Source organism: Mucilaginibacter sp. P2_D11, assembly GCF_056404435.1.
Genome location: NZ_JBFUEA010000001.1, coordinates 1 through 115,343, shown reverse-complemented (window position 1 = coordinate 115,343; position 115,343 = coordinate 1). Strand labels below are relative to the sequence as shown.

The following is a 115,343-nucleotide window of genomic DNA, read 5'->3' as shown; positions in this document are numbered from 1 at the left end:
AAAGCAGCCTTATAGAGAGTATGATATGGAAATTGATTTTCAAAACAGCTCAGAGGCTTATGTAAAATCACTTTCGTCCACCACCGGGAAATTGGAAACTATTAAATTTCAAATAGAAGGTAAATCTGCCTCAGGCTTCAATCTTAAAGCAGTTGACGCTATAAAAGCTCTTTTACACGGCGTTAGTTCGGCCGACGAAAACTTATTGTTAAGTGCCAACACCGTACAACCATTTAGCAATTGTATTTTTTCGGAGCCATCCGCCGATCCTGTATCTGTATGTGATTACCGCGAAGAAAAACCATTTGTTATAAAAGACGGCTATATCTACAAGAATTACATCTCCTTTTTGCTTACCAGGCAAACTGATAATTCTCCATCTTCGATCTACATATTCGCAAGGGCCAGGTTTAATACAAACGTTATAAAAAGCCTTGCCGCTACAGATACCATACTTATTCAAACAAAGCGTGTTCGTTATGTTAAAAAGTAAGACGATGGGTAATAAAATCATACTTCGTGTGGCAGGGGCAATTTTTGCCATATTTTTAGTGCAAAGTCTATTTGCCCAAAGCACTGATACCGCCCAGATCGTTATCAGCAAAATCAACATGCCGCAGCTTGGGCGCGAGCGCACAATACGCATTTACTTGCCTGCCGGGTATGCTACCTCAAAAAGGAAATACCCCGTTATTTACATGCACGATGGGCAAAACCTATTCACCGGCAATACCAGTTTTGCAGGCAGCTGGCTGATAGATTCTACCCTGAAGACCTTCCCGGCCGATAAGCAGGCGATAGTAGTAGGCATTGATAACAGCGGCCAATACCGCATGGCCGAGTATAATGCCTATACCAGCAAATATGCCTCTAAGCCCGATGGCGATGCCTACCTGGCCTTTATGGTAAATACGTTGAAGCCGCATATCGATAGCCTGTACCGCACCAAAAAAGATGCGAAGCATACGGCCATTGCCGGCAGTTCGATGGGTGGGCTGATATCCATGTATGCCGCGGTAAAATACCCGGATGTGTTTGGGGTGGCGGGCGTGTTCTCGCCCTCGTTTTGGATTGCGCCGCAAATGTACCCGTTGACTGCCGATTCGAAACTAAAACGCAAACAACGCTTCTTTTTAGCCTGCGGCGACCAGGAAGGCGACGAAACTGTTTATGTGAACAAAATGGATTCGGTATTAATCGCCAAAGGCTTCAACCGTAAAAAAGTGCCCGCACCTTTGATTATGAAAGGCGCCAAACATAACGAGGCGCAATGGAAAGTTGCCTTTAAAGTATTTTACCAATGGTTTGCTGATTAAGGGTTGCACCCTTGCAACAATTTGCACAAATGCCTGTTAGCCAATTACCAGCCCCGGTAAACTTTAAAAATCATGAGAAAATGGATAGCGGCCGCAATTATTGCAACCGGCATTTTTTGCTTTATCAATTGTAAAAAGAACACGAATGCTGTTCCGCCAACAGAACCGGGCGATGCTACGCTTACCGATGTGGTGCTTACCCAGAACCTCACGTTTCCCTGGGAGATTTTGTGGGGGCCTGATGATATGCTTTGGATAACCGAGCGTGACGGCAAAATAAGCAGGGTGAACCCTGCCGACGGGTCTATCACGAAGCTAATTACCATAAGCGAGGTGGTTGCACAGGGTGAAGGAGGTTTATTGGGCATGGTGCTGCATCCCGATTTTGCCACCACGCCAGAGGTGTTTGTGGCCTATAACTACAACAAAGCAGGTGTGTACACCAAAAAGGTAGTAAAATTTACTTATAACGGCACAACGCTGATAAACCCGGTGATACTGCTGGATAATATCCCGGCCTCCAACGTCCATAACGGCACGCGGCTGGCTATATCGCCCGACAAAAAGCTTTTCATCACCAGCGGCGATGCATCGGTATCGTCGCGGGCGCAGGATATAAGTAGTTTGGCCGGCAAGATACAGCGCATTAATTTAGATGGCAGCATACCTGCCGATAACCCTGTTGCCGGCAATCCGCTCTGGACCTTCGGCCACCGCAACCCACAAGGGTTGGTGTTTGTGGGCAACCGGCTCTACAGCTCGGAACATGGCGCCACTACCAACGATGAGATAAACATCATCCAGAAAGGCCGCAACTTCGGCTGGCCGAATGTAGAGGGCTTTTGCGATACAGGCACCGAACCTTCTTTTTGTACCACAAATAATGTGGTAGAGCCTATCCAGGCCTGGTCACCCACCATCGCACCATCCGGAATCGATTATTATAATAATGACGCTATACCGCAATGGAAGAATTCGTTGTTGCTTGCTGTATTGAAGGATTCGGAACTTTTACAAATCAAGTTAAACGCCGCAGGCGATAAGGTAGATGCTGTAAACACCTTTTACAAAGGCACCTATGGCCGCATGCGCGATGTGGCCATATCCCCGCAGGGCGACGTGTATATTATTACCAGCAACGGCAGCGGGACAGATAAAATAATTAAGGTGAGCAAGAGGTAATTTGGCTTTCTACTGCAATTATTGTAACTTAGGTATTGTAGAACGTGTTATGACAACAATAACTTTAGATATAATAGATGAAAAAGCTATCAACCTGCTAAAGGATTTGGAAGCAATGAATATTATAAGGCTGCATAATGAAGTGCCGGTAAATAACACGGTTAACTTTGCCGAAAAATATAAAGGCAAAATGCCTAAACAACCTATTGAAGAGATTGAAAGGCAATTAAAAGAGTTACGGGACGAATGGAACTAATTATCTTTGGGATACCAATTCGGTAATTTACTATCTTCAGGAACAATTCAGCCCATCTGCTGCCGATTTTATAGACAATCTCCTCATAGACGAAAACCCTACGATTTCGGTTATCACAGAGATGGAAACCTTGAGTTGGCGTTCTGCAAGTGAGGCGGATATTTTACTAATAAACAATTTTATTGGGGATTGTATAACTTATCAACTTGATGAGCCGGTGAAACTGGCTACTATTGTCATAAGAAAAGCCTATAGACTTAAACTCCCCGATGCAATCATAGCAGCCACCGCCATCGTATATAATAAAGTCCTTATCACACGCAATGTAGCTGATTTTGGAAAAATACCTCAAATTAAAATCCTTAACCCTTTCGCCGAATAATCCCCCCCCCCTCTTATTTATATCGCATCTAAATAACATTTGTACAAAGGGCTGACTGTGAATAAAGTTTATAATTTGTAAATTCGCGGCTACCCGTCCGAAATGGGCTGGCAAACCCTTTTTCCCACTAAAAAGATCAAACATTATGGCTTTTGATTTAGATATGATCAAAAAAGTTTACGATCGCTACAGCACCCGTATTGCGGCTGCACGCTTAGCGACCGGCAAACACCTTACGCTTACAGAAAAAATATTATACGCTCACCTTTCCGAAGGCGATGCTAAAAAAGCCTTTGAACGCGGTACCGACTACGTTGACTTTGCACCAGACCGCGTAGCCATGCAGGATGCCACCGCCCAGATGGCCCTTTTGCAATTTATGCAGGCAGGCCGCCCGCAGGTTGCTGTGCCATCAACCGTACATTGCGATCACTTGATACAAGCAAAAATCGGCGCTGTTGAAGATTTAAGCACAGCTGTTGATATCAATAAAGAAGTTTACGATTTCCTTTCTTCCGTATCTGATAAATACGGTATCGGTTTCTGGAAAGCCGGTGCAGGTATCATACACCAGGTAGTGTTAGAAAACTACGCGTTCCCGGGTGGTATGATGATAGGTACGGACTCACACACGCCTAACGCAGGTGGTTTGGGTATGGTTGCCATTGGTGTTGGCGGTGCCGATGCCTGCGATGTAATGGCAGGTTTGCCATGGGAGCTAAAATTCCCTAAGCTTATCGGCGTTAAATTAACCGGTAAATTATCTGGCTGGGCTTCGGCTAAAGACGTTATTTTGAAAGTAGCAGGTATCCTTACCGTAAAAGGCGGTACCGGCGCTATCGTAGAATATTTTGGCGAAGGTGCACGTTCGCTTTCGGCTACCGGTAAGGGCACCATTTGTAACATGGGTGCCGAAATTGGCGCAACCACCTCTATCTTCGGTTACGACGAAAAGATCGCTACCTATTTAACAGGCACATCACGTGCGGAAGTTGCCGAGCTGGCAAACGCTGTTGCAGAACACCTAACCGGCGATGACGAAGTTTACGCTAACCCGGCCGCTTACTTCGACCAGGTTATCGAAATCAACTTGTCAGAACTTGAACCACACATTAACGGCCCTTTCACACCGGATTTGGCATGGCCTATCTCTAAATTCGCTACAGCTGTTCGCGAGAACAACTGGCCGGTTACTTTAGAAGTCGGCTTGATTGGTTCTTGTACCAACTCATCTTACGAAGATATTACCCGTTCGGCATCAATCGCCAAACAGGCTATTGATAAAAACCTGCAGACTAAGGCTGAATTCACCATTACTCCGGGCAGTGAACTGGTGCGTTACACCGTAGAGCGCGATGGTTACTTAGGTACCTTCGAGAGCATGGGTGGTGTGGTATTGGCAAATGCCTGCGGTCCGTGTATCGGTCAGTGGGCCCGTCATACTGATGACCCAACCCGCAAAAACTCTATCATTACCTCGTTCAACCGTAACTTTGCAAAACGCCAGGACGGTAACCCAAATACGCACGCGTTTGTAGCATCGCCAGAAATTGTAACCGCTATGGTTATTGCCGGTGATTTGACCTTTAACCCGCTTACCGATACCTTAACTAATAAGGATGGCGAGCAGGTGATGCTGGATGAGCCACTGGGTATAGAAATGCCGGTACGTGGTTATGCAGTTGAGGATGCCGGTTACCAGGCGCCAGCCGAAGATGGAAGTGCCGTTGAGGTGAAGGTTAGTCCTACTTCTGCCCGTCTGCAATTGCTTGATCCATTCTCTGCATGGGAGGGTACAGATATCACCGGCTTAAAGCTGCTGATAAAAGCAAAAGGCAAATGTACTACCGACCATATTTCTATGGCCGGCCCATGGTTGAAATTCCGTGGTCACCTGGATAACATATCTAACAATATGCTGATCGGTGCCATCAACTACTTTAACCTGAATGCCGATAGCGTTAAGAACCAATTAACCGGCGAATACGGCCCGGTACCTGCTACCCAGCGCGATTACAAAGCGCATGGCATTGGCAGTATAGTAGTTGGCGACGAAAACTACGGCGAAGGCTCATCGCGCGAGCACGCGGCAATGGAACCACGCCACTTAGGCGTACGTGTGATATTGGTAAAATCGTTCGCCCGTATCCACGAAACCAACCTGAAGAAACAAGGTATGCTAGGCATCACCTTTGCCGATAGCAACGACTACGATAAAATACTTGAAGATGACACCTTCGATATCGTTGGCTTAACCACATTCGCTCCAGGCAAGCAACTAACTGTTGTATTGCACCATGCAGATGGTACCAGCGAAAGCTTCCAGGTGAACCATACCTACAACGCTCAACAAATTGAGTGGTTTAAAGCCGGCGGTGCGTTGAATATTATCCGCGCACAAATGGCCTCTTAATTTCGATCCCGATAGCTATCGGGATTCGGATTTAATATTTGAAAGCCTTCCTAAACGGGAGGCTTTTTTTGTGGGGAGCGGCTGCAATTTCGCCATTTCAACTATATTGCGGTATCGAATAAGGATTGAACCTAAACTAATGAAAACGAAAAAACATAGCAATTTGCGAAAATTCATAACAGGAGCGTCTTTGATGCTTATTTTGATTACTGTATCATCTTGCGAAGTGCCTACGGGCCGCGAACCCGGTGATAATTCGAAATGGACGTATCATACCAACACCGATGAAATGACATCGGAAAAAACATACAAAGCCTCGCTTTACTCCGACGAAAAGCTAAGCCTAAATCCTTATTTTTATTCCAAGCACCCTCTATTTCCTGAAATTGAGTTAATGAGGGATAGCTTGAGCAATAATGTATTCGTTTCGGCCTCCTCCCTGGGAGACAAGGCGTACGATGGCGTATTTAATGTGGATGATGATAACAAGACTATCATCGAGATAAAATTTGATAATGAAAAGGCGATAGATTTTACAGCCACAGCACCAGAGCGCGAGCATAAAGACTTCGTGAGTATCGATTCTGCGGAACTGGTTATTGCTAAATTGAAAAAAGCAAAAAGGGTGCTTATCCGTGCCACGTTCAATGTTAAAGAACCCGACAGGGTTGTTGCTTCTCCAAAACTAAACAAGAAATCGCTGGATAGGGCTACAATAACTGAGGGTGCCAGGTATCAAAAAACAGCCATAATGAAATTTGTTACCGAGGGGCTTAGGTGGAAGTATTAAACAGCCTGGCATGGGCATACGCGTTGCTGCGCGTCCTGATAACCATTTTATTACCTGATCTTTGATCAAAAAAAGAGCACCACTGGTCGAAGTTTCCAACTTCGACCTATAATGTCTTAAGCTTTCAGCTTAAGATGCCACGATTTATTAACCAAAGCTTGAAATTATAATGCTATACAAAAGCTGGAAGCTTTCTTCATTATAGGTCGAAGTTAGGCTATGCTAAACTTGACCAGTGGAGGGGGTACTAGTGGCATGAGGGGACTGGCTAAAGGATAGAAATACACTTTTGCTCTATAATGAAATTTGTTTCTATTTCTTCTTGTGGACTTAAAAAAATAAGATGAATGGGCATGTAACCGAAGTTTTGCAATAGTCTTCTTATTTCTTTGGGAATGGCTACGTCATCATAGATGATTAGAATATCAAGATCATTGGGCTTCCTATCTGGGCAAGTAGCCGAACCAAATACAAAGGCTCTAATTTGATCAATTTGCCGAAAATTCTTTTTAAGCAGATTGGCTATGGCAAGTATTTCATCTCTCATTTTTTATTAAGTCTGCCAAGTAATTCACGCCATAGAAATATTTCAGCGCCGATTTCTGCCGCTGCCGAATAAGCGTTTCCAGTTGGGCTTCCGTTGGGATTTGTTTTTAACACCGCATTAAAATTCCCATATCTATTTATCGCATTCCGGACTTCATCGCCGCTAAGCTCGTAAGAGTTTATCAAAGCAATCGTCAAAGGCGCAAGGCCGTTATTCCGGTGTATTTTAAAAACCCGATCATATACGCGCTCTAAACGTGTTACTCGTGTGTGCTTCAAGAGACCTTCCTCTACAAAGCTATATTCTCTTCTCTGGATTCCTGAATAATGGTCCGTATGAAAGGCACTGGAAATTTCCCCCATGCCGCCCCAGCCCATATTCTGTTGGCGCGAATAATCAATCGCGCTACCGTTCCAAAATGATGAAAACTTTGCGACCACTACATTCGGCGTTTTAGGGCCACTTATATAAACTTTATGAATATCATGTTCAGTAATATTTGAGCTGGTATCTATGGCACCCACAATTACAGTTTTACCCTTCTTCGTACGGATTTCAATCAGACTTTCGCCGAGAGCAGTAGCAGTATCTATCTCATGATGTTCTTCCTGCTCGTTAAGTTTCGATACTATCCAATCTCTGTAGCTCATAATCAATTTTTTAGAATGTCAGTCATTTTGGTTGGAAATCTGCTGGCTATTCCCAGATTTTCACCGAGATGCCGCTCAATTAAATCGTCAACATGCTGCCGGAAATTTTCGACAATGCTAAGTTCCTCTTCGTTAAGCAAGTGGACATTTATTTCCAAAAACAGTAAAATTTTTTGATTGTTCGGAATGATTTGGGAAAGCATTTTCCTTTTCCAAACGACCGCTTCTTCTGCTTCGGGATTCTCACGATAAGACAGATCAGGGTTTAAATTGTCAAATATTACTTTATTTGTTCGCAAAATTTGGACTACATAGCTTCTCGCTTCACTTCGCGTTTGATATGCCGGAATGCCCATTGCTTCTGTAATACGTCTCTTGTGATTGATTTTCCAATCAAGGATGAGTTCAACGCTAAATACTTCTGGTGCTTTGTCAATCCCAGCATGGCATGAAGGGCAAAGCAGAATTAAGTTATCATATTCGGCCTTATCTTCCGCGTTGGTAGCTTTGTCAGCCCGAGGACCTTTGTCGGACGCGGCTATTATATGCGCCATTTCACCGATATGATAGTCTGCAATGTTCAAATCGGAAAAAAGATAACGATGGCAGCCTGGCTTATTACAATGGCCCGCAGAGTCTGCGAAGAGCCTCAATTTTGTGTCCTGGCTAGGGTTAATTCGGCCGTTGACGCAACTGTCAGGCATATGGCATATGAATTTAATAGTCAATGGAACACATCTAATTTAAGGATTATTACCATGCCAAGAAAGTGCATTAACTTTTACGTTGGATTTGCAATAGGATTTTAATTTGTTAATCAAATACCATTACCTCCGGCTGTCATAAGTAAGGCCGCTTGCGGCAGCGAGGAGGGAATAGATATAACGATTAGGCAGCATTTTGTATGTAAAAAAGCAATAATCCTCATCGGTTTAACTAAGTTATATTAACAACTCAATAAATAACAATTACTTAACATAAAATTTATTTAATCTATCTTCTTTCTGTTTAGCTTTAGCTAATTTATACCTACAACAATGACGAAAGAGGAAATTACATTATGGCAGAAAATCCAAGCGTTCCAACTTGATGAACAGGACGCGGGCTTTAAGTTTTCTGCGAGGCTGGCCAGGGAGAATGGCTGGAGCCTAAGCTATACTTACCGCGTAATAGCCGAATACAAAAAATTCATTTTTATGTGCTGCATTAGCGAAAGTGGCGTCACCCCGTCAGACCCGGTAGACCAGACCTGGCACCTGCATCTTACCTTTACCCGTTCTTATTGGATAGACCTTTGCAAAAACACAATCGAAAAGGAAATTCACCACAACCCCACAAAAGGCGGCACACAGGAGGCCGAGAAGTTCGACAAGTATTATACCTCATCGCAAACACTTTATACCGATAAATTCGGGGTAACACCGCCGGAAGATATCTGGCATAATAACCAGCAGCGTTTTACGGATATCGATTTTCAGCGGATAAATATCGGGCGATATTGGCTGATAAAAAAACCGAAGTTGTCCGTTGCGGGGATTACTTTACTGATGCTATTGATTGCCTGTGCCATCTTTATACAGGCGGCAGACGATTACAGTGCGCCATTATTGATGCTCGGCGTGGTAATTGCCGTTGCCATTGGCGTTTACAAATGGGAATCTAACCCAAACAAAGGGAAAGGTAATCATGATAGAGACGGCAGTGGTTGCAGTACCGCCGGATGCGGTGGCGACTTTGGCTCCTCTCACCATGGAGGGCATCACGGTGGCCACGATGGCGGGCACAGTGGCGACGGTGGCCATAGCGGTTGTGGCAGCGGGTGCTCATCATCGGGTTGCAGTGGTTGTGGAAGCGGATGCGGCAGTGGTTGTGGAAGCGGATGCGGCAGTGATTAAAACTTTACGAACAAAAAGTTCACATCTGGCGTTAATGTCCGGGCGGGGCAATAAATGGGCTTCTCGTTCCCTTGCACTTGCAGGCGTGGTTTAACAAGTATAAATCCTGTGTAGGCCAGAAAGGCACAGCCTGGCGCGAGTAGCGCCTATTGTTTCGCCGCCTGATAATCAAATTTATTACCTACCTTTAATCAAATTTAATCGATTTGAAAAAGAGCGTATTGATTATTGAGAACGATCACGATATCCGTTTTATCGTGGAGTTTATTTTGCAGGAACATGGTTACGATACGTTGAGCATACCCGAACCAGACGAACTCTCAGCAATCATCGCATTCAACCCCGACCTGATTTTGCTGGATGAATTTATCAACAGCAAACCGGGGCATCGTTTATGCCGGAAAATTAAACAGATCCCCGACCTGGCCACTGTACCGGTTATCATCCTCTCTACCGCCAATGATATTGAACTGATTGCCAAGGAATGCGAAGCCAATGATTTTGTGCGCAAACCTTTTGAGCTGGAAGACATGGTTGGCAAAGTACTCCGTTTTATCGACCATCAACCACTGGCGTTCTAAATAAACTACCTCCCCCCATTGATCGAAATTTCCGCCTTCGACCAGTCGAGAGAAGCATTTAAGAAAGCATAAGTCGTGTCGGTATTGTCATTACAGAAAAAGTATATTTACATAAAGAGGTTTTTCTGCCGACATTTCATTTCGTAAACACCACAATGTATAAATGGTCCCTCGCAATTAAAACAAGCTTCGCTTTTGTGTCGGCTATTATCTTAAGTTTTTCTTATTCTGCAATTGCACAAACAAAAAGCCCGACAATTACTTTCACCAGCGACACGCAGGCTCCATTGTTTATTGAGCGGATCATCCGTAAAACAGGTCATAACGAAAAGGCGACTGAAATGATCTTTAAAGACGTGGTGGCTCGACAACCCACAAGTCTGTTTATACTGGGCGACGTAGTATCATTGGGTGACAAAAACGCCAAATGGAAAAATATCGATCGGTATCTCCAATGGTGCGCTAAAGCTAATATACCCGTCTACGCTACCTTAGGAAATCATGAGCTGATGTGGTCCCCGAAGAAAGGCAAGCAAAAATTTCAGGCCAGGTTCCCTATGCATAGCCCCGTTGGCTACTTTGAAATTTCAGATTCTATAGCGGTCATTCTTTTGAACTCAAATTTTAGTCATATGACCTCTGAAGAAATCACGCAACAAGACGACTGGTACCATAAGACCATAAAAGAGTTTGATGATGACCCGGCAATAAAATTCATTATTGTGGGCTGCCATCACTCGCCCTATACAAATAGTAAAGTTGTAGCGCCTTCTTTGCCGGTACAGACAAAATTTGTTCCGGAATTTATTAATTCAAAAAAGGCTGTTTTGTTTCTTTCCGGGCACTCACACAATTTTGAGCAATTTAAAGTGGAGGGTAAGTGTTTTTTGGTGATTGGAGGAGGTGGGGGTGTACATCAGCCTTTAAATACTAAAAACCAGTCTACTTATGATCTTTCCCCTAATTACAAGCCTATGTTTCATTACCTGGAAGTGAAAAGATATAAGGACTCGCTAACCGTAATATCGCGACGGCTTAAACCAGACTTCTCGGGATTTGAAAATGGTTTGACATTCAATGTGGCGCTATAATTTGGATAATAATTGATCAGAAACGGTGCAACTCTGCCCCATTGTCCCCACTTGTGACCCGCATGCAAGGTTGCCAAGTACAGGTAACAGATATTCCCATACCAGAGGTCACCCCCACCAAAAACAAAACCCCGCACCACTATCAAATGGCGCAGGGTCTGTCCTCTTTATCAAAAAATACGAATCTATTTCACTACCGGGAATGCGGATATCCTTAGCCTTGCGCCGCCCATGGGCACCAAAGTTAGTTGGGTTGCGGGCTGGCTGTTTACTACCGGGCTTTGCGGCAGTACGCTGCATAGGCCGTATTGATCTATCGTCCATCCGGGGATTTGTTTGCCGGTGGCTACCAGTTGTATGGGTGCGCCGGCGTTGGTGAAGGGGTTGTTGTCCTTCGGCCAGGCACGGGTGATTATCTTGAACGATTTTGCAGGATCCTTCTCATCCAGTAGCAGGCCGTAGTTCCAGGCGGATGCAGGGTGTATCTCATACGATGGCCATTTGTTTGGGTCGGCACCGGCTTGCCAGCGCGAATCGCCTATGGCGGTCTTCTTGCTGTCTTCCTGTATGTATTTCTCGTCTATTTTTAGCGAATAAGTAAGTGGGCCATAGTTCACGCTTACGCTGTTTTTGTTTTTGGTCCAATCGCGTACCTGTATCTGCATAGGTAGTTGCAGGGTTACTACATCGCCGTTTTTCCAGGTTTTAGCCAGCCTGATGTAGTCGCCATTTGCATTAGCCACCTTTACGGGTATACCGTTTACCTTTACAGTTGCTCCTTTGCTCCATGCCGGTACACGTAAATATAGCGGGAAAGCAACTGCTTTACCCGTGTTTACCCTAAAGCTTATCATATCCCTAAACGGGTATTTGGTGGTTTCGGTAAGGGTTACCTGCGTGCCCTTGCCAACTTTCGCGCTCACCTGGCCTTCGGTGTAAAGCTGTGCAGCCAGGCCGTTATCGGGCGTAGCCATCCAACTATTTTCGGCATAGTAAACCCAGCCTGCGGCGTGGTTATGCTGGCAGCAGCGGCTGCTGAAAGGGTTCATCATTAAAAACGGACCGTTATTATCTATACCCGGGCTATGGTTTTTGCCATCGCTCAGCACCATGTTGGGGGCGGTTAAATACCTTAACGATTTATAATCGGGCATAAACGCTGCCGAAAAAGTGTTGAAAGCCACATCCTCGCAGTTCTCGGCCCAAAAGCTATCGCCGGTGATGCCCAGCAGCATCTGGTCTGAGGTCATCTGCTCTACCATTCCACAGGTTTCTACCGCCTGGCGCGGGTCGTCGTAGCCTTTGCGGGCATTCTCATCGGCACCGAACATGCCGCCGGGTACCTGCCCGTATATGGAACGGATGAGCTTGAAGTCATTATATGTTGCCGCCAAATCCTGTGGGTTGTTGCTCAGCAAATAGTATTGCGCGGGTTCGCGGAAGCATTGCGCTACGTTTACGTTGTGCCAGTTGGGCAGGTTGCCGGCCTGGCGCCAGTTGGCGGTGTTCTTATCCAGTTTGGTCACCAAATCCAGCAAAAACTTATCACCGGTGCGGTTGTACAGCCAGTACACGCTGGAGATATTATCGCCACCACGGCTGTTTTCCCAATAATCTTCCAGCAGTTTATTATCGGGCAGGGCTAGCTGAAACTGGAAGTATTTGGTCATGAAAGGGATAACGCGTGGGTCCTCGCTGTACTCGTAGTACGATTGCAGGCACCAAAGCATGGGCATGTTTGTCCACAGGTCGCGGTTACCGTTATGCTCAATCGACGGCCCGAAATCGCCGTTATCGCGCTGATTATTCAGCACGGCATCTATCCAGAATTTGGCCTCGGCAATCATCTTTTTATCGCCCAGCATATAGCCAATATTGGCATAGCCTTTAAGCCAGTAAGGCAGTTCCTCCCAACCGTATTCGCCTTTGCCCTCTTTATTGAGCCAGGCGTTATTGGTTTTTGATAGCCATATGCTTATCTCGCCCAGGTTGCCGGTGAGGCCGTCGCGCTGCAGTTCCAGCGCTTTCTTCAGCCAGCCGCCTGCTTTGATGCTGCCCACCGGTAGCTTTACGAAGTAGGCATTTTGCAAAGGCGCGCGGTTGCTTACGTAGCTGGCGTTTATGGCACCATTATCGATTTTTTTAAGCACCGTGGCTTTAACGGACTGGGCCGGGGATGTCTCCATCCTGGCCCAGCTTAGCAATAGCGATAAACCAATAAGTTTACCTGTATAATTTAAATACTTCATCCAATCAGATTTTATTTGGCCAAATCGGGGTTATACAGCTTGATGTTTTCCGCGTGCAGTTTCTCTACAGGCATCTTGATGAATTTCCTGTCGTAAGTAATAAAGCCGTTCACCTCGCCTTCCACATCGGTAGTTTGCGTGTACACGGCTGCGGATAAGCCAAGCTTTATCAGTTCCTGCAAGCGATTGGTAAAAGTTACGTATTTCTTGAACACATCCTCGCCATTCTTAAAGTTTTGGTAGCCCCAGTTTTTGTTCGATTGCCAGTTGTGGCCATCTACCGGCCAGCCCAAACCGCCGAACTCGCCCAATACCACAGCCCTTGTTTTGCCAAACAAAGCCGGGTCGGGCATGGCCGGGCTGGGGTAGTTATGCAAATCTACAATATGCCCGGTAGTATAAAAGTTACCGCCGCTTGCGCTGTTTACCAAACGCGATGGGTCGTTCTTCATCGTCCAATCACTTATCTCCACGGTTTTGAACTGGCCCCAAGCCTCGTTGAACGGAGTCCACACCACGATGCTCGGGAAGTTGTGCAGGGCTTTCATAATGGCTGCCCACTCTTTGCGGTAATAGCCTTCAGATTCGGCTGTGCGAGCTTTATCTGTTGCCCTGTCCAAAACGCCGGGGCGGTTTTCCCAGCCGTTGCCCAGGTCGCCGCTTGGCATATCCTGCCAAAGCAGCATGCCCGTTTTATCACAGTAGGTATAGTAGCGGGCGGGCTCTACCTTAATGTGCTTGCGTATCATATTAAAGCCCATGGCCTTCAGCTGATCAATATCGTATATCATAGCTTCTTCGGTTGGGGCAGTGTACAATCCATCGGGCCACCAACCCTGGTCGAGCGGACCATACTGGAACACGAATTTATCGTTCAGCATCATGCGCTGTATCCCATTGGCATCAGGCGCCAATGATATCTTGCGCATAGCAAAATAGCTTTTCACCTCATCCACGGCCTTGTTGTTGCGGATTACGGCAACCTTCAAATCGTACAGGAAGGGCGTTGTGGTCGACCATAGCTTAGGGTCCTTAATGTTCAACACAGCAGTAGCATTTGCGTCTACCGTTTGCTCGTCAACAACCGTGCTGCCGTCTAATGCGGTTATCTTCAGTTTGTCGCCGGGCTGTGCATTGGCCACCTCGGCAGATATAGTGAGTGTCTTATCGTCTATGTTAGGGGTTTGTTTGGTGGCAGCTATGTGGGTACGTGCTACGCCTTCCAGCCAAACGGTTTGCCAAATGCCGGTAACCGGCGTGTACCAAATGCCCTCAGGTTTTTTTACCTGCTTGCCGCGCGGTTGGGGGCCATCATCTGTAGGGTCCCAAACGCTGATGGTGATATCTTGCTTGCCTCCTTTTAAATAAGGCGTAATGTTGAAAGAGAATGGATCGAAGCCGCCCTCGTGCGTGCCTACGCTTTTGCCGTTAATGAAAACTTCGGTACGCCAGTCTACCGCGCCGAAATGCAGCAATACATCTTTGCCCTTAAGGGCCTTGTTTAGGGTGATGCTGGTTTTATACCACAGCATGCTATCCTTACCAACGGTTTTGCCCACGCCCGATAAGGCCGACTCTACCGCGAAGGGTACTAAAATCTTACCTGAGTAAGCCGTGGGTGTTTGTGCTTTGGGTACAATGGTATAGTTCCATAAGCCGTTGAGGTTTTGCCAGTTGCCTCTTACCATTTGCGGCCTTGGGTACTCGGGCAGGGGTGCCTTGGGGTCTACTTTATCGGCCCATGGCGTAGTAATGTGGTCTTTTATCAGGTGCCAATCGCCTGTTTGGGCGTTGACCTGCAAATAGGCAGACAATAAAAGAGACAAACAAAGTGTAATTTTCTTCATCGTTTTGAAGCAGTATATATAAACAGATTTTTTTGGAGAATGAAGGGGCAGGAAAAAAGGGGCCGCTTCCGCAGAAAGCGGCCCCTGGGTAGTTCATGTTAGAACGTTACTTTAGCAACGGGCGAGAATACCATATCCTCTACCCCTGCTATCTTGATGCCTATACGGGCAAAAACATAGTTTTGGGTAGGCACTATGGCAGGCACGGCCACGCTCAGGCTGATGTTGTTTAAGCTTGGCAGCGCGCCCCCATCTACACTGGTTTGGGCGATATTATAATCGCCGTTGCCCGACACGAACTGGGTTTTGTTGACGTACAGCGTTACGCGCTCGATATTCTTAGCGTTGGCATCGGTAACGATTTTGGCGATGTTGAAGGTAGCGTTTACGTTGCTGCCTGCCTTGGTAAATACGGGCTGGCGCACTAGGTAAAACGGCAATACTTCAATATCTAACGTTTGGTTGCCGGTGAGGCTTACAGCAAGGGTATCGCGTTTGCCTGCCGAAACTTCTTTCCATAAAAACGGGCCCTGGTTAGCAGAAATAGTAAATTTATAGTTGCCGGCAAATGTTAATACAGAGTATCCCCCATCCTGATCGAAGGTACCATTGATAGGGCCCGATAAACCGAACCCGGGTTGGTATAATTGAAAAGGCACCTGGTTAAACTCTACATTCACTTGCTCGCCCTGGTACACCAGATGCCCGCTCAGCTTTACCGAGGGTGCATCGTAGTTGTCCTTTTTGCAACCGGTGGCTGCAAAGAGGAGCGCGATGATGATATAATGAAACTTTATTTTCATGATTCTTAAATTGAATTTGGCTATTGATTTGGTTGTCTTACGATTTTAGGGTTGGCCGATATAATACCGTCGCCTATCTGTGAATAATAATTACCCAACTGGAACCTGTTAGCGCCGGTAACCGATGCCGGCTTGGTTTCTTTAAATATCCATTTGCCGCTGTTAGGGTTGCCCGGGTTAAAGTATTTGTAAGGCCACAAGCCAAATGGCTGGGTGTTGCGTTTGCGCGCATCGCCTATGTTGCTAACCAGGTCGGCAACGGTCATTTGGTTACCATCCCATACTACATTGGCAAGTCGCCAGCGTTTCATATCGAACAAGGTATGGCCCTCAAATACCAACTCTACGCGGCGCTCATGTACGATCCTGTCGAACGTGATCTGGCCAACAGTAAGCGGTGTAGTGAAGCCTGCACGGGCACGCACCTGGTTAATGTAACCGGCTGCAGTGGCCACATCGCCAAGTTCAAAAGATGCTTCGGCTGCGTTCAATAATACTTCGGCATAACGGTAACGGATAAAGTTAACATCGCTACCACGGCCACGACGGCCCGAGCCAACGGTTGGATCGAGGTACTTACGCACGTAGAAACCCGTTTGCGTACGGAACTCGCCGCCGTTTACGATACCATCTTTACCAACAACCTGTATAGATGTACCTAAGCCTGGCACGTCCCTGGTTTGGGTAGCGTCGCCGCTGGCAATTACGGTACCATCAGCTAGCTGATACCCTGCAAAAACTTCGGTACGTTTGCCTTTAAACAAACCATTAGGTAAAAGCACAGTACCTGCAAGTCTTGCATCACGGCCTGCAAAAGCATCGAGCTGATCTGTATAATAAATAGGAGCGCCGCCTGCCGTTTTAGTTGCTATTGGTGCATAGGTATTATCCAGCAATTCGTAAGATTCTACCAGGTTCAGCGATGGGTTTAAGCGGCCGGCATCCAAACCTTCGTCTGATATCGAAAAAGGCTGGTTGTTTGTTGTAAACCCGTGGGTTTTACCGCCGTTTGCCTTAAAGTCTTCCACGAAGATGCTTTCCGAGCTGTTTTTATCCAGGAAAAGGTTGGCGTAGTTATCGCTCAGATCGGGCAATTGCTTGTACAAAGAGTAGTTGCCGCCGGTAATAATTTCCTGCGCAGCAGCAAGTGCCTTGGTGTAATAAGCGGTAGCCATTGACGATGGTATGCCTACTTCGCCACCGGTTAAAGTTACCTGCGGGGTAGTTACACCATACTTGGCAATAGATGCTGCGTATAATGCAGCCCTGGCTTCCATAGCTAAAGCGGCGCCTTTAGTGGCCCTTGATTTATCATTAATGCCTGAATCAAACAAGCCTTTTATGGCTTCCGCTTCGCTGATAACGAAATCGTAAACTTCAGACTCTTTGTTACGTGGCTTTTGCAGCACCGCAACGTTGCCCGAGAAATCGTAATCCAAGGGTTCGGTAATCAGCGGCACGCCGCCCATTCTCTTCACCATCTCAAAATAATAGCTGGCACGCAAAAACCTGCCTTCGGCTATAAATTGATTCTTTTGCGCATCGGTAAGCGCGGTTGAAGCGGTTGCACGCTGTATGAACAAGTTTAGCTCGCGTATATAGGTATAATCCCAGGTGCCCCACTCGCCGTAACCCCAGCCTGTGCGCTGCACAAAATAAGAGCTTCCGTTTTCTGAAGGGAACGCTTCGCTGAAATCTACGAATGATGCCCAGCCATTATCCAGGCCCGAAAAATCTAAGTAACGGTTATAAAGGTCGCCCAGGATGGATAACACGAGGTTAGGATCGGAGAACGCTACATTGGCATCAACAACGGCTTTGGGCGGTACTTCCAAAAAGTCGCTGTCTTTTCGGCACGAGCCCGTAATTAACAGGCCGGCGCACATTAATATGATAGATATTTTTTTCATGTGTTTGAAACTTAAGGGATTAATTAAAAAGTTAAATTAACACCGAAGTTGACAACTTTACTTTGAGGGAACTGAAGGCCGTTATCGTCCGTGGTCTCCGGATCAACACCGTACGATTTCAGGTTATCGAACGATAGCAGATTGTAACCATTAACATACACCCTCGCTTTTTTCATTTTCACTTTGGCAAGCCATGCAGTTGGCAACGAGTAACCTAATTCAATAGTCCTGGCCCTCAGGTATTTTACATTGTGCAGCCAAAACGACGAGTTACGCTGTCCGTTCAACTCGTAGCTCGAGTAGCTCGAACCCGGGTTAATCCTGGTTGCAGGGTATTTGCCCGGTATCCACGCGCTGTTCAGGTCGTACATATCTGCACGGTGCCACCTGTCGGCAAAAATGTTGTTGAAGTTACCGTTGTTTTGGAACGCCCAGCGTGTTTCCCAGTTCTGGAACCAGGTATAACCGGCACCTCCCGAGAAATCGGCATGGAAATCGAACCCTTTGTAAGCAGCACCAATAGAAAAACCAAAGTTGATGTTAGGCTGTTTTCCATAGCCGAAACCGATAGGCCTTTCATCGTATTGGTCAATCCTGCCATCGCCGTTTTGATCCTTGTACTTCAGGTCGCCCGGCAATAACGATTTGTTACCCCGGTTATCGTTGTTGATGCTGTAGTTATTGATTTCTTCCTGCGAAGTGAACTGGCCGATAACTTCATACCCCCAGTCGATATTGGCATATCGGTTGGTAACCGCGTTACGGTACTGATCCAGGGAGTTATTGAACAAGGGGTTGTAAACATCCAGCGTTTTTGCACGGCTATAGGAGAAAGTGCCACCGATGTTGTAGTTAACTTCGCCGGCCCTGCCGTTATAATTAAGCGCCAGATCGAAACCCGACTGCGCATCGCTGTTCAGATTTTCGAGTGGTAAGGAGTAACCTACTTCAGCTGGCAATACCACATCGTTCCTGCGATCGAGTAAGCCGGTACGTTTACGGTAGAAGTAATCTACCGAACCCGACAACTTGCTGTTAAGGAGCGTAAAATCTAACCCGATATCGGTAATCTTACTTTTCAGCCAGGAGATATTGGTTGTAACCAAGCCTTTATCTGCCGATGTTACCAGCGGGTTACCGCCAATAATGGCCGTACCGGTGTTATAGTTATAACCGGGCAGGTATGCATATGCCGGCACGATGGAGTTGCCCGCATTGTTAGGGTCGCGGTCATCGCCCAATACGGCGTAAGATGCACGTAGTTTTAGATCATTCAGGATGCTGTGATCACCTAAAAGTTTTTTAACGAAACCTTCCTGGGTAATCCTCCATCCTACTGATGCGCCGGGGAAGTAACCTACGCGTTTATCAGGGGCAAACAGGTAAGATGCATCGCGCCTGGCCGAAGCCTCCAGGTAGTATTTATTATCGTAGTTGTAGTTAATACGGCCAATGTAACCTATACGGGTTTCCTTATTGTCGCTATCCTCATACCTGTCGGCAGTTGGGAAATAAATCAACGGCAGGTTGTTAGATACCGGCGAGGCGTGTATCCAGTTGCGCAGGTGCTGCAACTCTATACGCTCAGAAACCAATGTGGCAGCCAATGAATTTTTGCCGAAGGTGTTGATGTAATTCAACTGCAACTGTTGGGTTTTAGCAAACTCCTTGCGCTGCTCGCGCTCGCGCCATGGGTTGGTACTACCACCGGTAACATCGTAAGTATCGGTAGCAGGCCTGTAGGTGTAAGCGTTATAGGTGTACTCCTGGTTATTTAGCAGGTAATCTGCAACGTAGTAGGAGTACAAGCCTTTAGCGGTTAAGCCTTTAATGCCCGGTATCTGGTACTCTGCACCAAAGTTGGTTTGCAGTACGCGCCAGTCGCTATGGTAAACGCCCGATAATTTCTTGTTCAGGAAAGCGTAGTTGCTCTCGGTGTGGCCTATATCGTTCAGGTAATCGGGGTTATCGTTGGCGTAAGGGCGCTCAAGCGGTGTATTCCTCAATACCGCAAATTTGGCCAAAAAGTAGTCATCGCCACCCGGGACGCCCGGGTTTTCGCGGGTTTCTACACGGCCATTGATGTTTAAGTTAACCTTTAAGCCGTTAGCCACTTTCAGCGATACGTTCGACTGGATGTTTGAACGGTCGAACTTATACTCTTTACCCAACTGCGAAGACTGGTGTAAGTTTGTAGCCGATACGTAGTAGTTAACCCTATCGGTAGAACCCGTAAAGTTGGCATTAACCGAGTTAAGAGGTGCATTGTTGTTTTGGCCCAATACATAGTCGCGCCAGTCAAAGCTGCGGTAAGCTGGGTCGGTGCCTGCTTTATATTTGTCCAATTCGGCCTGGGTAATGGTAGTATTACCATTCATGTTCATTTCACCCTCAGCCTTGTAGTACATGTAATCGTAAGATGTTCTGGCTACATCAGGGAAGCGGTAGAAGTTTTGGAAGCCCTGGTAAGCATCAATGTTTACACGGCCTTCGCCACTGCCCTTTTTGGTAGTTACCACCACAACGCCGTTTGCAGCGCGCACACCGTAGATAGCTGCCGAACCGTCCTTAAGTACCGAGATGCTCTCGATATCGTTTTGTGCAAGGTTGTTAAACTGGCCTTCGTCCTGCTGTATCCCGTCGATAACGTACAGCGGCGTACCCATGTTACGTATTTGGATGCTGGCGCTTGCTCCCGGGCGGCCTTCCGACTGCCTGAATGTTACGCCGGGGATTTTACCCGCCAGCGCGGTGCTCACCGTAGAACCGCCGTGTACGCGATCGATATCCTTAGCAGTTATGCTGGAGATAGCGCCTGTAAGCGATTCTTTCTTCTGGCTGCCGTAACCCGTTACCACAACTTCCTGCAAAGCGGTGTTGGTTGACTTAAGCCTTACGTTGAAATTGGTTTGGCCGTTCAGCGGTACCTCCTGGCTGGCAAAGCCCACGTAGGTAAATACCAATACGCTGGCTGCCGAGGGGGCGTTGAGGCTAAACTTACCATTAACATCGGTAGTTGTACCAATTGCGGTGCCGCGAAATTTAACGGCAACGCCCGGCAGCGTTACGCCGGTGCTGTCTGTTACCGTACCGGTAACTTTTACCTGCTGCGCAAACGCACTGCCCGATAAAAGCACGCCGATGATAACAGCACACAATACGATTAATGATTTGGGGTACCGCAGGCCGTACAGCCAATGCGTACGCACGTACCCCTCCTGTGTGGGGAGTAAAGTTTTTCTCATAAGGGTGTAATTATTGTTGGTTAAATAGTTTATCTAAATGGGCAAGAGCACCCGCTTTAAATTAAGTTCAAAGAAAAAGCTTTTATTACGCGGCAATTAATCAAATCATATCAATAGTTGGTCGAAATGTATCAAAGTACTTTTGGCCTAAAACCGCTGTGCCAATTGCCTATATTTGTCTTAACCCAACTGATTTGAAACCTGTTTATCTACTTTGTTTATTGCTTTGGCTGCCGGTATTTTGCGGCGCGCAAACCTATTATTTTAAGCACTACCAGGTGGAGCAAGGCTTATCAAATAATACCGTTTATGCCACCATACAGGATAAAAGCGGCTTTTTGTGGCTCGGTACCAAAGATGGGCTCAACCGGTTCGACGGCTACGTTTTTAAAACCTTCAGGCACGATGCCACCAACCCAAAAACCATTTCCAATAACATGGTGCACTGCCTTAGCCCCGATAAGGATGGCAGCTTATGGATAGGTACAGACCAGGGTGTTGATCACTACGACGCCGAATCGGAAACTTTTTCGCACCTCAACATCGGCGGTTTCGATGGCGTTCGCTGCATCGTTCAGGATGCTTACGATAATTGCTGGTTTATAGCCGGGCCGGCGCTGATGAAGTATGATAAGAAAACAAAAAAGATAACCAACTACCGGCCCTACCAAACCTTCGAGGCAACATCCATCGTTTTCAACAACGGCGACCTTTGGCTATCAACCACCAGCGGCGAGCTGAAAAAACTCAATCACTCCAGCCGCACGTTTACCAGCTTCGATATGTTTGGGCATTCCGGCCGGGCAACATCCCATTATATCGAAAAGATATTCGGCGCGGGCAACAACAAGATTTTTGTGGGCACCACCAACCAGGGCTTTAAAGAGTTTGATTGCATAAGCGGCCAGTACCGCGATATGCTCATCTACAACCCGGATAAAACAGAGGTGTACGTGCGCGATTTTGTAAAGTATAACGAAAACGAGTATTGGCTGGCTACCGAATCGGGCGTGTTTATTTATAATGTAAGTGCCGGCACCTTTACCAATATCAAAAAACATTACAACGACCCCTACTCCCTATCGGATAACGCCATTTACACACTGCATAAAGATATTGAAGGCGGCGTTTGGGCGGGCACCTACTTTGGCGGCGTAAATTATTACCCCAAACAGCATTCCCTGTTCAATAAATACTATCCGGGCGAAAAAAACACGCTGCAGGGCAATGTTGTGCGCGAGATATGCAAAGACATGTATGGCAACCTGTGGATGGGTACCGAGGATAACGGCCTCAACAAGCTATCGCCCGATAAAACCACCTGGACGCATTACTACCCGGGCGTATCTAACGGTATCAGCAATACCAACATACATGGCCTGCTGCCCGATGGCAAATACCTGTACATCGGCACTTTCGAGCGCGGGCTGAACGTGTTCAACATACAAACGGGCAAGGTAGAAAAGATATTTGTGGCCGGGGCGGCAAAAAATGCGCTTAAAAGCAACTTTATCGTGGGCTTTCTAAAAACGCGCTCGGGTATTATACTGGTAGGTACTACACATGGCTTATACCGCTTTAACACCGCCCAAAATGATTTTACGCTGATAGACCGGATACCGCCCGGAGATTTCATCTACTCTATGCTCGAAGACCATAACGGCAAAATTTGGGTGGGCACCGTTAGGGACGGCATTTATTGCTACGACATCAAAAACAATACCAGCCGCAAGCTTGTCGATACCTACAAGGTAAAAAACGCGCTGAAGGTTTCTATCATCAACGGCATTTTTGAAGATAGCGACAACAACCTTTGGTTTGCCACCGATGGGCTGGGCTTGTGGAAGTACGATACCGGCAAGCAATCCTTCAAATATTATGACTCTAACAACGGCCTGCCCAGCAACTACATATTTAAGATGCTGGAAGACGAGGACAAGAACCTTTGGGTAAGTACCACCGGTGGGCTGGTTTCTTTAAACCTGGGCAACGGTAGCACAAAAGTTTATACCAAGGCCAACGGGCTATTGACCGATCAGTTCAATTACAACTCGGCCTTTAAAGATACCGACGGTACCATGTACTTTGGCTGCGTGCGCGGCATGATCAGTTTCAACCCAGCGCATTTTACGCGTAACGATTTTGTGGCCCCGGTTTATATTACCGGTTTCCAGGTACACAACAAGGAAATATCTGTTAACGGGCCCGATTCTTTGCTTAAGCAATCCGTAATATCCTCCAAAGGCATCCAGCTCAACCACGATCAATCTTCTTTCAGTATCGATTTTGCTTCGCTTAGCTACCCCGCGCCGGAGATGACCCAATATATGTATATGATGAAGGGGCTGGATAAGGGTTGGATACATCTGAAAACCAACCGCAAGGTTTACTTTACCCAACTGGCGCCCGGGCATTATACCTTCATTGTAAAAGCCGCCAACAACAACGGCATCTGGACCAATAAAGAAACCACCTTCGAAATAGACATTGCCCCGCCCTTCTGGAAGAGCGTTTGGGCCTATATATTTTACACCCTGGTGTTCGTCTTCAGCATTTATTACCTTTTCAGGGCCTACCACCGCAACGTGAGGCGAACAAACGAACGCCTGATAGAACTACTGGAAAACGATAAGGAGAAAGAGCTTTACAACGCCAAAATCGAGTTTTTCACCAACGTTGCCCATGAGATACGTACCCCGCTTACGCTGATAAAGGGCCCCATGGAAAAGGTGATGAAAAAAGCCGACCAGGTGCCCGAGATACTAGGCAACCTGAAAATAATGGAGCGCAATACCAACCGCCTGCTCGATCTGACGAATCAGTTGCTCGATTTCAGAAAAACGGAGACCAACGGGTTCAGCCTCAACTTCGTAAAAACGGATATTACCGAATTACTGGCCGATACCTGCCAGCAGTTTAAGCCCATGGCCGAGCAAAAAAACCTGCAGTACGAATTAAAACAGCCCGGCACGCCACTGTACGCCTATGTAGATATGGAGGCTTTTACCAAAATCATCAGCAACCTCATCAATAATGCCATTAAATACGCCGATTCGGCAGTGGAGATACTGCTGCCCGAGCACGACGAGCGCGACCCATCATTTATGCTGATCATCAAAAACGATGGCTACCTGATACCGACGGAACTGCGCGAAAGGATATTCGAGCCCTTCTTCCGGATGAAGGAATCTGAGAAGCAAACAGGCACAGGCATAGGCCTTTCCTTATCGCGCTCGCTTACCGAGTTGCATAAAGGTTCGCTTTTTTTGAAGGAACCTGCCGATAATTTTAATACTTTCACATTAGTATTACCAATTCACCAGGATAAAGAATTCGATTTCCAGAACACACCTGATAACTATGAAAACCATGGCGTGGTAAATCACGACGATAATTTTGACTTTATGAAACCGATAATACTTTTGGTAGACGACAACCCCGAGATATTGGATTTTGTTGCCAACGAACTGAGCGAAAAGTACGCAGTGATAAAAGCCCTGAACGGGCAGGAAGCGCTTGATATGATCGATATCGAGAATATACAGCTCATCATTTCTGATGTGATGATGCCCGTGATAGATGGCTTTGAGCTGTGCAAACGCGTAAAAACCAATTTCGACCATAGCCATATCCCTATCATTTTGCTTACGGCCAAAAACACCCTGCAAAGCAAGATAGAAGGCCTGGAGGTAGGTGCAGATGCGTATATAGAAAAACCCTTCTCGCCCGAGCATTTGCAGGTGCAGATAGCAAACCTGCTCATCAACCGCAATAAGATAAAAGATTACTTTGCCAGTTCGCCATTGGCCCATATCAAAACCATGGCCTACTCAAAGCCCGATGAAAGCTTTTTGGATAAGCTGAATGCCGTGATCTATAAGAATATCCAAAATGCCGACCTGGACGTGGAGCACATTGCCAACTTCATGAATATGAGCAAGCCCACCCTGTACCGCAAGGTGAAAGCCATATCAAACCTTACCATAAACGAACTCATCAATATCACCCGCCTAAAGGCAGCAGCTAAGTTGCTGGAAGAAGGCGATTACAAGATATACGAGGTGGCCAATATGGTGGGTTACAGTTCGCAATCGCACCTAGGGCGCAACTTTTTGAAACAGTTCGGTACCACCCCTACCGAATACCAGCATAACAAAAAGGCAGCAAAGGTGAAAAGTTTTTAACCTCCAACGTCATGCTGAATTTATTTCAGCACCCCACACGGCAGGTATAAAGTATGCAAAGCGGCTTTGCATTTGGCTACTTTTATGATGGGGTCTTGAAACAAGTTCAAGATGACGGTTACGATCTCACGTCATGCCGAACTTGTTTCGGTACCCCACACGGCAGGCTCAACGGCATGCAAATCGGCTAAGCATTTTGGCTACTTTTATGATGGGTCTTGAAACAAGTTCAAGATGACGGTTAAATTTTGACAGTTACCTATAATGCCATTCCCCCGAAATTAGCACCTGGAAAAAGCTGGAAACCTATAGCTGAAATTGTACAAAAAGCTGGAAAAAACTAGAAATTTTGGAGCCGTTTTACACCAAAAAGGGCCAAAAAAGCTGCCTGAGCATTGCATAAAAACTGCCCTAAAAACAAAGAAAATCACCGAAAAAGCACAGAAAAACGCAGATTTTTAACGGTAATTACCGGTATTGCCGGCAACATACAGCAACATTTTCTGACTTAAAAAACTATAAAAAGAAACCTGGAAACATGTGTTGCAACACCAATTACTTCCTCGTCTTAACGCCGTTGCTGGTGTTGTCACCATCAACTCCCTACTTCCGCGTCTTCAATTTACTCAGTGCAAACTCCCCTATTCTGCGGCCCTCATCTACCCCATTTACTATAGATGGCATATAGTGGATACCCCCGTAAAACCGGCTGATAGATGCCTCTGCAGCGGCTGCCTTGAACGAGGGGAAGGTCCGCGCCGGGATATCAAACTGCACCTCGGTAGAATCGGTAAAGGCCATGTTATCTCCAAATAGTTTGCCCAGCACCACCGCCGATGCATTGGATACCACGCTGTGCCCGCTGGTATATTCGGGGAAGGGCGGGGTTTGAAGCAGGGGCGCCCAACGCTGGTCGATGTATTGGTTGATATAGGTTTCGGGGCGTATTACTTTGCTTTTGTATTTCTCGTCCCAGCAATTGATAAAGCCATCGGCAATGGTTACGGCCAGCCAGGCATAAGTTTCGGCACTGCGCACGTAGTCGGCCTTGTTTTGGCGACAAACTTCGGCGGCAATATTGATCCAATGCCCTCCGGGCGATATCTTCTTGATGGCAAACATGGTGTGCCCGTTGTTATTCACCTTGAAGGGGTTATCGTCCCAAAAGGTGGCCGTGGCGGTTTGCTGTGGCGTTAAGTGCAGGCCGGTATCGCGCACGGCCAGAGCCAGTTTGTAAAAATAGCTATCGGGCTTAGTAGAAAAGGTCACCGCTTTGGCCGGCTTAAACTGCTGCGCCGAATCGAGCAAAAAGGGCCGTATCTCGTTCCAATGCGGCTCTACGCCTTTCATATAGGCTGGTGGGGTGGGTTTCCAGGTGGCATCGTCGGTCTGCACGTCGTATTTGGAGAGGGAACGCGTATGCTTGTAATTATCTTTCCCGGCCCATTTCAGTATCCTGTCGGCAATGAGCTTGCCGTACTGTATCGAGTTATCGTAAACGTCATCGGGCATGCCGGTTTCTTTGAATTCGGCCATCATTTGATCGTGGTAGCTTTCTATCCGCCCTTCGGACATAATCATGATTTTGCCCACCGTGAGCGCAGCGTGGGCAGCGGCAAGCGTGTAGCAATATTGCTTACCTGCCTCGGGTTTTGGCACCGAATCGAGACCATTCAGCTGGCCGGATAGCGATATATAGTCCTTATCGCCATTAACCGCGGCCTCATAAGCCGCAACGCTAACATAGGCATAAATGCGGCTGGCTACAGGTGGCGAGTAAATATCATGCACCATTACATCGGTTACCTGCCTTACCGAGCGGTGGATGAACTCCGGGTTTTCGGCAAGCTTTTGCCAGTTACTTTTGGGTTGGCAAGCGGCAAGCAAAAATATCGCCGCAAGGGCAACATATATCTTCTTCATAAACGGGTACAAATTATCAGGTTGGTTGCGGCGGGCGCAGTATTTTCAAATTGACAAGGCAAATATATACGCTTAAAGCAGCTTTAGCTGCTGCGATACGTTTCTGCTAACTTTTGAGATTATTTGACGAATAGCATCATTTAAAATACGTTTTCTTTACATTTAAATACCAATTATTTACCCGCGGCATAAGGTGTTGCCTCGCTCAAAAAGCAAGTTTAATCAGCCCTGTCGCAAATACCTTTTTTTTGATAATTATCCGTCTGTAAATGTTCACCTGCAAGCAAAACCCCTGTATAGCTTTATTGGCCACTGCGCTGTTCTTATTGGCTGCCTGCTCCCCAAAACCAGATGCCGACACCCTTTTCAAACTGTTGCCCGCCTCGCAAACGGGTATCGAATTCAAGAACACCATCACCGAGAGCGATAGCCTCAACATACTCAACCACCCCTACCTGTACAACGGTGCGGGCGTAGGCATAGGCGACTTTAACCGCGACGGCAAGGCCGACGTTTATTTTGCCGGCAACATGGTATCCGGTAAGTTGTTCATCAATAAAGGCGCTTTAACTTTTAAAGATGCAACCGCCGCTGCGGGCGTTGGCGGCAACGGGCAATGGTGTACCGGCGTATCGGTAATCGACATTAACAACGATGGCTGGTTGGATATTTACGTTTGCGCTTCCTTCAAAAACGACCCTGCCCAGCGCAAGAATATGCTGTTCATCAACCAGGGCATCGGCAAGGATAGCATCCCCACCTTCAAAGAATCGGCCGAAGCCTATGGCTTGCAGGATACCGGCTACAGCACGCAGGCGATATTTTTCGATTACGACCATGACGGTTGGCTGGATATGTACCTGCTCACCAACTTTTTGGGTAAGGATACCCCCGTTGCCTATCGCCCTAAACTTAACGATGGCAGTGCCGTGAATAACGACCGCCTGTACCACAACAATGGCAACGGCACCTTCAGCAATGTTACCAAACAGGCGGGCATCCTGCTGGAGGGCTTTGGCAACTCGGTCTCCGTAACCGATATCAACAACGATGGCTGGCCGGATATCTATGTGGGCAACGATTTCATTTCTAACGATATCCTGTACATCAACAACAAAAACGGCACGTTTACCAACCGCTCGTCGGAGTATTTCAAGCACACGGGCTGGAGTGTAATGGGCTCAGACATGGTAGATATCAACAACGATGGCATGGCCGATTTGATTTCTTTGGAAATGCTGCCCGAGGAAAACTTGCGCAAAAAAACCATGCTGGTGGGCGATAATTACATCACCTATATCAACAACGCTAAGTATAAATACGACCACCAATACATCCGCAACGTTTTACAATTGAACCAGGGGCAATTGCCCGGAGGACATCCGCAGTTTAGCGAAGTGGCCTATATGGCGGGCGTTTACCAAACCGACTGGAGCTGGACGCCGCTGGTGACCGATTTCGATAACGATGGCTACCGCGATATGGTGATAACCAACGGTTACCCTCGCGATGTGACGGATTTGGACCATGCCCTTTATACCAACGACCAGGGTCGCACCGTAAAAGAAAACACTACGCTTGCCGCTGCAGATTCCTTCCCGGTGGTAAAAACGGCCAGCTACGCGTTCCGCAACAGGGGCGGCTATATGTTCAACGACCAATCGAAAGACTGGGGGATAACCAAACCTACTTTCTCTACCGGCGGCGTATATGCCGATTTGGATAACGATGGCGACATGGACCTGGTAATAAACAACATCAACGATGATGCCTTCGTTTACGAGAACACCCTCAACAGCAAAACCCATGTCGATAAAGCCCACAATTACCTGAAAGTTGCGCTGGAGGGCGACGATAAAAACAAGGGCGGCATCGGGGCGACTATCCGTATATACTACCAGGGCAAGCAGCAATTTTACGACCAGCAGCCCTGTCGTGGTTACATGAGTACCGTTGATGCGCTGGCGCATTTCGGGCTGGGCGGGGCTAGTAATGTCGATTCCCTGCGTATCCGCTGGGCCGACGGAAAAACGCAATTGCTTACCAATATTAAAACCAACCAGGTAGTAAAACTGCAGTATAAAAACAGCGCGGGTAATTACCCGCCGGGCATACCAGCCCTCAGCAGTCCTATCTTCAGACCTATTAATGCCGAGCTGGGCATCAACTTTACCCACCAGGAAAAAGATGCTATCGATTACAATATCCAGCCAACACTGCCGCACAAGTTAAGCCAATACGGCCCATGCATAGCCGTTGGCGATATCGACAAAAATGGCTTCGATGATTTTTACGTGGGCGGTTCGGCCGGCAATAAGGGCGTGTTTTTTATGCAAAGCGCAAACGGGCATTTCACCATGGATAACAAACGCTTCCTGAACGAGGAGTTTAAAGAGGAAGAGGATATGGGCGCCATATTGTTCGATGCCAACGGCGACGGCAACCTGGATTTGTACGTGGTGAGCGGCAGTTTCGAGTTCCCAAAGGGCCACACCACCGCGCAGGACAGGCTGTACATCAACAATGGCAAAGGCCAATTCGAGCGCGATTACGCGGCCATACCGGTAGAATATGATAACGGATCCTGCGTGCGCGCTGCGGACTATGATGGCGATGGCGATTTGGATTTGTTTGTTGGCGGGCGTTCGGTTTCGGGCGCCTATCCAACCTCGCCGGCCAGTCATATCCTGCAAAACAACCATGGCGTATTTACCGATGTTACCGCACAGTTATGCCCCGAATTAGCCCACGGCGGCATGATAACCGACGCCCTTTGGAGCGATTTCAATAACGACGGCAAGATAGATTTGGTTGTAGTCGGCGAATGGATGCCAATCACCTTTTACCAAAATACCGGCAGCGGCTTCAGCAATGCTAATGCGGCATCGGGCATCAGCAGCCATGTCGGTTGGTGGAACAGCATCGTAGCAGGCGATTTCAATAAGGACGGCAAGACGGATTACATTGCCGGTAACCTGGGTCAAAACTCCAATTACAAGGCATCCGCAACGCAGCCCATGAGCATCATTGGCAAAGATGTGGATGGCAATGGTTCCTTCGATGCCATGATTTTCTGCTACATGAAAGCGGAGGATGGCACGCAGAAAGCCTTCCCCATGCACACCCGCGACGACCTCATTAGCCAGGTAATCGGCATCCGCAAAAAGTATCCGACTTATAAAGGCTTCGGCCGGGCCACCATGCAGGATCTCTGGAGCACACAGGATAAAGAAGGCGCGCTGGAGCTCACTGCAACCGACATGAATACCAGCTACATCCAAAACCGGGGCGGCGGCAAATTCAGCATATCGGCTATGCCTTTAGCCGCCCAGATGGCCCCGGTTTATGGCATGGTAGCCGAGGATGTAGACCTTGACGGTAACCTCGACTTACTGATGAGCGGCAATGATTTCGGCATGGAACCCTTCACCGGCAGGCACGATGCGTTTATGGGCCTGTATCTAAAAGGCAACGGCAAAGGCGGCTTTGTACCTGTTGATATGCCAAAAAGCGGCATATGCATCAATGGCGACGGCAAAGCGATGGCCACCATAGCATCCGGAAATAAGCAATTGTTTATTGCCACCCAAAACCAGGGAAGCCTGCAGGTTTATCAAACAGCCGGCAACCAACAAGCAAAATGGTTGAAGCTGAACCCGGGAGATTTCTGCGCGGATATCACTTATAAAAATGGAACAAGGCAAAAGGTGGAGTTCTATTATGGCTCCACCTACCTATCTCAATCGTCCCGTGCATTTAAATTGGACCCGGGTGTGGCTAAAGCAATTATTACCGCATTAGACGGCAAGAAACGAGAAATTACAAACTAAACGGAAGCACACAATCGGGTAATCGCTTGGTTTCCCGGTTTTTGTTAACACCATCTACCCTAAATGAAAGTTACCAAAAAATTGTTGCCTGGCCTGCTGGCTCTGGCCCTAAGCTGCTCAACGGCAATTGCGCAAGTTGCCCAACTACCTACCAAATGGACCGATCAGGCCATGAAGGCCGAAGTTCCCCTGTCCGAATACCCGCGCCCGCAATTACAACGCGAGGAGTGGCTATGCCTCAACGGCAAATGGGATTACCTCGGCGGCAAAGGCGCACCAAATGCTTTAAGCCCGCAAACGGCAGCATCGTTTGATCGCGTACCCGGCAAAATATTGGTGCCCTATTGCCCGGAATCGGTACTCTCAGGCGTGCAAAGGAAACAGGAAATAAACATGTGGTACCGCCGCAGGGTTGATATACCATCTGGATGGCAGGGCAAGCAGGTTATACTGCACTTTGAAGCTGTGGACCATGATGCCACCGTCTTCGTGAACGGCAAAAAGGCAGGCAGCCATGCAGGCGGTTATGATTCATTTTGGTTCAACATCACGCCTTTCCTTAAAAAGGGAAACAACACATTAGTGGTAGCTGCATACGACCCCAATGACGGCCGCGCACCATCGGGCAAAAACGGGCCACGCGGCGATTACACTTTTAACTCCGGCATTTGGCAAAGCGTATGGCTGGAACCGGTAAGCAAATTCTATATCAAAAACATCCGCCTGTTACCCGATTTGGCGCATAACCGTTTGAAAGTATTGGTAAATACCGACGGTACCGGCAAGGTTTCCGCCGAGGCGTTGGACGGAAAGAAAGTAGTGGCGCAATTAAATTCCACAGCAGGCACTTACTTTTATTTACCGATAGACCAGCCTAAGCTTTGGACACCGGATGATCCTTTCCTATACGACTTAAAGCTTACCCTGTACGATGCAAACGGTAAACCGGTTGATGAAGTGAAAAGCTATTTCGGCATGCGCGATATTAAGCTGGGTAAAGTCAATGGCGTATTGCGCCCGCTCATCAACGGCAAATTTATGATGCAGTTAGGCTTATTAGATCAGGGCTACTGGCCAGATGGCGTGCTGACCGCTCCTACCGAGGAAGCGCTGAAGTTTGATATCGAATACACTAAAAAAGCAGGGTACAACCTCATCCGTAAACACATGAAAACCGAGCCCCATCGGTTTTATTACTGGGCGGATAAAATGGGCTTACTGGTATGGCAGGACATGCCGGCCATTTGGTACCAAAATGAAGACACCTTGAAAACGCGCAAGGTTTTCCGCCGGGAACTGCAGGCCATTATAGATGACCATTACAACTCGCCATCCATTATCACCTGGGTGCCTTTTAACGAGAACTGGGGCGCTTTCGACGTGAAGAATATTACCGATTGGGTGAAGCAGTACGACCCCTCGCGCCTGGTGAATGGCAACTCGGGGTTCAACAATAATCCCGATTACCAAAAAGCCTATGGCGACCCACTCAACGGCGATTATGTTGACACGCATATTTACGTTGGCCCCTACGGTGCCTCAAAACCCGATGGGAAACGAGCTGCCTCACTGGGCGAATTTGGCGGCGTGGGCCTGTTCGTTAGAGGGCACATGTGGCCTGTTGAAAACAACGCATATGATTATGCTGCAACCACCACCGCCCTTACCGACCGCTACGTGTTGCTCCTGAACCAGGTGGAGCAATTGATGCTATACAAAGGCCTGAGCGTCGCCATTTACACCCAAACCACCGACGTGGAGCACGAGGTAAACGGTCTCCTCACCTACGATCGGGCCATTGAAAAAATGCAAACCGACAGGATAAGGGAAGTGAACGAAGCACTGATAAGAGCAGGCTATTTGCTGAATAAGTAGGCCGTTTTGCAGCCTGCTTTAATAAACGCCAGACTTTTATCCACGAAAGTACTATGCTTTGCTTTTAAACTTTTTGATAGCCTGTGGCGTAACCGGGGTGAAGAAATTCACCAGGTTGCCTTCCGGGTCACGGAAGAGGAGTGACCTGTTTCCCCAGGGCATAGTGGTAGGCTGTTGTACCAATCCTTCGCCCAGGAAATCTGCAAGGCGGTCATAATCCAGGTCCACATCCTCAACCAAAAACTCTATAATGGCAGTGCGGTTCTGCGCAGCCTGTGCCACTGCTTCGCCGCCGAAAAATTGCAGCGTATCCGTGCCGCCGAATGCCAGTGTAGCCGATTTGGTTTGCAGCTCGGCAAAGCTATCGGTATACCATGTTGCCGGCAGGCCGGTTACGTGCTCATAAAAGCCAACCAGTTTCTTAACATCTGCGGCAATAATCCTAATTGAAACCAGGTTCATATCGTAATTTTTAGTGTACAAATAGCATGCTGAATACCGGCATTGCTTTGTATAGCAAATCTAAAAACAGCTGGTGACAACCCTATGTCAGCAGGGCTTAGCATTTTCGTCATTTTATTAAAGATAGGGTAGCATTTAAAGCAAGCAGGCGGTTATCTGCAAAGTAAATCCTTGCAAATAACCGCCCGTATAGCTTACTTAATGTCTTCTATTTACTCAACTCAGTTTCATAAAGCACCTTGCCCGAGTAATTGACGGCCTTAACCCTCAGCTTATCGGCATTGATAGAAAAATACATAAAGCCATGCTCTGATGCCTGAAACTTTGCATAGGGTATGCCGGTGGTAACCGGCGTAAGTTCAGAGCCCGCGCCGGAGATAAACTGGTGCGTAAAGCCTTCCGGCTTTAAGTGTTGCAGGGAATGGTCGTGGCCTGAGAGGTACAGGTCGGCCTTGTATTTGTTCAGCGTTTCGGTAATGGTTTTTCGCACGGTGAGCGTATCGAAGTTTTTGATGCGCGGGCCAACTGTATAGGCTGGGTGATGGCCAATTACTACCTTCCACTTTACCTCTGCCGAAGCATTTTTGAGGGTTTCATCCAGCCAGACCATCTGCTTGTCTACGTAGTCCTTTTTTTCTTCGAACAGCATCGGGTCGGTATCAATAAACACGAATAACACGGTGCCCTGTTTATGCTTGTCCAGCTTTATTTCTTTGGCGTAGTAGCGCGCGGGCATGCACCAGCGACGGCTTACTTTGCTGTAGCGTATTTGTGCATCCGGGTCGCTTAGGTAATCGTGGTTGCCCAGCACCGGGTACCAATCGCATTGCAGGGAATGCGCGGTATAGATGTTCTCGAAAGAGAAATTCCAAAGCGGGTCATGCTCGCTGATAACGCCCTTTGGGTAAAAGTTATCGCCTACGGATATCACGAAATTGTTAGGGTTTGCGGCACCCCACACACCCATTTGCTTGCCTACTTCGGTTTGGTCGTATTCGCCGTTGCGGCCCCAATCGCCAAGGGCCATAAAGTGCAGGTCGTAGCCGTCGTCATTAGCGGGGCGGGGTGCAACATCTTCGCTATCCAAATGGGTAATACCACTATCTGCCATGCCCTCCAGCGGGCCCAATAACGATACCCCCAAAGCCGTTAGCCCGGCGTTCTTCACAAAATCTCTTCGTTTCATATTAATACTGTGCTGATGTCTAAAGCTACAACTATTCCAGGTATTTGGCTTTAAGGGCAGCAAGTTGTTTGTTGTTCAGCTTCAACTGATCCTTAATAAAATTATCTACCGAGCCGTATCGCTTGTTGATGGCCGCAAAGGTAGCATCCAAATACTCTTTCTTAGCACTCAACATCGATCGGGCGGTACCTTCGTCAATATGCATCATGCCTACCATGCCTTTTACCGAGCGGTCGTTATCGGCGGTGCGGTAATAGTTGGTGGCGGTATAATCGGCCACTATGGTTTCATAGGGTACACCCAGGCTGTAAAGGAACAAGGCGGCGGCTATGCCGGTACGATCCTTACCCGCGGTGCAATGGAACACCAGGCTTTGATCGGCAGGTACGGCAAGCAGCTTATCGAAGAAGGGGCGGTAACGCTCGGTAAGGTAGCGGGTGTTGCTGTAATAAGCCGTCATGATAGAGTCGCCGCTGTTTTTAGGTGCGGCGGCAATTTGTTTCAACCAGTAGCTTAGGCTATCGCTGCCAGCCGGGCACAATACGTAATCGGTGCCGGGGTTCAGTTTATCGGGCTGCTGCTGCGATTCCTGGTGGCCGCGCAGATCAACATCGTAAGTTATTTTCTTATCGCGCAGCACAGCCAGATCGGCATCGGTAAGCCTGCTGATATCGGCACTGCGGTACACCTTGCCCCATTTAACCGTTTTGCCCGATGTGGTTTTATAACCACCCAAATCCCTGAAGTTTGCTGCGCCGTGCAGTACCACTAAGCGTTTGGCACTATCTGCAACCTGTGCCGAAGTGTTGGCGGCAAAGCCGACCAGTAAGGCTAATACTAAGGATATCTTTTTCATGTTTTTAATTAAAAAAGCAGGGGTTGCTAAATGCAACCCCTGCGATATATGATAATGTTGATTATTTAATCAGCCACATGTCTTTAAACACATCTTCGCTGCCGCCATATTGGGTACCGATAGATGTTTTGTAGTTGGCATTGTTTGCGTTGATCTCGTCCAATGGATACAACCAGCGATGTGGTATTTTGCCGCCTATTGTGCCCAAACCCGTGCCACCTTCGCTAAATGCCGGCAGACCGGTACGGCGGTGGTTCATGAAAGCTTCCCAGCCCGAGTTCATGAAGAACGCGATATACTTTTGCTGCAATATCTGCGCAAGTGCTGCCGATGGGTCGGCCACGTTGTAAGCTACGTTAGCCAAAAAGGTTGGGTTATCGGTAGTAACCGTACCCAGGCTTTTGCCGCCTACGTCAGAAACGGTAACGGTTGAGTTTGTATTAACGTTAAGGCCAAAGTTGGCAAACGATGCAGCGATACCTTTATCGTACCATGATTTAGCATCGGCAACGGTAAGTGTTGGCGCCCAGCCCCTGTTGATACCTTCGGCAATGTTGAAGCAAAGCTCGGGGTAACCCACCAGGAAGAATGGCTCGGCAGTTGCACCTAAGTTGTTGGTAAAATAACGTGCGCCGTTAAAGGTTGAATAATTAGCCGCAGTATTTTGCAGGGTAGCCAATGCGGTACCCGGATCTGCACCGATGTAGCTGCTGAATGAAGCAAAACCAGCTGCTGTAACCGGGCTTGCTATGACGAAGGTACGCGGGTCCTTTGTAGATGTGGTGATATCCAATACCGGTTTACCAACGTTTTGGAAGTTGTTGTAAGAGTTGTTACCGGTAGCAAACGGCGGGTATTGGTTAGAAGCTACCCATTTGTAAACCATGTTATCGCCGTTGCCGGTCATGATAGGGTTGGTAGCTACGTTTGCCAGGATTGCTGCAAACTGCGTTTTGATACCGAGGTCGGCAGTGTCATCGGCCCTTTTGCTCAGGCTGATCAATATCCTTAAACGGTAAGTATTGATCAGTTTTTGCCATTGCAGGTTGGTGAACCCGAAGATGTCGCCACCATCGAATATAACGCCGGGCTGGCCGGCTACGGTAGCGTTCATGATCGCGTTTGCATCTTCCAGCAACTTAAGCGAGTTTTTATACACGTCTTTCTGCGTATCGAAAACCGGGGTCAAAAAGTTGGGGTCGCCCGCCTGTGTCATCGGGATATCGCCAACACGTTGCGACAACCATACTGCCGAGTACGCACGGAAGAATTTGGCAACGGCAGCGTATTTGCTGTTTGCGCCAACCTGGCTCTGTGCCTGTATCTCCAGTTGGATAGCATATTTCAATATCTCGTAGCTGTGCGCGCTGTAGCTCCAGGTATCCTCGTTGGTACCCCAATATTTGGCGTAGTTAGATACCTGCATCTGGGCACCTTTGTAAGGCAGGTAATCGCTGCTGGCAAAGGGCATTTCATCGGCACGTATGAGCGTAGCGGTAAGGTGGTTCAGTATCAGCGATACCGGAACAACCGAATTGGCGTTACCCGCGTTCGGGTTAGCATCCAGATCGCCTTTCTGGCAGCTCGATACCGAAAGTACCAGCAGCAGGCAAGCCGAAATTATTTTTACTGTTATATTTTTCATCTTAATTCTTTTAATGTTTTTATAAGCGGTTGTTTTAGAAGCTCAGGTTGATGTTGAAACCGAACCTGCGGAAGGTTGAGCTTTGTAAAGCACCGTTTGAAGGGGCACCGCCGGTTGTCCTGTCGGCAGAGTTGTAACCCGAAGCATACTGGTCGATATCGAAATCTTTACGTGCTGCGAAGTACAACAGGTTACGGCCAACCAATGAGAACGTTGCCGCTTTGATGCCTGCTTTCTGCAGGAACGATTTAGAGAAGGTATAGCCAAGCGTTACTTCGCGCAGTTTAGCGTAGCTCCTGTTGATCATAAACGCTTCATCGATACCTTTAACCGTACCGTTCAAATAACCCTGAACCGTGATCGGCGTGGTGTTTGGCGCGAAAGTAAGCTCATCAAGGTTGGTGATAACGCCGTCCTGGTACTTAGGGGTACCGCCGGTTATCTTAACACCCGGGCCAAATTCGTTACCGATCAAAGCAGGGGTAGGCGCCTGGGTGCCGGTTTTGGTAGAGTTCCACTCCGCTAAACGTGCTGCGCCGATAACGCCTTGCACGGTAGATAAATCTGTACCGCCCTGGCGTGCTGCGTAGTAGTTGTAATCGTAGATCTTACCGCCTATACGGCCATCAAACTGGAAGCTGAAGCTCCACGCTTTGTATGCGAACCTGTTGCTGATACCGAAAGAGAAATCGGGGTTAAGGTGACCCAAAGAACCATATATCTGGCTGTTGCTGCCGGTTGCTTTCAATAAGTTACCGCTTGCATCGTAAACAATGTTCCCGCTCTTATCGCGCTGGAATTTAGTGCCGAAAACCTCATCTACCCTATCGCCAACTTTAAAGTTGTGGTTACCCAAAGCAAGTTCGGTTAAACCGCCACCCAAAGTAGATATGGTTTCCTTGAAAGTAGAGAAGTTGGCGTTGATATCCCATGAGAAACCGCTGGGGTTACGGAATGGAGCACCTGTCAACGAAATTTCGAAGCCCGACCGCTTGGTTGTAATAGCGTTAGCATTACGTGATGCGTAAGTGGTTGATGGGGCAGCAAGCAAAGGATAAATCTGCGGGCCGTTCTCGGTATCAAAGTATGTTGCATCTAAACCTAAACGATTGTTCAGGAATTTAATGTCAACGCCACCCTCGTAAGAGATACGCTTGTAGGCTTCCAGGTTAGCATCGGCCAGGTTGTTACTATAGTTTACCGAAGGCAGGTTGTTATAATACGAGTTGAAGCTTACCGTATTTTGGTTGGTATAGCTTGGGCCATCGTAAGAGCTATATAACTCTGTACCGTAGTTAAGCAAAGTTGAAGTACTTATACCGGTTACCTGCTGGTACGCTGTACCAACGGTAGGGTTTGTTAAACCACCTTTTACCATAGCGGCAGAACCCCTTACTTTTAAGAAGCTGATAGCTGTTGGCAGCTCAACATAATCTGATATAGCTGATGAAATAGATACCGATGGGTAGAAATAACCACGTTTACCGGGCACAAACGTCGATAGATTATCGTAACGGCCTGTGGTATTGATGTTGAAGTATTTATCGTAACCGATATCGAACGAGTAGAAAGAGCTATAGATCTGCATCTTCGAATCCCAGGTGTACGAAAGCGGTGTTTGTACCGAGTTAGACAATACATATACGTTTGGTATAGCCAATGCACGGGTAGTACCGTAGAAGGAAGAGTATTTGAACGAACGTGCGTTACCGCCAATCAAAGCGTTCAATGACCATTTACCAAGCGTTTTGTTGTAGTTGAACTGTAAGTCGGTGTTGTTTTCGAACAGGTTACGGTCGTCTTCGCGGTAATCGCCGTACCAGCCGAATTTATACCATGGGGTATAAGCATTTAAGTTTGCTGATGATGGCACCTGCTCTGTACGTTTCTGGTCCCAGGTAGTGATCTGCGAACGCAAAGCAACGGTAAGGTCGCTGGTGATTTTGTAGTTCAGCCTTAAGTAACCGTATATGTCGGTTTTATCGTGGCCGCGCAGCCATTTTTGAGCCATGAAGTACGGGTTGTTCAAACGGCCATATTCCTGTGCGTATTGCACCAGGCCGGGAACGCCTTGCGGGCCTTTATAGATATCGGTAAGATCCCTTACGTCATAATCTGCCGAGCCATAAACCTTAAACATGTAGATATAGCTGTTAGGGCCGTAGCTAACATCGGGGATGTTTGGCGTGTACTGTTTATTTAAGTTTAAGTTACCCTCAACAGATAATTTTGGGGTGATATTGTAGCTTAAGCCGATGTTGAAGTTATCAGAGTTCAACTTGGTGTTCGGCATTACGCCTTTCTGGTACATGTGCGTGTAAGAAGTCCTCAACGCATAGTTTGTACCACTGGCAGATACCGCCAAGTTATTGGTAGTTATCAAACCGGTTTCGATAAAGTTATCCCAGTTGTTAACGCCACGGGCCAACCATGGGGTTGCGGTACGTTTGCCGGTAAGCGCGTCGTAAGGGCTATCGTATTGGCGCAATAACTGGCCTTCAAAACGCGGGCCGTATTCGCCCAGGCGGTTAGCGTTATCGTACAACACATCGGCAGATGGTACATACACGTTTGTGTTATCTTTTGCCTGGTACTCGTAATGGTAAGCATTACCCCTACCGTACTCGGTTTGCGGTTGTGGCGAAGCAATCAGGCCACGCTCGAACAAAGTGCTGCTGTTGAAATCAACCTGCCAGCCTTTTGCGTCTTTAGAACCTTTTTTGGTAGTGATTACGATGGCACCATTAATACCCCTTGCACCGTAAAGGGCAGCGGCGTTAGGGCCTTTCAGTACCGAGTATGATTCGATATCGTCTGGACTAACGTTCCAGGTATCAGAGTTAACCGGCGAACCGTCAACTACGAAAAGTAAATCCTTGCTGCCACGCAGTACCAGTTCGGGCCTGCCCAACATCTCGGCATTGGCACCAACGGTTAAACCGGCAATCTTACCAACCAATGAGTTGATTGGGTTAGGGTCGCGGGCTTTCACAAGGTCGGCACCTTTTATCTCCTGTACAGAGTATCCCAGCTTACGTACTTCTTTTTTGATACCGTAAGCCGTTACCACAACTTCCGATAAAGCTTTAGAGTCGCTTTTAAGCGTGATAGACAAGTTGGTTTCGGTACCGATGGTAACCTCCTGGGTAATAAACCCGAGGGATTTGAAGGTTAACACCTGGCCCTTTTCACCGGAGATGGTAAAGCGGCCTTCAACGCCGGTGATGGTACCGAATGTGGTTCCTTTAACCATAACCGTTATGCCGGGGAGAGGCTGGTTATGATCGTCGACAATGATACCTCTGATAGGCACACTATTCTGGGCGAATAATAGCTGGGGGATAACGAGGGTTATCAGCGCTAAGATCGTCCAGTAACAAGATTTGAGTAAAGATTGTTTCATGAATGTGATTTTTTCACGAAACTACCCCTGCCGTGTTAAGGCTATGTTTACGCCATAATAAGAATACTTTATATAATTGTAACGATAGGCCCCAATATTAAGATACAATGCAATAAAAGACCCACTATGTTAACAGAATAAGAAAAATAAGCCTTCAAGCAATGTTTTAACTTATACTTATGCACAACATCTGCTCAGGGCATGTAACCCTGATAACCAAATCTGCGTATGTGGGCACGGCAAAAAGCCATGCCCAAGCGCAATCTATATACCGCCTAATTAAATCACAAACACGTTCTCCCCGGCCAAAAGCACATAGCGTTTTGCTTTCCATATCAGCACGCCGGTGGCCTTTTGCGGTATGCTGATATTTATCTTCCATTTGCCTTTATCCAGCGTATAAGCCGCAGCAACTGTTCCGTTGGGGTGTGGCATCGTTCCGCTTACCTTAGTCATTTTGCCCAGGTGCGGCTCTATCTTTATCCTGCTGAAACCCGGCGCATCGCTATCTATCCCCAGCACCGTGCGGAAAAACTCGATATTTGGACTGGCTCCCCAGGCATGGCAATCAGAGCGTGATGTGTTCACGTCCGAATATTCGGCCCAGGTGGTAAGGCCCATGGCTATGTTTTCGCGGTAGATGCCCAGCCAATCCTGGTATTGGTTGCCCAGCCCGGCTTTTACCAGGGCCTGGTTCAGGTAGTATTTAAAGTACACCGAGCACTGTACCAGGCTGGTATCCTTCAGCATCCCATTGGCCACAGCTTTCATATCTGCGGCACTCGCCACGCCGGTAAGTATAGCCAGCGAATTGGCATGCTGCGAGTACGCTTTCTTTTCCTTGGTGTCGGCATACAGCTTTCTAACCGGGTCCCAATACTTGCGCTGTATGGTGGCCTTCAGCTGCGCGGCCTTCTGATTATATAAGGCAGCATAGCCCGGCATGCCAATTTTGCTTTCCATATCGGCCGCCCATTGGTAGGCCCATAGCAATTGCAAATCGTAAATTGCTGCGGTGCCGTCCTTGCGGTCCACGCCGCCGGCGAAATCGCCCGACCAATCTACAAAGGCCCAGTAAGGCGTATTTTTTACCGAGCCATCCGCCTGCTGGTACTTGCTGAAGAAATCGAGCACGCCACGCACGCCAAGCAGTTTATCCTTGATGAACTTATCATCGCCACGGTACATCCAATAATCATGCAGCATGCCTATATACCATAACGAAAAGGGCGATATCACCTGCGTTCCGCGCGATGGGTAGCAGCTGGCGGTAACGCCCTCGGGCAGGCGCGAGTGGTCCATCTGGGTGAGGGCGTTGCGGGCCAGGCGGTCATCAGTACTATTATAGTAGGTTATCATGGCCTGTATGCGGGTGTCGCCAATGTATTGCAGTTGCTCGTAATACGGACAATCGGTATAGGTTTCCCAGGCGTTTAGCCTTGCGGTGCGCCAGCCAATATCCAGCATTTTAGTTATTTCGGTGTCCGCGGTATTGAATACCGATGCACGTTTGAAGGGGTAGCCGGTGAATGTGCCATAAAGGTCATCAATCACCAGCGGCTCGTCTTTGGTTTTTACGATGACCTTGATGTACCTATAGGTACGGAAATTGAGTGTGGTGAAGCTCTGCCCCTGGCTGCCGTCGGCAATCAGGCTATCAATCCTCGCCACAAATTCTTTCCCATCCACATCGTTGCGGTTGCCTTTGATTACACCCCTGCTGCCTTTTTTATAAAGCGATTCGGCGTAGCCCAGCGATATACCGGCATCTTTACCCCCACTGAAGTTCAGCGTTACATAGGCGTTGGTTTCGAAGCTTTGGTCGAGTATCAGCGTTGCCATGGTATTCGCCGGTATAGTTATAGCCGCTTTTGCAGCAGGGAAGCCTGCCGGTACTGTCGTATTCGTAGCGGCACGCAGGGCAACCAGGCGCTGGTAGGTAAGTTCCCTTGCTGGTAAGGTTGAGGGCACCATTGCCCATTCTATACCCCATGCCGAGCCTTTCAGTCTGCCATCGGCCAGTTTGTTTACCTGTGGCCAGGCGGTATCGTCGAAAGCCGAGGCCATCCAGTCGCCTTTTACGGACTGGTTCATATCAACCATCTCGCCTTTGCTGGCGGCAAAAAAATAGCCCGGCACGGGGTGATGCCCCACATCGCGGATGCCTTTCCAACTATCGTTGGTGTTCAATATATCTTCTGCCGGCGTGCTCCCTTGCAGTATAAAGCCGGTGCGCACCGTAATCTGCGCCGCCGGGCTGTATTGTGCTTCGTTCCATACCAAAGCGGCTATGATATTCTTCCCTGCGGCGAGGTAGGGCGCAAGGTCTACAGTTTCATAGTTCCAATTATAGGTGTCGCCGCGTGCCGGGCCAAGGGATACCAGCACACCGTTCACGTACAGCTTATACCTGTTATCCGCCGATACATGCACCATAAACGATGCCGGCTTTGCCGCGAGGGTGATGCTCTTGCGGAAATAAAACACGCCGTAGCTGCTGCCGTTATCGCCCTGCGCGCCTATCCAATAGGAATTCCATTGCCTTTTGGTGGCCGTTTGTTGGCTATAGGCGGGCTTGGTAAGGCCCATACCGTAAACGATGAGCAGGGCGGTAAAAAGTATCTTCATGGTGGATTAATAATTGTGCCGCTAATATAATAAAATAGTTATTAAATCGATTTAGCAAATTTTTTATAAATTGCCGCCGTAAATCAGTGCCAATGAAACACCTCCTAAAACCAATCTTAGCTACCACCCTGCTAATTATATTGTTGCAAACCGCGCCACAGGCGCAGTCCATTAAACTCCATTGGAAATTATTCCCGCAAAATGATAGCCTTTTTAAACTCAGCCAAATAGCGCAGCCCGGCTTCCGTACCGCGCAATGGATAGATGCCATAGTACCGGGCACGGTGTTCAATTCCTACGTAAAAGCCGGCAAGGAGAGCAACCCCGATTATGCCGACAACATCTATAAAGTAGATAAAGCCAAATACGACCGCCCCTTTTGGTATCGTGCCGAATTTGCGGGCAGCCAGCTTTTGGCCGGCAAACGAACCTGGCTCAATTTCAACGGTATCCACAAGCGCGGCGAAATCTACTTCAATGGGCATCACATCGGCACGGTTAAAGGCATCGTAGAAAGGGGTATTTATGATATTACCGGCTTGCTCAACAAAAAAGGCAGCAACGTTATCCTGGTGCTGGTGGTACCGCCCCGTAACGACCCGGAACATAACCACCCGCTGGCCAATTGGGAGGCCCCTACCTATATCAGCAGCGGCAGCTGGGACTGGATGCCCGCCGTGCCCGGCCTCAACAGCGGCCTTACCGATACCGTAGCCATCACGCAAAAAGGCCCTGTTTCGGTTGAAGACCCATGGATACGTACTACCATGCCCGATATGAACCAGGCGGATATCACCGTTAAGGCCACGCTACGTAATGCCTCGGACCTGCCGGTAACGGGACTTGTACAACTTACCATCAAACCGGGCAATATTAAACTGACTGGCCCAGCCATCACTTTAGCTGCCAACAGCAGTCAAACCCTCAGCTACGATATGGCTGATTTTGCGCAGCTACATATCAAGAACCCCAAATTATGGTGGCCCAACGGCTACGGCGGCAAGGCCGATGGCACCCAAAATATGTACACCTGCACGGTGAGCTTTGTAGTTAAGGGCAATGCACCATCAGATGCGGTAACCAAATCGTTCGGCATCCGCAAAATCACCGCCGATACCACTACGCTGAACGGCCCCTTGAGGGTTTATGTAAACGATGTACCCATCCTGCTGAAAGGCGGCAACTGGGGCATGAGCGATTATATGCTGAAAGTGCGCAGCAAGGATTACGATACCCGTATCCGTTTCCACCAGGATATGAATTTCAACATCATCCGCAACTGGACGGGCGAAGTTACCGACGAAGCCTTTTACGATTATTGCGACCGCTATGGCATTATGGTTTGGGACGATTTCTGGCTCAACAACTTCGGCCAGATTGATAGCCTGGGCATCTTCAAAAGCAATGCCATAGAAAAAGTGAAGAAACTGCGCAACCACCCCTCCATCGTTATTTGGTGCGGTGCCAACGAGGGCGTACCGGGCGGCAACCCTGCAGGTCCGCTGAATATGACCATCAGGAACGCGGTAAAAGAGTTCGACGGCGACGACAAGCTATACCTGGCCCGCTCCAACGCCGGCGAAACCAACCCCAATTTCTCTATCCATGGCGGTAGCAAAGTGCTGTCGGGCAGCGGGCTGTGGAGCAATACCGACCCTAGGACTTACTTCACCGAACCGCATAACGGCTACCTGTTCTCGCAAAACTCCTACGGCATGCGCAGCGAATTGGGCATGGCTACCTTCGTGAATATAGAGAGCTTCAAAAAATTCATGCCAAAGGACTACTGGGTTGCTCCAACGCCCGATGCCGTGAACAGCAAAACCAATATGTGGGCCAGGCATTACTTCAGCACCGATGGCGCGCTTGGCGGAGGCTCGGACCCGGTGAAATATATCAACACCATCAGCGCCAGCTATGGCAAGGCCATTTCGATAGAAGATTTTTGTAAGAAGGCCCAGATGCTAAACGTTGAAACCATGAAAGCCATGTACGAAGCCTGGAACGACCATATGTGGCACGATGCCAGCGGCATGCTGATTTGGATGAGCCAATCGGCCTATCCATCGATGATATGGCAAACCTATGATTACTATTATGACCTCACCGGCGCCTACTTCGGCGCAAAAACCGCCTGCGAACCCGTCCACATCCAATGGAACGCCGCCACTAATTCGGTCAAGGTAATCAACAACAAACCCTACGGCATCAACGGGCTCACTGCCGAAGCCACCGTTTACAACCTCGATGGCAAAGCCGTACCCGCATATCACATGATTAAAACATTGGACGTTATCCCTACTTCGGCAACGGAAGCTTTTATTGTATTTAATGGCAGCGACAAACTCCCCGCGCTGAGTGATGTACACTTCCTTAAGCTGAGGCTTACCGATAAAGCAGGCAAACTGGTATCCGAGAATTTCTACTGGATGGGCAATACCTACCTCGACTACACCGCACTCAATAAAATACCATCCGTAGGCGCAAGCCTTACGGTAAGCATGGCGAAAATATCTCCGGCAAAGAATGGCGAAAATAAACTGCTTACCTACACAGTTGCCAATAAATCAAAAACTACGGCGGCTTTCGGCATCAGGGTGCAACTGCTGGATGCTAAAGGCAAACAAATACTGCCGGCAATTTATAGCGATAGTTATTTCTCGTTGATGCATGGCGAAGCAAAGACGGTTACCGTTGAGGTTGACCCAAGGTTACTAAAAAAGGGGTATAGGCTGCAAGTGAGGGCTTATAATAATTAGAGATTCCGCTACCGCGAGGTTAGCGATAGCGTATCTCGTGGTATGCATGGAGAAAGCTTCCAGCTTTCGTCAGCTGAAAGCTGACACGATGCGTGCCACGACTTGGAACCTCGCGGCAGCGGCCAAAAAACTACGCGCCACCATTACTCTTCGATGACCCCCTGATATTGAAATCAGTCTTCAGGATGATGGACTGCGAGCTGATGTGCTGCGAGGAGGTATTGAGTTTATTGAGCAGTACAGTTATCACGCTATCGGCTATAGCTTCTATGGGCTGGGCTATCGCGCTAACCGGTGGCGAAAAAAGCTTGAACACGTCGTAATCATCGAAGGATACGAGGGCCAAATCGCCCGGTACTTTAAGGCCGAGGCTATTGATGACCTTTAAGCCACAGGTACCCACGTGGTTGGTGCCAAAGAACAGGGCATCGAGGTTTTTGTGTTTCTTGAGGAATGCTTTGATAGGGCCGATGATAAGTTCTTCGTCCGGACTAAAGACGATTTCTTGTATATATTGCTTCAGGCCGGCTTCGTCCAGTGCATCTTTATAGCCCTGCAACCGGGCTTGCATCTGCGTTTGATTAGAGGCAAAGGTAATATAAGCGATATTTTTATACCCCTGCTGCACCAGGTGCATGGTTGCATTATAGGTACTGAAACGGTTGTCTATCTCTACGTAATCGGTATTTACCTTGGGCAGGTGTCTATCAAACAACACCACCGGCATACCATCCTTTATCAATGAGCTGATGTCTTCCTCGATACCCTCGGGCGGGGCAATGATGTAGCCATCCACGTGCCTGTCGCGGAACATGCTGATGAGGTCGCGCGTTTTGTTGGTATCGTTATCGGTGCTGCAATAGATAATTTTATAGCCGTTTTTGTAGGCGCGATCCTCAATAAGGCGGGCAATAGATGCAAAGAAAGGGTTGGATATATCCTCCACCATCAACCCGATAATGTTGGATTTGCCGGTGCGCAGGCTTTTGGCCAGGGAGTTGGGTTTGTAACCCACTTCTTCTACGAATTTCTGCACGCGCTCTACCAGTTCCTTACCGATGCGTTTTTCCTGCGCACGGCCGTTCAGGATAAATGAAATGGTTGTCTTAGAAACGTTTAGGTGGTTGGCTATATCAACTATCGAGAGTTTTTTCACGTGCTGTCTTAATAAATTCAAATATAAAATAATATCGCAACAAGGTGGGCCTCCAGGGGCTGATAAATCGATTTATTGTAAAGATTTCCAATAAAATCAAGTCATCCTAATATTATTCCGGCATAAAATTATCCTAAACGGGATTTTTGTTCAAACGCCTGTAATTAAAGCCGAAAAAGAAGATGACTACGTAGCAAATTATAGGCAGGTAATAGGCCTGCGCCACGCTATGGTTAGCAATAAGCCCCATCGCAAGTGGAAACAAGCCGCCGCCAACAACCCCCATCACGATGAAAGAGGAAGCCTGCTCGGTTTGTTTGCCCATGTTCTTCAATCCCAGGCTAAATATGGTAGGGAACATAATGCTGAAGAAAAAGTTGATGAACAGCAATGCCACGAACGATACCCAGCCAAATCCTTGGGCCACAATAATACACATCAATATATTACCCAGCGCAAACGCCGCCAGCAGCTTATTTGGCGCGATAAAGCGCATTAGGTATGTGCCGGCGAAACGCCCTATCATCATCATCACCATACTCAGCGAAAAAAAATAGCTCGACTGGCCATCGCTAAAGTGCATTATCTCGTGCCCGTAATTGATAAAGTAGGCCCAGGTACCGCCCTGCGCCGCCACATTGAACAACTGTGCTATTACCGCGAACACAAAATGCTTATGCTGAAACAGTTTCTTATCGGCGTGGGCAACCTCGGCAGCAGCGTATGAATCGGTAGCAATAGCATGCGGGTTGGTAAGCGCGGGCACCTTAACAAATGCAAAAGCAATGGCGATAACCGCTATCACCGCGCCAATTACAATATACAGATGCTTTACGGAAACCAGATCCTGCTCGCCCCCAAAAATAACTGCGCTGCCAATGATGGGTCCGATGATACCACCTACCCCATTAAAAGCCTGCGCAAAATTGATGCGCTGGTCGCTGCTGCGCTGGTCGCCCAGGGAAGCAACGAAGGGATGGGCAACGGCCTCCAGTGTGGCCATGCCGCAAGCTAAAATAAACAAGGCCACCCTGAAGAATGTGAATGACTGGGCATTGGCTGCGGGAATAAACAAAAAAGCACCGATTGAGTAAAGCAGCAGGCCAAGCAGTACCCCGTTCTTATACCCGAAGCGTTTCATAAATAAGCCCGCCGGGATGCCCATGACAAAGTAGGCCCCAAATATGGAGAACTGTACATATGCCGACCGCGCCTTGGTGATATGCAGCACATTCTGGAAGTGCCGGTTCAGCACGTCGCCAAGGGTCATGGATATCCCCCACATCAAAAAAAGCGAGGTGACGAACAACAGCACTAACAGATATTTCCGTTCGGTAAACTTGGGTTTGGCATCCATCCGCTAAAGTTTAATTTATGGGGGTTATTGGTGCTGTAAATTAACCTAAATGTTTTGCAAGTACCAACCCACGGCTCCTATTTTACGGAAAACCATATTTTTTTCACAGATTTTTAAAGAAAAACACCGAAAATACTCCGGTAATTACTGCGGTTTACTCAACGAAAACGGCTTATCCCCGGGTGCCAACCCGCGGGTTAAATTAGGCTTGTCGCCCATTTCCAGATGTAAAACGCCACCGTTCATGATGTCTGTTTGGGTGATAAAATTATGCGTATAGGGCTTGCCGTTCAAGGTTGCCGATTGGATGTACACATTTGTTTTACTGTTATTATTGGCCTCTACAATGAACTTATTGCCGTTCTCCAGCGCAATCGTCATCTTGGGGAACAGCGGACTGCCGATGACATATTGGTCTGTACCCGGGCAAACGCTGTAGAACCCTGCCGCGCTCAAAACGAACCATGATGACATCTGGCCCTCATCCTCATCGCCGGGGTAGCCGTTCTCGGTAGCGTTGTACATCTTGTCCATCACTTCGCGCAGGTGCATCTGGGCTTTCCAAGGTTGGCCGGCGTAGTTATACATATACAACATGTGGTGAATAGGCTCGTTCCCTTGCGCAAACTGCCCCATTTTGAACTCGGCCATCTCCGTCATCTCGTGGATAACCTGGCCGTAACCGCCCACTTTGATGGTACCCGGCTCGCTGAATACCGAATCAATCTTGGCAGTAAAATTCTTATCGCCTCCCATCAGGTTGATAAGCCCCTGTGTATCATGAAAAACCGACCAGGTCCAATGCCAGGCGTTGCCCTCGGTGTAAGGGCCGCCCCAATCCATCGGGTCGAAGGGTTCTATCCAATCGCCCTTGGCATCCTTGGCACGCATAAAGCGCGTCTTCGGGTCGAAGAGGTTTTTGTAGTTATACATCTGCCTGGCAAATACATCTTCGTAAAATTTATTGCCGGTTGCTTTTGCCAATTGGTAGGCGCAAAAATCGTCGTAGGCGAATTCCAGTGTCCAGGCGGTAGCGCCTTCGGTTTGTTTGGTGTAAGGCACAAAGCCGTTCGCATAGTACTCTTTCCAGCCGGGGCGGCCATTGGCACTTCCCCATGGGCCCTTCTTGGTGGCCTCGTGGTAGTATGCTTCGAGGGCCTGCTTCGGGTCGAAACTGTGGATGCCCTTCATCCAGGCATCGGCCAGCAGCGATATGGAATGATTGCCCAGCATCCCCCCTGTTTCACCGGGGAAGGACCATGACGGTAGCCAGCCGCATTGCTTTTGCGCATCCAATAGCGCCTGCACCAGTTGCCCCTCCATTTTGGGGTGCAGTATGGTATTCAGCGGGAATTGCGCGCGGAAGGTATCCCAAAAACCATTATCGGTGTACATGTACCCGTCATGTACCTTGCCATCGTAGGGGCTGTAGTAATAGGGCTTGCCATCCTTACCGTATTCGAAAAACTGGTGCGAAAACAGGTTCGCGTGGTACATGCACGAGTAAAAGGTGGCCTTCTCTTCCTCGGTACCACCCTGTACGGCCATGCGACCAAGCAAGGCGTTCCAAACTTTATCGGCAGCTTTGCGCGTATCATTGAATGATTTATAACCGCCCAATTCGGTTTGCAAAGTAAGCGCAGCCTGATCGGGGCTGATATAGGAAGAAGCTACTTTGGCCTGTACGACATCGCCATCTTTAAATTGCAGGTATGCGCCAATGCCCTCACCCTCGGCGGTTTCGTTGCCGACTGTAGTAGTATTTTTCTTATTTTCCCAGGTGCCGAACGCGGTAAACGGCTTATCGAAAGTGATAACGAAGTAATTTTTGAAGCCCTGCGGTGCCCAGCGGCAGTTGTTTACATAGCCGGTAATGGTGCGTGTTTTGGGGTCGATGCTCACCATGCTCATTTGGGTGTAGCCATCAAGCACCAGATATGAGCCCGCGCCCTTCGGGAAGGTAAATCGCAAGTGCGCGCCACGCTCGGTGGGCGCCATTTCGGTGGTGATGTTGTTATCCAGCTTTACCTTGTAATAGCTGGGCTGCGCAATTTCGTTATCGTGGCTGAAAGATGCTGCACGGTCATCCTCATTTACCACCAGTTTGCCGGTAACCGGCATTAATGAAAAAACCGCGTAATCATTTACCCAACTGCTGCACTGGTGCGATTGCTGGAAACCGCGTATCTTCTTTTCGAAATACTGATATTTCCAGCCGTCACCGTTTTTGCCGGTCTGAGCCGTCCAGGTGTTCATGCCGAAGGGCAGCGAGGTAGCCGGATACGTGTTACCGTACGAAAACTCGTATTTCGTGTTGGTTCCCTGCCTTGTGTTTACGTATTTAACCAGGTTAATGTCCTGTGCCGAAAGGATATTGGTGCTGAATAAAAAAACTGCGCAGCTATATAGGATTTTCTTCATCGTCGAATGTTAATTTTTCCGGCAAAGCCAAACCGGCAGCCAATTGAAGCAGATTTAAAAAAGGGAGGCGCTTCCGCCTCCCTCTAAACCAAAAATATAAACCAAAACCAGTACTCTATTTTATGAGCGACTGATACATTAAATCAGCCACTTGCTTATTGCCCTCGGCGTTCAGGTGCACGCCATCAACGGTGAGGATGCCTTTATCCTTGTTTTCGGGATTGTTCTTTACGCTATATTCGTGGAATATCTTACGGAAATCAATCAGCCCGCAATTGTTTTGCGCTGCAACATCGCGGATGATTTGCGAATAGCGATTAAGGTCGCCATCCAGCTCGTTGCTGAAATCTGTTTTTTCGCCCACCGAAGCCGGGGTGCAAATGGTAACCTTGATGCCTTTAGCCTGAAATTTTTTGATCAGCGCAGTATAGAACTTGCCGAATTTATCCCAATCGGTACCAGTACCGAAGAGGCGCTTATGCCATACATCGTTCACGCCTACCCAAATTACCACCACATCCGGGTTCTTGGTCAACACGTCATCTTCGTAGCGCAGGTACAAATCATATATCTTGTTGCCGCCTATGCCCGCTCCTGCGGTTTCGTAGTCGCCCGCTTTGCCGTTGTCCTTCAGCTTCTGTTGGAACAGTGTGATGTAGCCATCGGGCCTTACGCCGTACTCGGTAATAGAATCGCCGAAGAATACGATTTTAGTGGGCTTTTGGGATTGAAAACTGCACATGACAACAACCATGGCAAACAGCAACATTTTCTTCATTTCAGTTTAATTGGAGGCAAATGCTAAATTGATTTAGCTAAAGTATTGATTATTTTTTAAGTTGCAAATTATTTTAAAAAAATGTCTGAACTCGAATTTTTCGTGTTTAAATGTTTTTTCAAGGCACTCAAGAGGGCTACGCCGTTTAAAGAATTAGTGGAATTTTTGGAATAGGACTAATCAATTCTGGAAATTCTTTAATTCCATAAAATTCGAGTTCAGATTAAATAAGACTACTCAAATTTCACCCTGATAAACCTGGGCCTGTAGAGGTTCGGATGCACATTAAGATCTTTGATAAACTCAACCGAGTTGATATTATAGCTGATAATCAATTCGCCGGGGGCTGATAAGCTTGGATGCGCTTTGGCGTTGTAAACCACGAAGGTTTTTTCTATCAAGTCGGGTCTGCAGTCCCACAATTTAATGATGGGGCCAAACGGCCCCACGGGGCTGGCACCTATTCGCATACCTACCGTAGTGCTCATGCCGCCATGCTGGAAAACAAGTGCATACCGTCCGTCCGGCAGGGCAGAGAGGCTAAGTTCATTAGATACGCCATCGGTAATATTGGCTGCCCTGGTTATATCGTTCACCCAGTTCGCGCCATCCCAAAACGTCCATTTACTCATATCTTCGAAATCAGCCGGCAAAACACGTGCGACCATCAGGTTTTTGACCATGCCGCGTACACCATAAGTATAAATATAGCCATCGGGTTTAGGCGCACCCGCTGCTTTGGTGTTCACATAAACGCCCGCGCCAAAAGAGCCAATATCGTCTTTCCCTTCCAGCAGGTATAAGTGCGTGTCCATCTGCTTTAGGTTGCGGTAAGGCGGCTTGCTGCCCGCAGGTATCTTTATCAATGTATTACCTACTTCCCTAAAACCAAATGCACCGCTGCTTACATTACGCACCCGGTAACCAAAAATATAGGTAGCGTGGTTCGCCTCATTTACAAAGCCATCGCCCAGCCAATAGTAATCGGTGCTATCGGTTTTTGGCGTTTTGGGGATGAATATAGATTCGGCCTGGCCTTTGGCATCGGTATCCCAATAAAACTTCATTTTATCCGCAATAGGCTGATTTCCATTCAGAATGGCTACAGAATTATGTATCATTTTATACCCCGGTGCCATGGTATTGTCGCGTATTTCGCCAATCATACTATCGCTGAAGATGAATAGAATCTTATCTTTCGCGCCGGCTTGCTTCCCTTCTACCCCGCTAAACGGGATAGTATAAATACCATCGCCGCCAAACCACCCCTTATCGCGCTTTAGCAAGGCCGACCATTCCGGCGCCTCTGTCACCGTGAATTTAATATCGGTAAGGTTTACAAGCTTCGTTTGAGCCTTGCCATGGTGCATGGCGCAGCAAATCATTATACACAACAGCGCAAGCTTTCTCATATCGGGGAAGGGATAGTAATCAATTGGTTATGCAGTTATTTTGGGCGATATGTAACGTTTAAAGGCTATGATGGCCAATCCCGCCAGGCCGCCTAACAGCATCAAGCCGCCAATTAGTTCTGCTTGCGTAAAAGTAAGGCCTAAATAGCTGTAATAAAAATTTATGCGGATATGTTCTATCAAAAACCGTTCGCCGCCGTTAAGTATGAGGTAGATGGAGAACATCAGCCCCGGTATATTTATCTTTTTGCGGAAAGCCCACATCAGCCCGAACATACCTATGCACAGCAGCAGTTCGTAAAGGGGCGTGGGGTACACGCCCTGCACCAACTGGCTGCAATAATTGCCGGTGCAGCCGGGGATAGATACCCCCGCGTTGATGGAATTATGTGGGTACTTAAAGCTCCAGGCCCAATCCGGCAACCAGCTGAGCCAGTGCGGTTTGACATGATTATTGATGATACCCCAATCGCCATCACCGGATAGTTGGCAGCCGATGCGACCGATGCCATAAGCCAGCATCATGCCAGGCGAACCGATGTCTGCCAGGTGCACCTGTTTCATGCCGTGGCGGTAGCCGATGTACAGGTAAGTAAGCGCACCGAATATCAGTCCGCCATAATAGGCAAAGCCGTTTACCGAGAACAGCACGCCTAAAGGGTTGTAAATGAACTGGTCGAGGTGCTCGAGGGTATCGAACAGCTTGGCGCCGATGAAGCCAAAAAAACCCACGCTGAAAACAATGAGCCCCATCAGCTGATACGGATGGCGAACCTGTTCAACAACCTTAGGTTCAGGTAATTGCTGCTTCTTTCGGTCAAAATAAATCCAGAGCGCAAAGCCGAGGCCAGCTATCATACCGCCCGCCAGGCTTCCTTGCAACGATGCCAGATACCCCCGGGGATCAAACGCGAACTTGCTGTAATTGAGCGCTATGCCAATTGATTTGAAGCCGAATGCAAAGCCCAGCAAGAAATTTACGGCGATATCTAAAACCGTAGCAGGCTGACCCACAAGCACTTTACGCTTAAAAGCATGGATTTTCCCGTTCGCTTCGTACCGTTTAAACTCCGATGTAAAGACCAGATAAGCCCCAAGAAAAGCCAGCGCGATAAACAGTCCCAGCGTTTGTATAGGGAACGTGAACCTTACATTAAAAACGTAATATACCAAATCGCCTATGGTTGGGAACATGATGCTAATGTATAAAATAACCGCTTGATAAGGGGCGGCCCGAAGTGCACAAAACGCAGAAAAAGCACTATTTTACTTGCGTTTATTTCCGTGTTTTTGCTACAATGCGATAAAAAAAGGTACAAAATGCTGCCTTTTTTGCATCCGGATGAGTCCTAAAAACAGCAAAGGGCCAAAACCGTTACCGGCCCTGGCCCTGCTGCCTAAATTTCAATCAAATTTAAAAGCCTATCTGTACGCCCAGGTTTATTACGCGCTGGTTGATGTAGGCATCGCCGGCGGTGTTTGTAGATATCTCCGGGTCCTGCTGATACTTGTTGTAGTTATCCCAGGTGAACAGGTTGTATGCACTCATGTAGATACGCGCATTGTTTATTTTAAACGGCAGCAGCTTAGTTGGCAACTGGTAGCCTATATCCACGGTTTTTAAACGGATGTAGTAGGCATTCACCAGCCAGTAATCGCTGAAGTAAGCCGACGGACTATTGATAGATGTTGGGTTAACACCCAACCTTGGGAAGTTGGCCGTAGCTGCCGTCGCCGGTGTCCAGCGCTCCTGGTGGATTGGCTGGAACTGGCTCTGGAACGGCTCAATACCCGTACCTATTACCGCGAAGCTGTAGTTGAACGATCCCTGGAACAGCACGCTTACGCTGAAGCCTTTGTACACCGCCTGTAACGATAAGCCCAGGATGGTATTGGGCAGGTTGGGTTTACCAATGTTACGTTTATCGAATACATTGATGGTGCCGTCGCCGTTCAGATCCTCGTAGCGCAAATCGCCTGGTTGCAGTGGGATACCGTTATCGGGTACGGCAATAGGGTTGCCGGCGTTAGAGCCGTTGTGGGCCGGGTCGGCTTTGTAGGCAGCAATGGCGGCGATATCAGCAGCGGTATAGTAACCCAAAAAGTGGTAACCCTGCTGTTGGCCAATTGGCCAGCCGGTTTGTGCCAGCCACGGATAAGCGGGTGCCGCTTCGTCTTTATCCAATATCTTGTTTTTTGCGTATGAGAATACCAGGCCGGCATTGTACTGCACTTTGCCTGCATTGCCATGGTAGCTTATGCTTCCGTCGATGCCCTGGTTTTGGGTACGGCCGATGTTCACAGCCGGCAAACCTACGCCCAATACCAATGGCACGCTGCCCGGCGTAATGAGCTGGTTGTAGCGTATATCGTGGAAATAATCTATCGTTACCGATACCTTATCTTTCAGGAGGTTCATATCCAAACCTATGTCGAGCTTTTTGGCGCGCTCCCAAACCACATCGTTGTTGCCCAATGAACCTTCAAAAAGCGTTACATAATTTTGTTGCGATTGGCCAAAGTTGTAGCCACCTCCCCTGTTATACACCTGGTTGTACACATAACGGTTACCCGGCGCAGCATCAGAACCAACCAAACCGTAGCTGGTCCTCAGTTTAAACAAGCTGAACACAGGCAATGCTTTGGCAAAGAAACCTTCCTTGACCAGATTGTAACCTAAACTCACGGCCGGGAAAATACCAAAACGGTGATTGGCGGCAAAACGGTCGGTACCATTATAGGCCACGTTCACATCTATCAGGTACTTTTGCTTATAATCGTACCCTACCCTGCCCGATGTTCCCCTGAATTTCTGCGGAACGCCCACAAGTTCGCCGCTGAGGAAAGGGTTAGCAAACAGCGTATTGGATGTTTGGTTAAACAAGGCAAGGGCTGTGATATGATGCGTATTGCTAAAGGTGCGGTCGTAATTCAGGTACACCTGCAGGTTATAGTTGTTGGTGTTGATATCGGTATTACCGGTAAGCCCGTAGTTCTGGTAAACGTAGGTAGCACCCGGGCGCAGCGCATATTGATTAGTAACCGGGTCATAATGGTACGCCGGGATACCCTCGTTAAATATCTGCTTGGTAAACTGCTCCACGCTGGAGTAAGCTATGCGGCCGGTTAACGATAAACCATCGGTAATGGCATCCAGCTTCTGCGTAGCACCAAACAGGAAGTTGAAATCTGTACGGCGCGAGTGCTGGTAGCCGCCGGTAGCCAACCTGGCGTTCAGCGTAGGCAGATGATCTGGATTGAAGGACGAATAAGCGTAGCTGTACGTGCCGTTCGGGTTGATGTAGGGCGCGGTAAAAGGCGTTTCCTTGGTGAAGTTGTATATCTCTCCTACGGCGTTCTGATTGTAGGGCTGGTTCAAATCGCTGAAACGGGTGGTTACATCCAGGCGCAAATCAAGCGTTTTGTTTACCCGTAAATCTAAGTTGGAACGGAAGTTATACCTGCGGAAATAATAGTTGGTGTTTACCAGGGCCTGCGGGTCGGCAAAATCGCGCACCAAACCGTTCTGGTTCAGGGCACCGCCCGATATAAAGTATTTAAGCACGTTGGTACCTCCCGATATATCGAGGTTGGTATTGGCCTGGTAGCTCTGTTTCTTGAATATCTTATCGTACCAGTTCACATCCGGGTGGCCGTAGGGGTCATCGCCGGTTTTGAAGTGGTTAAGGTCTGCCTGGGTAAAGCTCTGGGGGATGCCATCGTTCAACTGGGCCTCGTTTATCAGCGTAGCTGCATCGTACGAGTTGAGGAATTTTGGCGTTTTGGTAGGCTGCGCCATGCCGCCCTCTGCCCTGATGTTTATCTTGGGCGTGCCGCTTTTGCCACGGCGGGTGGTTACCACCAATACACCGTTAGCGCCTTTAATACCGTAGATAGCCGTGGTAGATGCATCTTTTAATATAGAGATGCTTTCTATTTCGTTCACGTTTATCTGCTGTAGCTGATCGTAGTTGTATTCAATGTCATCTACGATGATGAGTGGTTTGTTACCATCAGAGTTTAAAGAGCTTACGCCGCGGATGTAGAAGTCTGATGCATCCTTGCCCGGCTGGCCCGAGCCCTGTTGCGAGAAGAAACCCGGCAGCTTACCTGTAAGTGCGTTTTGTACGTTGGCGGTTGGCACGGTGCGTATTTCGCCTGCGGATATGGAACTTACCGCACCGGTGTTGGTGATACGTTTACGTGTACCATAGGCCACTACCGATACCTCATCCAAACCGTTGGTGCTGGTTTGCAGGATAACATCTAAGGCCTGGCCGTTGTGCACTTTTACCTCCTGGCTGATGTAGCCTATAAAGCGGATAACAACTACACCGCTTTGCCCTTTGAGGGTAAGCGTGAACTTGCCGTTAACATCGGTAATGACACCGTTGGTAGTCATCCCCTTTTCAACTACCGATACGCCCGGCAACGCGCCCGATATATCGCGCACCTTACCCGTAATGGTTGTGTTTTGAGCATACAAAGCCACCGGAAGCAATGTTAGTATGATTTGAAAGAAAAGTATTATTTTTCTCATAGCTGCTTAATTAATTGGTTTAATTGATCTTTCAGGTATTACCATCCGGGGTTTTGTTTCATATTCGGGTTCTTCTGCACCTCATCATAAGGTATAGGGTACAGGTACATCTTAGGCGACACAAACTTGGTGGCAAGCACGTTCACCGGGTTATAATTCAGGCTGGTGCCTACTTTGGTTATGCTTATGCCGGTACGTGGCTGGTTCATCAGGGTTTCGGCAATCTTCCAGCGGCGGATATCCCAGTAGCGGCTCTCTTCAAAGGCAAACTCTATGCGTCTTTCGTTTTGGATGGTGGCGCGCATTTCCTCTTTAGTCATGCCTGCTTTTAAGCCGTAAAGGCTGCCGGTGCCTGCTGCTATGCCTGCGCGTTTGCGTATGCTTATCAGGGCGTTGTACACTTCGGGCGTTGCCCCTACCGATTCGTTAAGCGCTTCGGCGTAGCCTAAAACCATATCCGCGTAGCGCAGGATAATCCAGTCTGAACTGTGCGAACTGTAGTTGGCGGTAGTTTCGAAGTTGCCCATAAACTTGCGCATATAGTAACCTGTTTTGGTTTGCTGCAGTACGCCGTTCGGTTTGCTTTGGCCGCCCTCGAAAGTTTGGATAGAAGTATTGAGCCACTGCGAGCCGTTGTAAATTACGTTGTAAGTAAGGCGCGGGTCGCGGTTGGCGTATGGGTTATTTACATCGTAGCCCGATGCCGCATCGGTTATAGCCAAACCGTTATTCATCGGGAAAGCATCTACCAACTGCTGGGTTGGGCTGGTTTGGCCCTTGCCTGTTGCACCGGTAAAGCCTATAGGGCCGTTAGCGGTTTCGATGCTGTTGTTATTGCCACTCTGGCGGAAAAACAATATTTCGGGGTTATACTGGGTGATAAAAACATCTTTGTAATTATTCAGTAGCGCATATTTGCCCAGATCCATTACATCTTTGCAGGCAGCAGCAGCGGCGGCCCAACGGCCGGCATCGGCAGATGCATAACCGGTAAGTGGGTTGCTGCCATCAATATTACCGCCGTTGAAAAGCGGGCTTGCAGCATAAAGCAGCACTTTGGCCTTCAATGCCATGGCTGCGCCTTTAGTGGCGCGGTGGCTATCGGCCTCGGGGCTTGCCGGGTTGGTAAGCGGGTAGGCGTATAACGAGCCTTGTATGGCATCGCATTCGCTAACGATGTATTTAACGCATTCATCGAACGAATTACGCGGCAACGATACATCATCGGTAATAGTCAATACTCTATCGCCCATCAACGGCACGCCGCCGTAACGTTTTATCAGTTCGAAGTAGAAGTAGGCCCGCAGGAAACGCGCTTCGGCCTTCCAGACGAATTTTTGCGATTTACCGTTGTACTGGCCCAAAACCGGCACCACGTCAATATTGTTCACAAACTCGTTTGCCTGGCGTATGCCTGCGTAATAAGTACCCCACAAATTCTCGTCGGCAGGGATGGTGTAAGAGTTGTACGATGCGGTAGACAATACCGTAACCAGGTTGCTTGGGCCCGATGCCGATGAGATGGCGTCGTCGCTGGCGGCATCCAGGTAATCGCCGCCCACGCGGTTATGGCCATTCTTCATTACAGAGTATATGCCGTACAGGTAATGCTGTGCGTTTACGCCCGCCGAATCTTTGCTATCGAATATCTTATCGATACCCACCTTATCCACCGGGAACTGCTCGTATTTTTTGCAGCCGGCAATGGCCAGTACCAGTATCAGCGCCGCTATAATATTTTGATGATTTTTCATGATCGTATTTTTTATGATGGCCAATGATTAAAGCTTAACGGTAAAACCTGCGTTCACTACCCTTTGTATGGGGTAAGCCCCGTTGCTCACTTCCGGATCTATGCCCTTATAGCCATAAAACGTTACTAAATTCTCGCCGTTGGCAAACAGCCTCACGCCCGATAGCCTTAATTTTTTTACCCAGCTGAAAGGCAAATCATAGCTCACCTGCGCATTCTTTAGCCTGATGTAATCACCCGAGCGTACATACAGGCTACTGTAAGCCGTGTTGTTGGCGTTGCCTGTGGTTAAACGTGGCAGCGTAGCGGTTGCGGCGGTCTCAGGCGTCCACCGGCCGGTTAGGTTGTCTACGCCCTGGCCTGCTTGCGTAAGCCCCAGGAAACCAATACCTGCAAAACCGTTAACTGTAGAGTTATCGAACAGGAATTGCCTGTTCTTTATCCCTTGTACCAGCATGCTGAAACCGAAGCCTTTGTAGTTGAAGCCCAACGACCCGCCGTAGAAGATGAGTGCTTTGCTGCCGCCTATGTTGGTGATATCGAATTGGTTGATAATACCGTCGTTATTCAAATCAGCATATTTTACGTCGCCTGCCTGGGCAGTGTAACCTGTAGTAGTAGCGCTTGCGGCTGCATCCTGTGCGTTGGCAAAAAAGCCAAGCGCCTTGTAGCCATAAATTGCATTTGTTGATTGGCCCGTATGGCGCAGCCATGGGTAAGGCGTTGGGGTTTCGTCGCTAAATACGTTTTTAGATTGTTGTATAGAGGCGTTGCCCGAGATGAAGTAATTGAAATTGTTGATGTTGTTCTGGTACGTCATGGTAAGCTCGGTGCCGGTATTCAGCACCACGCCAATGTTCTCTGCCGTGTAAGGCGTACCCAGCAGCAATATGCTGCGGCCGCGTATCTGTAGCAGGTTCTTATAGCGGTCGTGGTAGTAATCGGCAGCAATGCTCAGGTGGTTATCAAACAAGGCGATATCTGCACCGATATCTATCTTATCCGCTTTCTCCCAGCTGATGAGCGGGTTGGCCAGCGCGTTGGCAAAAATGCCCTGCACATCGCCGCGGCTTGTACCTGTGCTGTACTGGTAGCCGTTTGGCGAGCTATAGGTTTGGATAAAGTTGTAGTAGCCAAAGTTATCTACGTTGCCGTTACCGGTAAGGCCGTAGGTAGCGCGCCATTTCCATGAGGTAATAAAGCTGAGGTTATCTTTGATGAAATCTTCTTTGCCCATTTGCCAGCCCAGGCCGCCTGCGTAAAACACGCCGAACTGCCTGCCCGGCGCATACCTGCTGTAGCCGCTGCGGTTTACCGCGCCCTCTACAAAGTATTTGCCATCGTAGCTGTAGCCCGCTTTAAAGGCCTCGTTGGTAGTGGTGGCCGTTAAATCGAAGTTGAGGTTCATGCTGCGGGTATCGTACAGCAACTTGCCGGTGAAATTGTGCTTACCGAAGGTCCTGTCGTAATTCAAAGCCAGCTGGCCGTAGAAGTAACGCGCGCTTGACAGGCTGTTGAAATTGTTCACCTGCGCCGATGGAGAGCCAACACCCGCATAAGTATTATCGGGCTTAATTAAGAACGAATTGTTTTGCAGCGACCTGTTTAAAAGGCTTTGAGATGATAGCGCCAGGTTGCCCATGGCTTTACCCGATAAGCCTTTTGTAACGCTGCTCATATCGTAGTTAAGATCAAGGTTGGCCAGCACATCGTTGCTATTGGTGCGCATATAACCAGAGTATTCTGTTTGCGCTAAAATATTGTTGTTGTAGGTAGTGGTACCCGCAAAAGAACCATCGGGGTTAAGCACGGGGTAAGCATTATTGGGCGTAGAATAAAGGGCGCCGAGGATATTGTTATACCCCGCCCCAGGCTGCGTTGCCGATTGGATACGACCGAACATCTGCAGATCTACCACTAATTTTTTGGTCACATTAACCGTTAAATCTGTATTGATGATGTAGCGGTTAAGGTTGAGGTTGGTGTTGTAGGGTACATCTGTCGCAGTCTTGAACATCCCGTTCTGGCTAAGGTAATTGAGCGATACGCTGTAGCGGGCAATGTTGTTGCCGCCGTTTACGTTCAGTTTATAGCTGGTCATGGGGGAGTTTTTGCGGAGGACGGTGTTGTACCAGTTTACGTCCGGGTGGCGTATAGGGTCGCTGCCATCGCGGTAGGCGGCAAAATCGGCTGCGCTGTAAATCGGCAGTTTGCCATCGTTCTGCAAGGCTTCATTATACAAGTAAGCGTATTGGTAAGAAGGCAGCGGGTTAGGCAAGCCCAGTGGTGTTTGCGATGCGGTTTGCGCGGTAAAGGATATCCTTGGCGCACCGGCCTGCGCACGTTTGGTGGTAATCAATATCACCCCGCGCGAGCTGTTCTGGCCCAGCAGGATGCTTGATAAGCCGTCTTTTAAAACAGATACCGATTCGATGCTCTCCGGGTCGAGGGAGGAAATCTCGCGCTGTACGCCATCTATGATGGTTATAGGCGCCTGCCCGCGAAGCGATACGAAAAACTCGGTATTATCATTTGCCTGGTAGTTGTTGTGCAATACCACGTTGCCAATAAAATCGGCCTGGGTTTGGCCGGTAAGTTGCGGGTTGCTGAAACCGCTGCGTTGCTGCGTGTACAAACCCGCCAGTTGCCCCGGCAAAGCGTATGTATATAGCGACGCAGGCGTGCTGGTTAATTGGTTGGTGTAGATGGTTGAGATCGCACCAAGGCTCTTATCTGCATCGGCCGTGCCGTACAGCACATTTATTTTGGCAGGTGCTTTAATGTAAGTATCTATCAGCCTTATGGTAAGGTCGGTGCCTTTAAAACGGGCCTCGCGAACGTTGTAGTTTGCGGCTTTGAATACCAGCGTACTGCCCGCTGCAGCACTAAGTTCAAAGTGGCCGCTTTTATCGGTGCTGGCGGTATCTGCTTTGCCCTTTACAGCAACCTTTACGCCCTTTAGCGGATTGCCGTACTCATCAAGCACAAGCCCACCGGCCATACCCGGGCGGGTACCAACCCTGGCGGTGGTATCCTGCTGCATGGCATGGCCGGTTGTAGCCAGCGCCAGCGTCAGTATTACCAAAGCCGTAAAATATTTATTTAAGTAGCAATTAGCCATTGTATAAAGTTTAAATTGTTGGCAAAAAATATTATATCGTTTAAGCCTGGGCACACTATGGTCTTTGATAGGGCCCCTGCTATGGTCAAAAACTGGTTATCCGCATTTAAATGTGTACACAAATGGCGCATCGGTATTACCATAGCCTACCCTGTTGGTGCCTGCCTTGTTGGTAATATGGTATTCCATCTTTATTATCGTCTGCGCATCGGTGGTTTTGAAAAAAGCCTTTGGCCAAAACGTTATCTGGTACCTTTTGCTGGTGGCAGTTGTTTGCCTCATCAAGGTTTTGGCAGTTTGCTCGCACACCACTATGGTTTTACCATCGCTGGTGTAGGCGGTTGCACACAGGTAAACTTCAGGCTCGTTGCTTACCGGTGTGTTTACTACCGCACCATCAAAGGTTAGCGTCACGATATCATTATCCAATGATTTTGGCGGGTCTAAAACGGTTAGCTGCGGGTTGCAAAAATCTATCAGGTCGCCGGTTCCGCCGGTTACTTCAAAGCAATCGGTACTCCGTTGGCTGTAGTAGGTACCGTTTCCATCGCTGGTGAAACCGTTGCCTGTATCAGTAATTACGTAGCCTATTTTCACCAGTGTGTTGTTGCCATCGGCACCAACTTTCATCTTAATATTCAGGTCGCCGGTAATGGTGTGGCCGCCCTCGTGGGCATAAGGCTTATCGGTTTGGAAGGCTACCCATTCCATATCATCTATCAGGTTGCCGGCCAGGCCAAATGTGCGTTTCATATAGGCCGACCAGGTTAAGCCGCCGCCTTTGGTAGGTAAAGAACCATCGGGTATCAGGCTCATGGTACCATTGCCAAGGGGGCTGGTGTAGGTAATGGTAGTGTTTTGCGCGGCTTTCCATCCTTTTGGTACCAGTATGCCCAGCACCAGGTAATCGGGCCCGCCGTTACCGGCAGTGGGTATGTTAACATGCACCGTAACAGGCAGTATATCGCCGGCTTTCGCAGTGGAGGGTTGGTCTATCCCGCTAATCTCCTCGCCGCAGCAGGCCAGTGCTATGCCTATGATCAGGCAGGCGCACATCCTCCATAAATTTTTGCCTTTTATATGTAAATATTGTCTCATAATCTCTCTTTATTCGGTTTAAGGCTGCTGGTTAATTGGTTTTTTGGAGCACGTACACGTACGAATTATTGGTACAGCCCGGGCTAAAGGTTAAACTTAGCTGCCTTTTGCCGTTCACTATGGGGTAGGTAAAAGCAGTGGCTACGGGCGTTTTACCTGCGGCGGTAAAGGTAATTTTGTATGGGTACTCCGGGTCGTCCAACGCGAAGGTGCCGTCCTGCTCTACCAGGAAAGGCATCTTGTTCACCAAAGCATAGCCGGTTGAGGTAAAGTTTATCTTAAAACCACTAAAATCAATGATGGCGGTAAGATCGGTACCGTTACGGGTGGCCTTTATCACCTGCCAGCTGCCGGCAATATCTTTTAATGCTTCTTTTTGCGGCAGCACCTTTTCGGTTCTGCAGGCTGTGGCCAATACTGCAACTACCATCACCAGCAGCAGTGTTTTTATTTGGTATATCCTTTTCATATTATCTTTTGATGCTTATTAATAACCAGGGTTTTGTATCAACTCTTCAGATTTAGCCACCTCGCTTTGAGGTATGGGCCATAAGTACATCGCCGTGCGGAAGTTGCGTTTACGCACCGGAAAAGTGGTGTAAGTTACCGCAGCGCCTGTACGGTTAACCTCCATGCCCATGGTTTGTATATTGTCGGTTACATCGGCAATTTTCCAGCGGCGCACATCCCAAAAACGTTGCTCTTCAAAGGCAAGCTCTATGCGCCTTTCATTGCGTATTGCCTGGCGCATTTCGGCCTGGCTTAAGCCCACGGGCAATTGATAAGGGCTAAGGCCCGCACGCTGGCGTATAGCCTCTACGGCAGCATAAACCAGGTTGTTAGGGCCCTCGTATTCGTTGGCAGCTTCGGCGTAGCTCAATAGTATCTCGGAGTAGCGAATGAGCGGTAAAACACGATCGGTACGATGGATGAAATCATTGGCAACCGCGCTTGGGGCAAGCATTTTATTGCCGTAGTAGCCGGTAACGGTACCCCTGTGCACAGCATCGGGGCCGGTGGGTACGCCATTGAAGGTACCCTGGTAAATATTAACCGGCGACAGCCCTGAAGAAAGCCTGTTTTGCAGCTGTGTTTGATCGCGGATGACGGTAAAATCCAAACGCGGGTCGCGGCCGGCGTAGGGGTTTTGCGGATTATAGCCGGATGTTGGGTCGGTTATCAGCTTGCCATTCTTCATGGGGAAGGCATCAACCAAACCCTGTAGCGGGAACGCGCCATACTGACCCGTACGCGATGGCGGCTGGTACAAAGCCTCCAGATCCACATTGCCCGTGCCGCTCATGTACTGGAATATGTATTCGGTATTGAAACGCATGGTAAACACATTTTGGAAACCGATGCCGGGCGTAGAATTATCTGTATAAAGCGTGTAAGCGTTCAGGCTTATAACGGCAGATGCCGCATCCCGAGCCGCTTTCCAGCGCTCTTTGTTTTCTGATGGATAACCTAAAACATCATCGTTTTTGGTGCCGCTAAGCCTTTGGCCGTTAAACAGCGGACTGGCGGCGTATAATAATACCCGTGCTTTTAAAGCCAAACATGCCCCTTTTGAAGCGCGACCGTAGCTTACGCCGGTTTGTGTAGCCGGCAGATCCTGCGCGGCCGCATCCAGTTCAGATACGATGTAGTTTACGCATTGCTCGTAAGTATTACGGGCTGCGGGTATCTTATCGGTATAGTTATAAATACTATCGCCCACCAGGTGGATGCCCCCGTAATGCTTCAGCAATATGGCATAGTACCATGCCCGTAAAAAGCGCGCCTCGGCTTTCATCTGTGTTTTAGTGAAAGTATTGATGGGCGATTTTGGCAGGTTTTTAAGCAACTGATTTACTGCCCGGATGTTGGTGTAAGATTTGCGGTAGGCATCATCCGTAGCTACAGCTGCATTGATGGTGCCGGTTTCCCAGGCCAGCGCGGTTGACCCGCCCGAGTTAAAAACCTCCGCCTCGTCTGAAGCGGCATCCAACCCGCCATTGGGCGTGCCGAAGCCATAAGTAAAGCGGTTGGCCGCGAAACTGAAATTCACGTTGGCATAAATGCCCGCCAAAAATCCTACGGTGTTGGCGCTATCCTTAAATACGGTTTCTTCGGTAAGGTTTGTTGTGGTGGTTTGCCCCAAAAAGCCATCCTTTTTGCAGGATGCCATGAGGATCAACAGCAGGAAAAAGGAATACGCGACAAACTGAAAGTAAAATTTTTTCATACTATAGGGTTATTATAACAAAGCGGCGAAGCTTCAATACTTTTTATATTTTTTGGCTTAAAAATCGTTTTAGCAAATCCTACGAAAACACAGGTTCAACAGCTGGGATTATACTAAAGCAATAATTGGTTTATAATTCTGGTATTAATTATAACGCTAATATAGTTTGTAAAAACGATTTAGCAAACTTTTTTCGCGTTTTTTCCATTTTTAATAATTTGCATAGCTACAACGCTATTGTTTAACATTTTAACAAGTTTTAAAACAGTTATTATCAATGTTTTTAACAAAAGGTACCGGGCTTATTTATCACCGTTAAAATACCTGCTAAAAAACAACGCCTGATAGGTAATGGAGTTTCCCCAATATTCCCACGAGTGCCCGCCGGGCCGCACGGTGTAATCGTGTGGTATCTTGCGCTCCAGTAGCTTCTCGTGCAATTCCTGGTTGCCGCTGTACATACCATCATCGTATCCGCAATCAAAGGTGAGGGCCAATGCGTTTGGTTTTATCAAATAAATAAGGCTTACCACGCAGTGCTGCTCCCATACTTCGGGATGTTCGCTGTATTTGCCCAGCAATTGCTCAATGCCATAGCTATCGGCAAACTGGCGTATATCCACCACCCCACTCATACTGCCCGCCGCACCAAACACATCCTGGTGCTTAAACGCCAGGAAAAGCGCGCCATGCCCGCCCATGCTTAAGCCGGTAATGGCCCTCCCCTTGCGGTTGGCTATGGTAGCGTAATGGCTATCGATATAACTTACCAGTTCCTTGCTGATGTAGGTTTCGTACATGAAATCCTTATTTACCGGACTATCGAAATACCAACCTGCGAAAGCCCCATCGGGACAAACGATGATGAAATGATAGGTATCGGCCAGTTTGGTAATGGCCGGTATCTTCTTAATCCAATCGGTATAGTTGCCGCTAAAGCCGTGCAACAGGTACATCACCGGGTATTTTTTTGTGGCGGAGTAATCGGCAGGCTTTATCACCACGGCCTTCAGGTCGCGGTTCATGGCAGCGCTGTGGGTAAGCGCGGTATCAACCGTTGCAGCCGACACCTTAAGGCCCAAAAATGCAGCGCAGATAAGCAGCAGCGCGATAGTTCTTTTGATATTCATGGTATTAAGATATTTTTCAAAGGATGGCGATGGGTTTGAACCAATAATTTTCGGAACGTTCATTTATTTCCCTCTCGAGAGGGGGCGCGCAAGATTGTGTGATGGCAGGGGTGTGTTCGCCACTATGCAATAGTACAATGCATAGTACACGAACACACCCCTCCCCCCTCTCAAGAGGGGAATCGCACCACCCCCTGCATGCTATTGTTCGGAACATTACGGTTAAATACATCGTTAAGCTTAACTATATTATTTAGACGCAGTTATTTCAATACGATGGGTTTGCGGTTTGTTGATGGCGTATATCTGGTCGGTAAGCACATCCATCTCTTTTTGCCAGGCATCGCGCAGGCTTTTGTAGCGGGCCCTGCTGTAATTATCCTTGTTGCCGTTTACGAAGATGTTGGTGGCGGCGTACTTTTTAACCGTATCCATAGCGGCGTTATTGTCTTTATACAACATGCCTTTTTCTTTCAGGAAATCGTACTCCATCCACATGTAATTCCTCAAACGGCGTTCTATTTCCCAGCGCTCTTCATTCAGTTCGCGTATCTGTATCGCCTGCTGGTATTGCGGAGTGCTGGTAATTTCGGCCAGGTTTATGCCGCCGGCAAAATCCGCAGCAGCCCAGGAGCCCATTTTTTCGCCATCGATAAGCAAATCGTAATTACCTGTTGCAAGGTTTTTCACGGTAAGCATCTCGCGGTTAAAATCATTGGTGAAGGGGATTATCCTAAGCGCTTCCGATTGTTTTTTGCGGTTGCCCCAAGCCCGGGGGATGGTATCTATCGGATAAGGCAAGGAGTTTGCTAAGTAATTGAAAGATATCGATTTAGCATTTGCAGATAAATTCAGCACTTTGCTGTTTACGGCCTTGGTAACGGTTTTAGCAGTAGCGTTGATGGCTACATCGGCCACTACGCTGTTTGCCAGGCCCTGCGTTTTCAGGAACAGGTAGGCCATCACCAGGTGACCATCGTTATCGGGGTGTATGCGGTCATTTGGCGTTAGGCTGAACGTGGTGTCTTTCAACTGCTCGCGTTTGTTGATGGCATCCATGGGGTGGTAAAAATCCACGAAACCCCAGTTGTTCTTTTGTGCCGATCCCTGCTGGTACTCGATTACTTTAGAGAATGCCTCAGCTTTACCAGGGTACAGGTTTTTAGTGGTGAATTTGCTGGTAAAATCATACGGCGAGCCCAGTATTAATATCTTGCGGATGTCGGTGCGCTTCTTCAGTTTAGCCACCAGATCCTCATAGGTTTTGTAGCTGCCCAGCAGGCGGTTATCTATAAACTGCTGCCCATCCTTACGGTACCATTCAAAATAGCCGGTATCGTTCATGCCCCAGGTAAGGGTTAGCACGGTGGGATTCCTCTTCAGCACATCGTCATCAAAACGGGTGGCTATCTGCCCTATAGCGTCGCCGCCTATACCCACATTGTAAAAAGTAACGCGGCGGTTGGGAAAGTGCGTCATGTAATACAGCCAGATGTAGGAGTGGTAATGCCCACCATCGGTTATGCTGTTGCCCACGAATGCCACGCGGTCGCCGGCTTTAAAAGGCGCCACCGTTTGGGCATTTGCACCCGCGAATAGCCCGATGCCTATGAGTAATGAATAGAGTTTTTTCATATTTGTTAGTTGATGCCCCAGCTTTTATTCGGCTCTGCCCCCATGGTCAGCTCCAGCGTGCCGCCCGCGGCTATTTCGGCATAATCGATATAGCATTTGTTATAGGTTTTGCCGTTTAACTTGGCGCTTTGTATGTAAATATTGCTTGCCGAATTATTCCTGGCGATGATACTGAACGCTTTGCCTTTGGCGTATTTAGGATCGAGTTTGAGGGTTACTTTATCAAAAACCGGACTGGTAATTTCCTGCCTTGTATCGCCGGGGGTAACGGGATGCAGGCCGCTTGCGGCAAGTACGTACCAGGCGCTCATCTGCCCCACATCCTCGTTCCCCACCAAACCCTCTACCGAGTTTTTATAGGCGCGGCGGCAGATTTCGCGCGTCCATTTTTGGGTGAGCCACGGCTGACCGAGGCGGTTGTACAGGAAAGGCACATGATGCACCGGCTCGTTGGCGTGGTTGTAATAATCATTCCACATCATGTTATCAGGCGTTTTGGCGAAAAGGTTATCCAGGTCGGCCAGTGCTTTTTGCTTGCCGCCCATTAATTCTACCATGCCATCCACATCATGCGGAACGAACCAGCCCTGCTGGTAGGGATTTGTTTCGAAGGTGCCGTACCATTGCGTCATCCGGCCGGAATCGGGCCAGGCTTTCCATTGCCCGTCATCCTCTTTCGGGCGGAACCAGCCCTTCTCCTTATCGAAAATGTTTTTGTACGATTGCCCGCGTGCCAGGTATTTTTTGGCATCCGCCGGGTGCTTAAGCCAGGTAGCCAGTTGGCCTACGCACCATTCGTTATAGGCATATTCCAATGTTTGGGCTATGCCGATATTACCCGGCGCGAAGCCTTTATCGCCGTTGCCGAATTTCTCCACCGAGCCAACGGCTAAATCATAGGCCTTGGCAACATCATAGTTGCGGATGCCTTTGGCGTAGGCATCGGCCAAAACGGAGGTCATAGGGTTGCCCAGCATACAGCCGCTGTAGGCGTTGAGCAGCTCCCAGCGTTCGAAATAGTTTTTCTGTTTCTGGTCGGCGAGGGTTACCATCGAGTTCACCAGATCGTTCACCAGCGATGGGTTGATGATGGTTTGCAGCGGCATCTGGCTGCGGAAAACATCCCAGCCACTGAATATAGTGCGCTTCTTGAATATTGCGCTTTTGTGTGCTTTGCCATCGCCGCCGGGGTAGTTGCCGTCTACATCGCTGATGATGCGGGGATCTATCATGGTGTGGTACAGCGCGGTGTAGAATACCTTCTTTTGTTCGAGGGTGCCGCCCTGTACGACTACTTTGGCCAGAGCCTTATTCCAAAGTGCCGTGGCTTTTTGGCGCAGGGCATCGAAATTCCAATCTTTAATTTCGGCAAGCAAATTGTTTTTTGCTCCCGCGATGCTCACGAAGGAAATGCCTGCTTTCATCAGCACCTGCTCGTTTGCAGTGGTGGCGAAGTTGGTGTAGAAACCTAAGTGTTTCCCTTGTTTTTCTTTGATATTCTTCAAAATAGCGGCGTTTGCTACCACATCCTGGTATTTATCGCTGCCTACTTCTTCGCGCTTGCGCAGCCAGCCATCGGGGATATCTGCGCTCCAAACGCCATAATCTTTTAGCGGCTTGCTGAATTTGGCGTAGAAGTAAACGGTGTAATCGGCATGGCCGTCGCCGTTGCCCCAGCCGCCGCCCTCAGGTGTGCATTTCATCCAGCCTTCTATGGTATAGGCATCTACCACCTTCACATATTGCAAAGTAGAGGTGCCCCCTACCCTGCGGGCAAGATCTATCTGTATGCGCGAAAGTTTATTCTTTGGGAAGGTAAAGCGCAACATGCCGCTATGTGGCGCGGCGGTAGCTTCCGCCTTGATGTTGTTATCGGTAAGCAGCACGCTGTAGTAGCCTGCAGAGGCCTTTTCACTGAGCTTGGCGTACATGCTACGGTAGCCACCCTCGGGATGGGCGATGGTACCGGCTTTAGTCCTGAGCGGACCAGCAGTAGGCATTACCAAAAAATTACCCAAATCGCCGTACCAGCCTATGCCGCTCATTTGCGTAAAGGCAAAGCCCTCGATGCTGGTTTGCTCGTAGCTGTAACCCGAGCCGTTGTCGCCGCCGGTGATGGTATTGGGGCTAAGCTGCACCATGCCATAAGGCGTTGCCGCCCCGGGGAAGGTTTTGCCGAGGCCATGGTACACGCCCGCATCGGCCGTGCTGGTGCTTGCCCCTATGAAGGGGTTAACGTACGATGCCGGGTTTTGCGCGCACAGCGTTTGTGTGGCCAATAAGCCCGGCAATGCCATTAGGGCAAGATATTTTCTGACAGGGTTAAACATTAAGCTCTTTTACAATTGGTTTGCCGGGACGAGGGAATACGCGAGCAAATTATCGCTTATGCCAAATAATCCCGGCCGGGATGCTGAAAAAATATAAAATATAAATGCAGGCTTTGCTGCGTAATCGGTTTTATAATAAGCCCAATATTAGATAAGAAAAAACGATTTAGCAAATTTTAGAGGAAATATTTTTCAGAGGGGTAAATCGCACACTAAGCGGAAGATTTACTTAGCGATGGGTTTCAAACCCATCGCTAAGTAATATTAAGAATCGTCATGCCGAATTTATTTCGGTACCCCACACGGCAGGTGGCCGATATGCAAAGCGGGTTAGCATGGTGGCCACTTTTATGAAGAGGTGTTGAAATAAATTCAAGATGACGTTTGTAATTATTTCGAACGCCTCGCATTCACCAACCTCACCATGCGGATACCGAATTTTGGCATGCTGAGCGTTGTGCTCAGGCCACCTGCATTTAAGCGGGTTAGCTGTAATGCGGCCCCAACCCTGCCATCCAGCTCGGTCAGCAATGCCTTATCTGCCTTTAAATTGAATATCACTTTGCTTTTTACGTTGCCTGCGCCGGTATTGAACAGGCGCACCAGCATATCGTTACCCTCAAAGTTTACGGCTGATATTTCATAGCCTGCGGGCACTTGTATCAGGGAATTGGAGGATGCCGAGACCGATGCCACCGCAACTAAAGGCTCATTCCATTTCCTGCTTTCTGCTTCAATGCCGGCCTTGTCCCAAACACCTGAGTGTGGTAACAGGGCGTAATGGATAGTAGTTGGGCCGGTTATGCTATGGTCGCGGTTCCAGAGGCCCATGCCGGAGTATTGGATGTTTAGGGCCAGCGGGAAATCCTGACCGTGGGCGTAATTGGTAGTATGGTCGGTAAACAGGGCCATGCCGTATTTGCCTGCGCCGTCCGTAACATCAACCCAGTTCAAAATCACGTTATTCTTGATGCTGTCCCAACGGGTAAAAAAGGTATTATCCAACCTGCTTTCGGTAACATCGAAGGGGGCATTCTTATAAACTTTTTGCCCCTTAAGGTTTAGCGGGAAGTAGGCCAGCAGTTTGCTGCGGTCGTCGTAAAAGGCCTTTATGGGGTTATCTAAACGGTACATACCTTTTGGCGTTGCCGCTCCGATGCCGGTGTTGCCTTTCCAATCGATTTTCAGGCTCACATCAATACGCGGCTGCCCCTGCGCCAGGGTGAGGGTTTGGGTGTAATCCGTTCCGTTGATAATGCCTTTTATGGCGAGTTTTACCTGAAGCGGACCATCCTCCAATATCACAACCTTTGCCGGGTTATCCGCTGTCGATTTAAAGCCGCCGTCGTTATAAAAATTGCCGCGCAACTCGTTAAAGGCGCGGACGTTTGTTTGGTCTATAAATTCCTTATTATCTAGTTTTTTGGCGATGATGCTTTTGATAGCGCCCCCCTTTTCCGGGTCGATGATGATTTTGTAGAGGTCGGTTTCGATAAGATATTTGCCATCGGCCATTTGCTTCAGCAAGCTGCCTGCACGATTAGCGCTATCTTTTAGGGTTAGCCGGTAAGCGACGTAACCCATAGCCGGCACAATTGCTTTGAACGCCACATTGGCCTTATCGGCAGATAGCTGCGCCGCTACCGGTTTGCCTTTTGCATCTAACAGCACCAGTCCGTTGGGGCTCAGTCCTGATGGCAATTTAAATGCCACCATCTCTGCCCTGTTGCTGCCTGTGGTATTGAAAACCGTTACGTACCGGGCTTTGCTTTTGCCCTTGTCAAGGCTTAGCTGTGCGTTATTGATGATGCTATCGCAGATGGCGTTGGTGTTATTGGTCCACTTTACCACTTTATCTGCCCAGGTATCGCCGGGTTTGCCGTTGTAAGGCACTATCCAGCAATCGTGATGCTGGGATAATAACAAAGTGCGCCATGCCGAATCGAGCTGTGCCTGCGGCCAGGGCATTCCTTTATATATTTTAGCCATGGCTGCCAGTTTTTCAGCCACTACCAGCTTGTTTTCTGATACCCTCACCTGCTGCGCTATGTGCTGCATCACCTGCGAACCCCAAACCAGGCTCACCAGCACATCCTCCTGCGTAAACCGCCAGTCCTCGCGGGCATCGTTCTTCGCAATGTTGCCGAAATAGTTGCGCCAGGTAGTGTAGATGCTATTGATGCTACCCTTTTGCCCGCTGCCGATAAATGGGCCCTCTTTCCAGCCGGCATCCTGCAAAGTCATGCCGATGGGGTGCGGCATACCGGCGGCGATTGCGGCGTTGATGTATTGCGGCGCGTTGTTCCAGGCGATGGTTTGCCAGGTCGATTTCGGCGAAAGCTTTTCCACATCGTACCGTGGAGATGTGATGATACTACTGCCATCGGGACCAATCCAGTTCACCAACTCGCCGGAATGGCTTTGCGTATAGCCGCCCCAGCAGGTATTTGGATTTTTGAGCGATGCATATTTGATGCCGAATGAAGTCAGGATTTGGGGCAAGGCGCTGGTGAAGCAAGGCTCTTCGGAGGAATAACTGCTGAACACCGCCGTTGGGAAATGCTCGCGCACCAGCTTCATGCCATAACTAAACTGACGGATGATGCTTTCGCCGGAGATATTGTAATTATAGCTTTGCGCGTAGGCAGGGTTAACGTATTCGATACGACCGTTGAGGGATTGGTCGGCAAACAGGGCTTTAAAATCTGCATATGCGGCCGGATCCACAGTTTTGGCGCGGGCCCAGGTTTCGGGCTCCAGTTCGATGTTTATCTTCCAGGCGGGGTTGTTCTTCAGCATATCCGCCATAAAGCGGGTATTCCAGTCGGGGTAATGCCCCCATATGCCGCCATGGTAACCATCGATATAATAAGCCGTTTGCGCGGAAGCAGCGGGTGCAATCAAGGTAATAAGCGCCACTAATGCCACGCGGAGCGGGGAAATCGCTTGTAAATTCTTTGTTCCCCTCTCGAGAGGGGGCGCGGTGGGTTGTGTGATGGGAGGGGTGTGTTCGCCACCTTGCAATGGCAGAATGCATAGCGTGCAAACACACCCCTCCACCCCTCTCGAGAGGGGAATCTCACATTCCATCGCGCGCAATATTTTTAAAAGCGATTTCCAAGTCGCGCGGATGATGTTCAGGTAGGATTTCATCAGATTCAATTAACTAAGGTAATGCGGAAGCGATGCGGCACAGGCTTGTTGACTGCGTACATCTCGTTGGTGAGCAAACCCATCTCCTTTTGCCAGGCATCGCGTACGGCCTTGAAACGCGCCTTTTGGTAGGAAGGCAGGGTAATAGCCACAAAGAAATCCTTCTTGGCGTACTGCTGCAGCGAATCTACCGTTGCGTCACCATCGTTGAACAGAAGGCCTTTAGGTTTGAGGATAGAGTAGTGTATCCAGTAATATTCGCGCAGGCGGCGCTCTATGGCCCAGCGCTCTTCATTGATGTGCATCACGGCCAGGGCCTGCTGATATTGCGGTGTAGATTTTATCAAAGCCAGGTTAATGCCCTGCGCAAACTCCCCTCCGCTATAGATGCCGATGGCTTTACCATCGATACTTAACTGATAAAGCTTACCCTGCAGGCCGCTTACCTGCAGCATTTCCCGGTTAAATTCCTCTGTAAAAGGAATTATCTTCAGTGATTCGGATTGTGCCTTATCCGGCCGACCGAAACCGCTGGGGATAGTATCCATAGGGTATGGCAGGGAATTGGCCAGATAGGTGAATGCGATATCCTTTGAGCTGATGGATGGCAGCGTAATTAAGCAGTTTTTTGCTAAAACGATTTTTTTATTTAATGCGTTTATTGCGACGTTGGCGACATCGTTGCCCGCTAAACCTTGTGCCTTGAGGAACACGTAGGCCATCACCATTTGCCCATCGTTAGTGGGATGTATGCGGTCGCTCCCCTCCAGAGTGAAGGCAGAATCTGTCATCTGTCCACGCTGGTTGATGGCCGTCATCGGCTCGCCGAAATCAACGAAGTCCCAGTTTTGCTCTTTTGCTTCCGCCTGTTGCTTTGCGGCGATTGACCGCATCGCAGCATTCTTTTTCAGTAAGGGCGTCGCCTTTATCTTAGCCGTTTCGTCGTACGGCGAAGAGCCGATCATAATTTTACGCACGGCAGGGTACTGTCCCAGTTTATTGCTTATCAAAGCGAAATTCTTTAAGGATTCGGCCTCCTTTGCTGCGTAAACCGAGTCGGCCTTGGTGCCTTTGAGATTTTGGTAGCCCGTATCGTTCATGCCGAAGGTAAGCGTAACCACCGTAGGTTTCTTAGCGAATACGTCGCCGTCCAACCGTTCGTACATCTGCCGGGCAATATCACCGCCGATGCCGGCATTGAAGAATTGCATGCGCCTGTTGGGGAAGTGGGTAAGATAATAAAGCCAGATGTAAGCGTGGTAATGCCCGCCATCGGTAATGCTATTGCCGGTAAACACTACCCTATCGCCCGCTTTAAAGGGTTTGATGGTTTGCGCGTAAAGGCTGCTCGCGGTATAAAAAACAAAAAGGATAGCCAGTAAACTTCGTTTCATGAAACAAAGTTATAAAAAGCTAAATCAATTTAGCTTTTCTGAAAGTATTTTTTGCGCTTGTAACCGATTAGATACTTAACCCAATGGATAATAAAAAAGCTGCCGCTATAGCAGCGGCAGCTTGGTAAATAATTTAAGCCTTTATTATGCTTTTATAAAGGCCAGTAAATCTTTATTGATGGTGGCTGCTTCGGTAGTCGGCATGCCATGTGGGAAGCCCGGATAAGAAATCAGGGTGCCGTTCTTTAACAGATTAATGGCCTTTGCGCCGGTAAGCGGGTAGGGCACTATCTGGTCGTCTTCGCCGTGCATGATTAGTACGGGGATATCTACGCTTTTCAGGTCCTCGGTAAAATCCGTTTCAGAAAAAGCCTTGATGCAATCGTAATGGGCCTTTATGCCGCCCATCATGCCCTGGCGCCACCAGTTATCTTTAACGCCCTGCGAAATCTTTGCACCTTCGCGGTTATAGCCGTAAAATGGCGTGGTGAAATCCTGGAAATATTGCACCCTGTTAGTTGCTGTACCTTCGCGGATACCATCAAATACCGACAGCGGGATGCCTTCCGGGTTTGCATCAGTTTGTACCATTATGGGGGTAACCGCACTAATTAATACCGCTTTGGCTACGCGGCCTTTGCCGTATTTGGCCACATAGCGTATTACCTCGCCGCCGCCGGTAGAGTGGCCAACGTGTATGGCATCTTTAAGGTCCAACGCTGTTACCAATGCGTCAACATCGGCTGCATAAGTCTCCATTTCGTTGCCGGTTGCGGTTTGGGTAGAGCGACCGTGCCCGCGGCGGTCATGCGCTATAACGCGGTAGCCCTGCTCCAGGAAAAACATCATCTGCCCGTCCCAATCGTCGCCGGATAGTGGCCAGCCATGGTGGAAAACGATGGGTTGCCCTGTCCCCCAGTCCTTATAAAAAATTTCGGTTCCGTCTTTTACTGTAATCGTACTCATGATTTTTTGATTTTGCTTATATGAACATTGAATTAGGGCAATTTTTGCTGATGGGGTAAGGACGGGGGCAACAATACGGCCTTACACAATCCATCAAAACGCCGGGAAATGGCCTGCCGGTAATGTGCAGGCCCGTGCTAATGCCGGCTCCGTTTTACGAAACTAAATTAGCAAATAATGCACAGCCCTGGATAAGCCCGAAAAAAAGTCACATAAAAATTACACAAAAGAGCAAAAGCCGTGGGTTTGTTGAAAACGGGGGCTAATTTGGCTTTATAGCTTGGAAACACCTTTGCTATATCAGCGCTGCAGGTCGCCATTGTCAGGATTGCCTGGCTCATCAAGCAGTTGAATGTAGGTGCTCGGCCCTAAATCGGGCTTGTCCCAGGAGGAGAGCGCCCAAACAATCTTTTTATCCGGCGTTACCTCAAATACCTGTACAGTACCTGCCCATTCTTCGGTTTTATTATTGCCCGCCACCCAGCTGCATATTACGGTGTTGCCGTTGGCCAGCCGGTTTGCGGTTTGGGTATTGCCTAGTTTGAAAGGCGCATCGGTCCTGGTAAACTCCCACACGGTTTCCCCTTTAGGGTTCACTTCGCGGGTGTAACCCAGGCCATCCCCGGATATCAGGGTGTTGCCGTTGTGCAGCCTTATGGCCGACCAGGCCGAAGGCGCATCTACCGACCATACTTCCTTGCCATCCAAATCGAACTCCACCACTTTTTTTTCAGCAAAGAGGCCAATCATTATCGTCTTTTTTCCGGGCGTTATACGCACATGCCTGAATTGCCCGTGCGGACTGGTGGATGCCGTGGGGATAACGATTTCTTTTAACAGCGTGTTGGTTGCAGTGTTAAATATCAGCACCTTGCCTACCGGGCCATTCAAAACCATCAGCACGCTATCCTTGCCAATGGGCTGGCAGGAGTGCGTTTCGGTACCGGGCGCGCAAATGTATTGCCATATAATATTTTTTTGTGGGGTGATGATACCGGCGCCCGACATGCAGGCATATACAATATTACCATTGGATAACAGCGTAGCATCATCAAACTCCTGTATGCCCCCCGTAGCGGTGCGCAGCGGCACCGAATATTGCCAAACCACCTTGCCCCCGCGCACTAAAAAGAGCGATTGCGCCTTCGGTTTCCGCATATCCCACTCGCCGGCGTATAAAAAATCGTGCTGTTTAAGGCCTTTTCCGGGCAGCACATAATTGCCGCTTTTATTTTGTGCATGCGTGCTAAGGCAGCCGAACGTTAGCACGGCTAATATTAATGAATTTGGTTTCATGATGCGTGGGATCTGATGAATGGAGATATTTCTCCCTAATCGGTTTATTTACAATGCTATATTAAGGCTTCATGTAGCAAATATCCTGTGGGCATGGATATATATTTACGCAATCGTTGCCGATAATACTTTTGGCAGGCTGTACTAAATAGCCTTATAATTGTACTTTAGTTTATAAAGGAATGTACCGGCCCGCTACTATAAAAGACATCGCCGCAGCTTTGAACCTGTCGCCCTCCACGGTATCGCGGGCGCTGCGCGATGGCTATGAAATAAGCGCCGAAACAAAGAAGATCGTAGTAGCTTACGCGCAAAGCGTAAACTATAAGTCGAACCCGAATGCATTGGGGCTAAAAAATAAGCGAAGCTACTCCATAGGTATTGTGGTGCCTGAGCTGGCCAATAGTTTCTTTTCGCAAGCTATTGCCGGCATCGAATCTGTAGCGTACCAAAAGGGCTATCACACCATCATCACCCAAACGCACGATTCTACCGAAAGGGAAACCATCAATGTAAACCATCTGGCCAACCGCTCTGTAGATGGCTTGCTGATATCCATGTCATCGGGCACCACGGATTATGATTTCCTGACCACCCTTTACGATAACGGACTGCCGATTGTTTTTTTTGACAGGATAATAGATGGGATAGACACCTTTAAAGTTACCTCAGACAATCTGAGCGGTGCTTTCAATGCAACCGAGGCGCTGATAGGCATGGGCTGCCGCCGCATTGCCTTATTGGCCAATGCGCCGCAGCTATCTATTACCAACGAGCGGCTTGCAGGCTATAAAAACGCGCTGGCACGTCACGATATCCCTTTTAACCAGGGTTTGGTTAGGAACTGTTACAAAGGCGGCAGCGATTACCAGGAGGTAGAGGATGCCTTAAAGGGCCTACTGGCCATAGCCGATAAACCCGACGCAATATTCATCGGCAGCGACCGTATCAGTATCTCCTGCATCAGGGCCATCAAAAACCTGGGGTTGGATACCAGCGGCATCAAAATAGCAGGGTTCTCTAACTCAGATGTGGTGGATTTGTTGCAACCATCCATCATTTACGTGCGGCAAAGGGCATTTGAAATGGGCAAGGTAGCTGTTGAAATGCTGCTGAAGCTGATAGAAAGCCGCTATCCCATAACTGAATTTGAAACCCGCGTGCTTGATACCGAGCTTTACTGCCCGTAACCGGCCCCGGCCGGGATTACCTTATGAATTTCAATTTCTTGCCAACCTGCTTAATCCACTCGCGGGCAAATAGTTCGTGGCCGTTGGGCATAGGGTGTATGCCATCCCACATCCAGTATTCGGGCGGTCCGTGCTGTTCTGCTGCTTTGGTGAAATGCTCCTGCAGAGGAACGTAAATAGCGTTGAATTCCCCGGCCAGCTTTTTGGCTGCTGCCTGTCGCGGAGTTACCTCGGCCAGGTATTTGTCCCATTGCTCTTTTACTTTGCCTACTGGCAGTATAAATGGCTCGCATATAACCAATTGCACATCGGGCATTTTCTGCATGGTTTGGCTAAGCAGGGCCCTGAAGCTGGTTTCGTAACTTTCTGCAGTGAAATTTTTATCGCCCCGAATGGCATGCGTGGTATCGTTTACGCCTATTAAAATACTCAGCAGGTTGGGTTTTAGGGCAATCGTATCTGTATCCCAGCGAGCGGCCAGATCCGGCACGGTGTTGCCGCTTATGCCGCGGTTAATGAAGTGAAAGCCTTTCTGCGGCAAGTTGTACCACAAGCGGGCTGCTATCAAATATGCATAGCCATGGCCCAGGATGTGGTTCCAATCGTTATCTCGGGTGCGGTTGCCATCGGTGATAGAATCGCCCTGAAACAGGAAAGTGTAGCCTTCGCCATCTTTACTGTGCTCGGGCAAGGGATTAGCGTTTAAGGCAGTAGGTAGTGTAATAGCCGCTGCGCTTGCAAGGGCGGCATGTTTTATAAAATCTCTTCGCGATGATGGCATCAGTCAATTTGTTTTGATGCCGTAAGGTAGTATTAAAACGGAAAAGCTGCAATCGGTTGAATTGGCCTTCTCCCGCGCTAAGGATTGAAGTGGATACCGGCCATAGCGCGTAAGGCCTGCAGGCGTATAAACGGAAAGCCTGACCCGAAGGGAAGCGCCCTAAGCTTTGGGTTGCCCTACATCCATCTACTAATCTAAAACTATGGGGCCTGTATGGGCGGGGGGTTGTATTTCTTCTATACGTTCTACGCTACCGTCCTTATTTTTTTTACAACCCAGCCATCCTGGGCTACAATAGTATAGCCCATGGTATCCATTGCTTCCTGAGATACTATCTTCATGGCTTTTTTTGTTGCACGAATCACCACTCTTTTGGTCAAATACGCTTCCTGTGCATTCATAAAGTTAAAGTAACGGATTTTTAAGATTATAAATCATTATCGACTTCCTAGTTTTAAAATACCGTTCAATCCTTGAGGAGGTAACCTGCGGGGACCTCAAACTATCTTGAACTTAGCCACATTCGTCGTTGCTGCGAAGCGCGGCAACCACCGACTAGCAGAGTCGCTTTACAAATCTCCCCTGCTGCGGCTCGCAATGACGATATGGTGAAAAGAGCGGCTGCCGTCCCCTAATTACTCAACACCGACCTTACCGTATCTGCCTGCATGGCCCTAAATATGCCGCAGCCGTTGGTAATATTGCCGGGCGGGTTAAATAACCTTACCTCGCTGGCCCGCGAGGGCATCGGTTTAAAAACATGAAAAGGCGGCTGGATATTTTGTACTCCGGCAAGCACAACTGGCTATTACCGATGACGGCGCGAAATTTTCGGCGATGCTGGAGCTTGAGTTATCTTAGCACATTGCCATTTTTACCTGTAGCTTTATTACCCAGCAATGCGCTTTAAGTTTACCTTTGTTGCTTATAATGTGATATATTTGAGTATTGCATGCAAACATTGGTTTGCCCCGTAAATAAAACACCATGAAACACGACGAGGTAGTTGCAGCGCTTAAAGTTATTGCTGAAAAAGGCATGGCCATCCACATCAGCAAAGAAGACCTTAAAGACCTGAGGGCCTACAACCTGATAGATATTGCCAAAGGTGCCGAGAACGACCGTTCGCCGGCCTGCACCTTAACCAAAAAAGGAAGGGTGATGCTTAAGGCAAACACCAAACCCAAACCCGCAAGTCCGGAAGATTAAGCATCTACGCCAACCAATAGCAGGCGTTTATAAAACAGCGCAAATAACACCGCAGCAGCCAAAGTATGTAAGGTTATCAGCAATGGTGTTCCCATCACCCATGGAGTAGCCAGCAAGCCGCCATTCAGCAGGGAATTTAAGAAAGTAAGCACATAGCTTAATATAAACACCAGCGGCAGCGTTAAAAACCCCAATAAATACACCCAGGCATATTTATTATTGATACTGCGCCAGGCTTTGATAATTGGCGGTAACCCCAATAACAACAAAACCACCGAACATAAACATACCATTTGCGTGTGGCTTAAAGTACCTTTAAGCAGGTACCGGGTTACTACCATTTCGTCGCCACCGCCCATCATGGCCTGGCTGATTCGCCCGAAAGGGATGTTTGCGAATATCAACGCAAAACCCAAAGCTCGCATTTTCACATTTGCCGAATACAGCCAATACATCCCCAACCACATCAGCATAAAAGAAAACAAGGGCCCGGTAAGGGTAGCCACCCAGGATAAAGGGTGTGCGTTTTCGCAATCGGCACATAGCTGCCAAACGTTAAAGTCGCGGGTGCCCCAGGTTCCGCAGATGATGCGGCCCGTAGTGATGTGCACAAGTTCGTGCAGTTCGAGCATCAGCAATACCAATAACAGGAAAGCGATGATGTAGGAGAAGGAAAGTTTGATGCGCATGATAAGGTGATAATGGCTTGAGACGCCATTTAACCAATTGAGGTTACACCCAATAAAACGCGGTAATTAATCTTTTATGAAGCTCGCCCCCTTGGTATACTCCGGCTTTTGCAGTTGTTTTTTCAAACCCTGGAAGCTATTCATAGGCCCTTGCGTGGCCAGCAAATTAATGAGCCACGCCGGGATGTTGCCGGCAGGGTCTACCATTAGGGTGTAAAGCACTCTTACTTTGCCTTTTGCTACGGGGCTAATCACCCACTCACCTTTTGAGGCGGTTATCCGCACAATATCATCTTTCACGGGCACAAAACCGGCTACGGCGGGGCCATCAACTGTAACTACTTTGGTCTCGGCGTTCTGGCGCACGGTTAGGTGGGCCACAAAATCGCGGTTGGTGGCGGGCCAGGGTACGTCAATCTCCGAATAATAATAAAGCTCGGCCGGCGAAACTTGTTTAATAAGCGTGCACGATTTGGTGTGCGACACCCAGTCGGTACAACCCTTTACATCAAGCAAAACCTTCACCAGCTGCGATAGCGTGGCATCCAGCTCTGCATCTACTTTAATGGCCTTGAATTTAGACCCGTTCACCAGGCTGGTGTAAACCTTTATGCCGTCTTTCTCGGTTTTCAGTTTCCAATCGTATTGCGCCGCAACGGGAGATATCTTGAACAGGAGTAAAAAAATAGCTATATACTTATGCATCGGCCTGTCTTAATTATAAAGGCAGCAAATTTAAGGTTATAACGTGTATAGCGTAAAGGGTGCAGGTAATTATGACAAACCACAGGCAAATTGCGGGGAGAAATCCCCCATTAAGACCGCCACATGATAAACCGAAGGCACCGTAAAACCCTTTGCATTTTGTACCCTATGCCTGCATTTCGCCGGTATTTTTGTAATATTGTTATATGAGTCCTGCCGCTTCCACGCAAAAGCTCATATGACAGAGGGATGCCGATACAAAAACTAGTCGCCTACTTTAAAGATTATTTCCCGCTGAACGCCGAGGAGGAGGATGCCCTTGCTTCGCGCTTTAGCGAGCGCAGCATTAAACGCCGCCAGTTTGTGCTGCAACATGGCGATGTTTGCAGGCATTTCACGTTTGTTATTTCGGGCTGCTTAAAAATGTACGCAGTTGATAAGAACGGCAAAGAACACAACATCCAGTTTGCGGCCGAGAACGATTGGGCTACCGACCTCAGCAGCTTTTACGCCGAAAAACCCAGCAGGCTGTATATTGAAGCGGTTGAGCCAACGGTAGTGTTGCAGATAAAACACGATGAGCTATTACACTTATATATCAACTACCATAAAATCGACCATAACTTTAGGGTAATTATCGAACAGAAATACATAGCCTTACAAGACAGGGTGCTGCAAACCATCAGCTCATCTGCCGAAGAACGATACGAAAATTTCCTACAGCAATACCCTAACCTTAGCAATCGTTTACCCAATACGCAGATAGCCTCCTACCTTGGCATCACGCCCGAATTTCTGAGCACCATCCGCAAAAACAGGGTGCTAAAAGGCTGAATGCTTAAAGCATCTTAAGGGTATTTATTAAGATACCTTATGGGTTGATTTGCCATAAACCGCCCATTTTTGCCATATATATAAGGTTAAAATGACAAGCATAAGCAATAAAAAAACGATGCATCGTTTTGTAGAATTCATTAACACGGCAAGCGAAACTTTAGCCGAAGAATTAGTTTCTCCCGATGCGCTGTTTTTCGTCCCCGGTCGCGCCGAGCCCTTGCAAGGCCCTGCCGGCTACGTAGACATCGTTCAGATGATGCGTTCAGGGTTCCCGGATATCCAATGGACGCTTGATGACATGGTAGCTGAAGGCGAGCAGGTAGCTGCACGGTTTACGATGCGCGGAACACACCGCGGGACTTTCTTTGGGGTGCCCGCAACGGGGAAACCGATAGAAGTACGCGCCATGAACTTTTATCGTTTTTCAGGTAATCAAATCATCGAAGAATTTGGCCAGCCCGACCTGCTGAGTTTGCTGCAGCAAATCGGTGCGGTTCCGTCTAATTAAATGATCACCATGAAAGCTATAGTACTCCATCAACCAGGCGGTCCTGAAAACTTCGTTATCGAAGCGCGGCCCATACCTACCCCCGGCACCGGCCAGATACTGATAAAAGTAAGAGCCTTTGGCCTGAACCGCTCGGAGCTGATGACCCGCAAAGGCTTATCGCCAGGCGTTCAATTTCCGCGGGTATTGGGTATAGAGTGCGTGGGCGAAGTTGTTGCCGACCCATCAGGCGAACTCGAACCCGGTCGGAAAGTCGCCGCCTTTATGGGCGAAATGGGCAGGGCCTATGATGGCAGTTATGCCGAATATACCGTGTTACCCAAAAATATCTTAATCCCTTTCGATAGTACGCTGCCCTGGGAGGTATTAGGGGCCACTCCCGAAATGTTCCAAACGGTTTACGGCTCGTTACACATTGCCTTGAAAATAAAAAAGGGCGAAAGCTTGCTCATTAGGGGCGGCACATCGTCCATCGGCCTGTTAGCTGCTCAATTAGCTAAAAATGCAGGCTTAAGCGTAATATCCACCACCCGGAAACCGGAAAGCAAAAATGCGCTGCTAGAAAACGGCGCTGATGAAGTAACCATTGATGATGGGAACATATCCGAAAAACTAAGGGCTATACACCCCGACGGCGTAAACCATGTGCTGGAACTGGTAGGCGCTACTACTTTAAAAGACTCGCTGCGATGCGCGGCAACAGGTGGCTCGGTATGTATGACGGGGATGCTGTCTGAACAATGGTCATTCGCGGATTTTGCGCCGATGGAATATATCCCTGCGGCAGTAAACTTAACGGTTTATGATAGCGGTCAGTTGAGGGTAGGCGCGGAACATTTCCAGGCTTTCTTAGATGATATCGAGGCTGGTTCTTTAAAACCGAAAATTGGCCGCGTGTTTAAATTGAATGAAATTGCCGATGCCCACCGCCTGATGGATAGTAACGCCGCAGGGGGTAAAATTGCGGTGGTTACAGATTAACAGCTAATATTTAATTGATTTTTAATAAGTGCCATCCAAATCTCATTCTAAGCACTAAAGCTTATTTAATAAGCCGGTAATGTTCGTTATACAAACCTTCCAAAACGCTGTTGCCTGCTTCATCAACCTTTAAAGCCCCATATTTGGCGGCTTCGAAACGCTCGCCTTGCCCCTCCTCAAAAAAGAACGATTCGGCACCCAGATGTATATCGGCGAAATAGTTGTTGCCGCTAAAGAAGTATTTAATGGCTGTTTCGCCGGCTGCAAGAGGTTTCAACTCATTCTGTAAGCGGAGTTTGTGGGCAACGCCATGCGCACCTAGCTTAACTATGCAATAACCCCTTTTTGTTATAGTTGCGTGCGGCGGCAAATCGTTTAGCTTATAAGCCAGGCCCATGTAGTCGCCCTGCATCAACGATCGTGGGTCTACAGGCTTCAGTTCCAGCAATACCCTCTTGCCGGCGCTCAGCGTTTTTTCTTTGGCCATTATGCTCCAATTGAAATAGCCCAGCAATAGCAGCAGGTTGAGGACGATGATGATGTGCTTAGTTTTGCTCATAACGCTTCAATTGTTTTTTAAGGATAAACCATGCCAGCAAGAACAGCGCACCCGAGGCCATCATTATTTCTGATTTTATGAGTAGCGTGTAACTAAGGTCATAATAGTACTGGCCGGTAAAATACACCAACGCCACCAGGCCGGCTGCAAGCCCGGTACGGTGGCCGGTATGGAAACTGAGGAAGACGATAAGCAAGGCCCCGCAAATGGCGGGCGCAAATACAGTAGATGCCAGCACAAGGCCGCCAAGCATGTAAACAATCAATTTATCTTTTGCCCTAAGTGCAAGCGACTGCACTATGGCATATAATGCAAAAGCATTTACCGCAATAATGATAAGCCCCGATATATAATTATCCTGTAAGGAGCTGCTGCGAAAATCAGCAACACCCAGGTAGGCCAGTATGGCAATAAATGAAAAAAGCAGGCCATTGCGCAAAGCCATGTAGCGGGCATTAAGCGGCGGGTTTTGCGCTATCAAAGCTGTTTCCTGCAAACATAACCAGGCATAGCTCCAGGCCAATAGCAGGGTAAGCAGGTGCATTATTTCATAGGCATCGTTTATCAAAACTAAAGCAAACAAGCAACCCGAAGCTACCAGCACAGAAAAGAAATTGAGCATATACCCCGATGTAACCATGCAGGTAATAACAGCCAATATCAGTAATACCGTTGCAATGGGGTTGGCATCTACATGCAATTGCACCATGCCAAAAGCAATCATGCCATAGCTGGCCAGGTAAGAGCTTATTAAAACGGTATCTAAAATGGTGTTGGTTGATGTTTTGTTCAACCAGATGGCTCCGCCCATCACTATCACTCCAAAAAACATTGCAGCTTCGGCCGCCTGGCTCAGTACCAGGCCCACAAAACCCAAAAAGAAAAAAGTGGCCAGCAGGCCGCCGCCAATAGATAGCAATTTAATACCCAGGCCCTGGTAAGCCTCCGCATCGGCCGCCAGTTCTTTATCGACAGCATCCCTATTGATGGCTAACTGTTCGCCATGTTCTTCTGTTAAGCGGCTTATCAGCGCGTCTGTATGGTTATTGGTTTGCATGCCAGCTTTTATTTAAGGTGATGAGCGCGTTTACCAATACGGTAATACTGATGACGACGAAAAGAGCGATGAGGAGAAAAGTGCCGCCGGAATCTTCATGAAACAGGTTAATAATCCACGATGTAATAATGATGATAATGCTGAGCGGGATAATGCACAGGTAATAAAGCGACTTGTTTCGGAAGCTGTAACGTACCGCAAAGCCGTACACCAACACCATCGATAATAGAGCCGGCCAAAGCGTATCCGGGCCTGCCTCGTAATAGTTGAAAGATATACCGCTAACAATGCTGATGGTAATGCAGCCGGCCGCAGCCAATGCTACTATCTTGCTGAAAAGGGTTACAGGCACTTTATCGGCATAGTTGCGGTAATACCATTGTGCCAAAGCTATTATGGCCACGTTTAGTGCAAACAATATCAAGCAAAGCGTAGTAGTGGGCCAGCTTGGCCCCACCTGCTCGCTGTAAAGAACTATAGTGGTGTTGATGAGCAGGGTAAGGATGAGCCACAAAGGCGCAAACTCGGCCACTATGGCCCAGATAAAGATGAACACGCTCCAACCCAAAAAGAAATCGTAAGTATCGGCACCGGTTTGGTATATCTGACCGAATACCGCGAACAGCAGCCCAACCAAAAAAGACACGCCGGTAAGGATAATCTTTTTCACCACGGGCTTCAGGTTAGTAAAAAGCGCCACCAAAACGCCGGTAATAACCAGGCCCTGCACTATGCCCAGCTTCGCGAATTTGTGCAGTTGGTGCCAGTTGAAAGCAAAAAAGAAAATGATGCCCGCCACCGCGAAGGCTGTACCCAGGCCGAGCAGGGTAATATTGGTGAACCGGGCCCATTTTGCTTTGTCGGCGTAGATGCCCTTTTCCTTTAAGGTACGTTTAATGCCTGCGGCTGGCCAGTTGCTGTACCGGCTGATGATGTGTATTTGCTTGCGTGTTGCACGCTGGTTTTCCATATATAGCTTAGGTTTACAGAAACTAAAGTAGCATTTATTTACGGATACCCGCCAACAATAAAAAAGCAGCCTACCCTTTATCAGGAATAGGCTGCGCCCCTTATCAAACAACAGTTATCTTAAGCCCTCACCTTAAGGCTGGTGCCATCTATGATTACATTGTATTTTTTCAACGCAGTTAAGGCCGGGCCCTGTAATACGGCACCGGTTTGGCTAAACTTGCTACCATGCAGCGGACAGATGTAAATGGCTGACCCGGCGTTATAGTTGATAAATGTACCCTCGTGCGTGCAGGCTACCTGCACTGCCGAAAATGCGTCGGCCGAGTTACCCGCTGCAATGCGTGCCAGTATTACACCGTTGGCTACCTTGCTATCGCCCACGTTCAGCAGTTCGCTACTGAGGTTGGCGGTGAATAGGTTGCCGTCGCCATTGGGCGTTGGGTCTGCGTTTTTGGCGTTGCTGCCGCAGGATACTAAACTGCATCCTGTGCAAACGGCGGCCAGGCCTATGCCCAGCTTGGCCAAGAATTCGTGTCTTTCCATGGTTCTTTATTTAGTAGGGTTAATAAGCTGTTTTTGCTTTTTTATTGAAACTGAACATCCTCGAGATAGTAAAACCCAAACGGAACTGGCCCTTGCCCCAATCGCTCTGGCTGGCGCTGAGGTAGCTGGTTTCGGAGATAGCCTTCGCGTTGCTGAACACTATGGTGAACACGTGGCCGCCGGTTTCTATCTCTATACCTATACCCAGTGGGTCGTAAAAGGCATTGTCGCCCGTGGCATTACTGCGGAAGGAGGAGAAAGGGTGCGCATAATCGACTACGATGCCCATGCGCTTGGTCACCTTAAGCCGCCCTGCAATGCCCATGGCAAAAAAGCCGCGCTCATTGCCTGCCAGGAATGGGAAGGGCGAGTTATCGCGCACGAAAGTCGGGGTTATCTGCAGCGAGAAGTTGGATGAAAATTTACGGGCGATGATGGCCTGCGCTACATAGGCAAACCTATCGGCAAAGGTGGGGAACTCGCCGTTGTTGGCCTCGTAGGCCTTCACCCCAGCCTTACCCAAAAGTGTTACGGCAAAAGGCGTGGCATCATCTGACGTTTGGTGTACCATGGCGTATTTAAGCCCAAGGTCAATCTGCTGGGCAAATTTGCTGCGGCCGAAATCGATATCGAGGTTATCGCTTACGCCGTATTCAAAACCGATGTAGATATCGCTGGAGTTATCTAACCCGAAAAAGGTTTTTCCCCCACCCTGCGAGCCGCCGATATCACCGAAGCGGTGTATCACCAAAAAGTTGAGGTTATTCTTCTTCACGGTTTCGGTAGTGGCACCCAGTATTAACCGTGTAGATTTAAAGGTGGCGATAACGGGCTCGGCCCTGGTATCGGTATTCATGCTGTTCAACAGCGAATCGGCCGCGTTGCCGCTTTTGGCGGGCGTGGTTTGCGCCCACAGCCCGGTGCTTATCAATGCACAGGCTGCCAGGGGTATTAACTTTTTCATCATATTGTTATTGGTTTTTTTTGCTCTTTACTGCCGTGTACGAAGCCGAAACATTCATTTTGATGGTCTCCGCAATGTGCTTAAATACCAGCGTGGGGATATCGATTTTATGGTCTACACATTTCACCATAAACTCTGCCGACATGCTGATGGCACCGTTGTTCACCACCACCGTACCGGGGATGGTGCGGGTTTGTTTTACGCCGTGCACATCCAGCTCGCCGGTTACGTTTACAGGGTAGCTGCCGTTTTTAGCGATGTCGATAGCTTCCTGTATCTTCCCCTTGAAGGCGGCGCGGGGATACTTATCGCTCTCCATGTAATTCTCGTTGAAATGCTCCTGCATCAACGATTTGGGAAACTGGAACGAGCGGATATTCACGCTGAAGGCTAAATCGCCGGTGGCGGGGTTGTAAACCGATGTGCCGCTGTTGCTCACTGCCGAGATATCTTCCAGCGGGGCGGTTGAAAATAAACTGATTTTCGCGTTTTTACAGGCATAGAGGTCCTGCCCTGCCTGGTTTTTGATGCTTAACCAGGCAAGTAAAATAAGGCCAATGTACTTCATGCTACTTTGGTTTGGTGAATGAATTGATGTTCCAGTTGAAGCCGACGGCCACCCCTGCGGTATGCAGGTTTACCTGGCTGTAACCAACCGCCTTTATGGGCAGTTTCATATACGGCTGCACACTAAGGCTGAATTTTGAATTGATTTGCCGCTCGAAAGTGGCGTTTACATTTATTACGCTTAACAAATAGTTTTTAGGGTTAGCCACCGTATAGCTGGCCGGGCCATTCGGATATGCCGAGCTATAAGTGTATTTATAGTTCTCGTGCAGCATAAAGTATGATGATACCCCCGTGCCCAGCGAAAACTTGTTCTTGCGGTTTTGATAAACCTGGTAAGCAATGTTCAAAGGCACATCCAGCATGCGGCAATCGGCCGTAACGTTGGTTGGGGCGGTTTTGAACTGGTAGGCCGTGCTGTAATTGGCAAACGTTGTTGCGTAGGGTTTAATGGCATACATCGCCCCTGTAGTAAACGTCCACTTTTTAACGCTAACCGATAACATCACCCCAAAATTGCTGCCCACCTTACTCTGCTGAAACGAATTAACCCCGTTTATATCTGACGAAGCCAACACACTGATGGCAAACTGCGGCCTGCCGGAGCTAAGCGGCTTAACCTTTATTTTCGGCTTATCAGGCGTTTGCGCAGGTGCCGTCGTGGCAACGACAGGCTGGCTATTATCCGCCTTAGCACCGTTGAGCAAGACCGGTGGCGTGGTATCGCGCTGTACAGCAACTCTATCCACCCGAGTAGCCGGCACGGTATCCTTTTGGCCTGCAGCAGGCAATGTATTTTGCTGCTGTTGCGGCTGCGTTTTTAAGCCGAAGTTTGCCAATATCCTTTCGCCTGTATTTAGTGCCGCTCCCGCTTTCCTTGTTGGTGCAGGGTGTTTGCTTTGGTACAATGGGTCCATGGTATCATTCCCTGTATTGCCGTTTGGTGCGACGGGTGCCGGATTAACCGCTACACGGCCTTGCGGGCTAACCGGTAGGGCTTGCGTTTTATTTATCCCCGTGGTATCTGCACCTTTTACGGCAGGCTTCACCGCTACCGTATCATCCTTTTTAACCGTTGTTTGCGTGGGTTTAAAAAACCACCAACCCAAAACCAACAATAACATGGCCGCTATGCTGCTAACTATAGGCAGCCAGTACACCATAAAAGGGCGCTTTTTGCCTTTATCCAGCATTTGTTCAAGGGCATCCCAGTCATCCTCGTTGTAGGCGAGGTTGTCGGCAGGGTCTTCTAACCGCTTTTTAAATAAGCTATCTATTTTATCCTGCCCCTCTTTCATCTCCTGATACCGTTATTAAAAAAAGCGTTCCTGATTTCGCTGCCACACATAGCTACGATGGGGTTGTAATTCATCCCCCCGTTGTAGTTGTTGCCCCTGTTATTGGCCGCTTCGTCTGCTTTTAAAATCATCACTTTTAATTTATGCCTCGCCTTATGCAAGTTAGATTTAGACGTTCCCGGGCTGATGTTCAGCATATCGCCGATCTCTTCGTGCGAGTACCCGTCTATGGCAAACAGGTTAAACACCGTGCGGTAGGCCTGTGGCAGCTGCTGCACCATACGCAGCAAATCCTCGTAGTTGAGGTTGCTGTCAACCAGTTCGCCATCGGTCAAATGCTCTGCCTTGTCCAGGTCGTCGGTATAAGCCATTTTGAGGTTTGCCCGGTAGTAATCTATCGATACGTTCATCATAATGCGCCCCAGCCATGCTTTGAAAGGCCGCGTGGTATCAAACCGTTGCAGGTGGGTAAACACCTTCATAAAGCCCTGGTTCATTACCTCGGCAGCCTCCTCACGGTCATTAGCATAGCGCAGGCATATCCCCATAGAAAAACCGTAGAATGCCTTATACAGCATCTTCTGGCATTTCCGGTCCTGCTTTATGCAGCCCTGTATCAGTTGATGTAGCTCTTCGTCGCCCATGCCGGGAATTAAATTTTACGCGCCTATAAATTTAACCTAATCTTCCTACATCACGATGCTTCGGGACTAAAGGTTGCCTGTTTATTTAAAAAATATTTAAATTACTGATTTAAAACACCTTAATCGTCGCCCGATAAAATCATCCGATATTTATTTTCCTACCGGGAAACAGCAAGGCAACCCCGCACGCTTCACAAACGATATATTGATAGAGCCATGCATCGGCCTTTGGGCGCAGCGGGCAAATACTATCCGTCAATATATACAATATCTTCGCATGATACCGGTTTCCGTCGTAATTATCACCAGGAATGAAGAGGCTATTATTGGCCGCTGTCTCGAGATGGCAAGCTTGATAAGCAATGATATCGTCATAGTAGATAACGGCAGTACCGACGATACCATCGCCATTGCCCGCGCCTTTAATTGCCGTGTTTACCATAAGGCTTGGGATGGTTACGGTGCCAACAAAAACAAAGGCATAGCACTGGCAAAGCACGACTGGATATTGAGCATAGATGCCGACGAAGTGGCCGACACGCAACTGGTAGAGCAACTGCACAGACTCGTGTTTAAAGACCCTAATGTGGTTTATGATATCGCCTTCCGCTCCTACTTTGGGCAAAAGCGCATCAGGTACGGCACCTGGGGGCGCGATCATCACCGCCGCCTGTTCGACCGCAGCCGCGTAAGATGGTCAGAAACCGAAGTACACGAAACCTTGCTGCTGCCTGCCGGCGCGCAGATAGTTAAACTGGCGGGGCACCTGCACCATTACTCGGTAAACAATATGGAGGAGTGCAGGCAAAAGGCTGTACATTATGCCCGTTTAAGCGCGGCCAAATATGCCAACGAGGGCAAAAAGGCAGGCTTTTTCAAATGCCATTTTTCGGCGGCGTTCGGTTTTGTGATGAGCTACATCCTGCGATTGGGCTTTTTAGATGGCTTGGAGGGGCTGGATATTGCTTTGATGCTTTATGAAAATACGCGCCTTAAATATCAGTACCTAAAGCTTTTGCAAAGCCGCAAATACCTATCTTCGGATAAGCAGCCGGTAGCTAAAAAGCTGGCCGTAGAATACCGCTCATTTTGAAAAGCAACCTCTTCAAAAACCTTTCGGCGAATACTTTGCAATTGGCTATTAACCAATTGGCCGGTCTGGCGATTTTTTACCTGCTATCTACCGGGCTGGATAAAAACGGCTTCGGTATGTTGAACCTGGCCCTGGCCATATTGATGATGGCCTTTAACCTGCTCTCTTTCGGTATCGATCAGGTATCCATCCGCAAGATAGCCTCGGGCGAGGATAGCGGAGAGGTAATATCGCTTTATCTTTCGCACGTGGTGCTTACCGGCTTGCTGTTTTACGGCCTGCTGTTGCTGGCCTACTGGCTGGCCCCGGCAAACACGGGCTTCTTCCTCCTGCTTTTGCTGATTGGCGCCGGTAAACTGACGATATATTTCAGTACCCCGTTCAAGCAGGCGGCAAGCGGGTTGGAGCAGTTCAGGTTACTGGCGGCCATGCTGCTGGTATCAAACCTGGTGAGATGCATTGCTTTAACAGTGCTCGCTTTACTGCACCTCATCAGCCTGCGCAATGCTGCTTTGGTTTTTATTGCGGGGGATGTGTTGGAACTTATCATCAATGTCGTCATTTTTAGCCGCAGCACTAAGGTAACCTTCCGCTTAATGTGGCACAGGCAAAAATATGCTGCGCTGCTGCGCGAGGCGTTACCGCAAACGGGCGTAAACCTGCTTACCTCGGCCATGGCCCGTTTCGATTGGGTATTCATCGGCCTGATGGCATCGGCTGTAAAACTGGCCGAATACAGCTTCGCTTACAAGGTTTTCGAGATGAGCACGCTGCCCCTGCTGGCCATCGCACCCTTGCTTATCCCCCGCTTTACCAAAATGTTCAAGCATCATGCTGTAGACACTACCGCTCTTAAAAATCTTTGCCGTGCCGAAATGGTTATCGCCGCCTTTACGGGTTTGGTATTGAACGTGCTGTGGTCGCCCCTTGTAGATGGGGTTACTGCCGGCAAATACGGCGCGGTAAACAGCCTCGCGCTTTTTATCCTCACCCTCTGCATCCCCTTTTTATACCTCAACAATTTCCTGTGGACCATCTTTTTCGCCAAAGGCGAAATGAAGATGATACTTAAAGGTTTCGTGATCACTTTCCTGGTAAACGCTGTGTTGGATGTTATTATGATACCCTTATACGGCAACCCGGGCGCTGCTTTCGGTTTTTTGGCCTCCTGCATAGTACAGGCTGCGTTTTATATCAGCCATAACCAAATCAAAGCGTTAAACCGTATTTGGCAAAATCTGGTTATCTGCATAGCTTGTGCTTTGTTCAGCGGCTTTGCGGCAAAGCAATTGGGGTTTAATTGCTGGCTGGCCCTGGCGTTGGCTTCCCTATTGTATGTGCTGCTGCTATTCCTCACCCGGCAGCTAAAAGTCGGCGACGCAGCGGTGGCCAGGGCCGCGTTTACAGCATAATTATCGGAAGGCCTGTCCGCACAGGCAACCATACCCAATTCCCTGGCGTAATGCTTATAGCAAACCGGGGCGTACGTGGTGCTATCGCACCAAGTATTCCGCATACGCATCTAAACAACAACGCTAAGATCAATGGCCACCAGCCTCACATACCCCTACCTGCAAAAATGGAAAAGCTATGCCGATTGGAAGCTACTGGCCCTGCTGCTGCTTTTTCTCAACGTAAAGCTTGCAGTAAAAATCCCGGCTATCGCCATCATCTACCTGTTGCAGTTCGATTTTAAATTCGGCTTCAGCCTTAAAAACTCGCGGTTGCCCTTGTTTTATCCGCTCATCATCGTGCTTTCGCTTACCGGGCTCATCATCAACCGGGGGTATCAGGATATCAACTATATCATTGTCATCATCACGGGGGTATTCTTCTGGCTGCTGTGCATACTGGCTGTGCACCATGTTAAACTTTCTGTAGAAAAACACGATGCCGCAACCATCCACCGCACATTGCTGCTGTTTTTCATCATCAATGTAGCGGTATCGGCCGGCAACCTGCTGGCTATCATCTGGGAAACGCACGCCATAAACCCCTACACTTACCAAGGCAATTACCAAAAGTATTTCATCGGCACCGGCGATTATATCAAGGGCATCAGCTTCGATACCTCTACCACCAACGCCGCGCTGAATGCTATGGGCGTTATTTACTTTTTGGTGCGGCAAAAACCTGTTATGCTGTTGGCTAGCATGGCAACGCTACTCCTTTGTGGCAGTAATTTTGTCAACATCACCTTATTGCTGATACTCGCCGCACTATTTGCTTTCAGGAGTACCCGTGCGCAAAAAAGCCTCATCGTTACCTGCCTCATGTTCATGGTGGTGTTTATGGTGAAGGTATCGCCGCAGAATAATATTTACGTAGCCGAAACAATCAAGAATGCTTTCGAAAAGCAAAAACCCCATCCGGCTGCAGTGCAGCCAACCGCCGCCGTGTTGCCCATTACCCAACGCCCTGATTCGGTACTCACCCCCGACGAAAGGAAAGAGAAAATAGCGAAGCTTTACCTGGATAGCCTAAGCGCTGCCCAATACCTCAAAGACACCAAAGACAAGCCTCCCCTGGTGGCCGTAAAGCCGATCATCCGTAACGAGGAAGGGCGCATTATGCTGCCGCAAGACAGTATCCACACTGCTCGTTTTCAAAGCATAAAGGTGCCGCAGGCCGCGCAGCAGCCGCTCATCCGCTTCATCAACACGCACGATGCCGCATTGCCTATCTCTGCCAAAACAGTGAAAGTACCGCAACTGCCGGGCAAGGCTATCAGCATGCTGCAAACGGGTAAATTCTTGTTGCAGCATCCCGCCCGGATACTCGCGGGCGACGGCATCGGCAATTTCTCGTCGAAGCTGGCATTCAGGGCAACAGGGCTGGGGATTGCGGGTGGCTATCCGCATAAGTACATCTACATCAACCCCGATTTCTTAAAAAACCATCTGGATGTGTACCTCGATTTCTTCAGCAAACAAACGGGGTTGCATTCGCTTACCAATAGTCCGTTTTCGGTTTACAACCAGTTAGCAGCAGAATACGGCCTGCTCGGGTTATTGGCCTTTGCCGTTTATTACATATGGTTTTTTGCCCGGCATTACAAAAAGCTCACCTACGGTCTGCCCACACTGGCGCTAATGCTGGCGGTACTGTTGGTAGATTATTGGTTCGAGCAGTTATCCATCATCGTGTTTTTCGAACTGCTGCTATTCCTCAATATCAAAGAAACAGCCGAAGGGCAGGAAGGAGCCACAGCTTATGCCTGAGCCAAAGATTACCGTACTGATGCCTGCCTACAACGCCGGCAAGTACATTAGCGAAGCCATTGCATCGGTACTGGCGCAAACCTTTACCGATTTTGAGCTGATGATTATTAACGATGGCTCTACTGATAATACGCTCGAAGCCATCAGCGCTTTCGCCGATGAGCGCATCGTGGTTATCCACCAAAGCAACCAGGGCGTTGCCGCTGCTTTGAACAAAGGACTGAAATATGCCCGCGCGCCCTACATTGCCCGTTTCGATGCCGATGATATTTGTTACCTCCATCGGCTGCAAACGCAGTACAATTTTATGCTGGCGAACCCGGCCTACAGCATCGTAGGCTCTGAGGCGGATTATATTGATACCCATGGCGAGTTTTTGTTTACGCACCAATTGGCAGCTTACAGCAGCGACCAGATCACGGCCCTCCCATTCGATGTATGCCCCATGATACACTCCTGCGTGATGTATAAAAAAGACGCGGTTATTGAGGCAGGTGGTTATAATGAACACGCCTATACCTTTGAGGACCATTTTTTATGGGCCGGGCTGTTCAAAACCGAAAAAGCATGCAACCTGCCACAAGCCCTAATCAAGGTGCGCCTCAACCCCGAATCGGTTACTATCGACGAGAAATGGCACACCCGAAAATTCAGGTCGATAAAAAACACCTCGCTCAAAACCCAGCGTATCACCGCCAATGAAGGTGCCGAGCTTCAGCAGATAGGCAGCAGGCAATACTCGCCCAAAAACAAGCAAGGGGCCTACTATGCGCTCTGCGGCAAAAAATTCCTGCTGAACAATTACCAGCCGCTAAGGGCCCGCCACCATATGGCCAGGGCCATTGCGTTGCAACCGCTGCGGCTTGATAATTACCTGCTTTATGCCATCAGTTACCTGCCGCAACCATTCATCAACTGGTTGCATATCAATCTAGCCAGATAATGAAAGTAGCATTCATCACACGGTCGACTTTGCACACCGTCCCCGGCGGGGATACGGTACAGGTAATGCAAACAGCAAAGCACCTTGCCGGGCTGGGACTGCAGGTAGACATCAAATTGGCCAATGAGGCTATTGCTTATGAGGAATATAACCTGCTGCATTTCTTCAATATCATACGCCCGGCAGATATCCTTTACCACAGCCAAAAGGCGCGGAAGCCCTTTGTGGTTTCAACCATCCTGTGCGATTACAGCGAGTACGATAAGCACCATGCCAAAGGCTTGCGCGCGTTGCTAGGGTTATTACCGGTCAACAGTATCGAATACGTAAAGACCATAGCCCGCTGGCTGATGGGGAAGGACCATCTCTCAAGCATATCCTACCTGTGGCTCGGCCAGCGTAAAAGCATCCAAAAAATACTACGCGAGGCAACCTTAGTGCTACCAAACTCGGTATCTGAATATGAAAGGCTCATCAGTGCCTATAAGCATAGAGCGCAGTATCGGGTTATCCCCAATGGGGTTAATCCGGGGTTGTTCCACAACGATGATGCAACGGGCAAGGATGATTGCCTGGTACTGTGTGTGGCGCGGATAGAGGGTATCAAGAATCAGCAGAACCTGATAAAGGCACTCAACAACACGCGCTTCACTCTGCTGATGATAGGTGCTCATGCACCCAACCATGCGGCATATTACCGGGAATGTCTGGCTATGGCGGCTGACAACGTACGCTTCATCAGCCATATACCACAGGCCGAGTTGGTAGATTATTACCGCCGTGCCAGGGTGCATGTGCTGCCCAGCTGGTTCGAAACCACGGGACTAAGCTCGGTAGAGGCTGCTGCCATGGGCTGCAATATAGTGATAAGCGATAAGGGCGATACGCGCGAGTACTTTGGCAACGATGCCTACTACTGCAACCCCGCCGAGCCGCAAAGCATACTGGCAGCGGTAGAAAAGGCAAGCCAGGCCGCTTTTAACGAAAGCCTGCGGCAACGGATATTAAAACAATTTACCTGGCAACAGGCAGCTATACAAACTTATAAAGCATATCAAATAGCACAACCTACATGAAACTACGAATTGGCATATTGGGCACGCGGGGCATACCAAATTACTATGGAGGGTTTGAGCATATCTCTGAATATGTTTCGGCAGGATTGGTGCAAAAGGGCCACTCGGTAACCGTTTACAACTCGCACAACCACCCCTACACCGCGAGCAGTTGGAACGGGGTAGACATTGTGCACTGTTACGACCCGGAATACCTGGTAGGCACCGCCGGCCAGTTCGCCTACGATTTTAACTGCCTGCGCGATGCCCGCACCCGCAACTTCGATGTGGTGCTGCTGATGGGGTACACCAGCAGTTCGGTTTGGGGTCGCATGTATCCGCCAAACAGCGCCATCATCACCAATATGGACGGGCTGGAGTGGAAACGCTCTAAATACTCCAAACCTGTGCAGCGCTTTTTGAAGTATGCGGAAATGCTGGCCGTTAAGTATAGTCAGTTTTACATTGCCGATTCCAGAGTCATCGGCACTTACCTTAAAGATAAATACAGCATCGATAGCCGGTACATTCCTTACGGTGCGGATTTATTCTCGGAAGAAGAGCGCGAGCAATTGGATAAAACAGATGCCCAAAAAGAGGATTATTTTTTGCTGATGGCCCGCATGGAGCCGGAGAACAATATCGAGGCAATTTTGGAGGGCTTCAACGAAAGCGCATCTGCCAAAAACTTTAAGGTGCTGGGCGATACCGGCAACCGTTTCGGCAAATACATTACGCACCGGTTCAGGAACGATAGTCGCATACAATTCAAAGGCTCAATATTCGATAATTCGGTGGTGCGTTCGTTGCAGAACAACTCATACCTGTATTTCCACGGGCATAGCGTGGGCGGCACCAACCCTTCGTTGCTGGAAGCCATGGCCAGCGAGGCCCTCATTGCCGCGCATAACAACCCTTTTAATAAATCGGTGCTGCAAAGCGACGCGTTTTATTTCGACAATGCTGCTGAGGTACGTCGGTTGGTAGAGAACGTGCAGCGGCACGATACCGAACGGACCATGGTAAAAAACAACCTGCACAAAATACAGTACCAGTTTAACTGGGAAAAGGTGATAGACGAGTACGAGGAATTTATTTTGGAATGCTACCATGCCCACACCCTTGAAAGAATTGTTCCCGCGCGGGGATAACCTTGCCAACCGTATAAGCTATTATCATTTGGCCCTGCTGCTGCTGAGCCTGCCTTATGATATGTTCTACAGCCACCTGATACTCATCAGCTTTATACTGCATACGCTTATCCATTTAAAACGGGCGGAGGTAAAGCCCGTGTTCACTCTGCTTAACCTGGCACTGGCATCCATATTCTTCCTAACGCTCGCCGCTACTACTTACAGCATCAATAAGCCTGTGGCCTTTGCCGAATGGGGCAAGCAAATCACCATCCTGCTTTTCCCGCTGGCGTTCAGCCTCAACCCAATCGACCTGAAGAAATACCGCGCCCCGCTGATGCTCACCTTTGCGCTGGGCAGCATGGTGGCCATCCTTTACCTGTATATACAGGCATTCCGCGCCATCCGTTTTTACCATTTCCCGATATCGGCCATCTATTCTGCCGATTTTACCAACCATAATTTTGCTGGTCCGTTAGAGATACACGCCACGTTCTTCTCCATGCAAATTGCGCTCGCGCTGGCATATTTAGTAACAGAATTGATTAAGGCGAAGTCCGCAGGCTACCGGGTTTTATGCGCTTGCTGCACCCTTGTGTTAGCTGCGGGCATCATCCAACTCAGCTCCAAATCGGTATCGGTTGCTTTGCTCGTCATCATCAATATCGCCATCCCGCTATTCCTCCTAAGGGGCAAAAGTCTGCTGCGCTACACTGCCGTAACGCTGTCGGTTTCGGCTTTGCTTATCGCCGGCATTTATCAGATGGATAATTTTAAGGAACGATACATTACCGACCTGAAAACCGACCTGAGCAAAGCCAAAGCCAATGAACTTTTCGACCCCAGGCTGGCGCGATGGCAACTTGCCTTAAAGCTGGCAGCAAAATCACCCGTAATTGGCCATGGCGCAGGCTCGGAGATTGGGTTGTTGAAGGAAGAATTTTTCGGCCATCATTTCTACCGCTCGTACCTGGCGGGGCTGAATGCGCATAGCGAGTTCATCAGCCTGCTGATAAAAGCCGGGATTATCGGGCTTCTAATATATCTCGCTACGCTATATTCCGGCTTCCGGCAAGCTATCCGCAATGGCGATATATTGTTGTTCTGTTTTATGCTCATCATTGCTACGGTATCCTTTTCAGAAAATCTGCTTGATGTGGATAAGGGCATCTTCTTTTATGCGCTTTTCTTTTCGTTTTTGGTGTTCTCGGGTGAGGCGAGAAAAGAGGGTGGTAAGGTTGGGCGGCGGAAACTTAAAACATACGGTCGTGCCGAGTTTATCCCGGCACCCCACATGCAAAATTGATGCAGCGCAATGCGGTTGAGCATTGGGCCGACCTGTCCAGTGCCAGTAGGATCCTGAAACATTTACCCGTTCCATGTTTGTGCGGTGCGTCAAGGTGAGCTTGTCGAACCATAGCGAGCGGACCTTTATGCGCCCCCTTCGACGAGCCCAGGGTGACCCGGCGCTTCCTGGCAAACGCATAAATAGTTTATTAACAGGCAACCCAACACGCTTTTGCGCCGTCATATCTATAGCAACAAGCAGGTACAATCCGGGTAAGAACCGGGCATAAAACATATCTTCAGCAGCATCGTGTCACCAGTCCAAAAAAACATATTAGCCACCCTCGCGTATTTTGACATGTTCGATTACCCGTTGACGTACGGCGAAATCTTTCTGTTTCTGGGCGAGCGGCATTGCCGGCACGATTTCAACGATGCCCTCAATTGCCTGGTTGCGGGCAAAATGGTTTATCATCTGGATAAATACTACTCGCTGAAAAACGATTACCTGGTTATCCTTCGCCGCAACAAAGGCAATAAAAAAGCTGCTGAATTGATTGCCAAGGCCCGGGAAGTGGGTAGTTTCCTCATCAAATTCCCGTATGTACGGGGCATAGGCATTTCCGGCTCCTTATCCAAGAACTTTGCGGATGAGAAATCAGACATCGACCTATTCATCATCACCGCCAAAAACCGGCTTTGGTTGGCGCGCACGTTGATGCACTGCTTTAAAAAGCTTACCTTTTTGGTGAACCGGCAGCACCACTACTGCATGAACTATTATATAGACGAGCAGCAACTACAGATTGCCGAGCAGAACATCTACACGGCCATAGAAACAGATACGCTGATACCATTGGAGGGCGATGTAACCTTCGAGAAATTCTACGCCGCCAATGCCTGGACCCGCGCCCTGCTGCCCAATAAAACCCTGCGGCTGGCATCGGCAAAGCCCCTAAGGAATTACGCTTTAAAAAGGCTTGCAGAATGGCTGTTGGATAACCGTTTCGGCAATATGCTGGATGATGCTTTGATGCGTATAACCGCCCACAGATGGGATAAGAAAACCTCCCTTAAAAAGCTAAACATGCGTGGCTTGGTGATGAGTATGGCCACCGGCAAGCACTTTGCCAAACCAGATCCGTTAAACTTCCAAAAGAGGCTGATGGACCGGTACAAACAAAAGCTGACCTACGTGCTGCAGCAAACCGAGGAGCGCGTAGCGCAATAATCAAGCTTTCTTTTTCAAGGAGATGATATAGTAATCGCCGATATATTTCCAAGGCCAGGTGGCTTTAAGCTTATCCTCTCGCTTCACCAAAAACCGGTATAGCCGGGGATGTTTCTCCGCAAAACCCTCCATATACGATGGCGGCACAATGGTACAAAGGCCTTCTACGCCAAGCACCTCAAATCCCGCTTTCAAATGCTTTTTGATGTACGATGGCTGATAATACCAGCAGGTAAAATGCACGCCCTCTACATGCGCCTTGCGTCCTTTCGCACTGAAATACCTGCGAAATGCCGTCCTGAATTTCCCTTTGAATACAAGCAACATTTCCCAAAGGCAAAATTTGGGCAGTATAACCAGCGTTACCATACCGCCAGGCTTTAGCAGTGGGGAGAAGGAGGCCAGCACTTTATCGAGTTGGCCGGTACAGTTGAGCCCTGCAAAGTTGGAGAAAATGAGATCATACGATCCTTTGTTATTTAACTGCTCCAGGTGGTTAAAAGAGCATAGTTCATTGGTTACCCGGCCAGCCATTCCCGCTAATCGTACTTTACGTTGGAGTTGTTCCTGCATCCCTTCAGAGATATCGGTAGCATGAACCGTATGACCGTTCTGCGCAAAAAACATGGCATCTTCGCCGGTGCCGCTGTTGAGTTCTAATATGTGACTGCCTGGTTTTAGGTATTGCAAAACATGGCTGCGTACCCGATTGCGTTTGTAGGCAATGATGGTATCGGCCCCGTACAAGTCATCGAACACAGCCGATTGATTGCTGAAGGCTGCCCCGGCCAGTTGCTCGTTATGGATGGTCTCTGTCATAGCACACGTTCCAGGCGATTCAACTTCAGTTTTTCCATATAAGTACGTGGCGTGTGGTACAGCACCGAGAGGGCTTTTTTAAGGCTCTGCTTCGTCAGTTCTGCAGGATTTTTTAACAGCCTGGCCAGGTTACTCAGGGCCAGATGCTTATGATAGTTTTGGTGTACGTAACGATGCAATTGCTTATAATATGGCGCGGGGAAGGTGTTAGCGAACATCAGCGCCATTTCGTCTGAGTCTGTCCAGTTGGTTTTCTTTTTCAGTTCGGCTTTTACCCTGTCGTAAAACACGGTGCCCGGTAGCGGATAAGATACCGATATGCCTATCTCGAAAGGCAGCAAGCGGTTTATCATGGCGATAGTGAGGGCTATATCGCTTTTGGTTTCGCCGGGGTAGCCGAATTGTATAAAGAACGAGGGCTTGATGTGGTATCGCTTCATCAACGCAGTAGCAGTTTCTATCTGCGCTATGGTGATGCCCTTATCCATGGCATCCAGTATCTTTTGCGAGCCGCTTTCGGCACCTATCCACACATTTTCACAACCCGATTTGGCTAAGGCTGCCACCAGGTCTTCCTCCACCAGCAAATCGGCCCGCGATTGTATCTTGTATCTGATGATGATCTGTTGCTCTTGCAGGAGGCGGGCAAATTCCAATACCCAACCCGGTTTCAGGCCGAAAATATCGTCGCAAAACCAGATATGGTCTATCCCATAATTCCGCTTCAACAGCCTAATTTCCTCCACCACGTTTTGCGGACTGCGCGAGTTATAGCGGTTGCCATAGATAGGCTTGGCGCACCAGTTGCATTTAAAAGGGCAACCTCGCGTAGTGCCTATATTCACCGAAAAGTAGCCTGCGCTTTGCAGCCACATGGCGCGGTATTTAGCCATATCGGCCAGATCCCATGCGGGCAGGGGCAGGCTGTCCAAATCTTTAATCACGGGGCGGCCGGGCGTTTTAAAAGGCTTATCACAGATGCGGTAAGCCAATCCCATAATGCCCGCATAATCCATGCCGCCGGTTTTGATATGGTTGCACAATTCCAGCAGGGTATGCTCCGCTTCGCCTATGATGACGAAATCAGCGCCCTCGGCCAGGTAATCGGCATAGCGGTCGGTAGCATCAGAACTGGAAACGATTACCGTACAGCCCTGCGCTTTGGCCAGCTTACACATTTTGAAGGCAGCCTCCCGCATATTGGTGAGGCACATTTTGGTGAGGTAATTGAAGCCATCATCATATATCACGAAGAAGCCGGGCCTCTGGGCAAACGCGGGCATTACTTCATCGGCATCTGCAGAAAACATGGTATCGAACAGGCTCACTTTGTAACCTTCGCGGCGCATCAATGCGGCGGCACACAGGGTGCCCAAAGGCGCATAAGGTTGCCCTAAGGCCCATTGCTTCGGGTCGAACCGCAGGAAATAGGAATGGCTGAAGAGTATATTATTCAAGCTTTCCATCTCAGTTAAGCTTGGTTAGGGGTGACAAATTCAAGGAGCACACGCATTTTTCGCAGGTAGCGTTGCTGCCAGTATTGAGGCTCTTGCGGAAAGCCAGCGCGGCAGGGCCGTTCAGTATCTCTGTTAACGAAGCATCACGTATATTGCCCGTGGCCTCGTGGAAGAAACATGGCCGCACGCTGCCATCGGCCTCTATCACCGCCGACACCCAAGGCGCATTGCACTTTTTGAATGGGAAAGGGTTATGCCCGTAAAAAGCCGCGTAATAACGATGTATATCGCGCAGCTTTTCGGGCGGTTCGGAAATGAAACCCGGCGGGAAATTGCCGTCTATCACTTGTTCTACTACGGCTTTTAATTCATCCAATTCCTGTTCGCCGGGCAAAATCTCATGCTGTTTAGGTTCGCTCCAGGCTACCTGGCGGTTAAAGGCGTGGCTACTTACGTCTGCCGGCAAAAAGCTTACCTGATCTATCCCCATCTCATGCACTGCCTTTAAAATAGCCGGCCAGCTACGGAAATTGAGCCTATGGATAACCGTGCGCGCCGTTATAGGGTATTGCGGGTTGATGATGCGTAACTGCTCCACGCCTTCCTTCAGTTTCCTGAAAGCCCCCGGGATATCGCGGATGGCATCGTGCAGGGCTTCGTCGCCATCGAGGGATAGAATGAGGTCATCTACCCATTTAACGATTTCTGCGGCATGCTTTTTTACCGATAAACCGGTAGAGAGTAGCGTTATCTTCATGCCCTGCATCTTCAACAACCTGCACAGCGTAAAGAAATTCGTATTCAGCAGGGCTTCCCCGCCGCTCATCAGCACCCTTTGGGTGCCCAGTTGTTTAAGGTTGCCAAGCAATCCGCTAATGTCCTGCGCGGTCAGCTGTTTCAGGTTCTTATTGTCTTTCCAAATATCGCACATTACGCAGCGGCAGTTGCAGGCGCTGTGCGGCATCAGGATCACCACCGGCAAAGCCTGTATCCTGTGCGTTTGCAGCGTGCGGTAACGCTTGAATGTGTGGTATATTCCCTGCCCTATCATGCGTTTTCCTTGTTAATCCGTATCCAATAAAGCGGACTCCGTTTCAGTAAACGGTTGCTCAAGCTGTGGGGATCGCTCAGCACCTTGTGGCTAAAAACTGCCAGTTCATCAAGCGTGTGGTGGTAATAAAACGCCGCCATTTTCGGGTAACCCATCGCCGAATAATATTCCTGCGTGCGCATTACAGCATCATCAACATTGAATGCCGTATAAAAATTGCTGTCGATCAGGTGAATCTCGCCATCCTCTGCCAGGTGCTGCTGCATCTTTCTGATCGTATCCCCGAGCGGCGAAAAATACTGGACAGATGCCGCGAAAATGATCATATCGAACTTTGCGCCTTTAAAGTGCCCATCATCCACGCTCCCGGCAAAAAACTGCAGGTTCTGTTTTTTGAACACCCTTGCGGCCTGAGCCACCTCCGTGCCGTTCACGTCAAGCGCGACAACATTGGCCGCCTTTATCTGCGCCAGCTTTGCGGCCAGCCAGCCGTTGCCGCAGCCTACTTCTAAAATATAAAGTGGCTTGTTCTTTTTTGTAAGATAGCTTATCAATCTCCCGGCCGAGCGTTTCCTTACCTGCCATTCCTCATAATGCCGGTGCGATGGCGCTATCTCCGGCAGGTGTAGCAATTCCTCATCCGAATAAATCCTTCCTTCCAGCGCGCGCACGGCAAGGTACAGCATCTCAAAATCGGTGCTGGTGTCGATCGGTGGTGGAGTGTTTTGGGGCAAGGGCATCTTATCAGTCATTAAAAACCTTGTATTTCGGGCTGGCGATAGCGCCACACCTTTTGCAGAAGCTTTATCTCGTATGGGTAATGGTATATATCTATTTTATAACGCAGCCCGGCTACCAGTTTTATGGCTTTGCGTTTTAGCCAGTTGAGGCGTATATCGGTTACGGTAGGGTACACGCCGTTCAGCACCGTTTCAAAGTTCCGTATCTTATCAATCATCTCGGGCGTTAGCCATGGCGTGAGCGGATTCTTGCGCAAATCGAAGCTCTCCCAGGCGGGGCTTATCCAGTCCTCTAAAGTCTCGGGGAACCTGAAACCGCTGGCTAACACCTGCTTGTACAGTTCAGAACCCTCGGTAGGCACCGGACTATAAGTATATATCACAATCTCGGTTTTGGGGTTTACGGCCTTTACTTTCTTGATGAAATCAATCTCGAAATCAATCTGTGCCTGTACCTGCTGCGGCGTGGGTGCGGGCGTACCCAATACGAAGGAATACTCGGGGATGATATCGAACTTCTTCAAGCGCGCCGCAAACTCGATGATCTGCTCGCCGGTTTGGGTGCCGCCCTTGTCCATCTGTTCCAGTATGGCGTTATTACCGCTTTCCGCGCCGAAGAAGATGATCTTGCAGCCCGATTCGCGGATGGCCTTTAACGACGAATCCTTGAATTTGTGCATAGTATCTATCCGGGCCATGCCCCACCAGGTCATATTCTCGGGCTTGATCAGCCGTGCAAACTCAACGGCACGTTTCTCGGAAACGAAGAAGTTATTATCATGGAACTCGATAGCATCCGCGCCCCATTTATCCTTGATGTATTTTACGTCTTCATAAACCTTTTGGGCCGATTTAGCTTTCCAGCGCGCCTCGTAAATAGGTACTACCGCGCAAAACGAACAGGTGAACGGGCAGCCGATGCTGGAGTGGTAGGCCAGCGTTTTTTCGCCCAGGTAGGTTTTGCCCAAAAACTTGGGGATGGGGTAAAACGCTGCCAGTTTATCGTAGGGTAAGGATGGCAGCCCGTCCTGGTCTATCAAATCTTCCTTGGCGGTTTTGTGTATGCGGCCATCTTCGGCTTTATAAATAAGGTTTCTGATGAATTCGAAAGGCGTATCGTTTTCCAGCGCATCAATCAATGCGGGGAAGGCATGATCGCCCGGGCCGTTAATGATGAAATCTACATAGCCCGAATAAAGCACCGCATTGGGCTGATTAGATGGAAAATAGCCACCCCATATCATTTTGGTATGCGGGTATTTTGCCTTTACTGCTTTTGCTATGGTGATGGCTTGCTTAAGCTGCGGGCCGGGCATTACCGTAAAGCCCAGGTATTTTACGCCGTTGTTTTGCAGGTAACCTTCAATTTTGGCCAAAGGGTCGGCTTCACAGTTGCCGTCTACGATTATCCAGCCATATTTACCCTCTACCGATGCCGCGATATTCAGGATAGAATTGGGTATGCGATACTTATTTATCGAACTTTTTGGGTTGAATAGTAATATCTGGTTCATGTAATACGCGCGGCTGTACTTTAAAAATTAAAAATCCCCCAGTGTGATGAGGCGTTACCCTCATCAATTGCAACCGGGGGCCCCATATAAACAAAAACTTGTTCCTTATCCTCTTATCACCCGCACATAAACAATACGCCTGCGCTTTTAGGTGAGTTGCCTGCGCCTGTAAATAAAGCCTGGTGGGCAACCTTTCACATGCCGCCCGCGTAACCTTAAATAACCCGGCAATAATTAAAGTAATGGTGATAGACGCGCTGAAAAACTATGTTAAGCAACACCTTTTCCATTCGCCTATAAGCGAGCGCGACTCGGTAACGGCGTATGATATCTGGTCGAAAAATTACGATGAGCAGCCGGGCAACCTGATGCTCGATTTGGACGAGGCGCTGTTTTGCAAACTGTTGCAAGGCCTGCCCATCCACCAAAAAAAGGTAGCCGATATTGGCTGCGGCACGGGCCGCCACTGGCAACGAATGCTCGATATGAGGCCCGCAAAGCTTACAGGCTTCGATGTATCGTCGGGCATGCTGCGCCGGCTGGAGCAAAAACACCCCGGTGCCGAAACCTACCAGATAACCGATAACTTTTTTAAGGATATCCCCTCCAAAAGCTACGATACCATCGTATCTACCCTTACGGTGGCCCATATCAAGAACCTCGGCGAAGCTTTGCAGGCCTGGTGCCGCATACTGAAGCCGAACGCCGATATCCTCATTACCGATTTCCATCCCAGTACGCTGGCTTTCGGAGGCAAACGCACATTCCGGCATGATAATGCTACCATCGCCATCCAAAATTTCGTGCACCTTACCAGCAGCATTAAAGAGATACTACTGGCGCATGGTTTCAGGCTGGTAGCACAGGAGGAACTTAAAATCGACGAATCGGTACGGCATTATTACGAGCAGCAAAACGCGCTACATGTGTACGATACCTATAAAGATTTCCCGATAATTTATGGCATGCATTTGAGGAGGGGGAATGATACTGAATAACGTGCAGTTGATAGATGGGCAAACCGTGAGCATCCGGGTGAAGGAGGGTAAGATAGCCAGTATATCTGATGTGCCGCTCGCCGCTAAGGACTGCCCGCAAGCCATGTTCTTCAATGCGCTCATCTTTCCCGGCCTCATCAACTCGCACGACCATCTCGATTTTAACCTCTTCCCAAAACTGGGCACGCGCAAATACGCCAACTACACCGAGTGGGGCAGGCATATCCATGAGGCTTACACAGCGGAGATTGCTGCCGTACAAAAGATACCACTAGCCCTGCGCGAGCAATGGGGCATATATAAAAACCTGATTTGCGGCGTAACCACAGTGGTAAACCACGGCGAGCATCAAATAACAGACGATAAAGTGTTAAGCGTTTTCGAGGCCACGCAGGATTTGCATTCCGTGCATTTCGAGCCGCATTGGAAAAGGCGGCTTTGCAATCCCTTGAAAATGCATTTGCCGGTAGTCATGCATACCGGCGAAGGTACCGATGCCGCCGCCCGCCACGAAGTAGAGCAGCTTATCAGCTGGAATTTATTGCACCGTAAACTCATCGGCATACATGGCGTGGCGCTTACGCCGACGTTGGCAAAATCATTCGCGGCCCTGGTTTGGTGCCCGCAATCCAACTATTTCCTGCTCGGCGCAACGGCGCCGGTGCAGCACCTCAAGAAACATACCCGCATTTTGTTCGGCACAGATTCTACGCTCACCGGCGATTGGGATATATGGGATCATATCCGCACAGGGCGCGGCACGGGCATGCTTAAGGATGATGAACTTTACGATGCCCTTACCCTAAACGCTGCCACAACCTGGAAGCTTAATTGCGGCCGCATAGCAGAGGGGCTGGATGCCGATCTGGTAATCGTAAAAGCCAACCCCGATAGTACGCCGTTGGATAATTTCTACGGCACCAAACCTGAGGATATACTACTGGTGATGCATAAGGGCAATATCCGCCTGTTCGACCAAAGCCTGTACCACCAATTGACCGATATTCCCCTGAATCAGTTCAGCAAACTGTATCTGAGCAGAGGCATCAAATATGTACAAGGCGATTTGCAGGGCCTGATGGCCGAGATACGCCAATACAAGGCCGATGCCGAATTCCCGGTTTATCATCCATCAGAGCCCGCCGCCTAATGATAAGCGTGCTGAACAAAATACTGAGCAAAACAAGCCGCGAAGCCCGGTACCTGCGGGGCAATGCCAGGCATTTTATGGGTATGGATGCAGCGCACTTTGCCAAGGCCCGGGGCAACCGAATGTTGGTATACCATGGCATCTGCCAAAAGGACCCGCTGAAGTACAACACTCTTTTCATCACTCAGAAAACCTTTGAACAGCACCTGCAGTATTACCAGCGGTACTTCAATGTGGTATCGTTAGATGATTATTTCGGGCGGCGTTTCTCGTCCACAAAATTCAATATCTGCCTTACTTTTGATGATGGTTTCGCCAATAATTACCATTATGCGCTGCCCTTGCTGGAACAATATAAAATCCCGGTCACGTTTTTCGTAACGGCGATCCGGGCGGCAGGGTATGATATTTTATGGAACGACCACCTGAGCATCGCCGGGAAATACGGTCCGCCGGCACTGGATTTCCGGGGAGAGCGATACTTCAAAAATCGTTACCGCAAATACGTAGATGCAAGAGGCCAAAGCCTGAACGATAAGCTGCGCCAAACCGGCTTTGCCGAAAAAGCCGAACTGATGCGCCTGCTGGATAAGTTAGTCCCTTTCCGCAGCAAGGCTTTGGATACCGATTATTGGTTGCAGATGACGCCCGGCCAGATACAGGCCGCATCTACTTCGCCATATATCACAATCGGTTCGCACGGGTACTACCATAACGACCTCGCCGGTATCCCCGCGGAAGATGCAGTTAAAGAGCTGACAGCCAGCAAACACTACCTCGAAAGCCTTACCGGCAAACCTATAAATAGCCTTGCTTTTCCCTATGGGAGCTATCCCGAAAAAAATTTACATTTATTTAAAACAATCGGCTACGCCCAATTGTTAGCCACAGACCTAAATGGCAACCAAGCCGATTCCGCTATGTGGGAACGGCTTACCATAAATCCTTTTGTCTCAATTACAAATCAAATGAATGCAAACATTAAAGGCTCCTACTGACAGTAAAATCTTCGACGGCACATACCGCATCGAACGTTTCAACGTGGATAAGCTAAGCTGCCTTTCTTATCTGCACATGGCTGTATATGGCAAGTTAATGCCCCAGGATTACTTCCTTAAAAAATATAACACTGCTTTTACCGTAGTTACCTATACCGGCTTCCTGGCGTATGACGATAAAGGCCTGCCCGTGGCTTTTTACGGGGTGATACCCTGCTTTATAGAACACAAGGGTAAATTGGTGCTGGCAGCGCAATCGGCAGATACCATGACCCACGCCGACCATCGCCAGAAAGGGCTATTTGTTGAATTGGCCAAACGTACCTACGCCCTGTGCCAAAAAGAAGGCATCAGGCTGATATTCGGCTTCCCCAACCAAAATTCATTGCCGGGCTTTATTAATAACCTGGGTTGGCAGGAAGCCGGTTCTCTGCAACGGTTTACCCTCCCGGTAAAATCCCTCCCGCTGGAAAAGTTGGCCGGCAAGCTAAACCTGAAAGGTCTTTACACGGCATACTGCAAAACGGCAATGAGGCGCAGGCTACCTAAAAATGGCATCCCCAATTCGGTACTGGCCGAGGGCTATGGCGGCGTTTACCGCGACCAGGAGTTCCTGGCTTACAAGAATTATACTAACACTCATACCCTGCAAATAGGCAAGGCCTTAGTTTGGTTTAAGATACAGAACGGCCTGATAGTTGGCGATATCACCGGCTACGCGGATAATTTCGAAACCGTGATGACCCGGCTGCAAAGGCTTTGCCGTAAGCTGGGGCTTAGTCGGTTGCAGTTCCAGGTAAATACCAAAAGCAAATTGCATAGCCTGCTAAAAGCGTACGGAGAGCCTGTACCATCGTTCGTTATCGCCATCAAGGACCTTGGCTCGGGTATTGCGCCGGAGAAACTGGCCTTTACCTTTGCCGATATCGATATTTTTTAACGCCTTAGCCTGCCTATGAGATATGTTTTCGCTGGCTACGTTTATACCGGGCAGTTCAACCAACCCGAGGCCTGGCTCAAACGCATCAACGCCTACACCGGCATACTAGAGGCCCTGAGCAAGGATAACGAGGTCATCAGCATAGAGCAGATAGATTACGAGGGGCAGTGCATTAACGGCGGGGTAGATTACCGTTTCATGCGCTACGGCAAATTATCACTGCGTTATCTCCCCTGGCGGTTGAACCGATATATCTGCAGCCTTAAACCTGATGTTGTAGTAGTGCAAAGCCTCAACTCGCCCCTGCAGGTGCTATTGCTTAGGCTGATGCTGGGCCGCGGCGTAAAAATCATCGTACAAAACCATGCCGAGCGACCCGCCACAGGTCTCAGGAAACTACTCCAAAAAATAGCTGATAAAGGCATAGATGCCTACCTGTTTGCCTCCCATGCCATGGGTGTAGAATGGGTGACCGCGGGCAACCTTGCTTCGGCTAGCAAAATACACGAAGCCATGGAGGTGTCGTCGGTATTCTACCCTATCGACAGGGAGGTTGCCCGACAGAAAACCGGGGTTAGCGGCGACCTTGTTTTTTTGTGGGTTGGCCGACTCAACGACAATAAAGACCCATTGAACGTGGTGAGCGCATTCCTGCGGTTTGCCAGTGCCGAGCCGCAAGCCAGGCTATACATGATTTACCATACCGAGGAATTGCTGGATGTGATAAAAGCATTACTGGCATCTACGCCTGGCCTTGCTGATAGGGTGGTGTTAATTGGTGCGATACCGCACGAGGATTTGCTTTACTGGTTCAACAGTGCAGATTTTATCCTATCCGGTTCTCATTATGAGGGGAGCGGGGCATCTGTTTGCGAGGCCATGTCCTGCGGTTGCGTGCCAGTGGTTACCGATATCTTATCCTTCCGGATGATTACCAACAACGGCCATTGTGGCCTGCTTTATCCGCCAGGCGACCTTAAAGCCCTGCTGGATGCCTTGCACAAAACCCGACAGATGGACCTACCTCAACAGCGGCAGCGCAGCCTCGACTACTTCCGCGCCAACCTTTCCTTCGAAGCTATTGCCCGGCAGATAGCGCAAATAGCCGAATCCTTATAACCCTTTTCGGGATGGTATTTTGTCCAGTTTTATTTTATAGAAAATTTGAACAAATCAGCGGAAATTGTGCCGGATGTAGACGAGTTAATCTTGTGGTTTATTGTGTTGGCCGCAGGCTTAAATTTGCCAAAAAACCTTCAAAAATCTTTGTTTTTCGGTGTTTTTCGTAGCTTTTTATGCTTTTTTAGGGCTTTTCCTCCAAAAGTGCAAAAAGGGCTTTATTTGCATGGAATGGCCGTTTTTAGTTAAAACCCGCCTGTTTGGGCGGAAAAATAATTTCCAGCTTTTTCCAATAAATCGCACCGGTTTCAGCTATAACTTTCCAGGAATTTCCAGCTCTTCAGAAGGGGTTATCGTACCTGTACAGGCGCATCAGGGCTTTCGCGTTCCCGGCGATTGGGTAAGGCATCACAGTTTTATGGTCCTGATACCCATTTTGCAAAATTCCCTCTACCGCATCCAGCATTCCCTCTGAAGTATCCACTACATGCCAGTTGGGTATCTCAGCCTGCATTGCTTTTACGAAACTTATTACTTGTGCGCCCGCATAAAGGGCCTCCAGGCAAACGGTGCTGAAACCCTCATATTCGGAGGTGTGCACAAACACTCTACTGCGCTGCATCAGGGCCAGTACCTGCGGGTGCGGCAACTCGCCTCTCAGTGTCAAATTATCGCCCAGGCCCAGCTTTGCAGTCAAATCTTTCAGGTTTTCCATTTCGGGGCCGTCGCCGCATATTACCGCTTTAATGTTGGGGTGGTTTACTTTCAGTTGATGTATCAGCTCTGCGAATAAATGATACCGTTTTAAAGGAATTAGCGAACCCACGCCCAAAATATCAATATCACGCTGCCCACTGTTCTCGCCGAAAGCAGCAGGCAGCACTGCATTAGGTATCACGTGCGCCGGCGCAATGCCATAGTTCTTTTGGTATTCGGCGCGCAAAGCGTCCGACAGGGCTATCAAGTCATTGCTCCTGGGCCTTATCCAACGAGCGTATTTATTGCCTGCTTTGGCATCCTGCCCTAATAGCCAACTATAATGCATCAGGCCCTTACGTCGGGCAAAACGGCTGCCCACAAACGCGGCCTCACCCAGCCAAAAGCTTAGCAGGCCAATAATATGATATTGCCTGTGCAGTTTGCGCAACCGCAACCAAACCCGCAGCCAGGTTAGCAATCGGTGCAAGCCGCCCTTGCTCCTGCCGCCAAAGGCAAATACTTTCACGCCGTTCCACAGGTATTCGCATGGTTTAAAGGGGTACTGAAAACCTAGGATAATGATATGCAGATGGGGGTATTCCTGTTGCAGGGCCAGCACAAAGGCCTGCTGGGCGGGCAGGCAGGTGGTATCTGCCTCGCTTGCCGCAAAACCCGGACTAAGTATAACCAGGGCATCAGGCATAGGCCTCATCAAGCGATATTACCCGATTGCAAAATTCCAGGCTGGTACGGTTATGGGTTATCAGGATAATGATTTTGCCCTGCCGGGCCAGCCCCTGCAGGTTGGTCAACAGCTCGTGTTCGGCTTCAGTGTCAAGCTCGCTAAAGGGTTCGTCGAGTATCAGTAGGTCGAACTTATGGTATAGCGCCCTGGCCAGCATTAGCCGTTGCCGCTGCCCGCCGCTAATGTTCTTCCCGTCCTGACTAATGAGTTTGCAAATGCCGCCCGAGTACTTCTTCAGCAGGCTATCCAGGCCGCAAAAGGCAATAACGTAACGTAGCCTGTCCTCGTCGAAATCATCATCGGTAAGGGTAATATTCTTCAGCACAGATTCCTTTATAAAAAAGGGTTGCTGTTTTACATAGGAAATTTTATGCTGATAGCCTTGCCTCGTCGCTACATCGCACACATTATCGTTGATACAGATGTCGCCCGCATCCTGCTGTAAAAACCCAAGCAGCAGGTTTATCATAGTGGTTTTGCCCCTGCCCGATCCTGCCGAGATGCCCACCATATCGCCCATGCTAAGCCGGAAGCTGATATCGTTCAAAACAGTGTGCTCTTTATAGTTAAAACCAACGCTATCGAACTCCACAGAGCGAATGGTTTCTACCGTGGAGGTACTGGAGAGCAAGGCTTCCTGTTCGGTGCCTTTTATCAGATCGGCCAGGATAAACTCGTAGGTTTTCATTTGCCCGGCACTGTTCATTATCTTCACTATGCCGGGAATCACCTTGTAAGCGGCAGCCATGAACACGCCAATGGTGAGCAGGTTTACCGCAGGCGCATTGGCGGTATATTTGTTAACGGCAATCAGTATAAAAAAGCCCATTACGGCAAATACTTCCATTAAACGGGCTGGCAGGCCCTGCCAGGTTTGCTGAGCCGCGATAGTGTTGTTCAGCTGCTGCTGATCGGCCACGTAGCGGCCGCTAAAAAAGTCTTCCTTTTCGTATATCCGGTTTTCCACATAACCGGCCAGGGCCTCGTTTACATGCTTTATAGAACGCGCGCTGGCGGCTTTTATCCGCCCGCGCAGGACCCTCAGTTTGCGGCGGCCATACCATGCCAGCAAAGCAACCGGCGGCAGCAGCAGCACAAACAGTATCAAAAACAACGATGGATGATAAAGCAGAATAGCAGCGATAGTGAACATGATAAGTACGGCCTGGCATATCATCTGCTGAAAGTTGGTAAGGATATTATGGCCAAACTCGATAGGCTGGTGGCTGATGCGCCGGGTTTGCACGGATGAATCGGTATGGATGTATTGGGTATAACTACCTCGCAGGTAATTGAGCATGTTGCGTTTAGAGAGGCGCGAGGCCACATCATAAAAAAAGTGGTGCTGCGTCTTTTGCACAGCGAAACCAAGCACATTCTTCAGCGCGAACATCAGCAGGAATACGCCAATAAGCAGCAGGGAGCCTTTATCGGCCAGTTGGGCCGGCAACCAGTTAAGTTTGCTATTGCCCGATGCCTGCGTGTAGAAATTGATGATGAGCAGCAGTGCGCCCAAAAAAGCAATATCAAGCAAAGCCACCAGTACATCCAACGCGATGAGCCTGTAAAGCCTGCCTTTTTCCTGTTGGGAAAGGATAATGAAGATACTTTTAATGATATGTTTCAAGGCCCTGGGGTATTTGACACTAGTTACGTAAAATACGAGGGAATGGTTGCTTAAAAATACAATGGGGGGGGATAAACCGTCATGTTGAATTTATCTCAACACCCCATCATAAAAGTCGCCACAATACTAACCTGCTTTGCCTGCCGAATACCTGCCGAGTGGGGTGCCGAAATAAATTCGGCATGACGTGGGGGTTTTCAACAATTATCGTCATGTTGATTACTATGACATATGCAAATGTTTTTGCCATGATAGTTTATTTTTCATGAAGATTTCTTGATTAAACAGTGTGTCCGAATGAATGAGTTTGAATACAAGCTTTAGCAAAACGTTTTTTATCCGAT

Annotated in this window: 85 protein-coding genes and 1 pseudogene (1 of these 86 running past the window's edge); 34 read left to right on the top strand and 52 right to left on the bottom strand. The window is 48.7% G+C overall.

Annotated elements, in window-relative coordinates; all coding sequences use genetic code 11:
- From AC1DXC_RS00430 to AC1DXC_RS00400, 7 genes and pseudogenes are all read left to right on the top strand, one after another.
- Positions 1 to 493, top strand: the 3' portion of a protein-coding gene (locus AC1DXC_RS00430; protein WP_477457148.1) for a hypothetical protein. 158 nt of this gene lie to the left of the window's left edge; the window shows 493 of its 651 coding nt (coding positions 159-651); the start codon falls outside the window, past its left edge; its stop codon occupies positions 491 to 493.
- Positions 494 to 497: 4 nt separating this feature from the next.
- Positions 498 to 1,316: an alpha/beta hydrolase gene (locus AC1DXC_RS00425; RefSeq protein ID WP_477457147.1), complete on the top strand. Its 819-nt coding sequence runs from the start codon at positions 498 to 500 to the stop codon at positions 1,314 to 1,316.
- Positions 1,317 to 1,388: 72 nt separating this feature from the next.
- A complete protein-coding gene (locus AC1DXC_RS00420; RefSeq protein WP_477457146.1) occupies positions 1,389 to 2,498 on the top strand; it encodes a PQQ-dependent sugar dehydrogenase in 1,110 nt (369 codons plus the stop codon).
- A gap of 49 nt (positions 2,499 to 2,547) precedes the next feature.
- Positions 2,548 to 2,754, top strand: coding sequence for a hypothetical protein (locus AC1DXC_RS00415; protein WP_477457145.1), 207 nt, complete (start codon positions 2,548 to 2,550; stop codon positions 2,752 to 2,754).
- 16 nt (positions 2,755 to 2,770) lie between these two features.
- Positions 2,771 to 3,136: pseudogene (locus AC1DXC_RS00410) on the top strand (type II toxin-antitoxin system VapC family toxin); the annotation flags it as partial.
- 145 nt (positions 3,137 to 3,281) lie between these two features.
- Complete coding sequence (locus AC1DXC_RS00405; protein WP_477457144.1) at positions 3,282 to 5,549, top strand: aconitate hydratase; 2,268 nt, start codon at positions 3,282 to 3,284, stop codon at positions 5,547 to 5,549.
- A gap of 139 nt (positions 5,550 to 5,688) precedes the next feature.
- Positions 5,689 to 6,339 (top strand): hypothetical protein, encoded by a 651-nt coding sequence (locus tag AC1DXC_RS00400; protein ID WP_477457143.1) that lies wholly within the window; start codon positions 5,689 to 5,691, stop codon positions 6,337 to 6,339.
- A gap of 268 nt (positions 6,340 to 6,607) precedes the next feature.
- Here the strand turns inward: AC1DXC_RS00400 and AC1DXC_RS00395 are convergent, their stop codons facing one another.
- Genes AC1DXC_RS00395 through AC1DXC_RS00385 form a run of 3 tightly spaced genes read right to left on the bottom strand, consistent with a single transcriptional unit; the run spans position 6,608 to position 8,120 of the window.
- Entirely contained in the window at positions 6,608 to 6,886 is a 279-nt protein-coding gene (locus tag AC1DXC_RS00395) for a nucleotidyltransferase family protein (protein ID WP_477457142.1), read from the bottom strand.
- Positions 6,883 to 7,536, bottom strand: coding sequence for a hypothetical protein (locus tag AC1DXC_RS00390; RefSeq protein WP_477457141.1), 654 nt, complete (start codon positions 7,534 to 7,536; stop codon positions 6,883 to 6,885). The genes AC1DXC_RS00395 and AC1DXC_RS00390 overlap by 4 nt, the downstream gene beginning before the upstream one ends.
- Before the next feature lie 2 nt (positions 7,537 to 7,538).
- Positions 7,539 to 8,120, bottom strand: a complete 582-nt coding sequence (locus tag AC1DXC_RS00385) for a hypothetical protein (protein WP_477457140.1) — start codon at positions 8,118 to 8,120, stop codon at positions 7,539 to 7,541.
- Positions 8,121 to 8,573: 453 nt separating this feature from the next.
- Here AC1DXC_RS00385 and AC1DXC_RS00380 point away from each other — a divergent pair, with 453 nt between their 5' ends.
- The 3 genes from AC1DXC_RS00380 to AC1DXC_RS00370 all read left to right on the top strand — a co-directional run bounded on the left by AC1DXC_RS00380 (position 8,574) and on the right by AC1DXC_RS00370 (position 11,103).
- On the top strand, positions 8,574 to 9,431 hold the full coding sequence (locus tag AC1DXC_RS00380) for a glycine-rich domain-containing protein (protein WP_477457139.1): 858 nt from the start codon (positions 8,574 to 8,576) through the stop codon (positions 9,429 to 9,431).
- A gap of 206 nt (positions 9,432 to 9,637) precedes the next feature.
- Entirely contained in the window at positions 9,638 to 10,012 is a 375-nt protein-coding gene (locus AC1DXC_RS00375; protein ID WP_477457138.1) for a response regulator, read from the top strand.
- A 197-nt stretch (positions 10,013 to 10,209) separates the two neighbouring features.
- A complete protein-coding gene (locus AC1DXC_RS00370) occupies positions 10,210 to 11,103 on the top strand; it encodes a metallophosphoesterase family protein (protein ID WP_477457137.1) in 894 nt (297 codons plus the stop codon).
- A 185-nt stretch (positions 11,104 to 11,288) separates the two neighbouring features.
- Here the strand turns inward: AC1DXC_RS00370 and AC1DXC_RS00365 are convergent, their stop codons facing one another.
- The 5 genes from AC1DXC_RS00365 to AC1DXC_RS00345 form a co-directional block, all read right to left on the bottom strand.
- Entirely contained in the window at positions 11,289 to 13,352 is a 2,064-nt protein-coding gene (locus tag AC1DXC_RS00365) for a beta-L-arabinofuranosidase domain-containing protein (protein WP_477457136.1), read from the bottom strand.
- Positions 13,353 to 13,363: 11 nt separating this feature from the next.
- Positions 13,364 to 15,199, bottom strand: coding sequence for a glycoside hydrolase family 2 protein (locus AC1DXC_RS00360; RefSeq protein ID WP_477457135.1), 1,836 nt, complete (start codon positions 15,197 to 15,199; stop codon positions 13,364 to 13,366).
- Between the two features lie 98 nt (positions 15,200 to 15,297).
- Positions 15,298 to 16,002 (bottom strand): DUF3823 domain-containing protein, encoded by a 705-nt coding sequence (locus tag AC1DXC_RS00355; RefSeq protein WP_477457134.1) that lies wholly within the window; start codon positions 16,000 to 16,002, stop codon positions 15,298 to 15,300.
- Between the two features lie 20 nt (positions 16,003 to 16,022).
- Positions 16,023 to 17,912, bottom strand: coding sequence for a RagB/SusD family nutrient uptake outer membrane protein (locus AC1DXC_RS00350; protein ID WP_477457133.1), 1,890 nt, complete (start codon positions 17,910 to 17,912; stop codon positions 16,023 to 16,025).
- Between the two features lie 23 nt (positions 17,913 to 17,935).
- Entirely contained in the window at positions 17,936 to 21,157 is a 3,222-nt protein-coding gene (locus AC1DXC_RS00345) for a SusC/RagA family TonB-linked outer membrane protein (RefSeq protein WP_477457132.1), read from the bottom strand.
- A 194-nt stretch (positions 21,158 to 21,351) separates the two neighbouring features.
- Between AC1DXC_RS00345 and AC1DXC_RS00340 the strand changes: the two genes are divergently transcribed.
- Together AC1DXC_RS00340 and AC1DXC_RS00335 are read left to right on the top strand one after the other, a co-directional pair.
- Positions 21,352 to 25,341 (top strand): hybrid sensor histidine kinase/response regulator transcription factor, encoded by a 3,990-nt coding sequence (locus tag AC1DXC_RS00340; RefSeq protein ID WP_477457130.1) that lies wholly within the window; start codon positions 21,352 to 21,354, stop codon positions 25,339 to 25,341.
- 318 nt (positions 25,342 to 25,659) lie between these two features.
- The gene (locus AC1DXC_RS00335) at positions 25,660 to 25,803 is read left to right on the top strand and encodes a hypothetical protein (RefSeq protein WP_477457129.1); all 144 of its coding nucleotides are present in this window, start codon (positions 25,660 to 25,662) and stop codon (positions 25,801 to 25,803) included.
- Positions 25,804 to 25,944: 141 nt separating this feature from the next.
- Here the strand turns inward: AC1DXC_RS00335 and AC1DXC_RS00330 are convergent, their stop codons facing one another.
- Positions 25,945 to 27,264 (bottom strand): vanadium-dependent haloperoxidase, encoded by a 1,320-nt coding sequence (locus AC1DXC_RS00330; protein WP_477457128.1) that lies wholly within the window; start codon positions 27,262 to 27,264, stop codon positions 25,945 to 25,947.
- A 269-nt stretch (positions 27,265 to 27,533) separates the two neighbouring features.
- On the opposite strand from AC1DXC_RS00330, the gene AC1DXC_RS00325 reads away from it, so the two are divergent.
- Both AC1DXC_RS00325 and AC1DXC_RS00320 read left to right on the top strand, forming a co-directional pair.
- Positions 27,534 to 31,094: a VCBS repeat-containing protein gene (locus AC1DXC_RS00325; RefSeq protein WP_477457127.1), complete on the top strand. Its 3,561-nt coding sequence runs from the start codon at positions 27,534 to 27,536 to the stop codon at positions 31,092 to 31,094.
- Between the two features lie 63 nt (positions 31,095 to 31,157).
- Complete coding sequence (locus AC1DXC_RS00320) at positions 31,158 to 32,969, top strand: glycoside hydrolase family 2 protein (protein WP_477457126.1); 1,812 nt, start codon at positions 31,158 to 31,160, stop codon at positions 32,967 to 32,969.
- Positions 32,970 to 33,020: 51 nt separating this feature from the next.
- Here AC1DXC_RS00320 and AC1DXC_RS00315 read toward each other — a convergent pair whose 3' ends face one another.
- From AC1DXC_RS00315 to AC1DXC_RS00290, 6 genes are all read right to left on the bottom strand, one after another.
- Entirely contained in the window at positions 33,021 to 33,431 is a 411-nt protein-coding gene (locus tag AC1DXC_RS00315) for a VOC family protein (RefSeq protein WP_477457125.1), read from the bottom strand.
- A gap of 208 nt (positions 33,432 to 33,639) precedes the next feature.
- The gene (locus AC1DXC_RS00310; RefSeq protein ID WP_477457124.1) at positions 33,640 to 34,617 is read right to left on the bottom strand and encodes a metallophosphoesterase; all 978 of its coding nucleotides are present in this window, start codon (positions 34,615 to 34,617) and stop codon (positions 33,640 to 33,642) included.
- Between the two features lie 31 nt (positions 34,618 to 34,648).
- Positions 34,649 to 35,473, bottom strand: a complete 825-nt coding sequence (locus AC1DXC_RS00305) for a tyrosine-protein phosphatase (RefSeq protein WP_477457123.1) — start codon at positions 35,471 to 35,473, stop codon at positions 34,649 to 34,651.
- A gap of 61 nt (positions 35,474 to 35,534) precedes the next feature.
- Entirely contained in the window at positions 35,535 to 37,118 is a 1,584-nt protein-coding gene (locus tag AC1DXC_RS00300; RefSeq protein WP_477457122.1) for a SusD/RagB family nutrient-binding outer membrane lipoprotein, read from the bottom strand.
- A 34-nt stretch (positions 37,119 to 37,152) separates the two neighbouring features.
- A complete protein-coding gene (locus AC1DXC_RS00295; protein ID WP_477457121.1) occupies positions 37,153 to 40,521 on the bottom strand; it encodes a SusC/RagA family TonB-linked outer membrane protein in 3,369 nt (1,122 codons plus the stop codon).
- Between the two features lie 279 nt (positions 40,522 to 40,800).
- Complete coding sequence (locus AC1DXC_RS00290) at positions 40,801 to 43,149, bottom strand: alpha-L-rhamnosidase-related protein (RefSeq protein ID WP_477457120.1); 2,349 nt, start codon at positions 43,147 to 43,149, stop codon at positions 40,801 to 40,803.
- A gap of 92 nt (positions 43,150 to 43,241) precedes the next feature.
- Between AC1DXC_RS00290 and AC1DXC_RS00285 the strand changes: the two genes are divergently transcribed.
- Positions 43,242 to 45,908: a glycoside hydrolase family 2 protein gene (locus AC1DXC_RS00285; RefSeq protein ID WP_477457119.1), complete on the top strand. Its 2,667-nt coding sequence runs from the start codon at positions 43,242 to 43,244 to the stop codon at positions 45,906 to 45,908.
- Between the two features lie 130 nt (positions 45,909 to 46,038).
- Here the strand turns inward: AC1DXC_RS00285 and AC1DXC_RS00280 are convergent, their stop codons facing one another.
- From AC1DXC_RS00280 to AC1DXC_RS00190, 19 genes are all read right to left on the bottom strand, one after another.
- Positions 46,039 to 47,064, bottom strand: a complete 1,026-nt coding sequence (locus tag AC1DXC_RS00280; RefSeq protein ID WP_477457118.1) for a LacI family DNA-binding transcriptional regulator — start codon at positions 47,062 to 47,064, stop codon at positions 46,039 to 46,041.
- A gap of 133 nt (positions 47,065 to 47,197) precedes the next feature.
- Positions 47,198 to 48,421, bottom strand: a complete 1,224-nt coding sequence (locus AC1DXC_RS00275) for a sugar MFS transporter (RefSeq protein WP_477457117.1) — start codon at positions 48,419 to 48,421, stop codon at positions 47,198 to 47,200.
- Positions 48,422 to 48,565: 144 nt separating this feature from the next.
- Positions 48,566 to 50,842 (bottom strand): GH92 family glycosyl hydrolase, encoded by a 2,277-nt coding sequence (locus AC1DXC_RS00270; protein ID WP_477457116.1) that lies wholly within the window; start codon positions 50,840 to 50,842, stop codon positions 48,566 to 48,568.
- Between the two features lie 115 nt (positions 50,843 to 50,957).
- Complete coding sequence (locus AC1DXC_RS00265) at positions 50,958 to 51,620, bottom strand: SGNH/GDSL hydrolase family protein (RefSeq protein WP_477457115.1); 663 nt, start codon at positions 51,618 to 51,620, stop codon at positions 50,958 to 50,960.
- Positions 51,621 to 51,853: 233 nt separating this feature from the next.
- Positions 51,854 to 53,032, bottom strand: a complete 1,179-nt coding sequence (locus AC1DXC_RS00260) for a DUF4185 domain-containing protein (protein WP_477457114.1) — start codon at positions 53,030 to 53,032, stop codon at positions 51,854 to 51,856.
- Positions 53,033 to 53,059: 27 nt separating this feature from the next.
- On the bottom strand, positions 53,060 to 54,226 hold the full coding sequence (locus AC1DXC_RS00255; RefSeq protein ID WP_477457113.1) for a prolipoprotein diacylglyceryl transferase: 1,167 nt from the start codon (positions 54,224 to 54,226) through the stop codon (positions 53,060 to 53,062).
- 220 nt (positions 54,227 to 54,446) lie between these two features.
- A complete protein-coding gene (locus tag AC1DXC_RS00250) occupies positions 54,447 to 57,572 on the bottom strand; it encodes a SusC/RagA family TonB-linked outer membrane protein (protein WP_477457112.1) in 3,126 nt (1,041 codons plus the stop codon).
- A gap of 38 nt (positions 57,573 to 57,610) precedes the next feature.
- Complete coding sequence (locus AC1DXC_RS00245) at positions 57,611 to 59,326, bottom strand: RagB/SusD family nutrient uptake outer membrane protein (protein ID WP_477457111.1); 1,716 nt, start codon at positions 59,324 to 59,326, stop codon at positions 57,611 to 57,613.
- A gap of 27 nt (positions 59,327 to 59,353) precedes the next feature.
- Positions 59,354 to 62,446, bottom strand: a complete 3,093-nt coding sequence (locus AC1DXC_RS00240) for a SusC/RagA family TonB-linked outer membrane protein (protein ID WP_477457110.1) — start codon at positions 62,444 to 62,446, stop codon at positions 59,354 to 59,356.
- A gap of 96 nt (positions 62,447 to 62,542) precedes the next feature.
- Entirely contained in the window at positions 62,543 to 63,544 is a 1,002-nt protein-coding gene (locus AC1DXC_RS00235) for a DUF4961 domain-containing protein (protein ID WP_477457109.1), read from the bottom strand.
- Between the two features lie 31 nt (positions 63,545 to 63,575).
- The gene (locus tag AC1DXC_RS00230) at positions 63,576 to 64,013 is read right to left on the bottom strand and encodes a DUF5004 domain-containing protein (RefSeq protein ID WP_477457108.1); all 438 of its coding nucleotides are present in this window, start codon (positions 64,011 to 64,013) and stop codon (positions 63,576 to 63,578) included.
- Between the two features lie 18 nt (positions 64,014 to 64,031).
- Positions 64,032 to 65,771, bottom strand: coding sequence for a RagB/SusD family nutrient uptake outer membrane protein (locus tag AC1DXC_RS00225; RefSeq protein WP_477457107.1), 1,740 nt, complete (start codon positions 65,769 to 65,771; stop codon positions 64,032 to 64,034).
- Positions 65,772 to 66,073: 302 nt separating this feature from the next.
- On the bottom strand, positions 66,074 to 66,901 hold the full coding sequence (locus AC1DXC_RS00220) for an alpha/beta hydrolase (protein WP_477457106.1): 828 nt from the start codon (positions 66,899 to 66,901) through the stop codon (positions 66,074 to 66,076).
- Between the two features lie 249 nt (positions 66,902 to 67,150).
- On the bottom strand, positions 67,151 to 68,536 hold the full coding sequence (locus AC1DXC_RS00215) for an SGNH/GDSL hydrolase family protein (RefSeq protein ID WP_477457105.1): 1,386 nt from the start codon (positions 68,534 to 68,536) through the stop codon (positions 67,151 to 67,153).
- Between the two features lie 5 nt (positions 68,537 to 68,541).
- A complete protein-coding gene (locus AC1DXC_RS00210) occupies positions 68,542 to 70,833 on the bottom strand; it encodes a GH92 family glycosyl hydrolase (protein ID WP_477457104.1) in 2,292 nt (763 codons plus the stop codon).
- Between the two features lie 423 nt (positions 70,834 to 71,256).
- On the bottom strand, positions 71,257 to 73,794 hold the full coding sequence (locus AC1DXC_RS00205; RefSeq protein ID WP_477457103.1) for a glycoside hydrolase family 38 C-terminal domain-containing protein: 2,538 nt from the start codon (positions 73,792 to 73,794) through the stop codon (positions 71,257 to 71,259).
- A gap of 230 nt (positions 73,795 to 74,024) precedes the next feature.
- Positions 74,025 to 75,413: an SGNH/GDSL hydrolase family protein gene (locus AC1DXC_RS00200; RefSeq protein ID WP_477457102.1), complete on the bottom strand. Its 1,389-nt coding sequence runs from the start codon at positions 75,411 to 75,413 to the stop codon at positions 74,025 to 74,027.
- A gap of 144 nt (positions 75,414 to 75,557) precedes the next feature.
- On the bottom strand, positions 75,558 to 76,379 hold the full coding sequence (locus AC1DXC_RS00195; protein ID WP_477457101.1) for an alpha/beta fold hydrolase: 822 nt from the start codon (positions 76,377 to 76,379) through the stop codon (positions 75,558 to 75,560).
- Between the two features lie 300 nt (positions 76,380 to 76,679).
- Positions 76,680 to 77,675 carry a YncE family protein gene (locus AC1DXC_RS00190; protein ID WP_477457100.1) on the bottom strand — a complete coding sequence of 332 codons (996 nt, stop codon included), beginning with the start codon at positions 77,673 to 77,675 and terminating at the stop codon, positions 76,680 to 76,682.
- 182 nt (positions 77,676 to 77,857) lie between these two features.
- Between AC1DXC_RS00190 and AC1DXC_RS00185 the strand changes: the two genes are divergently transcribed.
- Positions 77,858 to 78,865 carry a LacI family DNA-binding transcriptional regulator gene (locus AC1DXC_RS00185; protein WP_477457099.1) on the top strand — a complete coding sequence of 336 codons (1,008 nt, stop codon included), beginning with the start codon at positions 77,858 to 77,860 and terminating at the stop codon, positions 78,863 to 78,865.
- 16 nt (positions 78,866 to 78,881) lie between these two features.
- Here AC1DXC_RS00185 and AC1DXC_RS00180 read toward each other — a convergent pair whose 3' ends face one another.
- Positions 78,882 to 79,646 carry an SGNH/GDSL hydrolase family protein gene (locus tag AC1DXC_RS00180; RefSeq protein ID WP_477457098.1) on the bottom strand — a complete coding sequence of 255 codons (765 nt, stop codon included), beginning with the start codon at positions 79,644 to 79,646 and terminating at the stop codon, positions 78,882 to 78,884.
- 987 nt (positions 79,647 to 80,633) lie between these two features.
- Between AC1DXC_RS00180 and AC1DXC_RS00175 the strand changes: the two genes are divergently transcribed.
- A complete protein-coding gene (locus tag AC1DXC_RS00175) occupies positions 80,634 to 80,855 on the top strand; it encodes a hypothetical protein (RefSeq protein ID WP_133229858.1) in 222 nt (73 codons plus the stop codon).
- Here the strand turns inward: AC1DXC_RS00175 and AC1DXC_RS00170 are convergent.
- Both AC1DXC_RS00170 and AC1DXC_RS00165 read right to left on the bottom strand, forming a co-directional pair.
- The gene (locus AC1DXC_RS00170) at positions 80,852 to 81,544 is read right to left on the bottom strand and encodes a hypothetical protein (protein ID WP_477457097.1); all 693 of its coding nucleotides are present in this window, start codon (positions 81,542 to 81,544) and stop codon (positions 80,852 to 80,854) included. The two genes, AC1DXC_RS00175 and AC1DXC_RS00170, sit on opposite strands and share 4 nt — an antisense overlap.
- Before the next feature lie 66 nt (positions 81,545 to 81,610).
- Positions 81,611 to 82,249, bottom strand: a complete 639-nt coding sequence (locus AC1DXC_RS00165; RefSeq protein WP_477457096.1) for an START domain-containing protein — start codon at positions 82,247 to 82,249, stop codon at positions 81,611 to 81,613.
- A gap of 249 nt (positions 82,250 to 82,498) precedes the next feature.
- Here AC1DXC_RS00165 and AC1DXC_RS00160 point away from each other — a divergent pair, with 249 nt between their 5' ends.
- The 3 genes from AC1DXC_RS00160 (at position 82,499) to AC1DXC_RS00150 (ending at position 84,575) form a co-directional block, all read left to right on the top strand.
- Positions 82,499 to 83,083, top strand: coding sequence for a Crp/Fnr family transcriptional regulator (locus AC1DXC_RS00160; RefSeq protein WP_477457095.1), 585 nt, complete (start codon positions 82,499 to 82,501; stop codon positions 83,081 to 83,083).
- 91 nt (positions 83,084 to 83,174) lie between these two features.
- Positions 83,175 to 83,594 (top strand): ester cyclase, encoded by a 420-nt coding sequence (locus tag AC1DXC_RS00155; RefSeq protein WP_477457094.1) that lies wholly within the window; start codon positions 83,175 to 83,177, stop codon positions 83,592 to 83,594.
- Between the two features lie 9 nt (positions 83,595 to 83,603).
- Positions 83,604 to 84,575 (top strand): zinc-binding alcohol dehydrogenase family protein, encoded by a 972-nt coding sequence (locus tag AC1DXC_RS00150; protein ID WP_477457093.1) that lies wholly within the window; start codon positions 83,604 to 83,606, stop codon positions 84,573 to 84,575.
- 61 nt (positions 84,576 to 84,636) lie between these two features.
- Here the strand turns inward: AC1DXC_RS00150 and AC1DXC_RS00145 are convergent, their stop codons facing one another.
- The 8 genes from AC1DXC_RS00145 to AC1DXC_RS00110 form a co-directional block, all read right to left on the bottom strand.
- Positions 84,637 to 85,134 (bottom strand): GDYXXLXY domain-containing protein, encoded by a 498-nt coding sequence (locus AC1DXC_RS00145; protein ID WP_477457092.1) that lies wholly within the window; start codon positions 85,132 to 85,134, stop codon positions 84,637 to 84,639.
- Positions 85,121 to 86,191 carry a DUF4401 domain-containing protein gene (locus AC1DXC_RS00140; RefSeq protein WP_477457091.1) on the bottom strand — a complete coding sequence of 357 codons (1,071 nt, stop codon included), beginning with the start codon at positions 86,189 to 86,191 and terminating at the stop codon, positions 85,121 to 85,123. Before AC1DXC_RS00140 ends, AC1DXC_RS00145 begins: the two co-directional genes overlap by 14 nt.
- Complete coding sequence (locus AC1DXC_RS00135; RefSeq protein WP_477457090.1) at positions 86,178 to 87,161, bottom strand: DUF2157 domain-containing protein; 984 nt, start codon at positions 87,159 to 87,161, stop codon at positions 86,178 to 86,180. The genes AC1DXC_RS00140 and AC1DXC_RS00135 overlap by 14 nt, the downstream gene beginning before the upstream one ends.
- Positions 87,162 to 87,280: 119 nt before the next feature.
- Positions 87,281 to 87,706 carry a QcrA and Rieske domain-containing protein gene (locus AC1DXC_RS00130; RefSeq protein ID WP_477457089.1) on the bottom strand — a complete coding sequence of 142 codons (426 nt, stop codon included), beginning with the start codon at positions 87,704 to 87,706 and terminating at the stop codon, positions 87,281 to 87,283.
- A gap of 19 nt (positions 87,707 to 87,725) precedes the next feature.
- Complete coding sequence (locus tag AC1DXC_RS00125; RefSeq protein ID WP_477457088.1) at positions 87,726 to 88,673, bottom strand: DUF5777 family beta-barrel protein; 948 nt, start codon at positions 88,671 to 88,673, stop codon at positions 87,726 to 87,728.
- Between the two features lie 4 nt (positions 88,674 to 88,677).
- Positions 88,678 to 89,238: a YceI family protein gene (locus AC1DXC_RS00120; protein WP_477457087.1), complete on the bottom strand. Its 561-nt coding sequence runs from the start codon at positions 89,236 to 89,238 to the stop codon at positions 88,678 to 88,680.
- A 1-nt stretch (position 89,239) separates the two neighbouring features.
- Positions 89,240 to 90,535: a porin family protein gene (locus tag AC1DXC_RS00115; RefSeq protein ID WP_477457086.1), complete on the bottom strand. Its 1,296-nt coding sequence runs from the start codon at positions 90,533 to 90,535 to the stop codon at positions 89,240 to 89,242.
- Positions 90,532 to 91,179 (bottom strand): RNA polymerase sigma factor, encoded by a 648-nt coding sequence (locus tag AC1DXC_RS00110; RefSeq protein WP_477457085.1) that lies wholly within the window; start codon positions 91,177 to 91,179, stop codon positions 90,532 to 90,534. Before AC1DXC_RS00110 ends, AC1DXC_RS00115 begins: the two co-directional genes overlap by 4 nt.
- A gap of 277 nt (positions 91,180 to 91,456) precedes the next feature.
- On the opposite strand from AC1DXC_RS00110, the gene AC1DXC_RS00105 reads away from it, so the two are divergent.
- The 8 genes from AC1DXC_RS00105 to AC1DXC_RS00070 all read left to right on the top strand — a co-directional run bounded on the left by AC1DXC_RS00105 (position 91,457) and on the right by AC1DXC_RS00070 (position 101,142).
- Positions 91,457 to 92,272: a glycosyltransferase family 2 protein gene (locus AC1DXC_RS00105; RefSeq protein ID WP_477457084.1), complete on the top strand. Its 816-nt coding sequence runs from the start codon at positions 91,457 to 91,459 to the stop codon at positions 92,270 to 92,272.
- A complete protein-coding gene (locus AC1DXC_RS00100; RefSeq protein WP_477457083.1) occupies positions 92,269 to 93,684 on the top strand; it encodes an oligosaccharide flippase family protein in 1,416 nt (471 codons plus the stop codon). The genes AC1DXC_RS00105 and AC1DXC_RS00100 overlap by 4 nt, the downstream gene beginning before the upstream one ends.
- A gap of 132 nt (positions 93,685 to 93,816) precedes the next feature.
- Positions 93,817 to 95,493, top strand: a complete 1,677-nt coding sequence (locus AC1DXC_RS00095; RefSeq protein WP_477457082.1) for a hypothetical protein — start codon at positions 93,817 to 93,819, stop codon at positions 95,491 to 95,493.
- Positions 95,486 to 96,436, top strand: coding sequence for a glycosyltransferase family 2 protein (locus AC1DXC_RS00090; protein ID WP_477457080.1), 951 nt, complete (start codon positions 95,486 to 95,488; stop codon positions 96,434 to 96,436). The genes AC1DXC_RS00095 and AC1DXC_RS00090 overlap by 8 nt, the downstream gene beginning before the upstream one ends.
- A complete protein-coding gene (locus AC1DXC_RS00085; protein WP_477457079.1) occupies positions 96,436 to 97,512 on the top strand; it encodes a glycosyltransferase family 4 protein in 1,077 nt (358 codons plus the stop codon). The genes AC1DXC_RS00090 and AC1DXC_RS00085 overlap by 1 nt, the downstream gene beginning before the upstream one ends.
- Positions 97,509 to 98,642 carry a DUF1972 domain-containing protein gene (locus AC1DXC_RS00080; RefSeq protein WP_477457078.1) on the top strand — a complete coding sequence of 378 codons (1,134 nt, stop codon included), beginning with the start codon at positions 97,509 to 97,511 and terminating at the stop codon, positions 98,640 to 98,642. The genes AC1DXC_RS00085 and AC1DXC_RS00080 overlap by 4 nt, the downstream gene beginning before the upstream one ends.
- A complete protein-coding gene (locus AC1DXC_RS00075) occupies positions 98,602 to 99,930 on the top strand; it encodes an O-antigen ligase family protein (RefSeq protein ID WP_477457077.1) in 1,329 nt (442 codons plus the stop codon). The genes AC1DXC_RS00080 and AC1DXC_RS00075 overlap by 41 nt, the downstream gene beginning before the upstream one ends.
- A gap of 291 nt (positions 99,931 to 100,221) precedes the next feature.
- A complete protein-coding gene (locus AC1DXC_RS00070; protein ID WP_477457076.1) occupies positions 100,222 to 101,142 on the top strand; it encodes a nucleotidyltransferase domain-containing protein in 921 nt (306 codons plus the stop codon).
- Here the strand turns inward: AC1DXC_RS00070 and AC1DXC_RS00065 are convergent, their stop codons facing one another.
- From AC1DXC_RS00065 to AC1DXC_RS00045, 5 genes are read right to left on the bottom strand one after another with little or no spacing between them, the layout of a single operon-like run.
- Positions 101,143 to 101,961, bottom strand: coding sequence for a class I SAM-dependent methyltransferase (locus tag AC1DXC_RS00065; RefSeq protein WP_477457075.1), 819 nt, complete (start codon positions 101,959 to 101,961; stop codon positions 101,143 to 101,145).
- Complete coding sequence (locus tag AC1DXC_RS00060; RefSeq protein WP_477457074.1) at positions 101,958 to 103,427, bottom strand: B12-binding domain-containing radical SAM protein; 1,470 nt, start codon at positions 103,425 to 103,427, stop codon at positions 101,958 to 101,960. Before AC1DXC_RS00060 ends, AC1DXC_RS00065 begins: the two co-directional genes overlap by 4 nt.
- Position 103,428: 1 nt before the next feature.
- On the bottom strand, positions 103,429 to 104,469 hold the full coding sequence (locus AC1DXC_RS00055) for a radical SAM protein (protein ID WP_477457073.1): 1,041 nt from the start codon (positions 104,467 to 104,469) through the stop codon (positions 103,429 to 103,431).
- Positions 104,466 to 105,221: a class I SAM-dependent methyltransferase gene (locus AC1DXC_RS00050; RefSeq protein ID WP_477457072.1), complete on the bottom strand. Its 756-nt coding sequence runs from the start codon at positions 105,219 to 105,221 to the stop codon at positions 104,466 to 104,468. The genes AC1DXC_RS00055 and AC1DXC_RS00050 overlap by 4 nt, the downstream gene beginning before the upstream one ends.
- On the bottom strand, positions 105,221 to 106,723 hold the full coding sequence (locus AC1DXC_RS00045; protein ID WP_477457071.1) for a B12-binding domain-containing radical SAM protein: 1,503 nt from the start codon (positions 106,721 to 106,723) through the stop codon (positions 105,221 to 105,223). Before AC1DXC_RS00045 ends, AC1DXC_RS00050 begins: the two co-directional genes overlap by 1 nt.
- A 182-nt stretch (positions 106,724 to 106,905) precedes the next feature.
- Here AC1DXC_RS00045 and AC1DXC_RS00040 point away from each other — a divergent pair, with 182 nt between their 5' ends.
- Genes AC1DXC_RS00040 through AC1DXC_RS00015 form a run of 6 tightly spaced genes read left to right on the top strand, consistent with a single transcriptional unit; the run spans position 106,906 to position 112,177 of the window.
- The gene (locus AC1DXC_RS00040) at positions 106,906 to 107,721 is read left to right on the top strand and encodes a class I SAM-dependent methyltransferase (protein ID WP_477457070.1); all 816 of its coding nucleotides are present in this window, start codon (positions 106,906 to 106,908) and stop codon (positions 107,719 to 107,721) included.
- A complete protein-coding gene (locus tag AC1DXC_RS00035; protein WP_477457069.1) occupies positions 107,708 to 108,871 on the top strand; it encodes an amidohydrolase family protein in 1,164 nt (387 codons plus the stop codon). The genes AC1DXC_RS00040 and AC1DXC_RS00035 overlap by 14 nt, the downstream gene beginning before the upstream one ends.
- Positions 108,871 to 109,869, top strand: a complete 999-nt coding sequence (locus AC1DXC_RS00030; RefSeq protein WP_477457068.1) for a polysaccharide deacetylase family protein — start codon at positions 108,871 to 108,873, stop codon at positions 109,867 to 109,869. Before AC1DXC_RS00035 ends, AC1DXC_RS00030 begins: the two co-directional genes overlap by 1 nt.
- Entirely contained in the window at positions 109,844 to 110,809 is a 966-nt protein-coding gene (locus tag AC1DXC_RS00025; protein ID WP_477457067.1) for a GNAT family N-acetyltransferase, read from the top strand. Before AC1DXC_RS00030 ends, AC1DXC_RS00025 begins: the two co-directional genes overlap by 26 nt.
- Positions 110,810 to 110,824: 15 nt before the next feature.
- Entirely contained in the window at positions 110,825 to 111,928 is a 1,104-nt protein-coding gene (locus AC1DXC_RS00020; RefSeq protein ID WP_477457066.1) for a glycosyltransferase family 4 protein, read from the top strand.
- A 45-nt stretch (positions 111,929 to 111,973) separates the two neighbouring features.
- Positions 111,974 to 112,177, top strand: a complete 204-nt coding sequence (locus AC1DXC_RS00015; RefSeq protein ID WP_477457065.1) for a hypothetical protein — start codon at positions 111,974 to 111,976, stop codon at positions 112,175 to 112,177.
- Between the two features lie 91 nt (positions 112,178 to 112,268).
- Here AC1DXC_RS00015 and AC1DXC_RS00010 read toward each other — a convergent pair whose 3' ends face one another.
- Positions 112,269 to 113,339: a glycosyltransferase gene (locus AC1DXC_RS00010; protein ID WP_477457064.1), complete on the bottom strand. Its 1,071-nt coding sequence runs from the start codon at positions 113,337 to 113,339 to the stop codon at positions 112,269 to 112,271.
- Entirely contained in the window at positions 113,323 to 114,999 is a 1,677-nt protein-coding gene (locus AC1DXC_RS00005) for an ATP-binding cassette domain-containing protein (RefSeq protein ID WP_477457063.1), read from the bottom strand. The genes AC1DXC_RS00010 and AC1DXC_RS00005 overlap by 17 nt, the downstream gene beginning before the upstream one ends.
- Positions 115,000 to 115,343: the final 344 nt, after the last annotated feature.

Coding starts and splice junctions, on each gene's coding strand:
- AC1DXC_RS00425 (WP_477457147.1), top strand. CDS start 498: ATGGGTAATAAAATCATACTTCGTGTGGCAGGGGCAATTTTTGCCATA.
- AC1DXC_RS00420 (WP_477457146.1), top strand. CDS start 1,389: ATGAGAAAATGGATAGCGGCCGCAATTATTGCAACCGGCATTTTTTGC.
- AC1DXC_RS00415 (WP_477457145.1), top strand. CDS start 2,548: ATGACAACAATAACTTTAGATATAATAGATGAAAAAGCTATCAACCTG.
- AC1DXC_RS00405 (WP_477457144.1), top strand. CDS start 3,282: ATGGCTTTTGATTTAGATATGATCAAAAAAGTTTACGATCGCTACAGC.
- AC1DXC_RS00400 (WP_477457143.1), top strand. CDS start 5,689: ATGAAAACGAAAAAACATAGCAATTTGCGAAAATTCATAACAGGAGCG.
- AC1DXC_RS00395 (WP_477457142.1), bottom strand. CDS start 6,886: ATGAGAGATGAAATACTTGCCATAGCCAATCTGCTTAAAAAGAATTTT.
- AC1DXC_RS00390 (WP_477457141.1), bottom strand. CDS start 7,536: ATGAGCTACAGAGATTGGATAGTATCGAAACTTAACGAGCAGGAAGAA.
- AC1DXC_RS00380 (WP_477457139.1), top strand. CDS start 8,574: ATGACGAAAGAGGAAATTACATTATGGCAGAAAATCCAAGCGTTCCAA.
- AC1DXC_RS00365 (WP_477457136.1), bottom strand. CDS start 13,352: ATGAAGTATTTAAATTATACAGGTAAACTTATTGGTTTATCGCTATTG.
- AC1DXC_RS00360 (WP_477457135.1), bottom strand. CDS start 15,199: ATGAAGAAAATTACACTTTGTTTGTCTCTTTTATTGTCTGCCTATTTG.
- AC1DXC_RS00355 (WP_477457134.1), bottom strand. CDS start 16,002: ATGAAAATAAAGTTTCATTATATCATCATCGCGCTCCTCTTTGCAGCC.
- AC1DXC_RS00350 (WP_477457133.1), bottom strand. CDS start 17,912: ATGAAAAAAATATCTATCATATTAATGTGCGCCGGCCTGTTAATTACG.
- AC1DXC_RS00345 (WP_477457132.1), bottom strand. CDS start 21,157: ATGAGAAAAACTTTACTCCCCACACAGGAGGGGTACGTGCGTACGCAT.
- AC1DXC_RS00330 (WP_477457128.1), bottom strand. CDS start 27,264: ATGAAGAAGATATATGTTGCCCTTGCGGCGATATTTTTGCTTGCCGCT.
- AC1DXC_RS00325 (WP_477457127.1), top strand. CDS start 27,534: ATGTTCACCTGCAAGCAAAACCCCTGTATAGCTTTATTGGCCACTGCG.
- AC1DXC_RS00320 (WP_477457126.1), top strand. CDS start 31,158: ATGAAAGTTACCAAAAAATTGTTGCCTGGCCTGCTGGCTCTGGCCCTA.
- AC1DXC_RS00315 (WP_477457125.1), bottom strand. CDS start 33,431: ATGAACCTGGTTTCAATTAGGATTATTGCCGCAGATGTTAAGAAACTG.
- AC1DXC_RS00310 (WP_477457124.1), bottom strand. CDS start 34,617: ATGAAACGAAGAGATTTTGTGAAGAACGCCGGGCTAACGGCTTTGGGG.
- AC1DXC_RS00305 (WP_477457123.1), bottom strand. CDS start 35,473: ATGAAAAAGATATCCTTAGTATTAGCCTTACTGGTCGGCTTTGCCGCC.
- AC1DXC_RS00300 (WP_477457122.1), bottom strand. CDS start 37,118: ATGAAAAATATAACAGTAAAAATAATTTCGGCTTGCCTGCTGCTGGTA.
- AC1DXC_RS00295 (WP_477457121.1), bottom strand. CDS start 40,521: ATGAAACAATCTTTACTCAAATCTTGTTACTGGACGATCTTAGCGCTG.
- AC1DXC_RS00290 (WP_477457120.1), bottom strand. CDS start 43,149: ATGAAGATACTTTTTACCGCCCTGCTCATCGTTTACGGTATGGGCCTT.
- AC1DXC_RS00285 (WP_477457119.1), top strand. CDS start 43,242: ATGAAACACCTCCTAAAACCAATCTTAGCTACCACCCTGCTAATTATA.
- AC1DXC_RS00275 (WP_477457117.1), bottom strand. CDS start 48,421: ATGGATGCCAAACCCAAGTTTACCGAACGGAAATATCTGTTAGTGCTG.
- AC1DXC_RS00270 (WP_477457116.1), bottom strand. CDS start 50,842: ATGAAGAAAATCCTATATAGCTGCGCAGTTTTTTTATTCAGCACCAAT.
- AC1DXC_RS00265 (WP_477457115.1), bottom strand. CDS start 51,620: ATGAAGAAAATGTTGCTGTTTGCCATGGTTGTTGTCATGTGCAGTTTT.
- AC1DXC_RS00260 (WP_477457114.1), bottom strand. CDS start 53,032: ATGAGAAAGCTTGCGCTGTTGTGTATAATGATTTGCTGCGCCATGCAC.
- AC1DXC_RS00255 (WP_477457113.1), bottom strand. CDS start 54,226: ATGTTCCCAACCATAGGCGATTTGGTATATTACGTTTTTAATGTAAGG.
- AC1DXC_RS00250 (WP_477457112.1), bottom strand. CDS start 57,572: ATGAGAAAAATAATACTTTTCTTTCAAATCATACTAACATTGCTTCCG.
- AC1DXC_RS00245 (WP_477457111.1), bottom strand. CDS start 59,326: ATGAAAAATCATCAAAATATTATAGCGGCGCTGATACTGGTACTGGCC.
- AC1DXC_RS00240 (WP_477457110.1), bottom strand. CDS start 62,446: ATGGCTAATTGCTACTTAAATAAATATTTTACGGCTTTGGTAATACTG.
- AC1DXC_RS00235 (WP_477457109.1), bottom strand. CDS start 63,544: ATGAGACAATATTTACATATAAAAGGCAAAAATTTATGGAGGATGTGC.
- AC1DXC_RS00230 (WP_477457108.1), bottom strand. CDS start 64,013: ATGAAAAGGATATACCAAATAAAAACACTGCTGCTGGTGATGGTAGTT.
- AC1DXC_RS00225 (WP_477457107.1), bottom strand. CDS start 65,771: ATGAAAAAATTTTACTTTCAGTTTGTCGCGTATTCCTTTTTCCTGCTG.
- AC1DXC_RS00220 (WP_477457106.1), bottom strand. CDS start 66,901: ATGAATATCAAAAGAACTATCGCGCTGCTGCTTATCTGCGCTGCATTT.
- AC1DXC_RS00215 (WP_477457105.1), bottom strand. CDS start 68,536: ATGAAAAAACTCTATTCATTACTCATAGGCATCGGGCTATTCGCGGGT.
- AC1DXC_RS00210 (WP_477457104.1), bottom strand. CDS start 70,833: ATGGCATTGCCGGGCTTATTGGCCACACAAACGCTGTGCGCGCAAAAC.
- AC1DXC_RS00200 (WP_477457102.1), bottom strand. CDS start 75,413: ATGAAACGAAGTTTACTGGCTATCCTTTTTGTTTTTTATACCGCGAGC.
- AC1DXC_RS00195 (WP_477457101.1), bottom strand. CDS start 76,379: ATGAGTACGATTACAGTAAAAGACGGAACCGAAATTTTTTATAAGGAC.
- AC1DXC_RS00190 (WP_477457100.1), bottom strand. CDS start 77,675: ATGAAACCAAATTCATTAATATTAGCCGTGCTAACGTTCGGCTGCCTT.
- AC1DXC_RS00185 (WP_477457099.1), top strand. CDS start 77,858: ATGTACCGGCCCGCTACTATAAAAGACATCGCCGCAGCTTTGAACCTG.
- AC1DXC_RS00180 (WP_477457098.1), bottom strand. CDS start 79,646: ATGCCATCATCGCGAAGAGATTTTATAAAACATGCCGCCCTTGCAAGC.
- AC1DXC_RS00175 (WP_133229858.1), top strand. CDS start 80,634: ATGAAACACGACGAGGTAGTTGCAGCGCTTAAAGTTATTGCTGAAAAA.
- AC1DXC_RS00170 (WP_477457097.1), bottom strand. CDS start 81,544: ATGCGCATCAAACTTTCCTTCTCCTACATCATCGCTTTCCTGTTATTG.
- AC1DXC_RS00165 (WP_477457096.1), bottom strand. CDS start 82,249: ATGCATAAGTATATAGCTATTTTTTTACTCCTGTTCAAGATATCTCCC.
- AC1DXC_RS00160 (WP_477457095.1), top strand. CDS start 82,499: ATGCCGATACAAAAACTAGTCGCCTACTTTAAAGATTATTTCCCGCTG.
- AC1DXC_RS00155 (WP_477457094.1), top strand. CDS start 83,175: ATGACAAGCATAAGCAATAAAAAAACGATGCATCGTTTTGTAGAATTC.
- AC1DXC_RS00150 (WP_477457093.1), top strand. CDS start 83,604: ATGAAAGCTATAGTACTCCATCAACCAGGCGGTCCTGAAAACTTCGTT.
- AC1DXC_RS00145 (WP_477457092.1), bottom strand. CDS start 85,134: ATGAGCAAAACTAAGCACATCATCATCGTCCTCAACCTGCTGCTATTG.
- AC1DXC_RS00140 (WP_477457091.1), bottom strand. CDS start 86,191: ATGCAAACCAATAACCATACAGACGCGCTGATAAGCCGCTTAACAGAA.
- AC1DXC_RS00135 (WP_477457090.1), bottom strand. CDS start 87,161: ATGGAAAACCAGCGTGCAACACGCAAGCAAATACACATCATCAGCCGG.
- AC1DXC_RS00130 (WP_477457089.1), bottom strand. CDS start 87,706: ATGGAAAGACACGAATTCTTGGCCAAGCTGGGCATAGGCCTGGCCGCC.
- AC1DXC_RS00125 (WP_477457088.1), bottom strand. CDS start 88,673: ATGATGAAAAAGTTAATACCCCTGGCAGCCTGTGCATTGATAAGCACC.
- AC1DXC_RS00120 (WP_477457087.1), bottom strand. CDS start 89,238: ATGAAGTACATTGGCCTTATTTTACTTGCCTGGTTAAGCATCAAAAAC.
- AC1DXC_RS00115 (WP_477457086.1), bottom strand. CDS start 90,535: ATGAAAGAGGGGCAGGATAAAATAGATAGCTTATTTAAAAAGCGGTTA.
- AC1DXC_RS00110 (WP_477457085.1), bottom strand. CDS start 91,179: ATGGGCGACGAAGAGCTACATCAACTGATACAGGGCTGCATAAAGCAG.
- AC1DXC_RS00105 (WP_477457084.1), top strand. CDS start 91,457: ATGATACCGGTTTCCGTCGTAATTATCACCAGGAATGAAGAGGCTATT.
- AC1DXC_RS00095 (WP_477457082.1), top strand. CDS start 93,817: ATGGCCACCAGCCTCACATACCCCTACCTGCAAAAATGGAAAAGCTAT.
- AC1DXC_RS00090 (WP_477457080.1), top strand. CDS start 95,486: ATGCCTGAGCCAAAGATTACCGTACTGATGCCTGCCTACAACGCCGGC.
- AC1DXC_RS00085 (WP_477457079.1), top strand. CDS start 96,436: ATGAAAGTAGCATTCATCACACGGTCGACTTTGCACACCGTCCCCGGC.
- AC1DXC_RS00080 (WP_477457078.1), top strand. CDS start 97,509: ATGAAACTACGAATTGGCATATTGGGCACGCGGGGCATACCAAATTAC.
- AC1DXC_RS00075 (WP_477457077.1), top strand. CDS start 98,602: ATGCCCACACCCTTGAAAGAATTGTTCCCGCGCGGGGATAACCTTGCC.
- AC1DXC_RS00065 (WP_477457075.1), bottom strand. CDS start 101,961: ATGACAGAGACCATCCATAACGAGCAACTGGCCGGGGCAGCCTTCAGC.
- AC1DXC_RS00060 (WP_477457074.1), bottom strand. CDS start 103,427: ATGGAAAGCTTGAATAATATACTCTTCAGCCATTCCTATTTCCTGCGG.
- AC1DXC_RS00055 (WP_477457073.1), bottom strand. CDS start 104,469: ATGATAGGGCAGGGAATATACCACACATTCAAGCGTTACCGCACGCTG.
- AC1DXC_RS00050 (WP_477457072.1), bottom strand. CDS start 105,221: ATGACTGATAAGATGCCCTTGCCCCAAAACACTCCACCACCGATCGAC.
- AC1DXC_RS00045 (WP_477457071.1), bottom strand. CDS start 106,723: ATGAACCAGATATTACTATTCAACCCAAAAAGTTCGATAAATAAGTAT.
- AC1DXC_RS00035 (WP_477457069.1), top strand. CDS start 107,708: ATGATACTGAATAACGTGCAGTTGATAGATGGGCAAACCGTGAGCATC.
- AC1DXC_RS00030 (WP_477457068.1), top strand. CDS start 108,871: ATGATAAGCGTGCTGAACAAAATACTGAGCAAAACAAGCCGCGAAGCC.
- AC1DXC_RS00025 (WP_477457067.1), top strand. CDS start 109,844: ATGCAAACATTAAAGGCTCCTACTGACAGTAAAATCTTCGACGGCACA.
- AC1DXC_RS00020 (WP_477457066.1), top strand. CDS start 110,825: ATGAGATATGTTTTCGCTGGCTACGTTTATACCGGGCAGTTCAACCAA.
- AC1DXC_RS00010 (WP_477457064.1), bottom strand. CDS start 113,339: ATGAGGCCTATGCCTGATGCCCTGGTTATACTTAGTCCGGGTTTTGCG.